Origin of the sequence: Paenibacillus sp. FSL K6-2441, assembly GCF_037964765.1 — a bacterium.
GTDB classification, from domain to species: Bacteria; Bacillota; Bacilli; order Paenibacillales; family Paenibacillaceae; genus Fontibacillus; species Fontibacillus phoenicis.
In genome coordinates this window covers 3,825,001-3,940,343 of record NZ_CP150174.1, presented here as the reverse complement: position 1 = coordinate 3,940,343, position 115,343 = coordinate 3,825,001, and the positions used below count along the sequence as shown (strand labels likewise).

100 protein-coding genes and 1 pseudogene (2 of these 101 only partly in view) are annotated in these 115,343 nt (G+C 53.3%); 81 read left to right on the top strand and 20 right to left on the bottom strand.

Going from position 1 to position 115,343, the window contains the following annotated elements:
* The 12 genes from NSQ80_RS18195 to NSQ80_RS18140 form a co-directional block, all read left to right on the top strand.
* A protein-coding gene (locus tag NSQ80_RS18195; protein ID WP_009226522.1) for a carbohydrate ABC transporter permease crosses the window boundary here: on the top strand, positions 1 to 98 show its final stretch. It extends 781 nt beyond the left edge of the window; only the last 98 of its 879 coding nucleotides appear in the window; its start codon lies off the left edge, out of view; it ends in the stop codon at positions 96 to 98.
* 33 nt (positions 99 to 131) lie between these two features.
* The gene (locus tag NSQ80_RS18190) at positions 132 to 1,226 is read left to right on the top strand and encodes a glycoside hydrolase family 130 protein (RefSeq protein ID WP_009226521.1); all 1,095 of its coding nucleotides are present in this window, start codon (positions 132 to 134) and stop codon (positions 1,224 to 1,226) included.
* Between the two features lie 17 nt (positions 1,227 to 1,243).
* Positions 1,244 to 2,194, top strand: coding sequence for a DUF1861 family protein (locus NSQ80_RS18185; RefSeq protein WP_009226520.1), 951 nt, complete (start codon positions 1,244 to 1,246; stop codon positions 2,192 to 2,194).
* Between the two features lie 185 nt (positions 2,195 to 2,379).
* Positions 2,380 to 3,474, top strand: coding sequence for a glycosyltransferase (locus tag NSQ80_RS18180; RefSeq protein WP_339300260.1), 1,095 nt, complete (start codon positions 2,380 to 2,382; stop codon positions 3,472 to 3,474).
* Positions 3,471 to 4,112: a glycerol-3-phosphate acyltransferase gene (locus NSQ80_RS18175; RefSeq protein ID WP_009226518.1), complete on the top strand. Its 642-nt coding sequence runs from the start codon at positions 3,471 to 3,473 to the stop codon at positions 4,110 to 4,112. Before NSQ80_RS18180 ends, NSQ80_RS18175 begins: the two co-directional genes overlap by 4 nt.
* A gap of 102 nt (positions 4,113 to 4,214) precedes the next feature.
* On the top strand, positions 4,215 to 4,388 hold the full coding sequence (locus NSQ80_RS18170) for a hypothetical protein (protein WP_009226517.1): 174 nt from the start codon (positions 4,215 to 4,217) through the stop codon (positions 4,386 to 4,388).
* Between the two features lie 150 nt (positions 4,389 to 4,538).
* Entirely contained in the window at positions 4,539 to 6,254 is a 1,716-nt protein-coding gene (locus NSQ80_RS18165; RefSeq protein WP_260071115.1) for a sensor histidine kinase, read from the top strand.
* A 138-nt stretch (positions 6,255 to 6,392) separates the two neighbouring features.
* Positions 6,393 to 7,967: a response regulator gene (locus NSQ80_RS18160; RefSeq protein WP_339300256.1), complete on the top strand. Its 1,575-nt coding sequence runs from the start codon at positions 6,393 to 6,395 to the stop codon at positions 7,965 to 7,967.
* A gap of 412 nt (positions 7,968 to 8,379) precedes the next feature.
* Entirely contained in the window at positions 8,380 to 9,300 is a 921-nt protein-coding gene (locus tag NSQ80_RS18155; protein WP_009226514.1) for an ABC transporter permease subunit, read from the top strand.
* Positions 9,301 to 9,395: 95 nt separating this feature from the next.
* Positions 9,396 to 10,298 (top strand): carbohydrate ABC transporter permease, encoded by a 903-nt coding sequence (locus tag NSQ80_RS18150; RefSeq protein WP_339302188.1) that lies wholly within the window; start codon positions 9,396 to 9,398, stop codon positions 10,296 to 10,298.
* A gap of 286 nt (positions 10,299 to 10,584) precedes the next feature.
* Entirely contained in the window at positions 10,585 to 12,189 is a 1,605-nt protein-coding gene (locus tag NSQ80_RS18145) for an ABC transporter substrate-binding protein (protein ID WP_339300255.1), read from the top strand.
* 337 nt (positions 12,190 to 12,526) lie between these two features.
* The gene (locus tag NSQ80_RS18140; RefSeq protein WP_009226511.1) at positions 12,527 to 14,623 is read left to right on the top strand and encodes a beta-galactosidase; all 2,097 of its coding nucleotides are present in this window, start codon (positions 12,527 to 12,529) and stop codon (positions 14,621 to 14,623) included.
* Positions 14,624 to 14,815: 192 nt separating this feature from the next.
* On the opposite strand, the gene NSQ80_RS18135 is transcribed toward NSQ80_RS18140, so the two are convergent.
* Positions 14,816 to 15,322 carry a hypothetical protein gene (locus tag NSQ80_RS18135; protein ID WP_339300253.1) on the bottom strand — a complete coding sequence of 169 codons (507 nt, stop codon included), beginning with the start codon at positions 15,320 to 15,322 and terminating at the stop codon, positions 14,816 to 14,818.
* 407 nt (positions 15,323 to 15,729) lie between these two features.
* On the opposite strand from NSQ80_RS18135, the gene NSQ80_RS18130 reads away from it, so the two are divergent.
* From NSQ80_RS18130 to NSQ80_RS18090, 9 genes are all read left to right on the top strand, one after another.
* Positions 15,730 to 16,695, top strand: a complete 966-nt coding sequence (locus tag NSQ80_RS18130) for a glycoside hydrolase family 43 protein (RefSeq protein WP_339300252.1) — start codon at positions 15,730 to 15,732, stop codon at positions 16,693 to 16,695.
* Positions 16,696 to 16,981: 286 nt separating this feature from the next.
* Complete coding sequence (locus tag NSQ80_RS18125; RefSeq protein WP_323077784.1) at positions 16,982 to 18,727, top strand: extracellular solute-binding protein; 1,746 nt, start codon at positions 16,982 to 16,984, stop codon at positions 18,725 to 18,727.
* 119 nt (positions 18,728 to 18,846) lie between these two features.
* Positions 18,847 to 19,818, top strand: coding sequence for an ABC transporter permease subunit (locus NSQ80_RS18120; protein WP_339300250.1), 972 nt, complete (start codon positions 18,847 to 18,849; stop codon positions 19,816 to 19,818).
* 14 nt (positions 19,819 to 19,832) lie between these two features.
* On the top strand, positions 19,833 to 20,765 hold the full coding sequence (locus tag NSQ80_RS18115) for a carbohydrate ABC transporter permease (protein WP_036646321.1): 933 nt from the start codon (positions 19,833 to 19,835) through the stop codon (positions 20,763 to 20,765).
* 2 nt (positions 20,766 to 20,767) lie between these two features.
* Positions 20,768 to 22,189 (top strand): family 43 glycosylhydrolase, encoded by a 1,422-nt coding sequence (locus NSQ80_RS18110; RefSeq protein WP_339300247.1) that lies wholly within the window; start codon positions 20,768 to 20,770, stop codon positions 22,187 to 22,189.
* Positions 22,190 to 22,280: 91 nt separating this feature from the next.
* Positions 22,281 to 23,219 carry an ArsR family transcriptional regulator gene (locus tag NSQ80_RS18105; RefSeq protein WP_009226504.1) on the top strand — a complete coding sequence of 313 codons (939 nt, stop codon included), beginning with the start codon at positions 22,281 to 22,283 and terminating at the stop codon, positions 23,217 to 23,219.
* A 230-nt stretch (positions 23,220 to 23,449) separates the two neighbouring features.
* Positions 23,450 to 25,204 (top strand): glycoside hydrolase family 2, encoded by a 1,755-nt coding sequence (locus tag NSQ80_RS18100; RefSeq protein ID WP_009226503.1) that lies wholly within the window; start codon positions 23,450 to 23,452, stop codon positions 25,202 to 25,204.
* Between the two features lie 24 nt (positions 25,205 to 25,228).
* Positions 25,229 to 26,089, top strand: a complete 861-nt coding sequence (locus tag NSQ80_RS18095) for an MBL fold metallo-hydrolase (RefSeq protein ID WP_009226502.1) — start codon at positions 25,229 to 25,231, stop codon at positions 26,087 to 26,089.
* A gap of 250 nt (positions 26,090 to 26,339) precedes the next feature.
* Positions 26,340 to 27,460, top strand: a protein-coding gene (locus tag NSQ80_RS18090; RefSeq protein ID WP_157274695.1) for an IS3 family transposase whose coding sequence is annotated in 2 segments (ribosomal slippage) — positions 26,340 to 26,589 and positions 26,589 to 27,460 — 1,122 coding nt in all. Because the reading frame shifts where the segments join, the coding sequence is not laid out codon by codon here.
* A 543-nt stretch (positions 27,461 to 28,003) separates the two neighbouring features.
* Here the strand turns inward: NSQ80_RS18090 and NSQ80_RS18085 are convergent.
* Complete coding sequence (locus NSQ80_RS18085; RefSeq protein ID WP_339300243.1) at positions 28,004 to 28,963, bottom strand: YafY family protein; 960 nt, start codon at positions 28,961 to 28,963, stop codon at positions 28,004 to 28,006.
* A 135-nt stretch (positions 28,964 to 29,098) separates the two neighbouring features.
* Between NSQ80_RS18085 and NSQ80_RS18080 the strand changes: the two genes are divergently transcribed.
* Positions 29,099 to 29,983 (top strand): SDR family oxidoreductase, encoded by an 885-nt coding sequence (locus NSQ80_RS18080; protein WP_260071615.1) that lies wholly within the window; start codon positions 29,099 to 29,101, stop codon positions 29,981 to 29,983.
* Between the two features lie 91 nt (positions 29,984 to 30,074).
* On the opposite strand, the gene NSQ80_RS18075 is transcribed toward NSQ80_RS18080, so the two are convergent.
* The gene (locus tag NSQ80_RS18075; RefSeq protein ID WP_339300241.1) at positions 30,075 to 32,423 is read right to left on the bottom strand and encodes a beta-galactosidase; all 2,349 of its coding nucleotides are present in this window, start codon (positions 32,421 to 32,423) and stop codon (positions 30,075 to 30,077) included.
* Positions 32,424 to 32,525: 102 nt separating this feature from the next.
* Between NSQ80_RS18075 and NSQ80_RS18070 the strand changes: the two genes are divergently transcribed.
* A complete protein-coding gene (locus NSQ80_RS18070; protein WP_339300239.1) occupies positions 32,526 to 32,963 on the top strand; it encodes an AraC family ligand binding domain-containing protein in 438 nt (145 codons plus the stop codon).
* Positions 32,964 to 33,043: 80 nt separating this feature from the next.
* On the opposite strand, the gene NSQ80_RS18065 is transcribed toward NSQ80_RS18070, so the two are convergent.
* On the bottom strand, positions 33,044 to 33,484 hold the full coding sequence (locus NSQ80_RS18065; RefSeq protein ID WP_036646319.1) for a DUF2500 domain-containing protein: 441 nt from the start codon (positions 33,482 to 33,484) through the stop codon (positions 33,044 to 33,046).
* A gap of 469 nt (positions 33,485 to 33,953) precedes the next feature.
* Here NSQ80_RS18065 and hflX point away from each other — a divergent pair, with 469 nt between their 5' ends.
* The 4 genes and pseudogenes from hflX (at position 33,954) to NSQ80_RS18045 (ending at position 38,157) form a co-directional block, all read left to right on the top strand.
* Positions 33,954 to 35,234 (top strand): GTPase HflX, encoded by a 1,281-nt coding sequence (gene hflX / locus NSQ80_RS18060; RefSeq protein ID WP_339302187.1) that lies wholly within the window; start codon positions 33,954 to 33,956, stop codon positions 35,232 to 35,234.
* 95 nt (positions 35,235 to 35,329) lie between these two features.
* Positions 35,330 to 35,800 (top strand): GNAT family N-acetyltransferase, encoded by a 471-nt coding sequence (locus NSQ80_RS18055; protein WP_009226496.1) that lies wholly within the window; start codon positions 35,330 to 35,332, stop codon positions 35,798 to 35,800.
* Positions 35,801 to 35,931: 131 nt separating this feature from the next.
* Positions 35,932 to 36,731, top strand: a pseudogene (locus tag NSQ80_RS18050) (IS1182 family transposase); the annotation flags it as partial.
* Positions 36,732 to 36,909: 178 nt separating this feature from the next.
* Positions 36,910 to 38,157: a transposase gene (locus NSQ80_RS18045; protein WP_198524797.1), complete on the top strand. Its 1,248-nt coding sequence runs from the start codon at positions 36,910 to 36,912 to the stop codon at positions 38,155 to 38,157.
* Positions 38,158 to 39,032: 875 nt separating this feature from the next.
* Here NSQ80_RS18045 and NSQ80_RS18040 read toward each other — a convergent pair.
* From NSQ80_RS18040 to NSQ80_RS18030, 3 genes are all read right to left on the bottom strand, one after another.
* Positions 39,033 to 40,151: an IS110 family transposase gene (locus NSQ80_RS18040; RefSeq protein WP_339300237.1), complete on the bottom strand. Its 1,119-nt coding sequence runs from the start codon at positions 40,149 to 40,151 to the stop codon at positions 39,033 to 39,035.
* Positions 40,152 to 40,573: 422 nt separating this feature from the next.
* The gene (locus NSQ80_RS18035; RefSeq protein ID WP_339300235.1) at positions 40,574 to 42,190 is read right to left on the bottom strand and encodes an ATP-binding protein; all 1,617 of its coding nucleotides are present in this window, start codon (positions 42,188 to 42,190) and stop codon (positions 40,574 to 40,576) included.
* Positions 42,187 to 42,873 carry a response regulator transcription factor gene (locus tag NSQ80_RS18030; protein WP_260071930.1) on the bottom strand — a complete coding sequence of 229 codons (687 nt, stop codon included), beginning with the start codon at positions 42,871 to 42,873 and terminating at the stop codon, positions 42,187 to 42,189. Before NSQ80_RS18030 ends, NSQ80_RS18035 begins: the two co-directional genes overlap by 4 nt.
* Positions 42,874 to 43,169: 296 nt before the next feature.
* Here NSQ80_RS18030 and NSQ80_RS18025 point away from each other — a divergent pair, with 296 nt between their 5' ends.
* The gene (locus NSQ80_RS18025) at positions 43,170 to 44,102 is read left to right on the top strand and encodes a manganese-dependent inorganic pyrophosphatase (protein WP_260071929.1); all 933 of its coding nucleotides are present in this window, start codon (positions 43,170 to 43,172) and stop codon (positions 44,100 to 44,102) included.
* A 98-nt stretch (positions 44,103 to 44,200) separates the two neighbouring features.
* On the opposite strand, the gene NSQ80_RS18020 is transcribed toward NSQ80_RS18025, so the two are convergent.
* Both NSQ80_RS18020 and NSQ80_RS18015 read right to left on the bottom strand, forming a co-directional pair.
* Positions 44,201 to 44,503, bottom strand: a complete 303-nt coding sequence (locus NSQ80_RS18020; RefSeq protein ID WP_339300233.1) for a hypothetical protein — start codon at positions 44,501 to 44,503, stop codon at positions 44,201 to 44,203.
* Between the two features lie 21 nt (positions 44,504 to 44,524).
* The gene (locus tag NSQ80_RS18015) at positions 44,525 to 45,142 is read right to left on the bottom strand and encodes a TetR/AcrR family transcriptional regulator (RefSeq protein ID WP_339300232.1); all 618 of its coding nucleotides are present in this window, start codon (positions 45,140 to 45,142) and stop codon (positions 44,525 to 44,527) included.
* Between the two features lie 390 nt (positions 45,143 to 45,532).
* On the opposite strand from NSQ80_RS18015, the gene NSQ80_RS18010 reads away from it, so the two are divergent.
* The gene (locus NSQ80_RS18010; RefSeq protein ID WP_339300230.1) at positions 45,533 to 46,927 is read left to right on the top strand and encodes an amino acid permease; all 1,395 of its coding nucleotides are present in this window, start codon (positions 45,533 to 45,535) and stop codon (positions 46,925 to 46,927) included.
* Positions 46,928 to 46,943: 16 nt separating this feature from the next.
* Here the strand turns inward: NSQ80_RS18010 and NSQ80_RS18005 are convergent, their stop codons facing one another.
* Positions 46,944 to 47,576 (bottom strand): LysE family transporter, encoded by a 633-nt coding sequence (locus NSQ80_RS18005; RefSeq protein WP_009226877.1) that lies wholly within the window; start codon positions 47,574 to 47,576, stop codon positions 46,944 to 46,946.
* A 170-nt stretch (positions 47,577 to 47,746) separates the two neighbouring features.
* Between NSQ80_RS18005 and NSQ80_RS18000 the strand changes: the two genes are divergently transcribed.
* The 11 genes from NSQ80_RS18000 to trxB all read left to right on the top strand — a co-directional run bounded on the left by NSQ80_RS18000 (position 47,747) and on the right by trxB (position 57,353).
* Positions 47,747 to 48,526 (top strand): MBL fold metallo-hydrolase, encoded by a 780-nt coding sequence (locus tag NSQ80_RS18000; RefSeq protein WP_009226876.1) that lies wholly within the window; start codon positions 47,747 to 47,749, stop codon positions 48,524 to 48,526.
* Positions 48,504 to 49,070 carry a TetR/AcrR family transcriptional regulator gene (locus NSQ80_RS17995; RefSeq protein ID WP_009226875.1) on the top strand — a complete coding sequence of 189 codons (567 nt, stop codon included), beginning with the start codon at positions 48,504 to 48,506 and terminating at the stop codon, positions 49,068 to 49,070. The genes NSQ80_RS18000 and NSQ80_RS17995 overlap by 23 nt, the downstream gene beginning before the upstream one ends.
* A gap of 143 nt (positions 49,071 to 49,213) precedes the next feature.
* Positions 49,214 to 49,480 (top strand): YqkE family protein, encoded by a 267-nt coding sequence (locus tag NSQ80_RS17990; RefSeq protein ID WP_009226874.1) that lies wholly within the window; start codon positions 49,214 to 49,216, stop codon positions 49,478 to 49,480.
* A 176-nt stretch (positions 49,481 to 49,656) separates the two neighbouring features.
* Complete coding sequence (locus NSQ80_RS17985; RefSeq protein ID WP_009226873.1) at positions 49,657 to 50,019, top strand: hypothetical protein; 363 nt, start codon at positions 49,657 to 49,659, stop codon at positions 50,017 to 50,019.
* A gap of 68 nt (positions 50,020 to 50,087) precedes the next feature.
* Complete coding sequence (locus tag NSQ80_RS17980; protein ID WP_036646556.1) at positions 50,088 to 50,279, top strand: helix-turn-helix transcriptional regulator; 192 nt, start codon at positions 50,088 to 50,090, stop codon at positions 50,277 to 50,279.
* Positions 50,272 to 50,853 (top strand): peptide deformylase, encoded by a 582-nt coding sequence (gene def, locus NSQ80_RS17975; RefSeq protein ID WP_009226871.1) that lies wholly within the window; start codon positions 50,272 to 50,274, stop codon positions 50,851 to 50,853. Before NSQ80_RS17980 ends, def begins: the two co-directional genes overlap by 8 nt.
* A gap of 283 nt (positions 50,854 to 51,136) precedes the next feature.
* Positions 51,137 to 51,787, top strand: a complete 651-nt coding sequence (deoC, locus tag NSQ80_RS17970) for a deoxyribose-phosphate aldolase (RefSeq protein ID WP_036646551.1) — start codon at positions 51,137 to 51,139, stop codon at positions 51,785 to 51,787.
* A gap of 166 nt (positions 51,788 to 51,953) precedes the next feature.
* Positions 51,954 to 52,169, top strand: coding sequence for an ATP-binding cassette domain-containing protein (locus tag NSQ80_RS17965; RefSeq protein ID WP_339300224.1), 216 nt, complete (start codon positions 51,954 to 51,956; stop codon positions 52,167 to 52,169).
* A 461-nt stretch (positions 52,170 to 52,630) separates the two neighbouring features.
* Positions 52,631 to 53,923 (top strand): homocysteine synthase, encoded by a 1,293-nt coding sequence (locus NSQ80_RS17960; RefSeq protein ID WP_339302186.1) that lies wholly within the window; start codon positions 52,631 to 52,633, stop codon positions 53,921 to 53,923.
* 327 nt (positions 53,924 to 54,250) lie between these two features.
* Positions 54,251 to 56,197 (top strand): heavy metal translocating P-type ATPase, encoded by a 1,947-nt coding sequence (locus NSQ80_RS17955; RefSeq protein WP_339300222.1) that lies wholly within the window; start codon positions 54,251 to 54,253, stop codon positions 56,195 to 56,197.
* A 205-nt stretch (positions 56,198 to 56,402) separates the two neighbouring features.
* Complete coding sequence (gene trxB / locus NSQ80_RS17950; RefSeq protein ID WP_009226865.1) at positions 56,403 to 57,353, top strand: thioredoxin-disulfide reductase; 951 nt, start codon at positions 56,403 to 56,405, stop codon at positions 57,351 to 57,353.
* An 81-nt stretch (positions 57,354 to 57,434) separates the two neighbouring features.
* Here the strand turns inward: trxB and NSQ80_RS17945 are convergent, their stop codons facing one another.
* On the bottom strand, positions 57,435 to 57,632 hold the full coding sequence (locus tag NSQ80_RS17945; RefSeq protein WP_009226864.1) for a hypothetical protein: 198 nt from the start codon (positions 57,630 to 57,632) through the stop codon (positions 57,435 to 57,437).
* Between the two features lie 300 nt (positions 57,633 to 57,932).
* On the opposite strand from NSQ80_RS17945, the gene NSQ80_RS17940 reads away from it, so the two are divergent.
* Positions 57,933 to 59,066 carry a transglutaminase domain-containing protein gene (locus NSQ80_RS17940; protein ID WP_339300219.1) on the top strand — a complete coding sequence of 378 codons (1,134 nt, stop codon included), beginning with the start codon at positions 57,933 to 57,935 and terminating at the stop codon, positions 59,064 to 59,066.
* Between the two features lie 67 nt (positions 59,067 to 59,133).
* Here NSQ80_RS17940 and NSQ80_RS17935 read toward each other — a convergent pair whose 3' ends face one another.
* On the bottom strand, positions 59,134 to 60,279 hold the full coding sequence (locus NSQ80_RS17935; RefSeq protein ID WP_260071435.1) for a virulence factor: 1,146 nt from the start codon (positions 60,277 to 60,279) through the stop codon (positions 59,134 to 59,136).
* Between the two features lie 285 nt (positions 60,280 to 60,564).
* Here NSQ80_RS17935 and NSQ80_RS17930 point away from each other — a divergent pair, with 285 nt between their 5' ends.
* The 3 genes from NSQ80_RS17930 (at position 60,565) to NSQ80_RS17920 (ending at position 64,063) form a co-directional block, all read left to right on the top strand.
* Positions 60,565 to 61,914: a cytochrome ubiquinol oxidase subunit I gene (locus NSQ80_RS17930; RefSeq protein WP_339300216.1), complete on the top strand. Its 1,350-nt coding sequence runs from the start codon at positions 60,565 to 60,567 to the stop codon at positions 61,912 to 61,914.
* Positions 61,911 to 62,942: a cytochrome d ubiquinol oxidase subunit II gene (locus tag NSQ80_RS17925; protein ID WP_260071437.1), complete on the top strand. Its 1,032-nt coding sequence runs from the start codon at positions 61,911 to 61,913 to the stop codon at positions 62,940 to 62,942. Before NSQ80_RS17930 ends, NSQ80_RS17925 begins: the two co-directional genes overlap by 4 nt.
* A 170-nt stretch (positions 62,943 to 63,112) precedes the next feature.
* The gene (locus tag NSQ80_RS17920) at positions 63,113 to 64,063 is read left to right on the top strand and encodes an MBL fold metallo-hydrolase (RefSeq protein WP_036646547.1); all 951 of its coding nucleotides are present in this window, start codon (positions 63,113 to 63,115) and stop codon (positions 64,061 to 64,063) included.
* A gap of 8 nt (positions 64,064 to 64,071) precedes the next feature.
* On the opposite strand, the gene pgmB is transcribed toward NSQ80_RS17920, so the two are convergent.
* Together pgmB and NSQ80_RS17910 are read right to left on the bottom strand one after the other, a co-directional pair.
* Positions 64,072 to 64,758 carry a beta-phosphoglucomutase gene (gene pgmB, locus NSQ80_RS17915; RefSeq protein WP_009226856.1) on the bottom strand — a complete coding sequence of 229 codons (687 nt, stop codon included), beginning with the start codon at positions 64,756 to 64,758 and terminating at the stop codon, positions 64,072 to 64,074.
* Positions 64,759 to 64,773: 15 nt separating this feature from the next.
* Positions 64,774 to 67,071 carry a glycosyl hydrolase family 65 protein gene (locus NSQ80_RS17910; protein ID WP_339300211.1) on the bottom strand — a complete coding sequence of 766 codons (2,298 nt, stop codon included), beginning with the start codon at positions 67,069 to 67,071 and terminating at the stop codon, positions 64,774 to 64,776.
* Between the two features lie 105 nt (positions 67,072 to 67,176).
* Here NSQ80_RS17910 and NSQ80_RS17905 point away from each other — a divergent pair, with 105 nt between their 5' ends.
* From NSQ80_RS17905 to NSQ80_RS17840, 14 genes are all read left to right on the top strand, one after another.
* Complete coding sequence (locus NSQ80_RS17905; RefSeq protein WP_232282373.1) at positions 67,177 to 67,926, top strand: AraC family transcriptional regulator; 750 nt, start codon at positions 67,177 to 67,179, stop codon at positions 67,924 to 67,926.
* Between the two features lie 2 nt (positions 67,927 to 67,928).
* A complete protein-coding gene (locus NSQ80_RS17900) occupies positions 67,929 to 69,770 on the top strand; it encodes a sensor histidine kinase (protein ID WP_232282372.1) in 1,842 nt (613 codons plus the stop codon).
* Positions 69,767 to 71,317: a response regulator gene (locus NSQ80_RS17895; RefSeq protein WP_339300208.1), complete on the top strand. Its 1,551-nt coding sequence runs from the start codon at positions 69,767 to 69,769 to the stop codon at positions 71,315 to 71,317. The genes NSQ80_RS17900 and NSQ80_RS17895 overlap by 4 nt, the downstream gene beginning before the upstream one ends.
* 189 nt (positions 71,318 to 71,506) lie before the next feature.
* Complete coding sequence (locus NSQ80_RS17890) at positions 71,507 to 72,754, top strand: sugar ABC transporter substrate-binding protein (RefSeq protein WP_339300206.1); 1,248 nt, start codon at positions 71,507 to 71,509, stop codon at positions 72,752 to 72,754.
* A gap of 110 nt (positions 72,755 to 72,864) precedes the next feature.
* Complete coding sequence (locus tag NSQ80_RS17885) at positions 72,865 to 73,779, top strand: sugar ABC transporter permease (protein WP_232282371.1); 915 nt, start codon at positions 72,865 to 72,867, stop codon at positions 73,777 to 73,779.
* A 4-nt stretch (positions 73,780 to 73,783) separates the two neighbouring features.
* Positions 73,784 to 74,608 (top strand): carbohydrate ABC transporter permease, encoded by an 825-nt coding sequence (locus tag NSQ80_RS17880; protein ID WP_009226849.1) that lies wholly within the window; start codon positions 73,784 to 73,786, stop codon positions 74,606 to 74,608.
* A 24-nt stretch (positions 74,609 to 74,632) separates the two neighbouring features.
* A complete protein-coding gene (locus NSQ80_RS17875; RefSeq protein ID WP_339300204.1) occupies positions 74,633 to 76,708 on the top strand; it encodes an amylo-alpha-1,6-glucosidase in 2,076 nt (691 codons plus the stop codon).
* A 152-nt stretch (positions 76,709 to 76,860) separates the two neighbouring features.
* Positions 76,861 to 78,489, top strand: coding sequence for an ATP-binding cassette domain-containing protein (locus NSQ80_RS17870; protein ID WP_323077763.1), 1,629 nt, complete (start codon positions 76,861 to 76,863; stop codon positions 78,487 to 78,489).
* A gap of 105 nt (positions 78,490 to 78,594) precedes the next feature.
* The gene (locus tag NSQ80_RS17865) at positions 78,595 to 79,605 is read left to right on the top strand and encodes a LacI family DNA-binding transcriptional regulator (protein ID WP_323077762.1); all 1,011 of its coding nucleotides are present in this window, start codon (positions 78,595 to 78,597) and stop codon (positions 79,603 to 79,605) included.
* A gap of 158 nt (positions 79,606 to 79,763) precedes the next feature.
* On the top strand, positions 79,764 to 82,103 hold the full coding sequence (locus NSQ80_RS17860) for a glycosyl hydrolase family 65 protein (protein ID WP_323077761.1): 2,340 nt from the start codon (positions 79,764 to 79,766) through the stop codon (positions 82,101 to 82,103).
* A gap of 23 nt (positions 82,104 to 82,126) precedes the next feature.
* On the top strand, positions 82,127 to 83,425 hold the full coding sequence (locus NSQ80_RS17855) for a sugar ABC transporter substrate-binding protein (RefSeq protein ID WP_323077760.1): 1,299 nt from the start codon (positions 82,127 to 82,129) through the stop codon (positions 83,423 to 83,425).
* 69 nt (positions 83,426 to 83,494) lie between these two features.
* A complete protein-coding gene (locus NSQ80_RS17850; RefSeq protein WP_339300201.1) occupies positions 83,495 to 84,391 on the top strand; it encodes a sugar ABC transporter permease in 897 nt (298 codons plus the stop codon).
* Positions 84,392 to 84,468: 77 nt separating this feature from the next.
* A complete protein-coding gene (locus NSQ80_RS17845) occupies positions 84,469 to 85,308 on the top strand; it encodes a carbohydrate ABC transporter permease (RefSeq protein ID WP_339300199.1) in 840 nt (279 codons plus the stop codon).
* Between the two features lie 30 nt (positions 85,309 to 85,338).
* Positions 85,339 to 87,549: a glycogen debranching protein gene (locus NSQ80_RS17840; protein WP_339300197.1), complete on the top strand. Its 2,211-nt coding sequence runs from the start codon at positions 85,339 to 85,341 to the stop codon at positions 87,547 to 87,549.
* A 77-nt stretch (positions 87,550 to 87,626) separates the two neighbouring features.
* Here the strand turns inward: NSQ80_RS17840 and NSQ80_RS17835 are convergent, their stop codons facing one another.
* Positions 87,627 to 87,815, bottom strand: a complete 189-nt coding sequence (locus tag NSQ80_RS17835; RefSeq protein WP_323077756.1) for a hypothetical protein — start codon at positions 87,813 to 87,815, stop codon at positions 87,627 to 87,629.
* 226 nt (positions 87,816 to 88,041) lie between these two features.
* On the opposite strand from NSQ80_RS17835, the gene NSQ80_RS17830 reads away from it, so the two are divergent.
* The 7 genes from NSQ80_RS17830 (at position 88,042) to NSQ80_RS17800 (ending at position 94,065) form a co-directional block, all read left to right on the top strand.
* A complete protein-coding gene (locus NSQ80_RS17830; protein ID WP_323077755.1) occupies positions 88,042 to 88,911 on the top strand; it encodes a cation diffusion facilitator family transporter in 870 nt (289 codons plus the stop codon).
* 471 nt (positions 88,912 to 89,382) lie between these two features.
* On the top strand, positions 89,383 to 90,408 hold the full coding sequence (locus NSQ80_RS17825) for an SH3 domain-containing C40 family peptidase (RefSeq protein WP_339300195.1): 1,026 nt from the start codon (positions 89,383 to 89,385) through the stop codon (positions 90,406 to 90,408).
* A 164-nt stretch (positions 90,409 to 90,572) separates the two neighbouring features.
* Entirely contained in the window at positions 90,573 to 91,076 is a 504-nt protein-coding gene (locus NSQ80_RS17820; RefSeq protein ID WP_260071443.1) for a DUF948 domain-containing protein, read from the top strand.
* 186 nt (positions 91,077 to 91,262) lie between these two features.
* On the top strand, positions 91,263 to 92,417 hold the full coding sequence (locus tag NSQ80_RS17815) for a fused response regulator/phosphatase (protein WP_260071444.1): 1,155 nt from the start codon (positions 91,263 to 91,265) through the stop codon (positions 92,415 to 92,417).
* Between the two features lie 71 nt (positions 92,418 to 92,488).
* Positions 92,489 to 92,827, top strand: coding sequence for an STAS domain-containing protein (locus NSQ80_RS17810; RefSeq protein WP_009226841.1), 339 nt, complete (start codon positions 92,489 to 92,491; stop codon positions 92,825 to 92,827).
* Between the two features lie 18 nt (positions 92,828 to 92,845).
* Positions 92,846 to 93,295: an anti-sigma B factor RsbW gene (gene rsbW, locus NSQ80_RS17805; RefSeq protein WP_339300192.1), complete on the top strand. Its 450-nt coding sequence runs from the start codon at positions 92,846 to 92,848 to the stop codon at positions 93,293 to 93,295.
* A complete protein-coding gene (locus NSQ80_RS17800; RefSeq protein ID WP_339300190.1) occupies positions 93,292 to 94,065 on the top strand; it encodes a sigma-70 family RNA polymerase sigma factor in 774 nt (257 codons plus the stop codon). Before rsbW ends, NSQ80_RS17800 begins: the two co-directional genes overlap by 4 nt.
* Positions 94,066 to 94,109: 44 nt before the next feature.
* Here NSQ80_RS17800 and NSQ80_RS17795 read toward each other — a convergent pair whose 3' ends face one another.
* Positions 94,110 to 94,328, bottom strand: coding sequence for a hypothetical protein (locus NSQ80_RS17795; protein ID WP_260071447.1), 219 nt, complete (start codon positions 94,326 to 94,328; stop codon positions 94,110 to 94,112).
* Between the two features lie 187 nt (positions 94,329 to 94,515).
* On the opposite strand from NSQ80_RS17795, the gene NSQ80_RS17790 reads away from it, so the two are divergent.
* Positions 94,516 to 95,526, top strand: coding sequence for an asparaginase (locus NSQ80_RS17790; RefSeq protein WP_009226837.1), 1,011 nt, complete (start codon positions 94,516 to 94,518; stop codon positions 95,524 to 95,526).
* 24 nt (positions 95,527 to 95,550) lie between these two features.
* Here the strand turns inward: NSQ80_RS17790 and NSQ80_RS17785 are convergent, their stop codons facing one another.
* Positions 95,551 to 95,778, bottom strand: coding sequence for a DUF1128 family protein (locus NSQ80_RS17785; protein WP_009226836.1), 228 nt, complete (start codon positions 95,776 to 95,778; stop codon positions 95,551 to 95,553).
* A 134-nt stretch (positions 95,779 to 95,912) separates the two neighbouring features.
* Between NSQ80_RS17785 and yyaC the strand changes: the two genes are divergently transcribed.
* The 4 genes from yyaC (at position 95,913) to NSQ80_RS17765 (ending at position 99,520) form a co-directional block, all read left to right on the top strand.
* The gene (gene yyaC, locus NSQ80_RS17780; protein ID WP_260071449.1) at positions 95,913 to 96,440 is read left to right on the top strand and encodes a spore protease YyaC; all 528 of its coding nucleotides are present in this window, start codon (positions 95,913 to 95,915) and stop codon (positions 96,438 to 96,440) included.
* A gap of 250 nt (positions 96,441 to 96,690) precedes the next feature.
* On the top strand, positions 96,691 to 97,497 hold the full coding sequence (locus tag NSQ80_RS17775) for an alpha/beta hydrolase (RefSeq protein WP_260071450.1): 807 nt from the start codon (positions 96,691 to 96,693) through the stop codon (positions 97,495 to 97,497).
* A 148-nt stretch (positions 97,498 to 97,645) separates the two neighbouring features.
* Entirely contained in the window at positions 97,646 to 98,293 is a 648-nt protein-coding gene (locus NSQ80_RS17770; RefSeq protein WP_339300186.1) for a DUF6483 family protein, read from the top strand.
* A gap of 45 nt (positions 98,294 to 98,338) precedes the next feature.
* The gene (locus NSQ80_RS17765; protein WP_260071452.1) at positions 98,339 to 99,520 is read left to right on the top strand and encodes an SAM-dependent methyltransferase; all 1,182 of its coding nucleotides are present in this window, start codon (positions 98,339 to 98,341) and stop codon (positions 99,518 to 99,520) included.
* Positions 99,521 to 99,706: 186 nt separating this feature from the next.
* Here the strand turns inward: NSQ80_RS17765 and NSQ80_RS17760 are convergent, their stop codons facing one another.
* Complete coding sequence (locus tag NSQ80_RS17760) at positions 99,707 to 101,152, bottom strand: transposase (RefSeq protein ID WP_339300184.1); 1,446 nt, start codon at positions 101,150 to 101,152, stop codon at positions 99,707 to 99,709.
* Between the two features lie 1,004 nt (positions 101,153 to 102,156).
* On the opposite strand from NSQ80_RS17760, the gene NSQ80_RS17755 reads away from it, so the two are divergent.
* On the top strand, positions 102,157 to 104,010 hold the full coding sequence (locus tag NSQ80_RS17755) for an O-antigen ligase family protein (protein ID WP_339300182.1): 1,854 nt from the start codon (positions 102,157 to 102,159) through the stop codon (positions 104,008 to 104,010).
* Here NSQ80_RS17755 and NSQ80_RS17750 read toward each other — a convergent pair.
* Entirely contained in the window at positions 103,931 to 104,242 is a 312-nt protein-coding gene (locus NSQ80_RS17750; protein ID WP_260071938.1) for a dehydrogenase, read from the bottom strand. The genes NSQ80_RS17755 and NSQ80_RS17750 overlap by 80 nt on opposite strands.
* 170 nt (positions 104,243 to 104,412) lie before the next feature.
* Between NSQ80_RS17750 and NSQ80_RS17745 the strand changes: the two genes are divergently transcribed.
* The 10 genes from NSQ80_RS17745 to NSQ80_RS17700 all read left to right on the top strand — a co-directional run bounded on the left by NSQ80_RS17745 (position 104,413) and on the right by NSQ80_RS17700 (position 114,910).
* Positions 104,413 to 105,024 (top strand): DedA family protein, encoded by a 612-nt coding sequence (locus tag NSQ80_RS17745; protein ID WP_260071937.1) that lies wholly within the window; start codon positions 104,413 to 104,415, stop codon positions 105,022 to 105,024.
* Positions 105,025 to 105,159: 135 nt separating this feature from the next.
* Positions 105,160 to 105,786 (top strand): MBL fold metallo-hydrolase, encoded by a 627-nt coding sequence (locus NSQ80_RS17740; RefSeq protein WP_339302185.1) that lies wholly within the window; start codon positions 105,160 to 105,162, stop codon positions 105,784 to 105,786.
* Between the two features lie 351 nt (positions 105,787 to 106,137).
* Entirely contained in the window at positions 106,138 to 106,521 is a 384-nt protein-coding gene (locus NSQ80_RS17735; RefSeq protein ID WP_009227101.1) for a hypothetical protein, read from the top strand.
* A gap of 187 nt (positions 106,522 to 106,708) precedes the next feature.
* Entirely contained in the window at positions 106,709 to 106,996 is a 288-nt protein-coding gene (gene gatC, locus NSQ80_RS17730; protein WP_009227102.1) for an Asp-tRNA(Asn)/Glu-tRNA(Gln) amidotransferase subunit GatC, read from the top strand.
* Positions 106,997 to 107,061: 65 nt separating this feature from the next.
* Entirely contained in the window at positions 107,062 to 108,516 is a 1,455-nt protein-coding gene (gene gatA, locus NSQ80_RS17725; RefSeq protein ID WP_009227103.1) for an Asp-tRNA(Asn)/Glu-tRNA(Gln) amidotransferase subunit GatA, read from the top strand.
* 33 nt (positions 108,517 to 108,549) lie between these two features.
* On the top strand, positions 108,550 to 109,989 hold the full coding sequence (gene gatB, locus NSQ80_RS17720; RefSeq protein ID WP_009227104.1) for an Asp-tRNA(Asn)/Glu-tRNA(Gln) amidotransferase subunit GatB: 1,440 nt from the start codon (positions 108,550 to 108,552) through the stop codon (positions 109,987 to 109,989).
* A 9-nt stretch (positions 109,990 to 109,998) separates the two neighbouring features.
* The gene (locus tag NSQ80_RS17715; protein WP_339300178.1) at positions 109,999 to 110,457 is read left to right on the top strand and encodes a GNAT family N-acetyltransferase; all 459 of its coding nucleotides are present in this window, start codon (positions 109,999 to 110,001) and stop codon (positions 110,455 to 110,457) included.
* Between the two features lie 196 nt (positions 110,458 to 110,653).
* Complete coding sequence (locus NSQ80_RS17710; RefSeq protein ID WP_339300176.1) at positions 110,654 to 112,471, top strand: DUF4097 family beta strand repeat-containing protein; 1,818 nt, start codon at positions 110,654 to 110,656, stop codon at positions 112,469 to 112,471.
* A gap of 133 nt (positions 112,472 to 112,604) precedes the next feature.
* On the top strand, positions 112,605 to 113,033 hold the full coding sequence (locus tag NSQ80_RS17705; RefSeq protein WP_009227107.1) for a Fur family transcriptional regulator: 429 nt from the start codon (positions 112,605 to 112,607) through the stop codon (positions 113,031 to 113,033).
* A 161-nt stretch (positions 113,034 to 113,194) separates the two neighbouring features.
* Positions 113,195 to 114,910, top strand: a complete 1,716-nt coding sequence (locus tag NSQ80_RS17700) for a glycosyl hydrolase family 18 protein (RefSeq protein ID WP_339300175.1) — start codon at positions 113,195 to 113,197, stop codon at positions 114,908 to 114,910.
* A gap of 192 nt (positions 114,911 to 115,102) precedes the next feature.
* Here the strand turns inward: NSQ80_RS17700 and NSQ80_RS17695 are convergent, their stop codons facing one another.
* Positions 115,103 to 115,343 carry the 3' portion of a DUF2614 family zinc ribbon-containing protein gene (locus tag NSQ80_RS17695; RefSeq protein ID WP_260071993.1) on the bottom strand. Its footprint extends 140 nt past the window's final position, so only the last 241 of its 381 coding nucleotides appear in the window; its start codon lies beyond the right edge, outside the window — the gene reads right to left on this strand; the stop codon is at positions 115,103 to 115,105.

Here is a 115,343-nt window from a genome sequence, read left to right as displayed (position 1 = left end):
CGATGTCCACGCTGGTGGCGCTCCCGGTCATTCTGTTGTTCTTTATGGCTCAGCGTTATTTTATCGAGGGCATTACGTTTACGGGCATGAAAGACTAATCAGTCTGAATTTCGGATAGGAGGAACTACTAGATGACGATGTTGCAAAAGATAGAGATCAATCGCTCCGTGAACAATCCGCTGATTACGCCGAAGGATGTCAAGCCCACCTTCCCGGATTGGGAGGTGCTCGGCGTATTTAACGCTGGCGTTGCTGAATATGAAGGAGAAGTAATCCTGCTGCTGCGGGTGGCGGAATGCCCTCGGCAGACCGACCCGCGCTATGTGCTTGTTCCGGTGCTTGACGTGAACGGCCAGACCTCGGGTTCGGAACCGGCGGTGGAAATTGTGAAAGTAGACCGGGAAGATCCGCGCTTCGACTTCTCCGATCCTCGGGTCATTCGCGACAAGCAGGGGGCCACGGTGTACTTGACGTCTATCTCCCATTTTCGCGTGGCACGTAGCCGGGACGGCCTGAACTTTACCATCGACGAGACGCCTAGTGTCTGGCCGGAGGACCCGCTGGAACGCTGGGGCATCGAAGATCCGCGGATTACCCGGTTGGAGGAGCGATATCATATCACCTACAGCGCAGTTTCTGAAAGAGGTGTAGCCGTCGGCCGGCTGACGACCAGCGACTTCGTTTCGTTCCGCCGGGAAGGATTAATCCTGGCCCCGACCAATAAAGATGTAACCTTGTTCCCCGCAGCGATCGACGGGAAATATTATATGCTTCACCGCCCGGTGCCGGAAGGAATCGGACAGCCCGAAATGTGGCTGGCCGAGTCGCCGGACCTGGAGCACTGGGGGAACCATCGCTTCTTGATGGGGTTGCGCGAAGGAAAATGGGACGGAGCGCGTATCGGCGCGGGATGCGTACCGATCCAAACCGAGGCAGGCTGGCTGATCCTGTATCATGGCGCGGACCAATCGCATCGCTACTGCATGGGCGCAGCCCTGCTGGACCTCAAGGACCCGGGCCGGGTGATCGCCCGCATGGAGGAGCCGCTGATGGTGCCGGAAGCGGAATATGAGACGAGCGGATTTTTCCATAGCGTTATTTTTGCTTGCGGAGCGATCGTTAAGGGAGAACAAGTGATCATGTATTATGGGGCATCGGACGATTCGATGGCCTGCGCGAGCTTCCGCCTCCCGCAGCTGCTGGAAGCTTTGAAACCACTAAGCTAACGGAAAGGAATCAGACGATGGCAAATTTTCAGAACAGCGGTGTTTTGTCGTGCGAGAAATTGGTTGAGGTCTACCGCCGTATGGCAAAAACGAACAAGCCCGGAGAAGCCGTCAAACTGAAGTTTGAAGGTGTGGGCGAACGGGATGTTTACAATATTTCGGCTCCCTTCGAGGACGAAGGGGATCTGGTCATTGCCGGACGCGTTGAGCGCCGGGACAGCGAGGAGTCGGAGATTTGGTTTTTTGTTCGCCATGATGAGCATTGGGTTCCCCGGGAGGGGGCGCCGGTGTTTGCGCTGCAGGATCCGTTCTTCACCCGCATCGGCGGGGAGCTGGTGTTCGGCGGGGTGCAGACGTTCCCTCATCCGGAGCTGGAAGGAGCACTCAGTTGGCGGACGGTATTTTACAAAGGACCTAGTCTCAATCGGTTAGAGCTGTTCTTCCAAGGCCCGGACCAAATGAAGGATTTACGCCTGGTGGAGCTGTCCGACGGAGCCATTGGCGTATTTACCCGTCCGCAGGGTGAGAAAGGCGGCAGGGGGAAAATCGGATTCGCGAAAGTGGACCGGCTTGAGGACCTCTCGCTTGAGGTGGTGCAGGAAGCGCCGCTGCTTGAGCAATTCCTTGATGAGGAATGGGGCGGCTGCAACGAAATCCACCTGCTGGCCAACGGCAAGCTGGGGGTGCTGGGCCATATCGCCCGCTTCGATGAGCAAGGCGACCGCCATTATTATCCGATGGCCTTCGGTTACGACCCGGCGACCGGCCAATATACCGATCTGGAGATCATCGCCGAGCGCTCCGATTTCCTGCCGGGTCCGTCGAAGCGGCCGGATCTGGCAGACGTCGTATTCAGCGGCGGACTCGTCCGTCAAGGCGGAGGCAAAGCCACGCTGTATGCGGGAATCAGCGATGCGGAAGCGCAGAGCCTGGTGATCGACGATCCGTTTGTCGAATTGGAACAATAAGATTTGATCTAAGCCTCTCTCGGCTGCCGAGAGGGGCTTTGTTTTTTTGTTGAAAAATTGGGAATTGTCGACTACACTAGCGGTAGTCTCTTCTACTTTTTTTGTACATCTACGCTATTACGGACATAGAATACTCATATACGTATTTCACTTTATTTCCGGCAAGCGAAAGAGGTGGGGCAGCGATGGGGATTTGGATCGTATTAGCCATCGGATGGATTGCGGGATGGATCCTGTTTCGGGCAGTTGTTGTTCCTGAACGGGAAGGATCTTATCGCGGGGGAGAGAAGGTGTCGGTCATCATTCCGGCGCGGAACGAAGCCGGGAATTTGCCGCATCTGCTGGGTTCGCTTAAGAAGCAAACCTATGCTCCCGATGAGATTATCGTAGTGGATGATTTTTCGGAGGATGGCACCTATGAGGTTGCCGCTAAATATGGAGTGAACGTGATTCGGAACGACGCATTGCCTCCCGGATGGACGGGGAAAACCTGGGCGGTCTGGAACGGCTACCGGCAATCCACCGGCGACGTGATTGTCTTTCTGGATGCGGACATTCGCTTGGCCCCCCGGGCGCTGGAGTCGCTGTTGCAGGCGCGGGCCGAAGCGGGCGGCGTGATTTCCGTGGTTCCATTTCATGTCACGGAGAAGTTTTATGAACGCCTGGCGCTCATTACGAACGTCTTGGGCGTATTTGCATTCACCTCGTCGTTTGAAATGCGCAGCCGGCACAAGGGGCTGTACGGCTCCTGCATCGTGACAACGCGCCGGGATTATGAGGCGATTCAAGGTCATGACAGCATCCGTTCGGAGCTGCTCGACGATTTGAACCTTGGCGCCAAGTTCCGTGAGGCAGGTATTCGCGTGACCAATTTTCTCGGCGGCGGCCTCGTCTCCTTCCGGATGTACCCGAACGGGATTCGCAGCGAGCTGGAGGGGTTCGGTAAAGGTGCGGTGCTGAGCACTGCCAAGCTACGGCCGGCCACGACGCTGCTGGTTGCGGTGTGGCTCCTGGGGCTTATCGCTTCCGAAGGCGCATTGTTCCTTTGGAACACGGCCTGGGCTTACCCGCTGCTGATCGGGTATGTACTGTATGCGGTGCAGCTCTATTTGTTGGTACGTTATGTTGGGAAGTTTGGCATATGGATGCCTCTGCTTCACGTGTTGTCTACCCTCTTTTTCCTCGTGATCCTGATCTATTCGGCCTATCAAGTGGTGTTTCGCGGATCGGTCACCTGGAAAGGTCGGGACGTGCAGGTAGGAAGCAGGGGAGACCGATGATTCTCTTACTGGCTGTGGCTGAGTTCCTGTGCGGGGCCTTGATGTTTTCCTATTGGCTGGGCAAGGCGGCCCGGAAAGATTTACGACAGGTCGGGGACGGCAATCCCGGAGCGTTTAACCTGTGGCAGTCTGCCGGTTACCGTTGGGGGTTGGCGGGCATTCTGCTCGATTTTTTGAAGGGATATATGCCGCTGGTCTTTCTGGTCGAATCGGGAATGCTGGGACGCGATTTCGGGATGACGCTGGTCGCGATCGCCCCGATCCTTGGGCATGCCTTTTCGCCATTCCTTAAATTTAAGGGAGGCAAGGCGATTGCCGTAACCTTCGGCGTGTGGAGCGCCTTAACCCGATTTGAGGCGGCTTTGGCCTATGCGGTGATTCTCGCCGTGCTGCTTGCGGTATTTTCCTGCTATAAGAAGGGAAAATATGCGTCTAGGGAAGCCGACGGCTTCCAAGTTGTCGTTGGCATGGCGATGCTGTCCATTTTTCTGCTGGTTTCCGGCTATTCACTGCCTTTCTGGGGCGTCTGGCTGGTGAATCTGATCGTGCTGACGTATGCCAATCGACAGGCGATTCGGAGCTTTCTGACCGGAAAGGGCGGCAAGCTGCCTCGTTCCGGGGATGGTGTCACACTGTAGCTGCATCGGGCCAGCGTGTTGCTTAAATCTAGCAGCCAAGGTATATTTTGCATGTGAAATAGAAATGCTATAAGCAACCTGAGATGGAAGGAGCAAAGCTGTATGGATGCCACTCTTGAAGCGGATGAAGTTGTCCGCCGAATCAAACGATTGCAGAGTGAAGGCGTTTCGCTGAGCAAGAAGCAAGTGAAGCAGAACGATCCAGAGTTGATGCGCAACGCTTTGTTTTATTTTCCTAGCTGGGAGCATGCGGTAAAGAACGCAGAAAACTTATAATAAACACCCTATCAAACCGATTCGGGTTGGCGAAGTGAAGCCATCGACCCGGGTCGTTTTTTTTGTTATTTATTTTCTGGACAAGGGCCGATATGATGAATATGAGGCTGAATGTAAGCGATTAAATCGATGAGAAAGCTTGGCGATCCCATGAAAAAATATATTCCCTTCACCTACAAAATGCTGATTCCCTACCTGCTGCTCGTGCTGTTAACGGACGTGATCATCGGCTACGTGTCGTACGCGATGCTGACCGAATCCCGGACGGAGATGGCCGAGACGAACATCCGCACCGGAATGGAGCAGGCCCGGAACAACATTCGCTATCAGATGGACGAGATCCAGCGGATGTCGGATACCTTGTTTGGCAATCTCGCCTTTCAACGGGCGCTGCAGACCAAAGGGGAGCCGTACGACATTTATCTGGTCATGCTGGATGAGATCGTTCCGCAAATTACGGCGCCGCTCAAGCTGTTTGGCAACCATATTCGGCTGATGCTGTATACGCTGAACAGCGATCTGTATATCGTCTCGGGCGATAACTTGGAGGAGCCGATTCACCGCAGTGACTATTACATCCTGCCGTTTGAGGACATTCAGGACAGTGCCTGGTATCAAGAGTTTAAAGATTCCGAACGGGACAATATCTGGCTGCAGATTGACACCGATCAGCGGCTGGGGAACATCTCCCATATCCGCCGCCTGGTGTCCTATAGCGGGAACATGACCGTGATCGGATACGTCCGCATCACCGCTTCCTTAGACGATTTGTTTGGCGACTTCTCCACATTCCCTGTCGAGCAGGGGATTACGGTACGCCTGATTGACGCAGCGTCGGATGGTGCCTTGCTCTACCAGCGGGGCAACGCGGAAATGGGGGCTCAGCCGAGTAAATATCTGAGCCTGCATGAATCGATCCCGGGCTCCGATTTTGTAATTGAGGCGCTGGTTCCGAAAGATTACTTAACCAAGGATGCGGGCAGGCTGCAGCGCGTGATTTTTACGGTGTGCGGCATCAGCTTTATCGGTATGGCCTTCATTGGGTATATCGTGGCCCGGCTGTCCGGACGGAAAATGAAACGAATCGTGTGGCTCGTCCGTTCCTTTCAGGAAGGGAACTTTCAGAAGCGGATTCGCTTCTCGGGCAACGATGAGTTTGTACATATCGCCGATGCGTTTAACGTTATGGCTGCCAATATTCAGGGGCTGATCAACAGCGTGTATGTGCAAGGCATCCAGAAGAAGCAAGCGGAGCTGGAGGCGCTGCAGGCGCAGATTAACCCGCATTTTCTGTACAATACCCTGTCGACGATCAGCAGTTTAGCCAATCTCGGCGAGACAGCCAAGGTCACCGAAATGGTTCAGGGCTTGTCGCGGTTTTACCGGTTGACGCTGAATCAAGGGAACGTATTTACGCCGCTGGAAAATGAATTGATGCAGGTGGAGACGTATCTGGATATTCAACGGGTTAAATACGCCGGGGCTTTCTCTGTCCACTTCGACGTGGATCCCGAACTGCTGCAGGTACAGGTGATGAAGCTGATCCTGCAGCCGTTTGTGGAGAATACGTTTAAGCATGCCTGGTTTGGCGAATCGATTGCGATCGTCATTAAAGGGAAGCGGCAGGGCGATAACTTGGAGCTGAAAGTGATCGATAACGGCATTGGGATGAGGCCGGAGACGGTGCAGCGCTTGCTGATCGGTCCAAGCCAATCCGGCGGTTACGGGGTGAAGAACGTCGACGAGCGGATCAAGCTCCGCTACGGAGACAAATACGGTATTCGTATCGCCAGCATCTACGGCGGCGGAACGACGGTTCAAATCGTGCTTCCGGTGAGCCCTGGGGAGCTTCCGGCTATGGAATAATTTTTGATGATTTATCAGAGGAAAGTCTGCAAAATCGGTGAATTTGTATAGGTTTTCATTGTAAACCGATATGTTCAGTGGAACGAGCGGTAAGTATGCTCGAAATAAGAAGCAAAACTACGAGAAGGAATGACGGCCATGGAGATTAACGTATTACTTGTCGACGACGAGGCGGTAGACCTCGAGTGGCTGCGCCGCAGAGTGCAGGGCAGCGGACTGAACCTGCAGGTGGCGGCAACAGCCAATAACGGCTTTAATGCGCTTAAGGCGATGGAGCAGGAGCGGATCGATCTGATTCTGTCCGATATCCGCATGCCCATCATGTCGGGCATTGAATTCGCCCGTAAGGCCAAGGCGATCCAGCCAAGTGTCAAAATCGTATTTATCAGCGGGCACGAAGACTTTGAGTACGCCAAGGAAGCGATCAAGATCAGCGCATCGGCTTACTTGCTGAAGCCCGTGGAAGATCAGGAGCTTTATAAAATGCTGGGTGAGCTGTGCGCGGCGATCGAGCGAGAACGGGATCAGGACCGCACGTTTACGGAGGCGCTGACGCTTGTCAACGAGGAGTTGCTGCTGCGTTGGCTGAACGAGATCTCCCCGGAGCAGGTGGAGGGGCATATTCGCGGATATTTGCACACCCTGTTTAAAACGGGAACGGCGGCAGCCCTCGTCGAAATCGACGACCTGGAATGGAAGACCGGCGATATGCCGGAGGAGGAGCGACGCAAGCAAATTCAGAAGGTGATGGCGTTTATCCGGCATTTTACCACGGAGATGAAGCTGGGAACGTTTATCGTCAGCCAACCGACACGGTTTCTATTGCTGGCGTCCGTACCTGAAACGACGTTCCTCGAGCTGCTGGAGGAGCTGATCCGGGCGGTCCGGGGGATTTCCCCGTTCTCCGTGACGGTTGGGGTTGGCAGCTTCGCGCGGGATGAAGAGGCGCTGCGGTCGTCCTATCGCCAAGCTCAGGCGGCGCTTAGCGCCAAGTGGCTGGTCGGCAAGGACCGGCTGATCCATGAAAGCCGGGTGTATCCAGGTGAAAGCCGGTTTGCCGGCGCTCGGACGGACGAGATCCTCCAGCGGATGTTGAAGGCTATTCTCAACTATGATCTCGTAACGATTGACGACTGCTTGCTGGAGCTGTTTTATCAAGGTTCCCCGCTGGCTCAGAAAAACGATGTGTACGATCTCATCATCCGCATCACCACCCAGCTGCATGCCGATCTGCGCGAAATTAACGAAAATCTGTATGAGCTGTTGAAGTGGGATACGCACCAGCCGGTGCTGCTGTTCCAGTTCGAAACGATCCACGATATCACGTCTTGGCTGCGAAAACGGTTCTTTGAGTTGTCCGAGCTGTTGTACGTCAAGAAGCAGAAGCAGAAACGCAAGCTGATTCAAGATATTATGGCATATGTCGAGAGCAATCTTGAGCAAAAAATGACGCTGAAAGACGTCGCCGCCCGCTTCGATTTTACGCCAAACTACCTCGGCTTTTTGTTTAAGGAAGAAACGGGCCGGCATTTCAGCGACTACCTGAACGAGCTTAAGACGAAGCGTATCTGCGAGCTGCTGACCGATCCCAAATTGAAGATTTATGAAATCGCCGAGCGGATGGGCTATAAAAATATCATTTATTTCAACCGGCAATTCAAACAGGCTACCGGGATGACGCCCGGGGAATATCGCAAAACTCATAAGATCTGAGCGTTGATGCTATTACATTCTCGGCGGCTAACGGACAGGAGGGGCGTTATGGACCTGAGTTTGGTCGTACTTCCTTTTTAACGGACAGAGGAGACCTTATTTCGGACTTTTTTGATTAAATTGATGCCTTAGAGGCCGCATAGAGGCGCTGGGGTCCGTTAGAATGGGAAATCGACGGGAAATGAGCAAATAAGGTCATTACGGTCCGTTACAGTTTGGGTAATACCGGTGAGCCTTCTCCCTTGTGCCCGACCTCGTCACTCCGTATTTACGGAAGGCGGGGTTCTTTTTTTCTGAATTTTTGGGTCATCGTGGAATTTGTATTAGTTTTTGTTGTTTCACTGAATCCCGCAAGCAGGCGCTCATCCCTATACTGAGAGATATAGAGACAACCAAGAGGGGAGTTCGAGACATGAAGCGAAGCGGATTCTGGAACGACGTGAAGAAGTATAAGGTTCTGCTGCTCATGCTGACGCCGGCCGTCCTGTTCTTCCTGCTGTTCGCCTACGTGCCGATGGCGGGGATCGTCCTGGCTTTCAAACAATACAACTACACAGGCGGGGTGTTCGGAAGCCCCTGGAACGGGCTGGACAACTTCCGGTTTTTCTTCGACTCCGGGGACGCCTGGCGGGTTACCCGCAATACGGCTTTGTATAACATCGCATTTATTGTGGTGAACAACGCGATCCAAATTTTTGCCGCGATCCTGCTGTTTGAGGTGGCCGGGAAATGGTTCCGCAAAATCACGCAAACGGTGATGTTCCTGCCGTATTTTATCTCCTGGGTCGTCGTTGGTGCAATTGCATATAACCTGTTCAATTACGATTATGGTACGATCAACGTGCTTCTGAATGCGATCGGGCTCGAACCGATTGATATTTACAACACGGCCGCCTATTGGCCGGTGATTCTCGTCGTCGTATCGGCGTGGAAGACGCTTGGTTACGGAACGATCATGTACCTGGCTGCGATCACGAGCATTGATACGGAGATGTATGAAGCCGCCGAGATCGATGGGGCGAACGTCTTTCAACGGATACGCAAAATCACGATTCCAAACCTCTATCCGACGCTCATCATTTTGGTGCTGCTGGCGATCGGGAATATTTTCCGCGGGGACTTCGGCATGTTCTATAACATGGTTGGCAACAACGGCTTACTGTTCTCTTCAACGGATGTCATCGACACCTTCGTGTTCCGGATGCTCACGACCTCGAACGAGATTGGGATGTCCGCCGCGGCGGGATTCTATCAATCGATTTTGGGCTTCGCGACGATTATGCTGGCGAACTATGCCGTGCGGAAATACGATAAGGACCGTGCTTTGTTCTAAACGGTGCGTAAAAAACAACCGCGATGGGGCAACACGAATGAAACGAGTGGAGGTTAACGCTGATGAGTACGATGGCACCCAATCTGCAGCCGGCCATGAAGCCGGCAGCTCCCAAACGCAAACCGATCGACCGTCTGCTGCTGCAGATGATCGGATATGTTGCTTTGACTTTGCTGGCGGTGTTTTGTCTTTTTCCTTTCATTTTGGTCCTATCTTCTTCGCTGACGGACGAGAGTAAGATCATCGAGGACGGGTTCCAGCTGATCCCGGCGTCCTTTTCGCTGGAAGCCTACGATATTCTGTTCAAGTATCCGCAGGAAATGCTGAAGGCGTACGGCGTGACGATTTCCGTCACTTTGCTGGGCACACTGTTTGGATTGTTTTTGACCTCGATGACGGCCTATGTGTTGGCACGCAAAGATTTTAAATGGCGCAGCCACTTCTCTTTCTTCTTCTTCTTTACGACGCTGTTCAGCGGCGGGCTTGTCCCGTGGTACTTGCTGATCGTGAACTACCTGGATCTGAAGGATACGCTGCTTGTGCTGATTCTGCCGATGCTGATGAACGTCTTCTACATCATCGTGATGAAATCGTTTATGAGCAGCATCCCGGAGGCGATTATCGAATCGGCAAAAATCGACGGGGCGGGCGATTTCCAAATTTATTTGCAATTTGTGATCCCGCTGTCGAAGCCGGCGCTGGCCACCATCGGGCTGTTTATCGCCTTGGGTTACTGGAATGACTGGTATAACGCGCTCTTGTTTATCTCCAATTCCGACCTGATGCCGCTGCAGTATTACTTGTACCGCTTGCTCGGCAACATGGACGGCATGCGCAAGGCGATGATGGCGGCAGGAGCCGTCGTCTCCTCGGACATCCCGACGGAGAGCTTAAAGATGGCGATGACCATCGTAGCCACCGGACCGATTATGATCGCCTATCCGTTCATCCAACGTTACTTCGTGCAAGGCTTAACGATTGGCGCTGTCAAAGGGTGACCTCGGGGCAACCCGGTTATCACATATAGGAGGCTCAAAAGTATCATCTTTTTATCACGAAGTAGGTCGTGAAGAGGAATCGGCATCGAATCTTGAATTCAGCCGGGCCTAAGCAGATGCTTCCGAAGCATGTTTCCTGCGGAAAGATTTTAGCTGCTCACGTAGCCTCCAGCTACGCTGCGCTGCTCAGTCCCTAGCTTCATCCAACCTTCTCGGTGCTAAAAACCTGATCCTTTTGACCTTTCATTTCACTATTTCTATCAAAATTGTAGGGGGAATAAACGTCATGAAACTGAAGAAGAAAACAACGTTTCTTGTGGCTATGGTGCTGGCGTTAATGACTTTGCTATCCGCTTGCGGCGGCGGGAACAATAACGCAGGCAGCGCCAACACCCCGGACGACGCAGCTTCAAATAACGCAGCAACTTCGAACAATGCGTCGGCCAATACGGCAACCCCTGGGGCAGTGGATACGTCTCAAGAAGTTACGCTGAAGCTGTTGATGATCGGCAGCAAACCGGCGGATTATGACGAGGTATACGGCGAGCTGAACAAGCTGCTGAAAGAGAAAATTAACGCAACCGTTGAGACCGATTTTTTGGATTGGGCCGACTGGACCCAGAAATACCCATTGAAATTTGCAGCTAACGAGGATTTTGACATCGCTTACACCGCGAACTGGGCTTTCTACAATGACCAGGTGTTAAAGGGTGGATTCCTTGAGCTGACCGAGGAAATGCTCCGGACTTACGCACCGAAGACCTGGGAAGCGATGCCGCAAGCCTCCTGGGATCAAGCAAAAGTGAACGGCAAGCTGTACATGGTGCCAAACAACAACCAGGAAGTGACCGACAAGGTTGTCCTGATTCGCGAAGACCTGCGCAAGAAGTACAATCTCGAACCGGTGAACAGCCCGGAAACCTATGCCGCTTATTTGAAAACGATTGGGGCGGGCGAGAAAGGCATCAGCCCGTTTGGTGCGAAACCGGCAGACGGCTGGAAATGGCATGAGCTGGATCAAATTTTGCTGGAGCAACAAAATGAATGGAACCTGGTGGATTACAACTTCCCGCTGGCTTACAAATTGGACGATGCGACGGGGAAAGTGTTCAACGTGTACGATACGCCGGAGTTTACCGAACTGATCAAATATTATAAGGACTTGGCTGATAACAACGGCTGGTCGAAGAACATCGTGAGCAACAAAAACGACGTGTTCCAGGACATCAAAGCGGGCAAAACGTCCTCGTATGCACAAAACCTGGGGACGATCTCCAGCAACGTTGGCGAAATCCGCCGCGACAAGCCGGAGATGGAAGTCACCGTTGCCGATTTGACGCCGGATAAGAAAAAAATCGGCGCGATTTCCACGCAAAACGGATTGGCGATTCATGCCACGTCTAAAAACGTCGAACGTTCGCTGATGCTGATTGACCTGCTGCAGAACGATAAGGAAATCCATGATCTGACGATGTACGGCATCGCCGGCAAGCACTACGAGCCGGTTGGCGATGACAAATACAATCCGGGACCAAGCTTCAACAACTATAACCTGTCGGGCTACTCCGTATGGGGCTGGAACTCACTGCTGAACCGCACCGACGCTTCCTATCCGGAAGAAGGCAATCAAATGTTGGCGGATTGGCAGTCTAAAGTTTATCACTTCCCGCTGGAAACCTTCGTCTTTGACGACACCAAGGTGAAGAACGAAGTAGCGAACGTAGGTAACGTCATGCTGCGTTATGCAATCCCGCTGGAATACGGCCTGATCAAGGACTTGGAGAAAGGCCAAGCCGACCTGAACAAACAGTTGAAGGCGGCCGGTCTGGATAAGATTCAACAAGAGCTGCAGAGCCAAATCGACGCATTCCTTGCCGCCCAAGGCCAATAAGCAGGCGGGGGTGAAAGGAGGGGACGCCCGTCCCCTCTTTTTCATTCATCGTGACGTTTGAAGGGGCAGGAGAGCGTTTGAGAGTGTGTCGAACTGTAAAAGTACATTTGATTTTGCGAAAAACCCTCTTCATTCGGCGTGTGAAATGCAAAAGTACATTTGATTGGAGACGATGGAGGCTAAAATGGGCGGTTTGCCCTGAAATCAACTGCACTTTTGCAGTTGAAAGGCTTCGAAAAGGGCGATTTGGCGAAAATGGACTGCACTTTTACATTTCGTAGCACGTGAGAAACCAATCTACTTCATTACAGATCAGAAACGGAGAGGAGTTATTCCTATGAGTAGAAGCTCAAAACCGATGAAGTTTCCGCCAATCAGCGACAAACTGCCGGTCTTTATGCACGGTGCCGACTATAACCCTGACCAATGGCTCCATGATCCGCAGGTGCTGGCGGAGGATATCCGGCTGATGAAGCTGGCCCATTGCAATGTGATGTCGGTGGGGATCTTTTCCTGGGCTTCGCTAGAGCCGGAGGAAGGCGTCTACCGGTTTGAATGGCTGGACCGCGTGCTGGACACGTTTGCTGAGAACGGTATCTACGCCTGGTTGGCGACGCCAAGCGGCGCTCGGCCGGCCTGGATGTCAGAGAAGTACCCGGAAGTGCTGCGCGTTGAGAAGAACCGGGTGCGCAACCTCCACGGCATGCGTCATAACCACTGTTTTACGTCCCCAGTCTATCGGGAAAAAGTGACGCAGATGAACACCCGGCTGGCGGAGCGCTATTCCAGTCATCCGGCCGTGGTGGGGTGGCACGTATCCAACGAATACGGCGGGGAATGCCACTGCGACTACTGCCAAGACGCTTTCCGCGACTGGTTGAAACGGAAGTATGGCACGCTCGAAGCGCTCAACCACGCTTGGTGGACGAGCTTCTGGAGCCATACGTACACCTCCTGGTCGCAGGTGGAATCCCCGGCACCTCACGGCGAAATGATGGTGCATGGACAGAACCTTGACTGGCGCCGGTTCGTATCCGACCAGACGATCGACTTCTACAAGCATGAGATCAAGCCGCTCAAACAAATCAATCCGGATTTGCCCTGCACAGTAAATATGATGGACCTGTTCTACGGGTTGGATTATCGCGAGTTTGCGAAAGCTGTGGACGTCATTTCCTGGGACGCTTATCCGATGTGGCATGAGGCCGAATCCGATGCGGGGGTTGCTTCCTGGTTTGCATTTAACCACGACTTGTTCCGCTCCTTGAAGCAGAAGCCGTTTATGCTGATGGAGAGCACGCCGTCACTGACGAACTGGCAGCCGGTCAGCAAGCTGAAGCGGCCGGGTATGCACAAGCTGTCCTCGCTGCAAGCAGTGGCCCACGGGTCCGACACAGTCCAATATTTCCAGTGGCGAAAAAGCCGCGGCTCCAGCGAGAAATTCCACGGCGCGGTCATCGACCACGTCGGCCATGAGCACACGCGCGTGTTCGCCGATGTTGCTGCGCTTGGTAAAACACTGTCCGAGTTAACGGAGATCCTCGGTACCACCGTTCCAGCGGAAGCAGCCATCCTGTTTGATTGGGATAACCGCTGGGCGATCAACGACGCCCAAGGGCCACGCAATAAAGGCATCCATTATGAAGAGACCGTCATGCAGCAGTATCGCGCCTTGTGGGAGCTGGGCGTGCCAACGGACATCATCGGCTCGTTTGACGACTTCAGCGGTTACAAACTGCTGGTCGTACCGATGGCATACTTAATCCGGGAAGAAACCGGAGCCAAGCTGGAGCAGTTCGTCAAGGACGGCGGTACCTTGTTCGTCACATATTGGTCAGGCATCGTCGACGAGAACGACCTGTGCCATCTGACCGGCTTCCCGGGACCGCTGCGCAAGGCGGTTGGAGTATGGGCAGAGGAAATCGACGGCCTGCATGACCATGACCGTAACGCGTTGATTCTGGAAGACGGGAATCCGCTAGGCTTCAGCGGGACCTATGAGATTCATGAGCTGTGCGAGCATATCCATGCGGAAGGCTCCAAGGTCCTTGGCGTCTACCGCGACGATTTTTACGCAGGGAAGCCGGCCTTAACGCTAAACGAGCTGGGCCAAGGCAAAGCTTACTATTTGGCCGCCCGCGTCAGCGATCCCGCCTTCTACGAGGCGTTTTACGGCAAGCTCGTTCAAGATGCCGGCGTGCGCCGGGCGCTGGATACCGACCTGCCGGCGGGAGTGACTGCCCAGCTGCGCACGGACGGTCAGCACGATTACGTCTTCGTGCAAAATTTCTCCGGCCGCGCCGTTCGCGTCGAGCTCGACCGCAGGAGCTATACAGACGCCGAAACCGGCTTGACCGTAAGCGGCACAATCGAGCTGCCGGTCAACGGAATCGCGATATTGAAGCGGGAGGCCGCTCTCAGCGCAGGTTTCTAATATTACGGTCGCTGGCCAGGCTGCACGCTCAATCAACGGTACAAAAAATAAACCCTATTTTCCGTATACGCGGAAAGTAGGGTTTTAATTATGGCTCATGCACAAGGGCGGCCGGCGATGACCCGCTCTGCCTGATCTTGCTGAAGGACATGCAAATCCAGCATGCACCATAACGTTTGTCGATCGGAAAGCCTATTTTTCGGAAATCAATTTCATGAAGGCTTGGATATCAAAGTTGTCGTATTGCACCAGCCATCGTTCGTTAACGGAAGTCATCATCAACTCGCCTTCTAACGGAACACGGGTGCTTTCGCGACCTTCCGAGTTTGTCAGTAGAAGATTTACAGTGTATTCGATGGTGACATTGTTCTCGTCTTGCACTTTAAGACGGGTATGCAAATTATCAGGTTTGATGGAAAGCTGCGTGTCAGCAGCAACTCTTAAAGGTAAAATGGTGATTCGATTGTTAACCTGTTTTTCGTAAAACGATTCCGTTAGAAAAGGTTTGATCGCTTTGTTTCGCTTTTGAATGGATTCGGCAGACAACAGATCCTCAGTAAAGTCAACTTTGTATTCGGCCATGATATAGGCCTCGGCTGTTTTCATCGCATCTTCGGTTTTGGGCTGGGCTCCATTACAACCAGTGATGAGCAATAGGAAGCATGCCACTATACTTAATAACCACGGGAGTTTTTGCATCGAATTCTCTCCCCTTTTTTGCTTTTATTAAATAAAATTTCCATATTTTATAATAAACATTGTGCTCGGTGTTGTTAAATTAGGTTCGAAAATATTAATTTCATAATCATTCGCTATTATTCTATTTAATCTCTGTTGAATAATATTTAAGTAGAAAAACGTTTAATCCGGATTAGCGTTTTTTAACTTAACTGGTTTAGGAGTGATTTCGTATGGCTGAGAATCCATGGTTTTTATGTCACCCAAGGATGCGCGGACATAAGCTTTTTTGTGCTGCTCCCCAAAATGTAAACGTTGACATTCGCCGAATAACCGATTATTGTGATGAAAACGAAGTAAAATGTTTGTAATAAAACAATACTTTACTATCACTTTAGGACGATATCTCGTACTTAGGAGGGAGAACGATGGAGAATCAAACGTTTGTTAATCCGATCCTGTCAAATGGTGCGGATCCTTGGGTCATTCGGCATCCCGATGGAAGCTATTACATGATGGTGACCTTGGGCGACCGCATCGCTCTTTGGCACAGTCCAACCTTGAGCGGACTTGGGAATGTTCAACCGAAGACCGTGTGGACGCCTGAGCCAATCGGCCCCTATTCCTTCAATCTGTGGGCGCCGGAACTGCATCTCATCGATGGACGCTGGTATATCTACTATACAGCTAATGACGGCGGCGGGGACGCAACGCGACGCATCTGCGTGCTTGAACTTGCGGGCGATGATCCGATGAACGATGAGTGGCAGTTTAAAAGCGTGGTGAACACGGAGTTCCCAGGGTTAGACGGAACTGTCATCCAACATCAAGGGGAGTTGTATTTCTTTTATTCCGGTTATGGCCATTTTCCGGATTACGGCTCAGCGATTTACGCTGCTCGAATGACCAATCCTTGGACGTTAACCGGTCCAAATGTGCTGATTACAGCCCCAACGAAGCCGTGGGAGAAGCAAGGCGGGATGGCAATTAACGAAGGCCCTGTCTTGTTGCGGCGCAACGGTTGGATCTTCCTTGTCTTCTCGGCGAGCGCAACGTGGTCGGATGATTACTGTTTAGGCATAACGCGAATCCCGGAGACCGCAGATCTGCTTGATGCGAACTCCTGGATCAAGGAAGACGGCCCGGTCTTTGCAAAAAATCCTTCCGCCGGGGTCTATGCCCCGGGGCATAACAGCTTTACCGTATCTCCCGACGGCTCCGAGGATTGGATCGTTTACCATGCGTACGATTACTCGGAAGCCGAGCAACCCCGCTCCGCTGGTTCTCCCCGCAGCACAAGACTCCAAAAATTTGGTTGGAAAGCAAACGGAATGCCGGATTTCGGGGTTCCTGTCGGCACGGGGGTGCCGATCCCGCGGCCTGCCGGAGAATAAAGGGTGCGAAATTAATTACAGTTTTTTTGAAACTAATAGTTTGATTTGAAACAACAAGTTATTTTATTAAAAAAATCGTTATCTTCGTAAATGAAAGCGTTGACATCACGTCGAACGGGGATTATAATCAACGCAAAGATACAAAATTATTGTAATAAAACAATAATATAATTTCGCGGTGAGTCATTTGATGACAGAGGGGGTTGAACCGATCCGAAAAGGGCGATGAGTGCAAGCGGAAATATCGGGGGTTGTTGCGTTTGAAATCAATAATCGGGAGGTTCATATGAATAACAAGTCAAAACGTATCTTAAGTTTTCTGTTTGTTTTTATTCTTGCGGTCTCCATGATTACGGCTTGCAGCGGGGGCGGTTCGAAAAAGGCTGACGTAGGCAATAACACCAGCGAGAATGCTACCGAGGAGCCACAGAAGAAGGAAACCACGTTTGCCGACATCAGTCAGGATATTCGCGGGAATACATCTCCGACTCCAGAGCAAATCAACGAAGTGAATACGACGCTCAACGATACGTATCTGGGTGATATTTTTGATGAGAAAATTCCAAACGACTACTCTGCTTACCCTTTCAAAGAAGAAGTGACGCTGGATGTCTGGATGCCTGCGAATCGCAACATCCCGGATATGAACAACCACGCGATCCAGAAGCAAGTGGAGAAGCTGACGGGGATTAAAGTCAACTTCATCACTCCGCCGGTAGGGCAGGAAGCGGATGCCTTTACCTTGATGATGTCCTCCGGAGATTTGCCGGATATCATCATTGAGCCTGGCCGGTACCCTGGAGGCTTTGAGGCGGGCGTTAACGATGGAGCGTATTTGGATCTGACCGATTTGATGGAGAAGTATGCTCCGAACTATACGGCTTGGCGCAATTCTGACGAGACGAGAAGAAAAACGACGGTCACCGACAGCGGCAAACTGCTTGGTTTCTACGGCATTGCTCCTTATTCGGAATGGATGTGGTTCGGGATGCTGATCAAGCAGGAAGCGCTGGATAAGACAGGGCTTCCGGTGCCTGAAACGATTGATGAATGGCACACCTTCCTGACCAAAGCGAAGGAAGTGGGGTACAGCGAGCCGCTGAACTACGGATCAAACTATGGTCAGATCTTTACCGGGATTTTAAACGGCGCTTATGGTGTGTGGGATTGGACCTTCGTGGACAGCAATGGCAAAGTAGCCTGGGGTCCAGCACAACCGAAGGCCAAGGAATACCTGGCCATGATGCAGCAATGGAACAAAGAAGGGCTGCTCAACAAAGACTGGGCAACGGCTGACTTCAACCAAAGAATGGCCAGCGCCATTTCCGACAAGACCGCGGTTATGATGGATTCGCCGGACACGATGTGGAGCTATTGGAAGGAACAAAATGATATCGATTTTGTTGGCGCGCTGAACCCTGTGCTGAACAAGGGGGATCAATCCGCAACAACGTACAAGAACTTTAAGCGAACAGGTACAGAGGCTGCCATCACCACCCAATGTGATAACGTCGAAGCGGCCATGGCCTGGTTGGATTTCGCCTACACCAAGAAGGGCTGGGAAATCTATAACTACGGAGAATACGGCACGGTTCACCTCATTGATGAGAACGGCAAGCCTTATTATCCAGAGAACAGCTACATGTACAATGATCCGGATGGCCAGCCGGTAGCAGTGGCACTCGATAAATATCGCAGACATATTTGGCCGGACATTCGCGACGAGCATAACTCCAACCCGCTGATCGTAGCGAAAGGCAGCTACTCCGGCGAAATTCGGAAATATTGGACCGAGAACATGGATACGAGCGCGGCTATGCCTCCGATTTCGTTTACGAAAGAGGAAGCTTCACGGGAGGCGGAACTGGGGAACCAGTTGTCTACGCTCCGGGGTGAATATTTTGCCAAGATCATCAAAGGCGAGTTGCCGGTGGACGCGTACGACAAGTTCTTAGAAGAAGCTAAGAAGATGGGGTTGGACGAATTCCTGAGCATTCATCAGGCAGCATTGGATCGTTACAACAGCAGATAATCGCCGTTTGGCCTAAAGATCGAGCAAGAAATATAACGAGGGTGACCGGGGCTGGTTAAGCTTGGGCCCCTCGTTATTGTTTCAGAGAATTCGGAATAAGAAGAGTAGGTGATACGTTCATGGAGATCGTCCGTAAATCAAGAAAAATCGCTCCTTCCTCAGAGGCTCCGAAGCCAAACAGCACGCGAACCAGGATCAAAAAAGATCTGAGAAAAAACTGGTTTGTTTATTTGCTGGCCCTTCCGGTTGTCGCTTGGTTCCTGGTTTTTTGTTACGGTCCGATGTGGGGAGTGCTTATCGCGTTTAAGGATTATAAGCCGTTGCTTGGGTTTGCTCAAAGCGAATGGGTTGGTTTGAAGCATTTCATAGATTTCTTTCAGGGGCCGTACTTCTGGAGGGTGACCAAGAATACGCTTCTCCTTAATGTGTGGGGGATCGTGTTTGGATTTACGGCACCGATCATTTTGGCGTTGCTGCTGAATGAAATTCGCGACGGGAAGTTCAAAAAAACCGTACAAACGATCACCTATATGCCCCATTTTATCTCTTTGGTGGTCGTGTGCGGGATCATTCATATCTTCACGGCGGATGAAGGCATTGTTACGCAAGTGTTGCAATGGATCACGGGCAAGGACTACACCTCGCTGCTCGGATACTCCGGCTTTTTTAGGCCGATCTATACGTTTTCCGGGATTTGGCAGAACATCGGCTGGGACAGCATCATTTATCTGGCCGCGATGAGTTCGATCGATCCTGCTTTGTATGAGGCAGCCGAGATTGACGGAATCGGTCGAGTCAAAAAGATGTGGTACATTACGCTCCCGCAAATTACGCCGATTATCGTGATCCTGTTTATTTTTGCGATTGGCGGATTGATGGCATCCGGATACGAGAAGATTATTTTGCTTTACAACCCTCTCATTTACGATACGGCAGACGTCATCGCTTCTTATGTCTATCGAAGGGGCTTACGGGAAGCCAGCCTCAGCTTCTCCACCGCGGTTGGCTTGTTTAGCGCCGTGATCAACTTTGCGCTGCTGTGGGCGACGAACCGAATCGCCCGGCGTACTTCGGAAGTGAGCTTATGGTAGAAAGGGGGATGACCATGTCCAGTCGCAAAAAGCTGAAACGACGACACTGGAAGCCTATGACGACCGGGGATCGCGTGTTTGACGTCATGAACTACATGATGCTCACCGCGATTACGCTAATTTGCTTCTATCCCTTGCTGCATATTTTGCTGGCCTCGGTCAGCAACCCGACGGCGCTGATGGCACACAGCGGACTTTTGTTGAAGCCGCTTGGATTTACGCTGGACGGATATAAGCTGGTCTTTAAGGACAACAGCCTGCTGGTTGGTTATAAAAATACGATCATCTACGTAGGGTTAGGCACGTTGGTGAATATGGTCATGACGATCATGGGCGCTTTTGTCCTGTCGAGAAAAGATCTCTATTTCAAAAATTTCATCATGATTCTGATTACGATCACGATGTTCTTTGGCGGCGGGTTGATTCCCTGGTTTCTATTAATGAAAGATATCCATTTATATAACAACCTGTGGGCGATGATCTTGCCGACCGCGCTGAACACGTGGAATATCATTATCTTAAGAACCAGCTTCCAGTCGCTGCCGGCAGAGCTGGAAGAGGCGGCAACGATCGATGGGGCAAGCCAGGCTGCCATCTTGATCCGGGTGATTCTGCCGCTGTCCAAGGCGACGTTGGCCGTTATTTTTCTGTACTATCTGGTGGGGAACTGGAACTCCTGGTTTAACGCGATGGTCTTGCTGAAGGATCGGGAGCTGTTCCCGCTGCAGCTATTAATGAAGGAAATTTTGGTCGCCAACGACTCCACGGCAACCACGATCGGCAGTGCAGGAGGCGTCGTCATCGACAGTGCTCAGAGCTCGACCGCATTCCGGGAACTGGTGAAATATTGCGCGATCGTTGTATCCACGGTTCCGATTTTGTGCGTGTATCCGTTCTTGCAGAAGTATTTTGTTAAAGGTGTCTACGTCGGGTCAATTAAAGGGTGAAAATGAAGATGGAAACGGGAAAATTCGGGAAAGCGCTGTTGCCTGCCATTTGTCTGTTTCTATTGGCGCAGGTAGGTTGTTCTGGCTCCGGTAGGGCGGGTGAAGAACGGGATGATTTCTATAATGTGCTGATGCAGGACGGGGCAGATCCATGGATGTATAAACATACCGACGGGTATTATTACTTCACGAAAACCACCGGCGGTGACGTGACGGTTTGGAAATCCACCAGTATGACGGGGGTGGATGCCGCTCCCCGGAGGGTGATTCCGACAGGCGGCCACGGCATTTGGGCTCCCGAGCTTCATTATATTCATGGAGCCTGGTATATTTATTACGCCATGGATGACGGGGACAACGTGAACCATCGCATGTACGTGATGGAGAATACCTCGACCGATCCATTACAAGGTGTATGGAAGCAAAAAGGGCAAATCACCGACGCCGCCAATCGTTGGGCCATTGATGGGACCGTTCTGCAGGTGAACGGCGAGTTGTATTTTATTTGGTCCGGTTGGGAAGGGGACGAGAATGTTCGTCAAAATCTATACATCGCCCATATGAGTAACCCCTGGACGATTGATTCGGAGCGTGTGGAGATCGCCCGGCCGACCTATGCCTGGGAAACGAACCATTCGCCGCATGTCAATGAAGGTCCGCAGGTGGCGGTTCGAAACGGAACCATTAATCTGGTCTACTCGGCGAGCGGAAGCTGGACGAACGATTATTGTCTGGGCTTGATCACGGCAGATGTGACCAGCGATTTGCTCGATCCGGCTTCATGGCATAAGAGGGAGGAACCAATTTTTGTGTCCGGCAACGGGCTGTACGGCCCGGGACACCATTCCTTCACCACGTCACCTGACGGTACAGAGGATTGGATTGTATATCACGTGGCGAAATACAAGGATGCCGGCTGGAACCGGGAAGTGCGGATGCAGCCCTTTACCTGGAATGCGGATAACACCCCGAATCTAGGGGTTCCAGTAGACCCGAACCTCCCGCTATCCTTGCCGTCCGGAGAGGCGAGCCGCATCCGCTATGAAGCGGAGAAGGGGCAGCTTGGAGACGGTGTGACTGTGCTGGAGAATCCTGCGGGTTCCGGTGGAAAGAGCGTAGGACGGTTTGAGCAGGAAGACAGCTACGCGGAGTATTCCGTCCAAGCTGCGGCGGGAGAGTATCTCTTGCTGGCGAGAACCGCAAACGGGAGCGCTGCCGGAGAAATGGCCTATTTTGATTTAAGCGTTGATATGGGATCTTCCGTTACCGTGGCGGTTCACCCGAAGGGATGGAACAACTGGGGATTGTCTACCGCCAAAATTCAGCTGAAGGATGGGACAAACAAGCTGCGATTCACCAAGAATCGCGGGGAGTTTGAACTGGACTGCTTTGACCTGATGCCGTTGAAGATCCCGGAATCGTGATAACCTTTATGAATCTTGATTTATTACAGCTTATTGTAGTAAAGTCAAGAAAGTAAGATCATTTTTTGGGAATACGGATACGGAGGTTCCTATGCTGGAAGTCGGGATACACGAACCGGATAAGCTGGTTCAAGTGGCGCACGCGCTCTCTACACGGTCTCGCGTAGACATTCTTCGCCTGCTCAACACGCGGAGCATGAATATCATTGAGCTTGCCGAGACGCTGGAGCTGCCAGTGTCTACGGTGGCGAACAACGTCAAGATATTGGAAGCAGCCAAGCTGATTAATACGGAATTGCTTCCGGCCGTCCGCGGTGCGATGAAGGTGTGCAGCCGCAATTACGACGATATTCTCATCTCGTTGAACTCGAGCATCCGGACGTCCAAGGACGGGATGAAGTTTTACGAGGTTGAAATGCCGATCGGGCATTACAGCGATTGTGAGGTTCATCCGACGTGCGGCATGGCATCCAGCGAAGGGATGCTGGTTCGGGAGGATGAGCCGGCCAGCTTCTACCACCCTAAGCATGTGGGGGCGCAGATTCTGTGGTTTCGTAAAGGGTATGTGGAGTACCAGTTCCCGCTGGAAGTTCCGCAGAATGCGCGCATTCAATCGCTGGAGTTGTCAATGGAAATGTGCTCGGAAGCACCAAACTATGACAATGACTGGCCTTCAGATATTTCCGTATGGATTAATGGCGTTGAGATCGGCATGTGGACGAGTCCCGGGGATTTTGGGGATCGGCGCGGCGCATTAAATCCGTCCTGGTGGGAAGATTGGATGACGCAATACGGCTTGTTGAAAACATGGCGAGTTGACCGCGAACGCACGACGCTCGATATGCAGAAAGTCTCCGACGTCACGATCAACGATCTGAACCTCGATCAACGGCCGAGTCTGCGTGTGCGGATCGGCGTCAAGCCGGATGCGATCCATAAGGGCGGCGTTAATCTATTCGGCAAGCAGTTTGGCGATTACGACCAGGACCTGGTTCTGCAGGTCGCCTACACTTTGGATGAAGACGCTTGATTATATTCAATGAAGCTTTAATCTAACCATCGGCTCTGGGAGTTGGTGGTTTTTTTGTATTGCAGATACTTAATTACAAAAAGTTCGTAAAATAAAAATGCCTAATATAATTAGAAAAATCAGCTGAAAGCGTTGACAAAATATGAGTTCGGGGATATATTTAGCTTAAAAGATACAAAAATTATGTATTAAAACAAAAACAATAAATTGAGACCCGAAGGAGCGGAAAAATGACAAGTCAACCTTTACGTAACGAGTACCCTCGTCCCCAATTTGTCCGCGACGCTTGGATGAGTTTAAACGGAGAATGGGAGTTTGAATTTGACGACCAAGGGATTGGTGAAAGGGAAAGATGGTACGAGAAACATGATTTTGGCCGGAAAATCAACGTGCCGTTCTGCTACCAGAGCAAGCTGAGCGGCATCGGCGATCCAACCGTACACGATCAGGTCTGGTACCGGAGAACCTTTACCGTACCGGAAGACTATAAGGCTGGCCGGCTGCTGCTGCATTTTGGCGCCGTGGATTACGAGGCCAAAGTATGGGTGAACGGGCATCTGGTGGCGATGCATGAAGGCGGACATACGCCGTTTAAGGCGGATATTACGGATGTGCTTGATGAAGGCGAGAATATCGTTGTCGTGAAGGCGACGGACTACAGCCGCGACGTCTCCCTGCCGCGGGGCAAGCAGTATTGGAAGGATCAGTCGGAGAGCATCTTTTACACCCGCACGACCGGGATTTGGCAGAGCGTCTGGCTTGAGCCGGTACCAACGACACGAATTGATCGCATTCGGTTGATCCCGGACATCGACAAGAATGATATTGGTCTTGAGGTGTTTTTGGCAGGGCACAGCGCCTCCGTTAAAGCCAGCATGAAAGCCGTCATCACGTTTAACGGCGAATTTGTCGCCGAGGATTGCTTCTCCTTAAGTCATGAGTCGGGTCGCCGGGTGATTCACCTGGATGACTTTAACGATCATGGTCTGGGACGCTGGTGGACACCGGAGCGCCCCAATTTGTACGATCTGGAACTAACGCTGCTGATCGATGGTATGCCCGTGGACACGGTCTATAGCTATTTCGGGATGCGCAAAATTTCAGTGGAGTCCGGCAAACTGCACTTAAATAATCGTTCCTATTATATGAAGCTGGTGCTGGATCAAGGTTACTTCCCGGATGGCTTGCTGACCGCGCCAAGCGACGAGGACTTGCGCCGGGACGTGGAGCTGGTGAAGGCCATGGGGCTGAACGGGGTGCGGAAGCATCAGAAAATCGAAGATCCCCGCTACTTGTATTGGGCCGACAAGCTGGGTCTGCTGGTGTGGGGGGAGATGGCGAACGCCTACCAGTTCACTGAGCAGTATGTCAGCCGGATGACGCGGGAATGGATGCAGGCGGTGGAGCGGGATTTTAACCATCCTTGCATCGTGGCATGGGTTCCGCTGAACGAAAGTTGGGGCGTGACCAACATTATGATTGACAAGCAGCAGCAGCACCACGCGGTATCGCTGTACCACCTGACCAAATCGCTGGACCCCACGCGCCCGGTCATTTCCAATGACGGATGGGAACTGGTTACCACCGACCTTGTGACGATTCACGACTACGAGTGGCGTAGGGAAAAGCTGGAGGAACGGTATGCAACGGTCGAATCGGCTTTGACTGCTGCTCCCGGTAATCGGGTGATTCTGGTGCCCGGATTCCCTTACGAGGGGCAGCCGATTCTGGTCACAGAGTTTGGCGGGATATCCTTTAAGGTGAACGAATGGGAAGGCTGGGGGTACTCGGGTGCGGAGAATGAGGAGGATTTTGCGTTGCGGCTAAAGAATGTTATCGTACCGATGCTGCAATCTCCGGTGGTTCAAGGCTTCTGCTATACCCAGTTTACGGACGTGGAGCAGGAAATTAATGGCCTGTTGACCTATGATCGTAAGCCGAAGCTGCCTCTGGAAACCATTCGTTCGATTGTAGCGGGAACCTAAAAAATCAAGGAGTGCCCCTATCTAATGACTCAAAATCAGCGAACAGGCGCCGCATTGATCCGCGAGATCGCCCGGACGAAAGCCCCCTACGGAACCTTGGCGATTTGGTATCTTGGCCAGGAAAGCGTCATCGTTAAAGGGGATGGGATCACGATTTACGTAGATCCCTATCTCTCGGGCGATCTGGACGACGGCGATTGGCGGCGCACATTTCCTGCGCCCATTGCACCGGAAGAGATTGAAGGCGTTCAGCTATGCCTGATTACGCATGAACACGATGACCATATGGATGCGCGGACGCTGCCGTGGCTGCATCGCAGCAGTCCGGAGGCGCCGATCCTCGCACCGGCGTGCTGCAAGCCGGCATTGCAGGAGATGGGCCTACCGGACTCCCTGCTCATCACCGCAGACGACCGTAAGCCGATGGAATTCTTCTCCAAGCTGCGAGTAACGCCAATTGCGGCGGCCCATGAGCAGTTGGAACGGGATGCGGACGGCTGCCCCCGGTACGTCGGGTACGTTTTGGAGCTTAACGGCGTGACGCTTTATCATGCCGGGGATACGTTGGTTTTTCCGGAATTGATCAAGCGAGTTGGTGAGCTGAAACCGGACATCGCCCTGCTGCCGATCAACGGGCGGGATTACTTCCGCCAGCGGCGCGGAATCGTTGGGAACATGGATTACCGGGAAGCGGCACACTTCGCCCAGGAAATCGGCGTGGATACAGTGATCCCGCTGCATTATGACCTGTTCGCGGTAAATGCAGAGAAGCCGGGGCACTTCGTGGATTATGTGTATGAACATTTTCCCGAGCAGAAAGTCCACGTGATGGCCAGAGCCGAGCGCTTCCTCTACGTATCGCCGCGCGCATTCCTGCTGGACTAACCGTGAAAAAATAGCCGGCCAGAAGTTGATTGTTCTGGCCGGCTATTTTTTATAAGCAGGTGGTTGAGGGAGGGGAGTCTTTCTGGGGGGGACTTTCACACATTATCCCTTTCGTTCAGGGTGCCTCTGTGAGGCGCTTTTGCATCATTATCCCTTTCGTTCAGAAGGTATGGATCGGCTACACTTAGTTGGACAATAAAAATAAGGGCTTGTAGAATAGACCTATCATGTTAAGGAGCGGATCTCAACAATGCCTAAACAACCACGACGCACGTTTACAACCGAGTTCAAAAAGCAAATGGTGCAGCTCTATGAAAACGGGAAATCCCGCGCAGCGATTGTGGAGGAATATGACCTCACTGCGTCTGCTTTAGACCGCTGGATCAAGCAAGCCCAGACCACAGGCTCCTTCAAGGAGAAGGACAATCGCTCTTTCGAAGAAAATGAACTCATCACTTTACGTAAAGAGATTCAACGACTTAAGATGGAGAACGATATTTTAAAGCAAGCCGCGCTGATCATGGGACGAAAGTAGCTATCATCCAGAACAACCGTGATAAATACTCGGTATCAGCAATGTGCGACGTCCTACAAATTGCAAAGAGTACGTTCTACTATGAAGCAAAGGAACGAGCGAAGGAAGATGAACTAACAGAAACGATTGTGGAGATCTTCCACAAGAACCGCAAAGCCTACGGCACGCGCAAGATTAAAGCCAAGCTAAAGGAACAAGGAATAGTTGTATCTAGACGTCGCATTGGCCGCATTATGAAGGAGCAGGGGTTGGTCTCCACCTACACGATCGCTCAGTATAAGCCCCACAAAGCGGCCTCCAATGAAGCAAAGACGGCAAATGTGCTGGCTCGTGAGTTTGAGCAGACAGAAGCAAAGCGCTTCGTCGTTAGCGATCTAACGTATGTAAAGGTTCAAAACAAGTGGCATTACATTTGTGTGCTGATCGACTTGTTCAATCGAGAAATCATCGGGCATAGTGCGGGCCCAAACAAGGATGCGGCTCTGATTTCCCGTGCCTTCTCTACCGTACAAGGTGATCTGCGTCAAATCCAGTGGTTTCATACGGACCGCGGTAGTGAGTTTAAAAACGAAAAGATGGACGAGCTATTGGAGACCTTTAAAATCGGTCGATCTCTCAGCATGAAAGGCTGTCCCTATGACAATGCCGTGGCTGAAGCTACCTATAAAATTATGAAAACGGAGTTCATTAACCAGATGAGCTTCCACAGCCTTCTTCATCTAGAGGTGGAACTGTACGATTACATCAACTGGTTCAACAAGCATCGGATTCACGGAACACTGGGATACCTGACACCTGTTCAGTATCGTCAAGAAGCCCTTAATAAAGTTGTCTGATTTACTGTTGACAATCCAGTAAGCAGGTGGCGTGGGGCGGAAGGCGTGTCCGAATAAGGGAACGGGAAATCAGGGACAAGTCCGAGACTGGATCCCGAACTATTCCCGAACCATCCAAAAAGCAATTTGAACCAACCCCGAGTCAATCCCGAATCACCTTTAATCATTCCCAAATCAATCCTGAATTTGCTCTGATTCAATCTCAATCGTTCCCAACCATTCTCGGATCAATTCCCAGCATTTCCGAATCAATTCGCATCAATTCTGCACGAATTCCGAATCCACCACGAACCACTCTCAACCCATCCTGAACTACACGAAAATCCGGCCCTCCCCCTGCTTTTCGTTCTCTTGAGTGGATCTGTTTCCATGCGCTCTGATCAAAGGGGATAATCCTGCAAAGCGTCCGGGCAGAGAGAGGGGAGCTAGTCGAACATCTGTCCCTTCCCCACCCTTTCCTTCCCGAGAGGATCTGTTTCCCCGCGACCTGATCAAAGGGGATAATCCTGCAAAAGCGTCCGGACAAAGAGGGGGTCACCTAGCCTAGTGTTCATACAACGTGAGTATCGCCTGAGCTTCGGATTTCACTCGTTCTCGCAGCTCTTGCGGCTCCAGCACTTCTACATCCCGGCCGTTCCTTAGGATCACGCCGCATGCCCAGTCCAGTGTCTGGAGGTCGATCTCCGCCAGAATCTGGCCCTGGTTGTCCGGTCCTTCCGTATGAAGCACTTTGATGAATCGCTCCCTGCGGAGTTGGCTCAGCCCGGTTTCGTTCGTCCGTATCCGCGCGAGATAGCGGGGCAGTTCCGATTTGAAGCGAGCGGTCGATTGCTCCCAATACGCCGCCAGGTCAAACCCATCTGGCCGTACGAATGTCTCCTCTAACAGGGAGGCTTCCTCCAGCCGGGAAATGCGGAACGTGCGAAGCTCCCTGTCCGGCTCCTGCTCGGCCGCTACGTACCATACGTTGCGTTTGGCGATGAGCCCCAGGGGATGGATGATCCGCTCGGTGACATCGTCTTCCTTGCGGTAGCGGATGCGCAGCTTCCGCTGGGTCCATACCGCCTGCTGCACGGCGGCCAGCCAAGGGAAAGCCTCCTCCGAGGCGTGCCATCCGGCCCCGTCGATATGGAGGCGCTCGCGGATCATCTCGGCGTCCTGCCGAATTGGGGCGGGGGCAGCGGCTAGTAGCTTCTGATAAGCAGCCTGAAAATCCCCCTGTATCCCCAGATCCTTCAAAAGCTCGTTATGGTTCGTCAGCAGCAGCGAGACGATTTCCTCCGGCCGCATGCCGGTCAGGTTCGTCCGATAGCTGTCCGCCAGCACCCAACCGCCGCGGGAGCCGCGCTCCGCGTACACGGGGATGCCCGCCGCGCTCAACGCCTCGATGTCCCGGACGATCGTCCGCTCCGACACCTCCAGCAGCTCTGCCAGCTGGCGCGAGCTCATTTTTCCCCGGTTCTGCAGCAAGAGCAGCAGATTTAGCAAACGATCCGCACGCACAATAACTCCCCCTCCCGCCTCTTTAGATTCGTGGAATGATTATACCATGGATATAAGACAATAGATGTCATATATACTTTGATATTCTACAAAGGTACGTGCGAAGTTCAATCTGGAAAGGAAGCGAATGAAACCATGGATAAGAAACCTTTAGCGGGAAAAGTGGCCGTCGTTGCCGGAGCAACACGTGGAGCAGGCCGGGGAATCGCTGTTATGTTGGGGGCTGCTGGGGCGACAGTGTATTGCACCGGACGGAGCGTCCGGGGAGAAGCATCGGACATCGGCCGAACGGAGACGATTGACGAGACGGCCGAAATGGTAACCGCTCGCGGCGGAATCGGGATCGCCGTCCGCACGGATCATACGGTGCCGGAGCAGGTCAAGGCTTTGTTTGAACGTGTGGACAAGGAACAGAACGGACGCCTGGACATTTTGGTGAATGACATTTGGGGCGGCGAGAACCTCACCCATTGGAACAGTCCGTTCTGGGAGCAGCCGTTGGCCGATGGGTTACTGATGCAGGAGCGGGCCGTTCGTACCCATCTCATTACGAGCTATTACGGGGTACCGATGATGATCAAACGGAAGGAAGGCCTGGTCATCGAAATTACCGACGGATCGACCTATAACTATCGAGGGAACCTGTACTACAGTCTGGCCAAAATCTCACCGATCCACCTGGCCGCAGCCATGGCCGAGGAACTGAAGGCGCACAATGTGACGGCATTGGCGGTGACTCCTGGATTTTTGCGTTCCGAGCAGATGCTGGACTATTTTGGCGTTCAGGAAGCGAATTGGCGAGATGCCATCAAGAAGGAACCGTTATACGCGGAATCCGAAACGCCGTATTTTGTGGGGCAAGCAGTGGCGGCTCTGGCCGCAGACCCGAACGTCCACGCCAAAACCGGCCGAGCGCTGACCAGCTGGGACCTGTCCGACGAATACGGGTTCATCGACATCGACGGACGTAAGCCGCATTGGGGCAATTTTGCACGCGAGCGGGGATTACCGGTGAACTGAGCATAGGAACGACGTGTCCGGATTCCCTATCGCCTATCTAAAAAAGCGCGAGGGCATGAGAAACTCCTCCTGCACCCGCGCTTTTTGACTTTTACTTGCCTTGCGGCCATAAACGTGCGGAATAATGGGGGATGACCTGAATGTCGTGGATTTTGGCGATCTCCACCCCTTCAAATCGCTCCACGTAGGCCTGGTTCACGAAGCTATGCACCGTGCCTCGGCGAAGCGGTGTAATCGAGAGGTGCAGCGGATGGTTCTCCAGCTCGTGCCGCACTTGTTTTAACCCGATTTCCCAATGCTGTCCGTAATGGATATGATCCGTCAACATCCGGTCACCGAGGTAAGCGGCGGCCACATCGCCGTCGTACTCGATACGCAGCCAGACGTCCGATACGGATTCCGGCCAGTCAGCAGGGACATCCACCAGTACAGAGCGATCCGATGGAGAGTTGAGAGTCAGCTCGGGCGAATAAGCGGCAAAATCAAGGGTATACGTTTGGAACACACTTCCGTCAGGTTCTGCCGCAGTTTGCAGCACCCCCGCACTGCTCCGCAATTCAGCCGATGGGACAGGTGCTGGATAGAGGGATAAGGTCACTTGGTTTTGTCCCGGCGAAGTGCAGATAAGCTGCCCGTCCTTTATCGCCAAATGGCTCGTGCTGATGACCAGCCTATCGTGGCCCCACAGCCCGTCGAAACGATAAGTTAGTAACGCCTCATCTCGGGTTAAGGTGACGAGACGAACGACCCTGCCTTCGGCTGTCTTCACTCGGATCTGATGTTGGCGGCCGGTCGCTGGGCGAACGATCCAGTTCGCCTCGTCTTCTTTAACGGCACCATGGCTCCCATCCCCTCCTACTTCAGATACCGAGGATTTGCGGATCACGATCTCGGGTTCCATTCCGTCATGGGCAAAAAACACCAGCAACGTTTCGTCCTCTGCTTCCAGCCGGGTTAATAGCTGCACGGTGGCGCTCACAATAAACAATCCGTCCAGCTCTAAGTTGAACGGCAGGATCGCGGCAAGCCTGCTCTGAAGCGTGAACTCGCCAGTTTGAGGGAAGAACGCCTTCCCCTGTGGCGTATCCAGCTCGATTCGTAGCCGGCGATCCGGCAGGTCGACATGATCCTGGAAATTGTTCAGGAACACAAATCCGGAGCCGTCTTTTTGCCGGACGCACCAACGTACGCTGTGGGTATCTTCAGGTGCGATATGCTCCTGACCTGCGGGCAGCACGGTCCCCATCGGAGCCAGAAGGTGACCAAAAGCTTGCAGAAACAACGAGATCGTACGGATGCGGTCATACGAATCACCAACCCGTCCAAACTCGCCTAGGGGCGATTGGTAATCGTAAGTGATCTTCGGCAAACCGGATTCGTTTAAGAACGTCTTGCGGCCGACGGGATTGGAACCGCCGTGGTACATGTAATAACCCAGGAGATTGCTGCCGCTGCCCATTTTCACTAACGTCATCGCTTCGATGCTCTCCGCCGGCACGTAGGGCCGGGCCTTGTAGCTGACCTGCATGCCGCCGGCCATTTCGCAATAAGCTACCGGATACTCCAGGCTGTCGTAATTCACCGGCTCGGCGGGCATAACGTGCAGATCCTGGAACAGGAACTCGCGGCTTGGCGGTTGGTTTGGGATCCACGGCGTATAAGCGTATCCAGCCAGCATGGGTAACGTGCCCTCCTCAGGTACTGCGGCTCCCCCCCAAGCAGTAGCGGTAAAAAACAGCGGACGAATGCCAACCTCCTCGGCAATCCGGTGCAATTCGTCCAAATGCGCGGAGCCGTCAGTACCGGCGGTTACGTATTGACCGGAGCTGTATCCCCAGGCGTCCAGCGGTGCGCCAGCGTGCATATACTCGTTCTCCAGTTGCACGGCGATCACCGGGCCGCCTTCCTGATAATAGGTACCTTGAATTTGCCGGGCGATCTCCCGGTACAAACGTCGGGCCAGCGACAAATAACGATCATCATTGGAGCGCACCTCCAGCGGATAACGGAACACCCAATCGGGGATGCCGCCGTTGCGGACCTCACCGTGGCAAAACGGGCCGATCCGTAAAATCAGCGGCAGCTCATGCTTGGCGCAGAGATCAATGAAATGCCGCAGATTGCGGTTGCCGCTCCAATCGAAGACGCCCTCCTCCTCTTCGTGGAAATTCCAAAACACGTAGGTCGCAACAAGATGAACGCCGCCGGCTTTCATTTTCAGCAGCTCTTCCTCCCAATGCAAATAAGAGAAGCGGGAAAAATGAAACTCGCCAACGACCGGAATCACAGGTTCGCCGTTGCGGGTCATATAGAAGTTGGTAAATCCAAACGATTCTCCTTTCGGATTGCTTCCTGCGTGCAGGGCTAGTTTGCCGGGACGGATCGTTTTGTTGGCTTGGCCGATTTCAAGTCTTAGGACTGCAGCTGTGTTATTGGTCATAGAGAGAACAGCCTCCTAAAGGATTTAAAATCCGATGGATCGTGTTGGATCTGGATGTTGATGTATACATCGGTTATATTCATTTTAGATGTTTATTGCTGGTTGAAGGAAGAGAGGATATGGCTAAAAACGACGGATTATGCTATCAACGAGGAGCGTCCCTACGGCATTCTAATTGCGGGGCATTATACGGAAACCGCGGGGTATTCCATTCACCGGCCGCCCGATCCTGTAGGTTGGCTGTTGATGTATACGCTGACCGGCGAAGGACAAGTTCAAGTTGCCGGTGAAGCGATGCCTTGCCGGCCTGGGGACGTTGTGATCCTGCTGCCCGGTTTGCCTCACCAGTATGGTACGGCGGGAGCTGGGTGGGAGTTTATTGGGGTTCATTTTATCCCGGATCCTTTTTTTCGGCCGTGGTTGAACCTTCCGCAGCAATCCCAAGGGTTCGTTCGTTTACATGTGGATGGCCGCCCTGGATCCCAGAATCGACGATGTCGTCGGGTATTTGCGGGAGTCGTACCGCGAGCGGGCCTTTAAACCGAAAAAAGTGTCCAGCAATCAAAGAAGGTGTCCCAAGATCATCCTTGGAACACCTTGTTTTTTTGGCCTGGAGGCCATTAATATGTACCACCGTTTGGACGCTGCGACACATCGCGCTCAAACGCCACAATCCAATCACCCTGGACAGCGGCATATCCGACATCGCCCTCGGCGACAAGGCCGTACAGATTTTTGACATCCAAATATTCCTGACGGCTGCCGTTATCAAACTCCAACGTAATGTAATAGTACGTCCGAGAAGACGAGCTGTGCATCGTGTTATTTTCGCCTATGTGACTGGAGCTGTGCTGCACGTCCATCCGTTTCGAGATGATTCGCGCATATCTCGTTTCCCGCGGGGAGCGGGCGTTCTTGGCGTAACGGACCCCACTGGATATCATCAACACGATGAAAATAACAAAAAAGATGACCATAAATACGGGGATGATGGTAAACATGATATCGCCGCCTCCCCCAAAGCCGCCTCCGCCAAACGGAGAGGGATCGAATCCTCCCATGGGTTCCGCCTCCTTTGTTCTGACTTACAACGCAAGTTTGACTGGTTGCTGTCTATGTTCTTCCTTTATATACGTGAAAATGCAAATATTGTTTCGTCCTCCTAAAAAATCTGGCTGCTCGATAACGCGTGGATTGTGAACGCATACGAATTGTGATAAACTGGAATCACTATAAAAAGAACGGAGGGTTCCCCGTGTTGTACATTAAATTCCGTTTCACCACTTTGTGCGTATAATTGAATACTGCCAAAGGCTCTGCACCTGTGCAGAGCGAACGGGATAGGTGTACTATGATAAAGGGGACCAATTGGAACTTTAGAATAGAATATGCCTGATTTGGCCGGGAACGCGAACGGGGACGGTGATCTTCTGTTCGTGGATTTCGGGCTGTTTGAGGGACCGTTTGCGTAAACACAGGTGTAGTGCCTGTGTTTATTTTTTCCTATAAAGGAGGAACTCGGTTATGACCATGACGGAACAACAACAGTTAGAGCAAAAAGCCATCTTGGTTGGCGTGAATTTAAATCATCAGTCGGATTTCGACTATTCGATGGAAGAACTAGCGAATTTGGCGGAGGCCTGCGACATTGAAGTCGTGGGCGTGCTTACGCAAAACCTGCCTAAGGTCACTCCGTCGCACTATATCGGTACAGGCAAAATTGCCGAGGTGCGGGCGCTCTTGGAGGCGCACGACGGCAATCTCGTGATTTTTAATGATGAGTTATCCCCGTCGCAGCTGCGAAATCTGGAGTCCGATCTGGAGTGTAAAGTGATTGACCGGACGCTGCTGATTCTGGATATTTTTGCGGAACGGGCGAAAACCCGCGAGGCCCAGCTCCAAGTTGAGGTGGCCCGGCTGAAGTATATGCTGCCGCGGCTCATCGGGCTGCGGGAATCGCTGGGGCGCCAAAGCGGCGGGGTCGGCACGAAGAACCGCGGTGCGGGGGAGACGAGACTGGAGCTTGATCGCCGGCGGATTGAGGAGAAGATCACCGCGCTCAGCCGTGAACTGGAGACGCTGGTGGCCCATCGCCAAACCCAACGCAAACAGCGCAAGAAGAACGATGTGCCTGTCGTATCGCTCGTTGGCTATACCAATGCCGGGAAGTCGACGATCATGAACGCGCTGCTCGAAACATATACCCCCGGAATGGAGAAGCAGGTGCTGGAGAAGGATATGCTGTTCGCCACGCTGGAGACGTCCGTTCGCAATATCCCGCTGGAGGATAACAAGTCGTTTTTGCTGACGGATACGGTGGGCTTCGTGAGCCGGCTGCCGCATCACCTGGTCAAGGCGTTTCGATCCACATTGGAGGAGGTTGCTGAGGCGGATCTTTTGATCCATGTCGTTGATTATTCCAACCCGGAATTCGCGCGGATGATCGAGATCACGCACCAAACGTTGAAGGAAATTGGCATCACCGACATCCCGATGATCTATGCCTACAACAAGTCCGATCGGACGGATCAAGCATTCCCAAGTGTGCAGGGAGATATCATTTACTTGGCCGCTAAGCCGCGCATCGGTATTGCCGAGCTGGTGAATGAAATCCGCCGGCGGATTTTCAAGGACTACGTGAAGTGCACGATGTTGATTCCGTACGATAAAGGGTCCCTCGTTTCTTACTTGAATGAGCAGGCCAACGTGCTCGAGACGAGTTATGAGGAAGAGGGAACAAAGCTCGTTCTGGAGTGTAAGCAAAGCGATTACGGAAGATATAAGGAGTATGTGCTCGAAGGTGCGGAGTGACAGGAAAATATTTTCGCTTATCGGTTGTCGGATGGGAAGGGAAGACGTATAATAGCCCTCAAAACACGTCTTTCTAACAAAGGAGAGCGATAAGCATGTCCGATATGTTAGTGAAATTATACGATCTTCCCCCCTTCGAATCGGCCCAGCAGTACGAAGCCCGGACCGGGATCACCATTCGCCGTGCCATCGGCCCGGAGAAGCATGTTGTCGCGAAATGGGTAGGCGAGCATTTCAATGAGCACTGGGTAAGCGAATGTGAAGTAGCTCTTGCCCGTTCGCCAGTTTCCTGTATTATCGCCATTGAAAACGGAAAGCTGCTAGGATTCGCCTGCTATGATGCCACGATGAAAGGGTTCTTCGGACCCACCGGCGTTGATGAGAAGGAGCGGGGCCGGGGGATCGGCAAACAGCTGCTGCTGCATACGCTCGACCTGATGCGGATGGACGGTTACGGATATGCGGTAATCGGCGGCGCGGGCCCGAAAGATTTCTACGCCAAGGCGACCGGCGCGATCGTGATTGAGGGCTCGGAGCCCGGAATATACAAAGGGATGCTGCGATAGGGCAGCATCCCTCAGCCTGTTGAAAAACCTTCAACAGGCTGTTTTTCTATGCATATTCTTCACAAAATTACCGCGTTAATGTGGTATAATATAGCTGTACTATAAATAAACGGTAAATAGGCGGTGTTCATATGCTTCGTTCCAATCCCAACGTTCAAAATCAATATGAATTTGTTTGTATAGAGGATCTTGTCCTCCCTAATCACCCACTTCGGAAAATCCAAAAGCACATCGACTTCTCTTTTATTCTCGAACTGGTCCGCCCATATTACTGTGAAGACAACGGTAGACCTTCTGCTGATCCAATCATGCTCTTCAAAATGCTCTTAATCGGCTACCTGTTTGGTATTCGTTCGGAGCGCCAACTAGAGATTGAAGTTCACTCCAACGTTGCTTACCGTTGGTTTCTGGGTCTCGGGCTTACTGACCGCGTTCCAGATCACAGCACACTCAGCTATTTCCGTGAGCGTCTTCGCCAAGGAGATGTGCTACAGAAAATCTTTGACGAAGTGGTCATGCTAGCCATCAAGCATCGCCTTGTAGCTGGACGCGTACTCGTTACAGACTCCACTCATCTCAAAGCCAATGCCAATAAGCGAAAGTTTATCAAGGAACAAGTAACGCAAAGCACGAAAGCCTATGTAAATGAGCTGGACGAAGCGATCCAGGCAGATCGCGAGGCCAACGGAAAAAAGCTCTAAAGCTACGGAAGGAGGTGAACGAGCAAAAAGAGATTAAAGTGAGCACGACAGATCCGGAAAGTGGTTATATGGTTCGAGATGGCAAACCGGAAGGTTTCTTCTACCTGGATCATCGAACGGTAGATCATAAGTACAACATCATTACCGACGTGCATATCACGCCTGGCAACGTCCATGACTCTGTCCCCTATATCGATCGACTGGAGCATATCGTTAAAAAGTTTGGATTCGAAAAAACACTTAAAAATAAAAGCCCCAAAAAAACGGGGCTTAATCAACATTCTGAGGGATGCTGCGATAGGGCAGCATCCCTTTTTGAACATTATAGAATTTATAAATTTTGGGGTGGAAGCAGGTCTTCCGCCTTATTTCTGTTTTTGGTAAGGTTAGGATATGGAGACGAACATTTTGAAACGAATCTTCTTTGATGAGCGAGGGCACTGGGATCGGTTTGTGGCAAAACATGGTGGCAAGCTGCGTGCCAATGTGCGGAAAGAAGTAGAGAAGTTCCGTCGATGCGGGGATCCCAGAAACGGTTTTAAGCTGATGGTATGTGAAGGATGTCATGACCTACGGCTCGTTCCGTATCGTTGTAAAGGAAGATTCTGTACGACCTGTTCATGCGGAGAAACAGAGGAATGGGCACGTCTCCTGGAACAAGATGTATTCCAAGTCAACCACCGCCATGTCGTCTTCACGATCGACGAAGGATTACGGGAAATCTTTCTGCTCCATCGGGCAAAATTACTCAAAGAATTTATGGATGAAGCGGTACGCTTAGTCAAAGAACATTTTGAGAAGAAACATAAGGTAACTCCCGGAATCGTAGCCGGGTTGCATACGTTTGGGGCACGGCTTAACTTCAATCCTCATGTACATATGCTTGTAACGATGGGAGGAATGAAGAAGACCGGCGAGTGGAAAACATACGATTTTATTCCGTTCGAGATGCTGCGTAAGCAATGGCAGACGGTTGTTTTGAAGCTGATTCGTCGAAAGTTAAGTGAACAAGAGAAAAAGCAAGTGCAGTCCCGTTTGCAAAAAGCTTACTGCGAGAACGGAGAAGGCTTTTATGTGCATGCTCCGAAACAGAAAGGGAACGTCAAGCAGCAACTCGGGTATATCGGGCGATACATGAGAAGACCAGCGATAGCGGTTAGCCGGATCGAAGCGTATGACGGAGAAAAGGTGACATTTCGTTACCGGGATAAGAATGACGGGGAAGAGAAGACCGAGACGATTTCGGTAGAAGAATTTATGGGTAGACTTGTGCGGCATATTCCGGATGAAAACTTCAAAACGATCCGTTACTACGGGGTTTATTCGCGGCGGATCAAGAGCCTGTGCAAGAAGTTAGTCAGTGAGTGGCAAAAAGCCGCGAGAAGATGGATTGTCAAGGCAAAGCGGATATTAAAACGCAGAACGTGGAGTGAACGGATCAAGGAGCAGACGGGGAAGCCGCCATGTTGCCCAAAATGCGAAAGTTATTACGAATACAAGGGAGAAGCCTGCCTTGAGGATGGGAAGTTGAAGGTGAAGTACGCGGTGTGCTCCACCTCAAAGGCATGTCTGGAGAGGATGATTCGGGATGTCGCCGGTGTCAAAGAAACGAAAGGTAGCGAAGAAAAAGAAAAAGCCGCAAAGCGGGCTGCATAGCAAAGCGAAAGTAACCTACATCTGTCTTCAATGTCATACAACAGAAGAGATTCCGCTGAATGTCGTTCGGAATTTCGATGCGATGGATGATGGAGATCCAACCGTACCTCCGCAATTCAGCTGCGAAGAATGTGGAGGAGGCATGTACCCGGAATATTACGAGGGAATTCATGGTTACGAGTACAGGATTAGCGATGTAAGAAAATAGCCGGGTATAAGTTTTTCTCCCACACCCGGCCATTTTACACGTATGAACTCAGTTGAACGAACTTAAAAGGACGCCGCCAGGCGTTTTTCTTATAATGTAACGGACTCCAATGACGTTATTGGTGTCAACAACACGTTTACTCTAGGCTAACGGACACAGATGACGTTATTTTGCTCTTTTTCGCTGTCATTCCCATATTGGGAGCTTAATAACGGCTATTGAGTCCGTTACAAAGGGAAATATCCGGGAAATAAGCAAATAACGTCATTACGGTCCGTTGCTATGAACGTTTTTGTCAAGCCCTCGGTTTTAACTCTGCCTGAGCACGTGGCGCGAGAGCAAAAATGCGAGCGACGGTCGGCACGCTGCTATCCGTGGGTTGGTTACCACATGTTATGCCTTCGTCAGGGAGAGCCCTTGCAAGCTAGAAACGCACGTTCAGTTTCTTTCAAAACTTAGTGCAAACGGACAACGCAAATTCTCTCCCGAACCTTCGTTTGCTCCCGGGCCTCGTGCTCCGGCGTGAGCTTGTCAAGCGTCTTCTTTGACAAGCGGTTTGGTTCAAATCAACACTTTTCCGAGTCCTCATCGGAGATGAGGAACGCCTCACGGCGAGTGTGGGGGTGCAGGGGGCAACGTCCCCTGCGTCCTTCATCGTCCAAAGGCGTTAGGAGGCTGCTGGCTGCTCCACGGTTCGAGCAACCGCCCATATGAACCCAATCAGTTCCCGGGCCACCGCACCGACGGCCACATTCTTGTGTTTGTTCTTTCCAAACACAAGATGACGGTATTTGTAATGCAATCTTTCTTGCGCCTTCCAGGACAACAGTTGTACGTCGGCGGGCATGCCATCTAATCGCTTGGCGAGATCCCCTTTTACGGCAGGACGGTGACGGTAACTCCAAGCGGACTCCACCAAAGTCCGTCGCAAGCGGCCATTTCCGGCTTTGGTCATGCTGCCGCGTCGAGTACTTAGGCCCGTGGAATACTCACGAGGGACCAGTCCCAAGTACGCCATCAGTTGGGCCGGGGAGCGAAAACGCGCAAAGGTTCCAATTTCAGCCGCAAGGGTGATGGCTGTGAGCAATCCAATCCCTCGTAAGGACTGAAGAACTTGGATCAGAGAAGCCTTGGAACCGGTCGCAGCTTGCTCAACGAGTGCTTTTTCTAGGCGTCCCATGCGCTGCTCGATCTCATCCAAAGCATGAAGCATTTCGCTGAATGCCACGTGCATGGACTCATACGGGAACGTAAGCTGCCCTAACCAGACGCGGTACTTCTTGGTCCAGCGACGTTTGATTGTGGCTGGCCGTTCAATCTGGTGACGAAGCAGGAACTTCAAGATCCGCTGACGAGCCCGGTGGGCATCTTCCTTGGCAGCTTCCCGGGCGCGAACCAATTCCCGCAGCGCCTCATCTTCCCGTTCCGGTACATAAACGGGAGTGAGCTCACCTGCACGATACAAACGCGCGAGTTGCTCCGCATCCCGTCGATCTGTTTTTACGTGGTCGCCGGAGCGTTTGGGAATCAGCGATGGAGCAATAACGGCACAGTGGGCCCCCATGGAGGTGATCCAGCGATAGGTTTCGTAACCCGTGGGTCCTGCCTCGTAGCAAAACGATAGCGTTTCGGCCGGTCCCAGCTCTTTGATAAGCTTGCGTAACGCTGCCGGTGTGTGGGGAATGCTCCCGTAATAGCGTGGAGCTTCCCCGCTCACATCTGCAATTGCAACCGAAATTTTTTCTTTGGATACATCTAAACCGACGAATTTTGTGGTAGACTGCATAGTATCAGCTCTCCTTTGCTATGTAGCTCTGAAATGGTTTGGTTTATACTACACTATCCATTTTAACCTACGAGATGTAGCAATTTGGAGGGCTGTCTTTTGTTTACGTTCATCTTAGCTAGCCGCAGGCTGGCGGGCGAATGTGTGGCCGACTGATGTATGGCTAGCGGGCGAATGCTTGGCCGACCGTTGGGTGGCCGGTTAGCGAATGTGCGGCCGGTATATGAGTGCCATCGTATGCTTAGCCGGGCATATGCTTCGTCGGTGCATGCTTAGCGTGCGTTGCCCGGTTGCTCTCTATGCCTGGCTGGCGCACGCCTTGGCCGGTCTATACTTGGCTCAGCGTATGCTCAGCCGACGTATGCTCAGCCAGCGTATGCTCAGCCAGCGTATGCTCAGCCAGCATATGCACCGCTGGCCCTTTATATCGCCGGCAGCGTCACCCTGAAGGTTGCGCCTTGGCCTGGCTCACTGTGAACCTCGATCGTGCCGCCATGCGCTTCAACGATCGCTTGCGAGATGGACAGGCCCAGCCCGGCTCCGCCTTGTTTGCGCGTGCGGGAGGCGTCGATGCGGTAAAACCGCTCGAACACATGCGGCAAATGCTCGGGGGCAATGCCGGGCCCGTTATCCCGCACATCCAGTTCAGCCTGACGGGGGTGAGCCGACAAGCGCACCGCGATGGTCCCTTGCTGCGGGTCGGTATGCTGAACGGCGTTGTGGAACAGGTTCAACACCACTTGCTTGATTTTGTCCCGGTCGCACATCGCGGTTAGCCCTGGCTGCAGGTCGAACAGGACCTCGCGCTCCCCGGCCAGCATCCGCAGATGCGGCTCCATCTCCGCGATCACTTTATCCAAGCGTACCTGGGTGCGCTGGACGACTGGCGTGCGGTCGAGCTTGGCGAGCGTCAGCAAATCCTCGACCAGCTTCTTCATCCGCTGCGCTTCGCCCAGCATGCTGTTCAGCGCGGTATGCAGCTGCTCCGGCCGGTTGGCGGCTCCCCGCAGCAGCACCTCCAGGAAGCCGTGGATCGAGGTCAGCGGTGTCCGCAGCTCGTGGGAAGCGTCCGCGACGAACCGGCGCATCTGCTCCTTCGCTTCACGCTCGGCCTCAAACGATTCCTCGAGCCGCTCCAGCATTCCATTAAAGGAAGCGCCCAGCCGATCAATTTCCGATTGTCCGGATGCCGCCGTGAACCGGTTGCTGAGATTCCCGGCATTGGTATCCTCTACGATGCGCACCATTTGATTAAGCGGCGTTAACGCCTGGCGCAAAATCGGCAGATACAGCGCCAGTCCGCCGGCCAATGCCAGAAGTGAGAGGCCGACAAACGTCAGCAGCTGACGCATCACGACTTCGCGTAACGGTGCGGTATAAGTGCCCATTTGGACGAGCCAGGCACGTTCGCCTTGTTCTCCGGGCAACCCAACCAAACGAAAGACCACCAGCTGTTCCTTCCCGTCCTGATCCTCGATGACGCGGTAGCCTTCCGATCCCGGCTGACTCTCTTCGAACAATGCGGCGTATTCCGCATCGGACAGCTGAGGGGCAGGGGCGCCGGATTCAGCGTTCAGATCGATAAAATCATGATCGCTGTTGATGATGGCGAGCGAGGCGCCGGGGATAAACAACTGCGGAGGACGACCATCAGTTCCTTCTCCGCCGATGCCCCCGCCGCCAGACGCGCTCCCGTTCATCCCGGCCTCAGCCCCGACTCCAGCGCCATCCCCCCCCGGCTTCGGGGGTCCCCAGTGTTCGATCGGCTGGCCTGCCTTCATAAAGACATCCCGAAGCGGGCCGCGCATTTGGGATACCATGGTTTCGGCTTGGTTTTTGTATAGGAAGTCTTTCATGATGACGTACTGAAATACGCCAATCAGAATTAATAGAGCGGCTAACAGAAAAAGGGATCTAGAGAGCAGCTGAAAGCGCAGTGAGCTTGGGGAGATCAGGCTGCGAAGTCCGCGGATCCATCGCTTCCCGGCGGCGGTAATCCCGCCAGTCCGTGCCCGGCTTCTGCCGGCAAGGCGCTTCATGGCAGATCTACGCGGTAGCCCGCACCGCGCAGCGTTCGGATTAACCGGTGCTCCCGGTCATTTAATTTTTCGCGCAGGGACCGGATATAGACCTCCACGATATTTTCCTCGCCCCCAAAGTCATAACCCCACACTTTATCCAAAATCGTCGTTTTGCTTAAGACGATGCCATGGTTCAGGATCAAATATTTCAGCAGCTCATATTCGGTGGGGGATAATTCCAACACCTGATCCAAATAGGCAATTTCCTTGCGGCGATCGTCCAGTCGGAAGGGGCCAATCACCACTTCACCAAACAGGGCCGGAAACTGATTGCGCAGGCGCGCACCGATCCGAGCGAGCAACTCCTCGAAGCTGAACGGCTTCACGACGTAATCGTCGGCGCCAATCGTCAGCCCCTTCACTCGATCTTCGACTTCGTCCTTGGCCGTCAGCATGATGATGGCTACGTTCTCGCCGTTCTTTCGCAGCAACCGGCACACTTCAAAGCCGTCCGTTCCCGGCATCATCACATCCAGCACGATCACATGCGGCTGAAATTCGGCGGCGATGGCGACAGCGGTCATACCGTCTCCGGCGGTGCGCACCTCAAATCCTTCATTTTGCAGACCCAGCTCAAGAAACTGCACGATATGCGGTTCATCATCCACCAGCAAGATTTTTGCCCCTTTAACTTGTTTCATTGAAAAATATCCCCCTTGCACCTATCCATGCGTGTCCATTCTGATGATTCTATTATGCGCGATGATGCTGAACATTTGCTGAATGCCGACTGAAGGCGGACTGAAGGCCCAACTGAGCGCCATTCCAAGCAAGAATAAGCTGAAGCATTAAACTTGATCGTACCCGGTTTGATAGGAGAAGTAAACTCACTGGATCACGTCCGGATAACGGACCAGGCTTGGACGAGAGTCTTGCTTGCCGCTCCGCTAATAAGCTATACTTTTGACATGAAGTCATGCTAAAGGGGAGTAATGAGATGGAAAAAGTATTGATTTTCGGTCATAAAAATCCCGACACGGACACGATTTGTTCGGCAATCGCTTACGCCGACCTGAAGTCCAAGCTGGGCTGGAACGTTGAGCCTGTACGCCTGGGCGATGTCAACGGGGAGACGGCGTTCGCATTGGAACGCTTTGGCTTCGAAGCGCCGCGTTTGGTTGAGACCGTGGCGAACGAAGCGAAAGAAGTCATTCTGGTCGACCATAACGAACGTCAACAAAGCGCTTCCGATATTGAGCAAGTGCGTGTTGTGGAAGTGATCGACCATCACCGGATCGCCAACTTCGAGACAAGCGGACCGCTGTACTACCGGGCTGAACCGGTTGGCTGCACCGCAACGATCCTGAATAAAATGTATAAAGAAAACGGCATCGCCGTCCCAGCCAACATCGCCGGCTTGATGCTGTCCGCAATCATTTCCGACTCGCTGCTCTTCAAATCGCCAACCTGCACTGAGCAAGACGTAGCTGCGGCACGGGAGCTGGCTGAAATCGCCGGCGTCAACGCGGAAGAGTACGGATTGGACATGCTGAAAGCAGGGGCCGACCTCAGCGATAAGACGATTGAGCAGTTGATTTCCCTGGACGCCAAAGAATTCGACATGGGCGGAGCTAAAGTTGAAATCGCCCAAGTGAACGCGGTGGACGTCAACGACGTCTTGTCCCGTCAAAGTGAAATTGAGGCAGCCCTGAACGGGATCATCGCCAACAAAGGACTGGACCTGTTCCTGTTTGTCGTGACCGACATCCTGAACAACGACTCCGTGGGCTTGGCGCTGGGTAAAGCAGCCGATGCCGTCGAGCAAGCCTACAACGTGAAGCTCGTTGACAACAAAGCCGTACTGAAAGGCGTTGTATCCCGCAAATCGCAAATCGTGCCGGTATTGACGGAAATCTTCAATAAACGTTAATTCTCCGGCATTTCGAGAGCCTTGCCTGTCCTGATATCTTAAAAAAGGCTGCTTGCCGGGGTGCAGTTCAAAATCCTGGCTAGCAGCCTTGATATCGTTTATAGGAGGTGAAACCGCTCCAATTGATCCCAGAGCCCTTCTTCCTGCAACACTTCCCGCTGCTTCGGCCCGATCAGGTCGAAATGAGGGAACGGAGAGCGTTGATGAATGTAACGGGCGGGAAGGCCATGGGCCTCGCACCAAGCTCGGAGTCGCTCCAAGTCGGAGCAACCCACTTTGGTGACGGTCTTGGCATCCGGAAACCGCGGGTCCAGCCAATAGTGGGTCAGAAAACCAATTTCTCCGCTAGCCACCTTTCGCTTCCATGCCTCCAATTCCTCTCGCGACACGCCAAAAGCCACAGCTTCCCACCTCCTTCAAATTTAGTTATGAATCCCTCTCCACAAAAAGCTAACGATCGCTTCGGCCGCCTGCTCCGCTGACGGAAGCAGCTTATTTTTGTCGGCGTATTGACGTTCTCCCACCCGCAGCATCGAAACGTACAGATGGGCGGCCAGGTTTGGGTCGCTGCAGACGATCTCTCCTTGCTTGGCAGCTTGGGCGAACCCTTCGCGAAGCGTTTCGTACAGATCGTTTTCGTGGCGGATCAAAGCTTCCTGCTGCTCACCGGACAAATGATGCTGGATGCTGCGGAACATCTCGTCCATGTGAACCTGGGGAATCCTTAAATAGTTAATGGTAATTTTCAGCAATCTTTCCCGAAATGTCCCGGGCTCCTCCAATAGCTGCCGGATGCGTCCATTCACCCGGGCGAGCGTCGTCGCGACAGAGGCCACGAACAAATCCTGTTTGGTTGGATAATAGTAATAAACGGTAGCTTTGGTGATCCCGCAATGCTCGGCAACCTGATTCATGGATACGGACTTATAGCCCTTTTCCATAAATAGAAGCGACGCAGAACGCAGGATCTGCTCGGACGTCGCCAGGGCGTCGGGCTGCTGGACGGGCCGTCCCAAGGCTTTTTTATGTGGCAGGGTCAACCGTGATCACCTCGAGCAACTTGTACTGAGCCCATATTATATCATATTTTCCGTTTGATAATTAACCTTCCGGTATATATAATTAATGATCAGAGTGATGTTTATCACCTCATGTTAGCAAACAAGAAAAGGGAGATGGAGACTTCAATGGACATGCTGCTTGGCAAAGCGGCCTTCTGGCCGTCCAAGAAGGGGCAGCTTGAACCAGAGCCGGTGAAAGGCGCAGGCCAATAATCGAAATATCTCTAATTAAAGCACTTGGAGTTCCGCCGGGGCAAGCGGGGCTTCGGGTGCTATTTTTTTGCAAGAAACAGATTACATATTTCCCGCTTGCCGGCCGCAGAATACTTGGATGCAGAACTGTTGAAATAAAACGAGGGAGACAAGAACATGGCCAAGGCGCAAAACGGAGAGGGGAGAAAAGGCGATCTACGCTGGTGGCAGCTCTCCTTGCTGGGGGTGGCATCAACCATCGGCACCGGGTATTTCCTTGGATCGGGGATCGGGATCCGCATGGCGGGGCCATCCATTCTGATCGCGTTCCTGCTGGCTGCGGCCGGGACTTATACGGTATTTGAGGTCTTAGCCCGCATGACCGCGGACCAGCCGGAGCAGGGCTCCTTCCGTTCCTATGCGAAGCGGGCCTTTGGGCGCTGGGCGGGCTTCGGCAGTGGCTGGGTGTATTGGAGCTCGGAGCTGCTGATCATGGGCAGCCAACTGACGGCATTATCGCTATTCTCGCGTTTTTGGTTCCCCGGCGTGCCGATGTGGATGTTTGCGATTGGATATGCCGTATTAGGGCTGGGCGTGATTTTGCTTGGCAATAAGGTGTTTGATTCGATGGAAAATGTGCTGTCGGTGATCAAAATCGCTGTCATCCTTATGTTCCTGGGGGTGGCCGCTGCCGCGCTGATGGGCTGGATTCAGGGAGGCGGCGGGAGAGCGCCGGAATTTCCGCAAACGGTCAAGTCCTTCTTTCCAACGGGAGGGATGGGCTTGTGGTCGGGATTTATTTTTGCGTTTTACGCCTTTGGCGGGATCGAGGTAATGGGCATAATGGCGATTCGGCTGCGTGATCCGAAGGAAGCTCCGAAATCCGGTACGATCATGCTGCTGTTGCTCTCGGTGGTGTACTTGCTGTCGATTGGGCTTGCCGTCACTTTGGTGGCCTGGAACACCTTCGACCCGAAACGCAGTCCATTCGTAACGGCCCTCGCCCAATATCCGCTGCCGTTTATCTCCCATGTGTTTAACGGCGTGCTGATCGTAGCCGGCTTCTCTACGATGGTCGCTTCCTTGTATGCGGTGACGACGATGCTGGTTACGCTCGCGAAGGACAAGGATGCGCCGCCGTTATTCGCACGGAAAGGCTGGCGGGAGCGGCCGTTGTTTGCCATTGGCCTCACTACCGCCGGACTTGCAGCTTCCGTGGTGATGTCCTTTGTCATGCCGGGGCGCATATACGAGTACATTACGACATCGGCCGGATTGCTGCTGCTTTATAACTGGTTTTTTATTCTGGTGACATCGGGTAAGCTGCTCAAGCTTAGCGGGTTTGGGCAAGTCAAACGGTGGGGCGGCATGGTGCTAATCGCGATCGCGGTGTCGGGGACTTTGTTCCATGACACGAGCCGGCCGGGATTCTGGGGAAGCCTGGCGTTTGTTGGCGTCATCGGGATCGTGACCTTCATTATGCAGCTGGTCGTCTGGAAGCCGAAGAAACAGGCCAAGCGGCGGGGCCGCCCAGCCAAATCGATGGTACTGCGTCCAAAACGGACGACGTGATCGAAGGGAGCTTGACTTACCATCGTTGCGCGAGCAGTAAAAAGGCTTGATATCCAAAATAAAGCCCAAACCCAATGAGGGACAGGCCGGACAATATCGATATCAGCATCAGGACCCGGTTCGTTAGCAGCTTGCGGAACACGCTGGCAAATCCGGCCATCGTGAAATCCCATACCAACAGTCCGACAATAATAGCGCTGCTGTTGATGATCAAGTCATGAGTCCGCATATGAGCTGCGGCTTGAGCTAATACCGAACCGTATATCCCCAGCCAGAATAAGATGGACAGCGGGTTGCTGACGGACATGAGAAATCCGGACAGGAGCGACTTCCGAAGCGGCTCGCTGCCTCTCATCCCCCCGTCGGGGATTTTGCCGGCTTGCTTCAGACTGTCGATGCCGATATAGGTGAGTACGAAGAACCCAAATAACCAGAGGAAGCTTTTCATAAACGGAGTGTTCAAGAAGTGCACCACCCCAAAATAAACGAGCAGCATGTACAGCAGGTCGGCGGATAGGGCGCCAAGGCCAACAAACCAGGCGTGCAGGAAGCCGCCGCGGATGCCTTTATCCAATTGGGCGGCGTTCACCGGGCCGATGGGGGCGGATAAAGATAAGCCAAGTAGCACATAGCTAAAAAAGCTGTTCATTGCTTAAACCTCCAAAAGTCAGAAATGATAACTTTGCTTGTACAGCATATTCAGGGAGGCACGCTTGTACGACTTCAAAAAATAGGAAGAAACCTCTTGCAAAACTAAAGGGTTTAGCTTAAATTAAAACTAAAGGTTTTAGTTTTTTGGGAGAGAGAGGCGATTTAGCGATGAGAATTACGGAATACGGGAAGTTAATCCAACTGTCTTTTTTACCCCGGTTTTTTCCGGTCAATTGTTATCTGGTCGAGGAAGAGGATGGCGTCACATTAATCGATGCAGCTTTGCCGTATAGCGCCAAAGGAATCTTGAAAGCTGTGGAAGAGATCGGTAAGCCGCTGACGCGGATCGTGCTGACTCATGTCCATGACGACCACGTTGGCGCGCTGGATGCCTTAAAAGCGCAGCTTCCTGAAGTTCCGGTCTACGTATCCGCCCGCGATGCGCGCTTGATGGAGGGCGACGTGTCGCTTGACCCGGGGGAGCCGACTTCGCCCATCCGCGGCGGGGTGCCGAAGAAGCTGGTGACCCGCGCCGACGTTACGTTTACCGATGGGGAGCGCATCGGTTCGCTGCTGGCCGTGGCGGCGCCGGGCCATACGCCGGGTTCCTTTGCGCTGCTTGATACGCGCAGCGGCGCACTGATCGCCGGCGATGCCTTCCAAACCCGTGCAGGCATTGCCGTGAGCGGCACCGTGCGCCCGCTGTTTCCGTTCCCGGCCCTTGCCACCTGGCATAAGGAAACCGCGCTCGCCAGCGCACGCAAGCTGGCCGGCCTGAACCCTTCGCTGCTGGCGGTAGGGCACGGGCCGGTGCTGAAGCAGCCGGCGGCAGCCATCGCCAAAGCGATTGCGGCGGCCGAGCGGGCATTAGGCAAGGCACCGGCTGCAAACGCGGCGGCCGTGACTCACCGGAAGGAGGATTCCCATGTCGCCGAGAATGGGAATTGACAGCACAGCGGTGCTGATGGCCGCTGTGGACGTTGCTAATGCGGAGGGGCTGGAGGCGGTGACGATTACTTCCATTGCCAAGAAGCTGGGCATCCGGCCGCCTTCCCTCTATAACCATGTCAGCGGTCTGGAGCAAATTCGGGTGGAATTGGCCAAATACGCGCTGGACCAGTTATATGAGCATATTTCCGCCGCTGTCGGTGATCGGGCAGGAGAGGCTGCGATCCGCGAGTTCGCTAACGCTTATCTCGAATTTGCTCATGCCTATCCCGGATTGTACGATGCGGCGCAAGCGGCGCCGGGGCCTGAACATCCTGCGCTGCAGGAAGCCGGCGGGCGCTTGGTGGATTTGATCCTGCGATACCTCGGCAGTTACCCGCTCACGGAGGAGCAAGCTTTGCATGCGGTTCGCGGGTTGCGGAGTTTGATTCACGGCTTTGCCTCGCTGGAATTGCGTGGAGCATTTGGTCTTCCGCTGGAGCTAAAGGACAGCCTGGCGTTTAATCTCGGCTTGTTCCTTCGCGGATTGGAGCAGGTTACGTAGTCACCTGGCGGTGAGATGGTTCTTCTGCCCAGCGTAAGAGGCGCTGTGAAGCGGGGCCGGCGATTCCGATTGACAATGATTTTTCGACTATGATACTTTAGGCTTGAACGAAGAGGAACGCAGGAAACCGAGGTGAAGCATCCGTGGGGAAGAAGAAAGGACGTTCCGTACCAAGCGCGCCAGCTAATGCGGCGGCAGACAAACCGGCCACGCTGAAGGATCTTCTTGGCCAGGATACGCTGGCGAAGCTGAAGGCGCAAGCTGAAGAACTGAAGAAGGAAGAGGAACGCCGCCAGGAGGAGGCCCGCATCCGCAAGGAGGAAGCGCGCCGGGCGGAGCAGAAACGGCTCGACAACGATTTCGAGCATCTGCTGAATACAAGTAATCTGGATTGGCACAAGTTTAAATAAAGCGTCACGGATGAAGTGGCGATGGATAGACGATAATGAACGGCCAGATGACAGCCATATGCCAGCAAAGAGATAGCCATAAGTTCGGCATAAGATTGGCCATAAGACAGCAACGGCAATGCGGCTCCTGAAAGCGGGAGCTTTTATTTTTGTGCATAGAGTTAAGGAGGTGACGGATGATGGAGAGTATCGGGGCGTGGGTCGTCTTTTTCTTGGTGATCGTGGCGCTGGGGTTGTTTAACCGGAGGTTCAAATATTCGGCCAAGGTTCGGGAATCCTATGAAGAGCTGACCTCGCTGGCGGAGCGGACCCGCAAAGGACGGACGACCAAGGCGGATCTGGCGCGGTGGGATGCCGCTTTGGCGAGGCTGGAGAAGTACCCAAGCGAATACAATAAGCTCGATCAGGAGATTGGCTTGCGCAAGGCGTATGTCCACTATTTGGAGCAGCATTATCCGGAAGACGAGCGGCTTCCGGAACTGCGTGAAGCGGCTGGGTTCCAGAAGAATTCCGTCTGGGGGATTAAAATCAAATCTTGATTTTGACAGGTCCATCGGGGCGTGATACCATGGGGGAGTCCAAAACTTTTGACATTTTGGTGGTGCCGATGAACAATAAGATCAAGCAATTCCGGAAGCGGCTGGGCTTAACCCAGAATGAGCTGGCCGCGGAATGCGGCGTCACGCGCCAAACGATCAATTGCGTGGAGAACAACCGGTACGACCCGACGCTGGAGCTGGCTTTCAAGCTTGCGAAAATTTTGCAGACGAAGGTGGATGAACTGTTTATTTATGAGTAAATTCAACCGCAATTACATCATTACGATGGATGATATTGTAAGAGAAGGGGATCCTATTCTCAGAGTGGTGACGGAGCCGGTCAGCATCCCCCCAACCGAGGAAGACCGCGAGGAAATGGCGGCGATGCTGCAATTTCTGAAGAACAGCCAGGATCCCGAGATGTCGAAGAAATACAAGCTGCGGGCGGGCGTGGGGTTGTCGGCGAATCAGATCGGACTGAACAAGCGGATGTTCGCAGCTCTGCTGATGGACGAGAACGGCAAGGATCGGCCGCTCGCTTTGTACAATCCGAAGATCATCAGCCATTCTCAGGCGATGACGTATTTGCCGGAGAGCGAGGGCTGCCTGTCGGTCGACCGGACGGTGCAGGGCTTCGTTCCACGCTACGAGAAGGTCCAAGTGAAGGCATACGATGATGAGGGCAACGAGATCAAGCTTCGGTTCAAAGGCTTTGACGCAATCGTGATGCAACATGAGATCGATCATCTAAACGGTATCATGTTTTATGATCATATCAATCCGGAGCATCCGTTTAAGCTGCCGAGCGGTGTGCCGATTTCCAGTTTATATTAATGCCTCATCCCAGCTTGAAGAAAGCCTGCAAAAGTGCAGGAATTATCACCGGATTCCCGCATTTCGCCGAAAAAAGATGCAAAAATACAGGTATTTTTCTGCGATATCTGGAAATCGAGCAGTTTCTCAAATTAAACCTGTATTTTTGCAGGCTTTCCCTGATTAAGCCAAGTTTTTAGAAAAAATACCTGCACTTTTGCAGGCATTCACGCATGCAGTTCATTATCTTAAAATCACGAACGGAGGAATTCCTTTGTCAACTCAATCCCAATCCATTACTGCTATGATCGATCATACGCTGCTCAAGGCGGACGCCGGACGCGCCGCCATTATTAAATTAGCGGAGGAAGCCAAGCAATACGGCTTCGCTTCCGTATGCGTTAACCCGACCTGGGTCAAGACCGCAGCGGAGGTTCTGAAAGACTCCCCGGTAAAGGTGTGCACCGTCATCGGCTTCCCGCTGGGCGCCTCGGCGCCGGAAGTGAAGGCGTTTGAAGCGTCTCATGCGATTGCCGAAGGCGCGGGCGAAGTCGATATGGTCATCAACATCGGCGCGCTCAAGGACGGCGACGACGGGCTGGTTCTCCGCGATATCGCCGGGGTTGTTCAGGCCGCGGCAGGCAAAGCGCTGGTGAAGGTCATTATCGAGACCTGCCTGCTCACCGACGAGGAAATCGTGCGGGCCTGCAAGCTGTCCGTGGAAGCCGGAGCGGATTTCGTCAAAACGTCGACCGGGTTCTCCACCGGCGGGGCTACCGTCGAAGCGGTGGAGCTGATGCGCAAAACGGTAGGTCCAAACGTTGGCGTGAAGGCGTCCGGCGGCGTGCGCACGCTGGCTGATGCCGAAGCGATGATCAAGGCGGGGGCAACGCGCCTTGGCACCAGTGCCGGCGTGGCCATCGCCCAAGGTCAAAGCGGCCAAAACGACTACTAAAATCAAGTGACATGAGGGAGAAACAGGGTGCTATTCCAGAGCGGTTGTGGAAATAGTACCCTTTTTTTCATTTCATCCAGACTTTTTATGTCCCCTTTCCGTTACAGCTACAGATGTCTCCCGCGGAAGGCATAACTTGATAAAATGTTCGGAAAAGAGGAACCGTATGATACCAATTGATCATTTATCCCCAAAATACACGCGCGGCGGCTTCGCGCTGCACGATGTCACCTTAACGCTAAACGAAGGGATGGTGGGCCTCCTGGGTCCCAACGGCGCAGGGAAATCTTCGCTGATGCGCATTTTGGCCACGCTGATGCCGCCCACTTCGGGCGATCGACCAATTGCGGTTGAAGCCGGGGATCACTTTGCGCTTATTTGAACCGGTATGCCGAAGGGCGAACGGTCATCACGGCGGTCCATGAGCTGAGCGAATGGGAGGAAGCGGCCGATCATGTGCTGTGGCTGGATCGGGGGAAGGTTCGCTTTTACGGAGGGAAAACATCCTGGATGGCAGACCCCTACCGGGTGTGGCAGGGGACGCTGACGCGCGAGCAATTTGATCAGTGTCCGGAGGCCGGGTTGATCGAGTTTCGGGAAACGCCGGAAGGAATCTATGCCAAGCTGGTTGGCGAAGCCCCCCTCTTTCCGGGGCTCCGCGAAGGTGAGCCAACGTTCGAGGATGCTTATTTTATCCGGAAATATCAACGGGTTTATCTCAATCTAAATAATTCATATAAAAATTATTGGATTTCCTATTTTCAAATCACACGAGATGTGAGAGAATATGAAAAAACATTCTTGGTTTATCATTATTTCGATGATTTGAAGGAGGAATTATCCATGTCTGAAGAGCGTCAATATGCCCCAGAAACGCTGGCGATTCACGCCGGCCAGGAGATCGATCCCACTACATACTCCCGGGCGGTCCCGCTGTACCAAACGACGTCGTATGGTTTTCGCGACACCGAGCATGCGGCGAATCTGTTTGGCTTGAAGGAATTCGGCAATATTTATTCCCGGATCATGAACCCAACCAATGACGTGTTCGAGAAGCGTGTAGCTGCGTTGGAAGGCGGCGTCGGGGCATTGGCGACGGCATCGGGTCAGGCGGCGGTCACTTTCTCCATCTTAAATATTGCCGGGGCGGGTGACGAAATCGTCTCCTCCACCTCGTTGTACGGCGGTACCTATAATCTGTTTTCCACAACGTTGCCTAAGCTTGGTGTGCACGTGAAGTTCGTGGATTCCTCGAATCCGGAAAACTTCCGCGCAGCGATCACGGACAAGACGAGGGCGCTTTACGCTGAGACGATCGGCAACCCGAAGGGTGACGTGCTGGACATCGAAGCGGTCGCGGCGATTGCCCATGAGCATGGGATTCCGTTGATCGTCGACAATACGTTCCCAAGCCCGTATTTGCTGCGTCCGATCGATTTTGGCGCGGACATCGTCGTGCATTCGGCAACGAAGTTTATCGGCGGGCACGGTACCTCGATCGGCGGTATCATCGTTGACAGCGGTAAATTCGACTGGGCTGCCAGCGGGAAATTCCCGGGCCTGACCGAGCCGGATCCAAGCTACCACGGCGTTGTATATACGCAAGCAGTCGGTCCGCTCGCTTACATCATCAAGGCCCGCGTTCAGCTGCAGCGCGATCTTGGCGCTTCGTTGTCGCCGTTTAACGCGTGGCTGCTGCTGCAAGGGCTGGAGACGTTGCATCTGCGCGTGGAACGCCACAGCCAGAACGCCCTGAAAGTGGCGCAATATCTGGAAGCGCATGAGCTGGTAGAATGGGTCAGCTACGCGGGATTGCCAAGCCACCCATCCTATGAACTGGCGCAAAAATACTTGCCAAAAGGCCAAGGCGCCATCCTCACGTTTGAAATTCGCGGCGGCGTGGAAGCCGGTCGCAAGCTAATCAATAGCGTGAAGCTGTTCTCGCATTTGGCCAATGTCGGCGATTCCAAGTCGTTGATCATTCATCCGGCCAGCACCACGCACCAACAGTTAACGGAAGCGGAACAATTGGCCGCCGGCGTCACGCCGGGGTTAATCCGCTTGTCCGTAGGGACGGAGTCGATCGACGACATCCTGTATGATTTGGAGCAGGCGATCGCTGCCAGCCAGGCCTAATAGCATTTATACCGAATTTATACTGAAGCCGCTGAATCGGAGGACCATGTTTGTCCGTCCGGTCAGCGGTTTTTTTCGTGTACGGACAGGGGCTGATGCCGATGTGGGTCTGAAGCTACGGTCAGCAGGTATTTACAAAATGGAAAAATAAGCATACAATAAAGCCAAAAGTTTCACTAAAACAAAATTATTGTCCTAATTCAACAATGATTATCGTTCTCATTTGTGAGCTGCTCCGGGAAGATCCCGGGGCAGCTTGCGCCATTTTTAGGGGGTTAACAATAATATTCATTCTCAGCTTACCCCCCTTACAAGGAGGAGCTTATTATGGAAGTCGTCCATAGAAGAACATTGCCAGAAGTGAATCAAGCAGCCCATCAACCTAACCCGGGCGGGAAGCGGCGGTTGGATTGGAAGCGGCTCTTCAGCCACCGGGAGTTGCTGCTCGCTTTGGTCAGCGGCGGGTTAATGCTTACCGCATGGGCCTGGGGGATGCAAGGGCCGATGCCTTGGATCTCAATGGTGCTGTATATTGCGGCCTATACGGTCGGGGGATATGTGAAAGCCCGGGAAGGCTTGATCACTTTAATCAAAGAGCGGGATTTGGATGTTAATTTGCTGATGATCGCGGCGGCGCTTGGGGCAGCCTCCATCGGCTATTGGAACGAAGGGGCGATGCTGATCTTTATCTTTGCATTAAGTGGCGCCTTGGAATCGTTCGCCAGCGAACGGAGCCGGAAGGACATCTCGGCGCTGATCGCGATGAAGCCGGAAACCGCGCTTCGCGTTGGCGAAGATGGGATGGAGCTGGTGCCGGTGGAGGCGCTGGCCGTGGGCGACCTGCTGCTGGTGAAGCCAGGGGAGGTGATCCCGGCCGACGGGATCATCCGCACCGGAAGCTCTGCGGTAAATCAATCGGCAATCACCGGAGAATCGATCCCGGTGGATAAACAGCCGGGGGATGGGGTGTATGCCGGAACGATCAATGGAGAAGGGGCGATTTATGTGGAGGTGTCCAGCCCGGCGGAAGGCACCTTGTTCGCCAAGATCATCACCCTTGTGGAGCAGGCTCAGCAGGAGGTGCCGGGGACGCAGCGGTTTATTAAGCGGCTTGAAGGCATTTACGCCAAGACAATTGTAGCCGCAACGCTAGCCCTCATCCTGCTCACGCCGTGGCTGCTTGGCTGGAGCTGGTCGTTCGCCTTTTACAAGGCGATGGTGTTTCTTGTAGTAGCTTCACCGTGCGCGATTGTATCGTCGGTGATGCCGGCCATGCTCTCGGCGATGTCGAAGAGCGCCCGCAAAGGCGTGCTGTTCAAGGGCGGAGCCCATATGGACCATCTGGGCAGCATTCGGGTCGTCGCGTTTGATAAAACCGGGACGCTGACGGAAGGCTCGCCGGTGGTGACCGGGCTGTACACCATCGAAGGCGTTGACCCGCGGGAGATGCTGGCTGCCTGCGCTGCGGCGGAGAGCCTGTCGGAGCATCCGCTGGCTCAAGCGATCGTACGCAAGGCGCAAGCCGAAGGGCTGCCGATCGACGGGGCCGAGGAGCTGCGGGCGCTACCGGGCTGGGGCATCGAAGCGAAGGTCAGCGGCGCGGCGTGGCGCATCGGCAAGGCGGACGATGGCGACTCGATGCTACCGGGGCCGCTGGCTGAGCAGCTTCGCCGATGGATCGCCGAGGGGCACACCGTCTCCGTCGTTCAGCGGGACGATGCCAACGTCGGCCTCATCGCGCTCCGCGACGAGGTTCGCCCGCAGGCCAAGGCAGCCATCGCCCGGCTGCACGAGCTGGGTGTCGCCGTCGCGATGTTGACCGGCGACCGCAGCGTGACCGCACACGCGCTGGCCAAGGAGATCGGCGTCGACCTCGTGTACGCCGATCTGCTCCCGCAAGAGAAGGTCGCGCATGTCAAGGCGCTGCGGGAGCGCTATGGCAGCGTCGCGATGGTCGGCGACGGCGTCAACGACGCGCCGGCGCTCGCAGCCGCAAGCGTGGGCATCGCCATGGGCGGCGGCGGCAGCGGGGCCGCGCTGGAAGTGGCCGATGTCGTGCTGATGAACGACAGCATCGAGCGGATTGCGGAGACGATCTCGCTCGCCCGGCGGGCTCGGCGGATCGTGAAGCAGAACCTGGTTTTTGCCGGTGCCGTTATTCTGATGCTGATCGTAAGCAATTTTGCGGCGGGTATTCCGCTGCCGTTTGGTGTCGTGGGTCATGAGGGCAGCACGCTATTGGTGATTCTGAACGGGCTGCGGCTGCTTCGGTAGTGGTTTCGATAGTGGTTTCGGTAGCGTCGCGCGTAGTGGCTCGCGCTGTGGTCCTGACATAGCGGTCTTCACCATTCCTTCATTTAACCTTCACCAAACCTATCCATTACAAAGATTGACAGATTCCTGCAACGTTCACATAATTAGAATCAAGCCATCTTATATCTATAATTTGTGATGAATCCATTTGAAAGGATTTGAGGATATGTACAAATCAATTATTATCGGAACCGGCCCGGCAGGGTTAACCGCTGCAATATATCTGGCCCGCGCGAACATGAATCCGCTGGTGATCGAAGGTCCGCAGCCAGGCGGCCAATTAACAACAACCACGGAAGTAGAAAATTTCCCGGGGTTCCCGGAAGGGATCATGGGCCCGGAATTGATGGATAACATGCGCAAGCAAGCCGAACGTTTCGGAGCTGAATTCCGCACGGGCTGGGTGAACAGCGTGGATCTGAGCCAACGTCCGTTTAAACTTCAGGTAGAAGGAATTGGTGAGCTCGTGACTGAGACATTGATCTTGTCGACAGGTGCTACGGCTAAATACCTGGGCATCCCGGGCGAAGAGGTGAACGTTGGACGCGGCGTAAGCACTTGCGCGACCTGCGACGGCTTCTTCTTCCGCAACAAAGAGATTATTGTGGTCGGCGGCGGCGATTCCGCAATGGAGGAAGCCGGATTCTTAACCCGCTTTGCTTCGAAAGTCACCGTGGTGCATCGCCGCGAAGAGCTGCGCGCCTCGAAGATCATGCAGGATCGCGTGCGCAGCAACGAGAAAATCGAGCTGGCCCTCAACCGCACGCCGCTTGAAGTCATCGCCGGAGAGCATGGGGTTACCGGCCTGAAAGTGCGCAACAACGCGACGGGCGAGGAAGAAATCATTCCGGCCAGCGGCGTATTCGTGGCGATTGGCCATCAACCGAACACCTCGTTCCTGGGCGGCCAAATCGATCTGGATGCCAACGGGTATATCGTGGTGAAGCCAGGCACTTCCGAGACCAACGTTCCGGGCGTCTTCGCTTGCGGCGACGTACAGGACACCCGCTACCGCCAAGCGATTACGGCGGCAGGAAGCGGCTGCATGGCTGCGATCGATTGCGAGAAATTCATCGAAAGCATGGAGCATGAGCAAGCTGCAGCAGCTGTAAAATAAGGAACAGCAAAACGGCGATACAGGAAGGACCTGTATCGCCGTTTTCTTTTGCATGGAGCTATCAATTTATCGTTATGCTTCCTAGATAAACAGTCCGGCAATCAGTTGGAACACGAAATATCCCAACACTCCGCCGCCGATTAAGGCAAAGCCCGCCCGCTTGCGGCCCTGGAACAATCGCAGTACACCGAGGCTCACCATGGGAGCCACAATCAGCAGAAAAAACATGACGGCTAAAAATAATTCCACCGAAATATCCGAAATATTTACGATAGTCATCCAATCGATTCTCCATTCCTATGGAAGTCTGAAAATTCACGCAATGACATTTATCACATTTTTTATATTTTTTATTATACATAAGCCCTGCTTTCATTTGTAGAAGCTGATTGTGAATTTTAGGAAACAGATTTTCGTGAGATCTCGAAGGAACCGCCTTACGGGGGCTGTCCAAATCCTGTTTTGCGTTCGACAAAACTAGTAAGCTTTTGCAGGAGAGGCTGTGTTACAATGGGCTTGATCGAAAGATTGGCAGAAGAAATCGTTTATGCAGCTTGACCGGAAGGTGAGGGAAGCCAGATGGGAAAGAAAATCGGGAGACTTTCAACAGGTTGGCTCATAACCGGGGTGATCGGCGGTTTACTGCTGAGTACCGAACCACTTGGAGGGATTGCCGTCCCGGTTCAAGCGGCGGCGGAGCCAGCGACGGTCACGACCGCCAAGCAACTGCAGGCTAAGCTGGCGCAAGGGATGGAGGCGCGGAACACGACGATTACCTTGAAATATAAGGGGTCGACCAAAAATTTGGAGAATCAGCTGAAGCAAGCGGTGAACGATGCGCTGGAAGCCGATCCGTATACGAAATATATCGTGGATCGTTACGTTTACTCCTGGCGAGGCACAACGGGATCGGCCAAGATCACGCTGCAGGTTCATTACCGCGAAACGGCTGAGCAGACCGCTTACGTCCGCCAAAGCGTGAAGAACATCCTCAAGCAGCTGATCCAACCGGGCATGAACAACCATCAGAAAATCAAAGCGATTCACGATTATGTCGTGTTGAACCTGAAGTACGATACCGATCTGCAAAAATATACCGCTTATGAAGGGCTCAAAACCGGTGAAGCGGTATGTCAAGGCTACGCCTTGCTGACTTACGAGTTGCTGAAGGAAGCTGGGATTGAGAACCGTTTAGTGGAAGGGACGGCGGGAGGCCAGCTGCATGCGTGGAACCTCGTGCGTCTCGACAACCGCTGGTACCATCTGGACACGACCTGGGACGACCCGGTCCCTGATGTGCCCAAGCGGGTCAATTATACGTATTACTTGCGAACCGATGAGCAGATGAGGCAGGATCATATCTGGAAAGCGGCCGATTATCCTCGGGCGTCCGTACCTTATATCAAAACTCTGCAGGCGCTAATTGAGGCAGGCGGGGAGAAGAAGCAAACCTATCTTGCGCTGAAGACTGCGCTGGGGTACGACTTATACGACGCCGACGCGGCAGTGTCCACCGCCAAAGGGCTGGCAGAACGGGTCAAGTTCGGCATGAAGGCCGGAAAAGCCACGGTGACCGTGCGTTACGCCGGTTCGGATGAGCAGTTGCTGGAGGACTTGACCGGGCTGTACGACCTGGGCATCCGAAATATCCGTTACCTGATGCAGCCTTTGGAGGGAACGGATGATTTGCGGGTTGAGATTCATTGGGAATAAGGATGAAAAAAATAAACGAGCAAGGATCACCGACACCTCATGTCAGGTGACCCTTGCTCGTTTTTGTTTACTTGTTGCCCCCACGCTCGCGGCCGGCCATTTGCTGCCAGACCGTTCCGGCGGCTTGCTCGCCGGACTCGATCCGCTCGACGGCCATGCGCGCTTGCAGACCCACCTCAAACTCAGGGTCGTCTACCGCTGCGCGCAGCGCCTCTAAGGCATCATCCGTGCCGACCTCGTAGAGGAAGCGGGCCGCGCGCCAACGGACCAGCTTGCTGCTGTCCGATAGCGCCGCGATCATCGGCCCCGTGGCCGCCGGATCGCCGATGTCGGACAGCGTATCGCCGGCGGTGCGCCGCACGGCGGCGGAAGCATCGCGCAGCGCCTCGTACAGCAGCTCCATCGCCTCCGGCGTCCGCAGGTCGCCGAGGTAAACGACGGCGAGCCGGCGGAGCTGCATTTGCGGGTCGCGCAGCGCCTCCGCCAGCAGCGGCAGCGCCTCTGCGCTTGGCTGCTGCAGTGACTCCAGCGCGGCGTAGCGCACGCGCCAATCCGGGTCCTTCATCCGCTCGCGGATTTCGTCCAGGCTAAGCGCGCGCCGCTGCTCGACGAACTCCGTCTCGCTGCGGCCGTGGGCGATCGCTTGCTCGACGATGCCTTTCAGCCGCTCCGGCGGATACGCCGCCTCCAGCTCCTGCTCGATCTCGCGGGCGATGTCAGGCAGCTCGCCGTAGCGCACGCCGTAATCGACGAGCTTGCGCTCCTTGATCAGCGTGGCGCTGGCCACCTCGGTGACGGCGTTCACGAATCGCTCGGACAACGAAATCCGTTCCTCTTGGTTCCCCGCCTTCACCCGAATTTGCATCGGGATGCCGCGGAAGAACTGCACAAAGACCTGCGCCTCCCCGTATCCTGAGGCTTCCCCGCTCTCCGGGGTCCAGGCCGATTCCACGCCTTCCTGTCCAAACTGCTTCTGCACTTCGGACAAAATTGCCGCCCAATCAGCGTTCCCTTTCCGATCCAAGGCAACAAAATCAGCGGTGTGGAACACGCTTTTGACCCCGGGGATCTGCAGCAATCCGCGAATCCAAGCGGGGGCAGAGCGTTCGTTGTTCAGCGTATATGTTTTCCGAATCCCCGGCTCCAAGCTTTCATCCAAATGCAGCTTCATCGTATTTGGGCTGGGGGTCGGTTCGATAAAGACGATCTTCATTGATCATCACGGCTCCTTTCTATAGATGAGGCCTTCAATCCCAGATTGGTTTAATTTTAAACTTTTCTTGTCTATTGTACCTCAATGCGGCCTATTGCCCAACCCTCATAGGAATAAAAAGGAACATCCGCGACACACTAAATGGGCAAGGAGGCGAAGGCATGTTCCGAAAACAAGAGCGAACCCTGGCGATCGTATGTCTCATCGTAGCCGTGATCATGCTGTATGCCTTCATCAAAAGCTTGATTCGTTTCCTCCATTACTTCTCCTGAAGGAGCTTGAGTTATGGCAAATCTTGACTCGGTCACTTTAAGCCGGATGCTTACCGGGCTGACCTTGTTCGTACATATCATCTTTGCGTCGATTGGCGTTGGCGTGCCGCTGATGATCGCGCTGGCGGAGTGGCGGGGCATTCGCGCGAACGATCCGCATTATACGATGCTGGCTCGCCGCTGGGCTCGCGGCTTCGTCATTTCCGTGGCAATTGGGGTCGTGACCGGGACGTCCATCGGCTTGCAGCTCAGCCTGCTCTGGCCCACCTTTATGCGCGTCGCCGGACAGGCGATTGCGTTGCCGCTGTTTATGGAGACCTTCGCCTTTTTTGTGGAGGCGATTTTTCTGGGGATTTACCTTTATACGTGGGATCGATTCAAAAATAAGGGGCTGCACCTGCTCCTGCTGATTCCGGTCGCCATCGGCTCTTCCGCTTCCGCCTTCTTCATTACCACGCTGAACGCCTTCATGAACACACCGCAGGGATTCACGCTCAAAAACGGGGTGATCGCAGACTTCCGTCCGCTGGTGGCGATGTTTAATCCGGCAACGCCAACCAAGGTGTCCCATGTCCTGGCTTCCTCGTATACGGCCAGTGCGGGAATTCTGGCGGGCATCGCGGCTTTCAGCCTGCTGCGCGGCCGGGATCACGTCTATTTCAAAAAGGCGCTGAAACTGACGGTCGTCTCCTCCTTCGTGTTTGCCCTGGCGACGGCGGTGATTGGGGATTTCTCCGGCAAGTTTCTGGCCAAGTATCAACCGGAGAAGCTGGCGGCGGCGGAATGGCATTTTGAAACGATGGAACGGGCACCGTTGATATACGGCGGCGTACTGGATGAGGCCGGGAACGTCAAATACGCGCTGAAAATCCCGTATGCGCTTAGCATCCTTGCCGGTAACTCGCCCAATACCCGGGTCATCGGGTTAGAGGAGTTCCCTGTAGATGAGCGTCCGCCGTTGCTGATTCATTATATGTTTGATCTCAAGGTGACGATCGGGGCGCTGCTCGTCCTGATTCCGTTCCTGTATTTGCTGCGGCGCTACTTGCCCGGCGGCAAGACGAAGGTTCCGGTCTGGCTGCTGATCGGCATTTTGGCGCTGGGGCCACTGGCGATGGTCGCCATCGAGCTGGGCTGGATGTTCGCTGAGTTTGGCCGTCAACCGTGGATCATCCGGGGCTATATGAAGGTGGGGGAAGCCGCTACCACCTCGGAAAGCGTTGGCCCGATGCTGCTGATGTTCGCCGTGCTGTATCTGGTCCTGTGCCTTTCCTGCGTTTACGTATTATCCCGGATGTTCCGCAACAAGGATGTGCTCACCGAGCTGCGGCAAGCCGGGCTTGAGGGAGGAGACGCACAATGAGCTATGAGCTGGTCGGCATTACGGTGTTGTGGACGTTCCTGTTTGGCTATTTAATCGTCGCTTCCGTTGACTTTGGTGCCGGATTTTTCAGCTATTACAGCGTGATAACCGGCCATGAAAACAAAGTCCACGACATTATTCAGCGGTACTTATCCCCGGTGTGGGAAGTGACCAACGTGTTTTTAATCTTTTTCGTCGTTGGTTTGGTCGGGTTCTTCCCGGATTCCGCTTATTATTACGGCACGGCGCTGCTGATTCCCGGCAGTCTGGTTACCGTGCTGCTCGCCTTGCGGGGCGCTTATTACGCTTACAATACCTATGGCGCAAGTAAAGCGAACAATAAAACGTATATGGCGGTCTACGGGGCAACGGGTCTGCTGATTCCGGCGGCCCTTTCGACGATCTTAGCTATTTCGGAGGGCGGTATCATTGGCGAGCGCGACGGGAAGGTTGTCTTGGATTGGGCAGCCTTCTTTGGCAATCCGTATACCTGGTCGGTGATCCTGCTGGCACTGGTGTCTGTGCTGTACATTTCGGCGATGTTTCTGGCGTTTTACGCGGATAAAGCGGGGGATCAGCGGGCTTTCGGAGTCCTGCGCGGGTATGCGCTGCTGTGGAGCGGGCCGACGATTCTCGCCTGTGTGTTCGCCTTTTTTCAGATCCATCGGCAAAATCCGGAGCATTTCGCACATATGTTGGAGGTAGCGTGGATGTTTATCGCCTCTTTGATTTGTTACCTGGGGGCCGTCATCTTGATGTGGAAAAAGCGGCGGCTAGGCTGGTCGTTCTTGCTGGTCATGCTGCAGTTCGCGTTTGCTTGGTACGGATATGGCCGCAGCCACCTTCCCTATATTCTCTATAAGCAGGTGAGTATCTACGAGAGCTTCACCAACGAGACGATGGCCGTCGCCTTAATCACCGCTTTCGTTGCAGGATTGTGTATTCTCATTCCTTCCTTGTTCTTGCTGATGCGGTTGTTTTTGTTTGACGCCAAATATGTAAGAGGCAATTCGCCGGGGAAAGGGTGAAGGGGATGGAGTGGTTTATGATGATGGTAGCTCCGGAGTTGGTGGTAGCCGGGGCGGTCCTGTTCTTATTTCTCTATGCCTGGAAGTATAAGGATCGGGCCGATTGACCCGGGAAATTTGGGTTTATACCAGAGAGAGCGAAAGAAATGCGGAGAGGAGTCACTGGAGCGATGCCAAGAAGAATGCGCTACAATAACCTCGATAACGTGAGCACCGACAAAACGTTAAAGCAATTTAAGCAGCTGCGGGAAGAACGGCGCAGCAAAAAGAAGGATTATTCCTTCGTGATTCCCAATAAGCCGCCGGAACTCGATTATTTGCAGGCGAACCGTGAAGAGAGCACGATTACGTGGATCGGCCATTCTACGTTCCTGATCCAATATCAAGGTCTTAATATCGTTACCGATCCCGTCTGGGCCATGCGGATGGGATTTCAACGTCGGCTTACCGAGCCGGGGATCCCCATTCATCAACTGCCGCCCATCGACGTGATCCTGATCTCTCATTCCCATTATGATCATATGCATTTTGCTTCGATCCGCCGGATTTATAGCAAGGACACCACGATCATTGTCCCTGTCGGCCTTGGGCGGAAGATGTGGCGGAAAGGGTTCTATAACGTCCATGAGATGAGCTGGTGGGAGCGCGTACGCATTGGGGAGGTCGACATCTCCTTTGTCCCCACCCAGCACTGGACGCGCCGCACGCCATTTGATACGAATACGTCGCATTGGGGCGGCTACGTCCTGGAGCCGGTGCCAAGCAAGGTGGAGAAGAAACCGCCGGTCATCTATTTTGCCGGAGACAGCGGATATTTCCGCGGGTTTGCCGAAATCGGCAGGCGCTTTCAGATCGATGTGGCGCTCCTGCCGATCGGCGCTTATGAGCCGGAATGGTTCATGACGAGCCAGCATACCACGCCGGAGGAGGCGCTGCAAGCGTTCGTTGATGTCAAGGCGAAGCTCATGATTCCGATGCATTACGGCACCTTCCGGCTGGCCGATGATACCGCGCGGGAGGCGCTTGACCGTCTGGAGAAGGAACGGATCCGCCTTGGCTTCTCTGAGGATACGATCCGGCTGCTGCATCACGGGGAAACCTTGCGATGGCCGGGGGAGTAGAAGCAGCTCTACGCTTTTACCGCAAAATGCTCCATCAGATCCCGCAAACTGAGCTTGGCGGTGCTGGGCAGCACGATGTCGGCTTTCGGGAACTGCTCCGCTGCGCCGATGGCGACGGCGAACATGCCCGCGGCTTTGATCGCGTCGACTCCGGAAACGGCGTCTTCCACGCCGATGCAGGCCGCCGGCTCCACTCCGAGTTGGGCCGCCGCGGTCAGGAAAATCTCCGGATCCGGCTTATTGTTCTTTAAGCGGGTCACGTCCACAATCACATCAAACCAGCTTGTCACGCCCAGACCGTCAAGGACGGTTTGGGCGTTTTTGCTGGCGGAAGCGATCCCGGTCTTGATCCCGGCTTCCCGCAGCTCCGTTAGAAACCCGGAGATTCCCGGCAACAGGTCGGCTGGCGTAATTTTCTCGATCAACTTGACGTAAAGGTTGTTCTTGCGCGCTGCCAGCTCATTCATCTCCGCTTCGCTGTAATGAACGGGGGTGGTCGTTTGGCTGAGCAGCAGCTTTAAAGAATCGAGGCGGGATACGCCCTTCAGATTTTCATTAAACTCGCGTGTAAAGGGAATGTTCAATTCTTCGGCAATGGCTTTCCACGCTTGGTAATGATATTCGGCGGTGTCCGTAATGACCCCGTCCAAATCAAAGATCACTGCTTGTAAAGATTTCGTTTGGTTGTTATCCATCCTAACCGCTCCTTCTCAATGTAGTTCAAGGTTTGCCAGAGGACGCGAAACAGCGCGATCCGGCTGCAATGTCACGGTTTCTCCGTACAATTGAATGTCGATGGCGTCGCCTTCGGTCAGCTCCAGGGTGACGTCTCCTTTCTCGATACGCACGGAAATCAGACGGCCGCGGAACGTCAGGCGGAAGGCGTATTGCTCCCAATCCCGCGGGATCGCTGGGGCAAGAGACAGGCCGCTTTCTTTCAGCCGCATGCCGGCGAAGCCGTACACGATCGACATCCAAGTGCCGCCCATGTTTGCCAAATGCAGACCATCTTTCGTATTGCCATGCGTGTTGTCCAGATCCAGCCGCGCCGTTTCGATGAAATACTCGTACGCTTTGTCCAGATTGCCGATCTTGGCCGCCATAATGCTGAAGATACAAGAGGACAAGGAGGAGTCATGGGTCGTGATCCGTTCGTAATAATCGTAGGAACGGCGGATCGTCTCCAGGGACTGCTCGTCCTCCAGCAGGAAATGGGCCAGCACGGTGTCCGCCTGTTTGCACACCTGGTACCGGTAAAGGGTCAGCGGATGGTAGTGCAGCAACAGCGGATAGTTTTCTTTTGGCGTATTGGCAAAATCCCAAACGGCCTTGCGCAGGAACGTATCATCCTGCGGGTTGATGCCCAGAGCTTCATCATATGGCAGGAACATCGCTGCAGCTGCCGCTTCCCAAGCGGCGATTTCGTCGTCCGTAACGCCAAGCTTCGCGCATAGCGCCTGGTAGCCTGCGGCATCGTAGTCTTTCAGGATCGCGCAGCTTTTGGCCGCCCATTTCAAATTATGCTTGGCCATAGCGTTGGTATAGTAGTTGTTGTTCACGCAGCAGGTATATTCGTCCGGCCCGGTGACTTCATCAATGTGGAATGCACCGTTGTAATAATGCCCGATTTCAGCCCATAACCGCGCCGTTTCGATCAGCACTTCCGCGCCGTAGTTCAGCAGGAAATCCCGATCCTGCGCAGCAAGGTAGTATTGGACATAGCTGTAGGCGATGTCCGCGCTGATATGATATTGCGCTGTGCCTGACGGGAAGAACGAGGAGCATTCGGTCCCTGAAATGGTGCGCCAAGGGAACAACGCGCCTTTGTGGTGCCCCATCTCCCGCGCTCTCGCTCTGGCATCGTCCAGAATGGAGTAACGGTACAAGAGCAGCTGGCGGGCCAGCTCCGGCTGGGTCATCAAAAAGACCGGGAACATATAAATTTCCGTATCCCAGAAGTAATGGCCTTCGTACCCTTCGCCGCTTAAGCCTTTGGCGGCGATGTTGCTGTACTTGTCCCGGCCGGCGGATTGCAGCAGCTGGAACAGGTTGAAGCGGATGCCTTCCTGCAGCTTCTCATCGTTCTGAATGATGACGTCGGCCGATTTCCAATAATCGTTCAGATACCCCGTCTGCTCTGCGAGCAAATCGCCAAAGGACAAGCCGGACAAGCGCTCGTGCAGATCAAACGCCCGCTCCTGGAATCCTTCGCCATGGCGGAGAGTGTCCGTATATACGTTGAATTTTGTAAATTCAACAGGGCCGTTCAGAGCGAAGGTTGCCGTATAAACTATTTCTCCGTCCTTTGTATCCAGCGCGATCTCTGCATCGGCAGTTAACTGATGGCGGGTGACGCAAGCGGCTTTCATTTTGGAAACCATCGTTTCGTCCACGACGTAGCCGTATTCGCCTCGCGTTCCAGTTTCCACCACGGTCATCCGTTCCGCATGGCCCGCTCCAACCCGCGGATCATTGGGATTGGTGTAGTTTTTGACATTACCGTTTAGCGTAGAGACGATTTTGACCGGGCCGCTAAAGTTGATCGGCTCCAGCTTGATATGAATGGCAAACAATTCACGGTGCGTAAAGGAGACGAGACGGCGGAAGGTCAGACGCACTTCTTTGCCGGTTGGAGACGTCCAATGCACTCTTCGCTCCGAAAATCCCTGATCCATATGCAAAGTCCGCTGAAATTCCGTAATCTTGCCTTGATCCAGACGGAAAGGCTCGTCCTCCTCGCCGAAATAGATCAGCACCGTTTGAGCATCGATGTTGTTCACCAGCTTCTGTTGCGTTTCGGGAAAAGCAAACAGCTTCTCGCCATAAGGAATTTCGATCACATCGTGAAATGCGTTCAAGTAAGTGCCGCGGATGCTGGTCATTTGCTTACCGTAGCCTTCTTCAAAGTTGCCCCGCACGCCCAAATACCCGTTGCCGAGCGCAAAGATACTTTCCATATTCAACAGCTCTGGCTGTGAAACGTCCGAATTCGTTAATTTCCAAGTCATGGTTGTTAGATCCCTCCTGGTCGTTATGATTGAATTTTAGAACCTAAAGCGGTAATGTAATACTAAATTCTTTAGATAATTGTCTAAATTTTTAGGTGGGATATGATGAATCTTCAACAGGGTCATACGTATTATCGGTCATCGAAAATGCAGGCACTCCAGGATCGTTTTGTCCATCCTCCGGTAGACTACGAACAGGAGCTGCTGGAAGCGGTCCGGATGGGGGACGAAGCAACAGCACTTCAGGTGATGCGAAAAATCAACGAGCTTGAAGCTGCGGTGTTGGCAACCTATCCGCTGCGCTCCAAAAAAAACGCCCTCATCGCCTCCTGCACTTTGTTTACAAGGGCGATTATCCAGGGCGGGGTCGATCCGGAGATTGCTTTTCACTTAAGTGATACTCTAATATTGGAGATCGAAAGGCTTAACGATCTCGAAGCGCTGGCCCAATTCGAATACGAGATGCTGGTGCAGTTCGTGATGACGATTCAGCGGGAAAGGGAGGAGCTGCCGTACTCCCATCTGGTGAAGCTGGCCATCCATTATATCCGGCAGCATATTTTTGACGATTTGACCTTGCCGCTCATTGCGGGTCACCTTGGCGTTCATCCGAGTTATTTGTCCGATCGTTTTCGCCGGGAAACCGGATTGCCGCTGATGAAATACATTAACAGCCGCAAGATTGAAGAGTCGAAACACATGCTTATCTATACGAACCGTTCCATTTCCGAAATCGCATTTCATTTTAAATTTTGCAGTCAGAGTTACTACACCCGGTTGTTTAAGGAATTTGTCGGCATGACGCCAAAGCAATTTCGGACAAGCGGAGCGGGGCGATCTATTCTGGAGAGGTAATGATGATGATATTCACCCGGCAGAAACTGTCACAACTGAGCTTGGAGAAGAAGCTGATCGCTGCCTTTTCCGTCTTTATTCTCATTCCGCTTATCTTGATCGGCGGGATCGTGTCATGGATTTATGTCGACAAGAACCGAAACGTGATGCTGGATGCGGCGGTGGAGAACAACAAGCAAATCGTGACCAATATTGATACGTCCCTGCAACCGTTACAAAGGTTGTCCATGTTTCCCATCCAGGAGCAAAGCGTGTACCAAATCATGAAGAAGGACTATACCCAGGTCCCTTATCCGCTGCTGGAACGCGGTCGGGACTTCGATAAGGTTAACGGATTGATTCAAAGCGGGATCATGCTATATTCTGATTTGGTGGATTCGGTCGTTATTTTTCATGAGCATGATCAGTCGATTATCGGCCGCAGCAACCGCGAGTATATCAACTATCAATATTTCAAAACAACTTATTTACAGGAGGCGTTTATCCGCAAAATACGAGAAGGGAACGGGCAGTTTGTCACGACGGGTATTCATTACGACGAGCTGTTATCGCCGCACCGCCTTCCGGTCGTATCCGCGGGCCGGGCCATTATGGATCCGTATACCAAGGAACGGCTCGGATTTATTGTCTTCAACATCTCGGCGGACAAGCTGAAGACGTTGTGGAGTAATACAGCGTTCGCGGAAAAATCCAACTTCTATTTGCTGGATGAAGATCGGATGATTATTCAAAGCTCAAACAGCGGAGAGATCGGCAAGGCGGCCTCCGCCGTGTTTGGGAGCGGCTTTCAGGAGGAGCCGTCCGGCCGGACCGGTACGACCCGAATGTGGATCAACCAAAAGCTGTATATGATCTCTTCTCCGTCTCAGGTGGCCGAGTGGCATGCGGTGACCCTGATTGCGAAGGACGACCTGTACTCCATTGTGTACCAGTTGGTGGCCATCATGGCCGGTACGCTCCTCCTGCTGCTGGTCTTGTCGATCCTGATCTCCCTGCGCATTGCCACGCGAATTATGAAGCCTTTGGCCGTATTGAACCGCAAAATGAAGCTGGTCGCCCAGGGCCAGCTCGATGTCAGGTTCGATACGCGGCAAAGCGATGAGGTTGGGGTGATCAGCAGTACGATCGATCAGATGCTGCAGGAAATTCGCAGTCTGATTGCGCGGATTTACGAGAAAGAGGAAGAGAAGCGCAAGCTGGAGATGGACGCGCTGCAATCGCAAATCCGCCCGCATTTTATATACAATACCTTAAATGTGATCAAGTGGATGGCCAAAGTGCAAGGCGCTTCTGGAATTGAAGAGGCGCTGCAAGCTTTCGCTTCTGTAATGAAGTTCAGCATGAAGACGGATGAGAACTTTGTTCCCATCGCTGAGGAAGTCGTATTTGTCCAGAGCTATGCCAAAATTCTGGATTTCCGGTACTTCAACAAGTTTGAGGTGACGTATTCGATTGACCCGGGCGTCACCGAATACAAAACGTTGAAATTCCTGATCCAGCCGCTGGTGGAAAATGCGATTTTCCATGGCTTTGAGGGAATTGATTATAAAGGGAAGCTGGACATTTCCATTTATGAACGGCAAGGCGACCTGTACGTGGAAGTGGCGGACAACGGCCGCGGGTTCCCGGAAGATGGCGGGTTACATGCCAAGCCAGGGTATAAGGAAATCTCCAGAGATGGATTCAACTCGATTGGCATTCAGAATATTCGAAGCCGGATACGTCTGCATTTTGGACCGGGATACGGCTTATGGCTTGCCCCCGGAAGGCAGGGGGGAACTGTGGCGCTGATTCGGGTTCCAGTCATTTCGAATGAAACGGCAGGGGGAGGGGACAGCAAATGAAAATATTGATTGTAGACGACGAGCCGCTGGTGCGAATCGGCATTAAATCGGCGATCGATTGGCAAGCCGAAGGCGTGGAGATCATCGGCGAGGCTGGAGACGGAGCTGAGGCGTTGCGGTTGATCGCCAGCGAGCAGCCGGATGTCGTGCTGCTGGACATCAAAATGCCGAAAATGGACGGGCTTGAAGTGCTGCGCCGGATCAAAGAGCAGGAGCTGCCCGTCAAGGTGGTGGTCCTGAGCAGCTTTGACGACTTCGGGTTTGTGAAGGAGGCGATGAAGCTGGGGGCGCTCGATTATTTTCATAAGCCGGACATCAATGACCGGGAGCTGATTGGCATGCTGCAGAACATCCGCAAGCAACTCGGGACCGCCCCTATTCCTTCACAACCCCCAAGGGCGACAAATCACAAGGAGCAGCTGCTCAGCGGCCTGCTGTACGGCACCGGTATCCAGCATGAGCTCTCGGAAACACGGTTAAAAGAAGGCAACATCTACGTTGTGTTGTTCAAAATCAAAAACTATGACAAGGTGCTGCAAAGATACAGCGAATCGTCGAAGTCCGTACTCGGGAATACCGTGCAAAATATGGTGAACGAAATGGTTTCGGCGGAGCGGGAGATCGAGTTCGTGCCATTAAACGAGCGGCTGTCCGCCCTCCTGATCAGCAATAGCGAACTGAAGAGTCTGCTCGCTTCGCTGACGCGCGTCAACGACATCGTGCAACGGATCAGTTCCACGCTCAAGCGTTTCGTGAATATTGATATTGTGCTGGGCATCAGCGATTGGGTGGACCGATTCGAGCAAGTGCCCACGGCGTACAAACAAGCGCTGCAGGCGTTGTCGCACCATTTTTACCATCCGGAATCCTCGATTTTCTATTACAGCCACCAGAAGGAGCGAAGCGAGGTGGCCTTGGAGCAAGCGGAGGTTTATGTGAAGCAAATGAAGTCAGCCTTGGCCGAGCATGCGCACGAGAAGTTCATGGATGGGCTGTCACGCTGGGAGAATCTGATCCGGACGGAGGAGTGTCTGGACGAGGCAGAGGTGCAAAAAGTGTACGAAGGCTTGTTATTTATGATGGACCGAAACGGGAGCAAGGTCAAAACAGAGGCGGAGGAAGAACTCACCGCCCGCGGGGCTTTTGAAGATTTCGAGCAAATGTCCAGCGCATACCGGACTGTTTTTGAACAGCGGCTTGGCGGAGGGGCCAACGCTTTCAAAGGGTACAGCCAGTTGATCCGCAATATTTTGGAGTACATCGAGCATCATTATCAAGACAGCCTCTCCCTGAAGCTGTTTGCCGACCTGTTCCAAGTCAGCCCGAATTATGTCAGCCGCCTGTTTAAAGAGGAAGTAGGGCAAGGCTTGTTTGATTATATTAATGAGCTGCGCATCAATAAAGCCAAAGAGCTGTTAAAAGATTACCGCTATAAAATTTACGAGGTCGCCGAGAAAGTCGGGTTTAGCAATCAGGCGCATTTTGCAATCGTATTCAACAAGTATACGGGAGTCTCTCCGAAGCAATATCGCAATGAAGAAGGATAAAAAAGAAGCATAAATCAGATAAAAAAGTGTGATTATATTAAAAACTTATACCGCCGCCTGCAACGATCAACTAATAATCGAGGCGAAAATCTAAAATTAATCAATATTTGATTAATTTTTTTTGTGTTTAGGGGTGTTTATGCTTAAGGAGCAAGAAAGTCAGAAGTGATCAAAAGGGAGGCAACAACAATGAAAGCCAGAAAAAGAACACTTTCAGCTCTGCTGATTTTGTGCCTTGCCGCTGTCGTAGGCTTGACCGCTTGCGGAAGCAGCAAAACCGCTGACAATACAGGGGGAAGCGAGACGAAACCGGGACAAAAAGTCACCGTCAACTTCGGGTTCTGGGGAACCGCCCAAGACTTGGCGATCTATCAAGCCGCAGCTGATAAGATCAACACGGTTTACCCGGATATTGAGTTGAAGATCAAGCAGTACCCAAGCAGTGAGCAGTTTTGGAATACGTTGCCGGGGGAAATCGCCGCGGGCGTCGCACCGGACTTTATCAAGATGTCCAACGAAGGCGCGTATGAATACATCAATAAAAATCTGTTTACGCCCATCGATGATCTGATCCAAAGTACGGGCATCGATATGAGCCGCTTCCCGGAATCTTCGAAGAACATCTGGAAGGTTGACGGCAAAATGTACGGCATCCCGAATACGGACATGCCTGCGATGTTCCTGATCAATGAGAAGATGTGGAAAGACGCCGGGCTTGGGGACTATCCTACGACCTGGGATGAAGTGATTCAAGCAGCCAAAGTGCTGAATAAAGGCGACGTGAAAGGCATCATTGTGAACCTGGACGCCTTCCATATCACCAACTATGTGAAAAGCTTCGGCGGCGGCTGGGACTACGGCAAAACGATCAATTCTCCAGAGAACGTCAAAGCGCTGGAACTGATCGTCGATATGTACAAAGAAGGCATTGCGGTAACACCGAAATCGTTAGGCTTTGGTTGGGACGGCGAAGTATTCAGCAACGAGAAAGGTGCGATGAGTACTGGCGGTTACTGGTACAAAGGTTACCTGAAGGACGCAAATCCGGATCTGAAATATGTGGCTTTGCCGATTCCTAAAGGGACGACCAACGGCAGCACGATGAGCTCCGACGCTTATATTGTGCTGAAGGACGCCAAAAACAAAGAAGCAGCGTTGAAAGCGGCTTACTACATGACGAACGACGAAACGCAAAAGGCCTTTATGGATCTGGGCTTTAACCCGGCATTAACTTCGCTGTCCGGCCAATACTTCGAGAAAAATCCGGAGTTCAGCGCATTGAAGCCAGCGCTGGAATACAGCACGGACTTCGAATATCCAACGGATACGAAACGCTTTACCGATGCGCTTGTGCAAGAGCTGGAAGGCCTGATTCTCGGCGGATCCGGCAAGACGGCGCAGCAAATTCTTGACGATATCCAAAGTCAGTTTAACTAAGTTCCATTTGCTCCTTGATAAGCAGCCGCTCTCTCCTGATCAGGCAAGTTTCAGAGAGAGCGGTACCTTTTTTACTTTATCCGCAAGAAAGCAGAAACGAGGTGTTACCCGTGAAAAACAATAAAAATCGGCAATCCGTGTTTCGTTCCATCGCCGATTCGGATCTGACATTAGGCTGGTTGTTTACCCTGCCTTTTTTGCTTTTATGGGCCTGGTGGTTTTTATATCCTTTCATTCAGTCTTTTGTCAGAAGCTTTCAGGATGCCAACTTTGCCTCGCTGGATCAAGCCAAGTTTATCGGGTTAAGCAATTATATTGAAATTCTTCATGACCGGGAGTTCTTCCGTGCCCTGCTCCATTCCCTGGAGATCGTGGTGGTTTCGATCCCGTTGCAAACGATACTGGGCTTGTTTCTCGCATTGCTCGTTAACCAGAAGCTCAAGGGCAAGGGCATCTTCCGGACGGTCTTTTTCTTACCCTACATCACTTCGCAAATTGCGATTACCACCGTCTTTATGATGCTGTTTAAGCAAGGGACGTTCCTGACGAATTTCTTCGGCACGCTGGGATTCGGCAATGTTACCTGGTACGCCGATACGAAGTACGCGCTGCTGTTTGTATGCATTCTGTTTATCTTCCAGCAAGCCGGGTTTACGATGATCGTCTATTTGTCCGGCCTGCAGGAAATTCCCAAAGACTTGTACGAAGCAAGCGAGATCGACGGCGCCTCGAAGTGGAATAAATTCCGCTATATTACGGTGCCTTCGTTGAAGGCGGTCACGTTCTTTATCGTCTCCGTGTCTACGATCGCCGGATTTCAAATCTATGACCAAATCGCCGCCATTTCTAGGTACGGGGCGCTGGGAACTCCGGCTGGAGCAACTAGTACGGTCGTCACCTACTTCTACCAACACGGGATCCGTTACATGAACATCGGGTACGGAAGTGCGGCCGTTGTCCTGTTCTTTATCATCATTATGCTGATTACGTACCTGCAAAAAAAATTCCTGGACGTGAAGGAGTGAGAACATGAAAAGCCGTACGCGCATAGGTCGGCCGTTCCTTTACCTCGGCATGATCGTTCTGGGGCTTCTGTTTGCCATCCCTTTTATTTATACGTTGTATTCCTCCGTATTGCCGATGCGTTTCGTGAATACACTCACTTCGCCGGCAAACTGGACGCTGGATAACTTCAAACTGTTTTTTACGAATGAAGCTTACAATGTACCGCGCTGGTTTCTGAACACGATCATCATGACCGGTGTGGTGGTGCTTGGGAACATGGTCATTAACCCGATGGCAGGCTTTGCACTGGCCAAGCTGAATTTCCGGGGGAAATCGGTTATTTATTGGATCGTGGTCGCGACGATGATGGTGCCTTACCATATGATCTTGATCCCGGTCTATGTCAACATGGCTCAGTTGGGCTGGCTCAACACGTTTTGGGCTTTGACCATCCCGTTCCTGTATCAGGGACTGTATATTTTTATGCTCCGTCAGTTCTTTATTTCGGTGCCGAACGAATTTTTGGAGGCGGCCCGGATTGACGGTCTGACGAAGATGGGCGCCTTCTGGAAGATTGTTTATCCGCTTGCCCGTTCGTCGCTGATTACGATGGCGATTTTGGCATTTGCCGGAACCTGGAACAGTTATCTGATTCCGAGTACTTTGACGAATAAGCCGGATATGTACGTGCTTGTCGTAGGTCTGAACAGTGTGAAGGACCAATTCTTCGAAAATACGTCGCTGATTATGGCCGGCGTCGTATTGTCGACGCTGCCGATTATCCTCTTCTTCTTCCTGTTCCAGCGGCAGTACATCGAGGGCATCTCAAACGCCGGCATTAAAGGTTGATATCAGAACTTAAGGAGGCTAACGATGGATTACCGCGTAATCAAAGAAGGGGAGCTGTTTATGCTCTCTGGGCTGAACGGCGACATTGGCCGGCACAATGATCAGGGATTTGGATTATACGCGCAGGATACCCGCTTCTTAAGCCGCTTTGAGCTGGAGGTGGACGGCGGGAAGCCCGTGCTTCTGTCTTCTGCAGGCGACAAAAGTTATGTAGCCAGCTTCCGGCTTATCAAGGAAGCCAAGGATGACGGAGCGATTGAAGTTACACGCGACCGCTTCATCTATAATGGCAGACTTTATGAACGCATTGCCTTGACGAATTATTTTCCACGGGAGATCGCCTTTGATGTATCCGTTTCGTTCGATGCGGACTTTCAGGACATGTTCCTGGTTCGCAAATACCGCACGGGGGAAGTTGGCAAGGTGGAAGGAGTTGTCGTCGGGGATCAGAATATGACGTTCCGGTATCTTGGAGCAGATCAGGAAACAAGACAAACGAGGATCGCCTGGGACGCTAAAGGCGGACGGGCGGATGACGGCGGGACGGTTACGTTCCCATTGTCCTTGAAGATCCAAGAGACATGGCAAGTTACGTTTCAAGTTGTCCCGATGGCGGACAAGCTGCTTCCAGCGGACACGCCGCTTAGTTTTGATGAAGGGCTGCAGCGGCTGGAGCAGTCGTACGAAGCTTGGTATGCGGACAACACCCGTATCGCTTCCGACTCCCCGGTATTTAACGAATTGTACCGGCGCGGGGTACAGGACTTGCGTATGTTGACGACGGATATCGGCTACGGTGAGACGACGGTTGCGGGACTGCCTTGGTTTGCTGTTCCGTTTGGCCGGGACAGCTTGATCACCTCGCTCTTCATGCTCCCGATTAACCCTCGGCACGCCGTGGGAACGTTAAGAACGTTAGCGGCTTATCAGGGGGAGCAGGTCGACCCGTGGCGAGACGAACAGCCGGGCAAAATCATGCACGAGATCCGCTTCGGCGAGCTGGTGACCACGAAACAATCGCCGTTCTCCCCGTACTACGGCACGATCGATTCAACACCGTTGTTCCTTGTTTTGATCGGCGAATACTACCGTTGGACCGGCGACCTCGCTTTGGTGGAGGAGTTGCGGCCGAACATAATGCGCGCATTGGCTTATATCGATGCGTCCATGCAGTCGGGCTCAGGGTTTATGGCTTATAAGCAGGAAGCGGACAAAGGCTTCCCGAACCAGGGCTGGAAGGATTCCGCCAATTCGATTATGCATGAACACGGAGCTTACGCGGATTCGCCAATTGCGCTGGCTGAGGTGCAAGGGTACGTCTACCAGGCGAAGCATTCGCTGGCGCCGCTGTTCGAGCTGATGGGTGAGCCGGAGACGGCCCGCCGGCTGGAGGCGGAAGCGGAAGAACTGAAAGCGCGGTTCGAGTCGGCTTTCTGGATGGAGGACGAGCAATGCTACGCGATCGCCTTGGACAAAGATTTGCGCCAAGTCCGCAGCGTCAGTTCGAATCCGGGGCATCTGCTGATGAGCGGAATGCCCGAGGCTTCTCGCGCCAAGGCGCAGGCCGGGCGGATGATGAAGCCGGATATGTTTAACGGGTACGGCATTCGGACGATGAGTACGGAATCTACGGGCTATTACCCGATGAGTTATCATAACGGCAGCGTATGGCCGCATGACAACGCCATGATCTTGCTTGGCCTTGGCAAGCTCGGCTTCAAGCAGGAGGCGGAGCAAGTTATCTCGGGATTGCTGAACGCTTCGGTGCATTTCGAGTACCAGCGCTTGCCGGAGCTGTTCTGCGGTCATGACGCGGGTCTGGGCCATCCGGTTCCGTATCCGACGACCTGCTCGCCGCAAGCTTGGGCGGCCGGCACATCGATCGTCTTCCTGCAGGCGATGCTGGGGCTGTACCCCGATGCGCTCCGCCGGGAAATCGCATTGTCGCCGTTCCTTGTGCAAGGCATGAACCAGCTGGAGGCAACGCATATCGCGATCGGCGGCGGGCACTTGTCGGTTCGCGTTACGCGGAACGCGGACGGCAGCACCTTCTCCGTCGAGATTCTGGAGAACACCACAGGTTATACCGTGGTTGAATAAGCTCTCCTACCTCTGACCTTCCTTTGGGAAGGTTGGAGGTATTTTTTTGCCCAAAGCCTGCAATATCCTGACAATGCTCAACTTAAGGGCTAATGTATGCTATAATATTGAGCCAGTAGTTCGATAATGAAAAAAGGATGGTAATGCCTAACATGATCAGTACTAACGGTGTGACGCTCCGGTATGGAAAACGGACACTTTTCGAAGATGTAAATATAAAATTCACCCCCGGCAACTGCTACGGTTTGATCGGGGCCAACGGGGCGGGCAAGTCGACGTTCCTGAAAATTCTCTCCGGCGAGATCGAGCCCAACCAAGGCGAAGTGTTTATGACGCCGGGCGAACGTTTAGCGGTCCTCAAGCAGAACCACTATGAATACGACGAGTACCCCGTGCTGGAAACGGTGATCATGGGTCACGGCCGGTTGTATTCGATTATGAAAGAGAAGGATGCGCTGTACGCCAAACCCGATTTCTCCGAAGAGGACGGCCTGCGTGCAGGCGAACTGGAGGGCGAATTCGCTGAGTTGAACGGCTGGGAAGCCGAGTCGGATGCAGCGGCGCTGCTGATTGGCCTTGGCATTCCACGCGAGCTGCACGATAAGAAGATGGCCGAGCTGAGCGGCAACGAGAAGGTGCGCGTGCTGTTGGCGCAAGCGTTGTTTGGTCGCCCGAATAACCTGCTCCTGGACGAACCAACGAACCACTTGGACCTCGAATCGATCCAGTGGCTGGAGAACTTCCTGATGGACTACGAAGGCACCGTTATCGTCGTATCCCATGACCGTCACTTCCTGAATAAGGTATGTACGCATATCGCGGATATCGACTTCGGTAAAATCCAGTTGTACGTCGGCAACTACGACTTCTGGTACGAATCCAGCCAGTTGGCGCTGCAAATGCAGCGGGACGCCAACAAGAAGAAGGAAGAGAAGATCAAGGAGCTGCAAGCCTTTATTCAACGTTTCTCGGCGAACGCTTCGAAATCGAAGCAAGCGACCTCGCGGAAGAAGCAGCTCGAGAAAATTACGCTGGAGGACATCCGTCCGTCCAACCGGAAATATCCGTTCCTGCACTTCAAGGCAGAGCGTGAAGCGGGCAAGCAGCTGCTGACCGTGGACGGGCTGACCAAAACGATCGAAGGCGAAAAGGTCTTGGATAACGTCAGCTTCGTCGTAAACAAAGGCGACAAAATCGCCTTCGTCGGACCCAACAGCGTGCCGAAAACAACGTTGTTCCAAATCGTCATGGGCGAGTTGGAAGCCGACAGCGGGGAATACAGCTGGGGGATTACAACTTCGCAGGCGTATTTTCCGAAGGACAACTCCCGTTATTTCGATGGGGTGGACCTGAATCTGGTGGAATGGCTGCGCCAATATTCGCCGAAGGATCAGGACGAAACGTTCCTGCGCGGCTTCCTTGGACGGATGCTATTCTCCGGCGAAGAAGCGCTGAAGAAAGCGAGCGTATTGTCCGGGGGCGAGAAGGTTCGCTGCATGCTGGCCAAAATGATGCTGAACGGCGCAAACGTGCTGTTGTTTGACGAGCCGACCAACCACCTCGATCTTGAATCGATTACGGCGCTCAACAACGGGTTGATCGACTTTGATGGCACGATCCTCTTCACGTCGCATGACCATCAGTTCATCCAAACGATCGCCAACCGCATCATTGAAATTACGCCAAACGGCATCATTGATCGCGTCATGACATACGACGAATATCTGGAGAGCGAAGAGATTCAAAATCTGCGGAAATCGATGTATCCGGAAGAAGGATAAGTTGGATTTGCTGGACGCTTCAAATAGGTAGATCATGAAGCCGCACGAGGATCTTTGCAGGTCTTTCGTGCGGCTGAAATAATACATGAAGTCGTGGTGAGTCAGATGGTATCGATAAAAGATGTAGCCAAGCTGGCCAACGTATCTATTGCCGCTGTGTCGAAGACGTTAAACGGTTATCCCGACGTCAGCGAGACGACGCGACAAAAGGTGATGCAGGCCGCGCAGGAATTAAACTATTTTCCCAATCGGTTGGCGAAAAACCTAAAGCATAAGGTGACGAAGACAATCGCGCTAATCATTTCCAACTTCGAGCAGGCCAACGGTAAAGACGGTGTGCTGTTTCAGATCATGAGCGGGGTGTACGCTGCCGCCCAGCACTATCGCTATGAAGTGGTCATCTATACGCGCAGTCTGTCCGAGCAGCAGGACAAGTCCTACTGGCAATTTTGTCAGGAAAATAAAATCGCCGGGGTTGTCATTGCAGGCCTTCGTACAACAGATCCCTATTTCGACGAGTTGGTGAACAGCGAACTGCCCTGCATGGTGGTTGATGCGGATATCGTTGGGCCGAAGACGGGCTCCGTTTCCACGGACAACGTCAATGCCGCCAAGCAAGCGGTGGAATTTTTGATCAGCAAGGGTCATCGGCATATCGGGATGGTTAACGGGCACAGCTTTGCCGCGGTTAGTATACAGCGGCTGCAAGGATATCGCGAAGCCTTGGAGGCGGCTGGTTTGCCATATGATCCTGACCGAGTGATCGACGCCGATTTTAAGGAGGAAGAAGCCTATCACGCTGCTGAATCGTATCTGCAGAACCATCCTCAGGTGACGGCTGTGTTTGCTGCCAGCGATCTGATGGCGATCGGCTTTATGACCCGTTGCCGGGAATTGGGCGTTTCGATTCCAGAGCGACTATCGATTATGGGGTTTGACGACATCGTGCTGTCCAGCTATACGACCCCTAAATTGTCGACAGTCCGCCAGGATTTTGAGAAGATCGGATATTCGGCTTTTGAAGAAGTTGTGAAAATGCTCGAAAATCGAACCGAAGGATTTCATAAAATTCTTTCGTTCGAGATTATTGACAGAGAGTCCGTGAAGGTGCAATAATGGGTTCGAAAACGTTTTCGGTTAGCAATTGCTTTTTTATTTTATCCGGTTCGAAATCGTTTTCGAATTTTTTGTCCTTTGTTCGAAAACGTTTTCGATCGCGCTTTCAAATGGCGCGAGGGAAAGACAAATTCTGATTGCTGGAGAGGAATTGACTTATGTTAAGCTACAATCCCAAAACGACGGAGGAGCTGGAAAATTGGGTGTTCTCCGAGGTTCGCTTTGATCCGTTGGCCCTTGGAAAATGCGAAGCCATCATGTCGCTTGGCAACGGTTATATGGGGCTTCGCTCGGCGACGGAAGAGCCTTATATCGGAGAGAAAAGAAATTTGTTTGTGAACGGTACGTTTAATAAATTCGACGAGTTCGAGGTCAGTGAATTGCCCAATGCAGCCGATCTGACCAAGCTGGACATCCGGATTGATGGCAGGCGGTTGTCCCTTGAGGTTGGCACCGTGACCGTATACGAGCGGAGACTTAATCTTCGCGATGCCGAGCTGGTTCGCTGTTTTGTGTGGGAACACTCCGGCAAGAAAATCGGCTTTGTGTTCCGGCGATTCGTCTCGCTCGATCATCTGCATCAAATCGGATTCCGAGTTGAGATCCGCTTGCTGGCGGGAGGCGCAAATCTTTCCATCAGTTCGGGAATTGACGGGCAGGTGACAAACAGCGGCAGCCAACATTTCCATGAAGGCGAGAAGCGTATTTATGACAAAACGTATCTTGAACTGATTCAGACGACGACAGAGTCGAAGATTGATTTTGTGCTCGGGGCAGTTCATGAGTTAAAGGTGAACGGTCACAAAGCCGAAATCGCGCCGAAAATGGACATTGACCGCCGCCGGGTGGGCGTCACTTATACGCTCGACCTCGCGGAGGGGGATACGCTTGTTTTTGAGAAGCTGGCCACTGTATATACGAGCCGTGACAAGGAGTTTCCAGAAGGAACCACGCTGGAAACGATCCGGCAGACGGCCCTGAAGACGTTGAAGGAGATGCGCCTTGCCGGTTACGACGAGCTGTTCCGCCGGCATCGGGCTGCTTGGAGCGCGGTATGGGAACGCTACAATTTTTCGATTAAATCGGCGAGCAGCTTCGATCTGCTGGCTCTGCGCTTTGCCATCTATCATCTGGTCGCCATGACACCGGCGCATGATCATCGGATGGGCATCGGAGCCAAAGGCTTAAGCGGAGAAGGATATAAAGGCCATTCCTTCTGGGATACCGAGATTTTTATCCTGCCGTTCTATATTTATTCCAACCCGGCGATCGCCCGCTCCCTGCTGGAGTACCGCTATTTGGGGCTTGAAGGGGCAAGAGCAAAAGCGCGTGACAACGGATACGCCGGAGCGATGTACCCGTGGGAGGCGGCCTGGCCAAGCGACGGCGAAGTGACCCCCGTATGGGGTGCAGTAGATGTTGTTACCGGCGAGCAGACGAAGATCTGGTCCGGTTTTATCGAACAGCATATTACTTCCGACATCGCTTACGCGGTATGGCATTATTACCAGGCTACCGGTGACCGTGATTTTATGAACCGGTGCGGGTTTGAGATGATTTTTGATACCGCAACGTTCTGGGCGAGCCGATTGGAGTGGGATGAGGCTGAACAACGCTATGAGATCAACGATGTTGTTGGCCCGGACGAATACAAGGAGCATATCGACAACAACGCATTTACCAATTATATGGCTCATTTCAACATCGAATTGGCGAAGCAGTATTATTACGCGTTGCAGGAAGAGGACATGGAACTCTTCCAGCGCTTGAACGCGAAGCTGAACCTAGAGCAGGCCATTTCCGAGTGGGAGACCAAAGGCGGACTTATTTACTTGCCTCAGCCGAACCGCGAAGGGATCATCCCGCAGGACGACACCTATTTGCTCAAGAAGCAGATAGATCTTACCCCGTATAAACGTCAGGCCCGAGTGGGCAGTATTTTCGACGATTACAATCTCGATCAAGTAGGGGAAATGCAGATATCGAAGCAGGCGGATGTTTTGATGTTGTTTTTCCTGCTCGAAGACCGTTTTCGGCCGGATGTGAAAAAAGCCAATTACGACTATTACGAAGAAAAAACGCTGCATGATTCCTCGTTGTCGATGTCAACGCACTGCATTCTGGCCAACGATCTCGGCGACCGCACGCTGGCGTATGAGCTGTTCCGACGCGCCGCCGAAATTGATCTCGGCCCTTATATGCATTCCTCCGATGCCGGCATTCATTCCGCTTCGCTTGGGGGCGTTTGGGAATGCGTGGTGATGGGATTCGCCGGCGTACGCATGCTGGGCGGTGAGCTTCATTTGAATCCCCGCCTGCCGCAGCAATGGGAGGAGTTGTCCTTCCCGCTCTATTGGCAGGGGCGGCGCCTCGAAATTGTCCTTGACCACAGCAATTTGCATATCCGGACAGAGGAGCCGGGTGAGATGGAGTTGCTCGTGCATGGACAACGGATTCGGTTCAACCAAGAATTACAATATAGATATCAAACCTATTAAACCTATTAAGGGAGGTCTAAACGATGAGAAAGAAAGGGTATACGACACTGGTTTTAGTCATGATCGCCGCGCTGGTGCTGTCGGCTTGCGGAGGCAGGAAGGACAATGCCGCAGGCGGGGATGCAGGCGCATCCGGGGGGAAAGTCAATCTGACCTTCACCGTCTGGGGGGATGTCAACTCAGGTGCTAACGAGCAGCAATTGGCAGATGAATTTAACGCAACTCATTCGGATATTCAAGTGAAGTTCGAACCGATTCCCAGCGACGGCTACGGGACGAAGCTGACCACTTCCCTGGCCGCCGGTCAGGCTCCTGATGTGTTCCTGATTGGCGAAGGCGACTACTTCAAATACGTGGATAAAGGGGTCGTTGAACCACTCGACGAGTATTTGAAGAACGACAGCTCTTTTTCATTGGATATTTTCCAGAAGGACTTAATCGAAAATATGAATATCAACGGCAAGCAGTATTATTTGCCGAAGGACTTCAATCCGCTGGCCCTATGGTACAACAAGCGGATGTTCGACGAAGCGCAAATTCCGTATCCTACGGACGATTGGACTTGGGACGATCTGATCGCTACCGCCCAGAAGCTGACGAAGAAAGAAGGCGGCAAATATACGCAGTTCGGCTTTAACGCCGGGAAATGGGAATATCCGATCTATACCTACCTTTGGGATCACGGAACGGATATTGCTAATGAAGACGGAACGAAAGCCGAAGGCTTCATGAACAACGAGAAAACTGTGGCCGCGCTGGAGAAATACGTGGCCTTGTCCAAAGGGGAGAACCGCGTGTCGCCAACGCCGCAGGATACGGAAACGATGGGCGGAGATGCCTCCATGTTCATGACCGACAAGCTGGCAATGATGGTCACTGGGCGTTGGATTAAATCGGATTTGGATAAATCGGACGTTCAGTACGGTTCGGCCCTGATTCCAAAAGGGGCAGACGGAACGAGAACCAGCATTATCGCCAGCGCCGGCTGGGCGATCAACGCGGCCAGCAAGCATAAGCAAGAAGCTTATGAGTTGGTGAAGTGGCTGTCGGGAACGAACGCTCAAAAGCTCCGCGCCGAGAACAGCAAAGTGCTTCCTGCAACCGTGGCGGAATTGGAGCAGGTAAAAGCGACGGAGGTTGCTGACAAACCGGTGATTGAAATGATGAATTACGCGAAGAAGCCGGTGACGATGCGTTCGGCGAACGGCCCTATCTTTGTTGAGGAATTTTCGAAGGCGATGGAGAAAATGCTGCTGGATAAACAGGACGTGAAAGGCGCGCTGGATGAGGCCGCCAAAAACGTAGACAGCAAAATCAAATAAGAAATAAGCACCCGGCGGGTGGAGCGTAAGCAGGACAAACGCTTCACCCGCCTCATCAAGGAGGTCGCCATGCGAAAATCAAATTCTGAATGGTCCGGGTATTTGTTTATTCTTCCCTGGCTGCTTGGACTTGTGCTGTTTACCGTTGGCCCTATGCTGTTCTCCTTGCTGCTGGCTTTCAGCAAATGGGACATCATCACCGGGGTCAAATCGATTGAATGGGTGGGTCTCGATAATTTTAAGGCGATCTTTCAGGACGAATTGTTCTACCAGTCTTTGAAAGTCACTTTTATTTTTGCGTTGATTTCTGTTCCGCTGTATCAAATCTTCTCGCTGTTTGCCGCTATGCTGCTCAACATGCGCACCCGGGGCATGAAGCTGTTCCGGCTCATCTATTTTATGCCCTCGGTGATCCCGGCGGTGGCGGTTTCGATGATGTGGGTGATGATTTTTAATCCGGAATACGGCGTTTTGAATCGGGCGCTCGCTTTGGTAGGGATCCAGGGGCCCGCTTGGCTTCAGGATCCTTCCTACGCGCTGGGAGCGCTGATCGTCATGGGCATCTGGGGCATCGGCAACATCATCATTATTTATTTGTCCGGACTGCAGGGAGTTCCGGAAGAGCTGTATGAAGCGGCCGAGTTGGACGGAGCGGGCCGTTTTCGTCGTTTCTTTAGCATTACGCTGCCTATGATTTCTCCGACGATCTTTTTCAATTTGATTATGGGGATTATCGGCGGATTTCAATATTTTACCCAAGCTTTTGTGATGACCAACGGCGGGCCGCTTAACTCGACCTTGTTCTACAACCTGTATTTGTATAACAAAGCATTTCAGGATTACGAAATGGGATACGCTTCGGCTCTGTCCTGGATTCTGTTTGTCATCATCCTCGTCTTTACGCTCCTCGTGATCCGCAGCTCTTCTATGTGGGTCTACTACCAAGGCGACGACGACAAGGATTAATAAAGACCATTCAAAAAAGTCAATGAAGCTGACTATTGAACCGATCTTGATGTAGAACTTATAAGGAGGCGTCAACGATGAACCTTGCGACCAAGAGATTCAGCCCGGCCCAGATCCTGAGCCTGCTGATCCTTATAGCCGGAGCTGCGGTCGTACTCGTGCCGCTGTTGTGGACTTTTTTTACATCCCTAAAGACGCCGGCGGAAGTGTTTAAAGATAACTTCTTCCCGGAGAAGTGGCTGTGGAGCAACTACTCCGATGCCGTTCAGGCGATCCCGTTCTTCACTTTTTTGCGAAATACGCTGACGATTCTGGTGCCGGTTCTGATCGGAACTGTTTTTTCCTCCGCGCTGTGCGCCTATGGCTTTGCCAGATTCCGCTTTAAGGGAAAAAAGACGCTGTTCCTGGTGCTGCTCGCGACGATGATGCTGCCTTCCCAGGTCACGATGATTCCGATGTTCATCATGTTTAAGGAAGCGGGCTGGGTGGATACGTTTCTGCCCTTGATTGTGCCAGCCTTTTTCGGCGGGGGCGCATTTAACATCTTCCTGATTCGTCAGTTTATTCGGGGCATCCCGCGCGATCTGGACGAGTCGGCGTTTGTGGACGGAGCGAACCGGCTGCAGATCTTTGTTCGAATCATTCTTCCATTATCGATGCCTCCGTTGATTGCGGTGTCCATTTTTACCTTTATGGGGGTTTGGAACGATTTCCAAGGTCCGCTGATTTATTTGAATTCCAATGAGAAGTACACCCTGGCGCTGGGGCTTTCCATGTTCAAAGGCTTGTACAACGTGGAATGGAATATGCTGATGGCGGCCACGATTCTTGTGATGCTGCCGGCTCTGGTCGTGTTCTTTGCCGTCCAGAAGTATTTCATCGAGGGGATATCCATCTCTTCGGGTGTTAAGGGCTAAGCGAATCTACTAACAATGAGGAGAATGTTCATGACCGGACTAAGCAGCAAACATCCGTTTAACTTATATTACAATGCCGGGGAATATATCAAAATTTGCGGGGCGCAGGACGGAACCTTTCCAGACTTCGGGCATCATGTCGCCAATGAAATGGGAGGCGTGTGGCTGCATCCGATCAAGCTGCTCGACGGCTTCTGGCTGAAGGTGACCGATTTGGACCGGGGCATTTCCGTTTGGACTCGGGCGGATACGTTTACGAACGAGCCTTGGGGCAGCCGATTTGAGTATGACCATGGACTCAGCCATATTCCGGTGTCGATCGAGCGGATTCAACTTGCGCCGGAGCGGGAAAAAGGCTTTATCGCCAAGTATCGGGTGCAAGCCTATGCCGGGGAAACGGTGCGGCTTGGTATAGAACTGCTCGCCCGTACGGACCTTCGCCCCGTTTGGTTCTCGGAACATATTGGGATCGTCGATGGCGAACGGGACGAGCCGCTGGAAGTGTTGGACCGCAAGGTGCTGGTGAAGGATTCGGCGCATCCGTGGTTCGTACAGGTCGGTACGGACCTGCCGGAGCCCCGCGTGGAAACGGACGCGTTGTTATATGGGCCTGAGTTCACTGCCGGGGCTGGCTGCGGCGTCGCGTTTCGGACGCAGATCGAGCTGGCTGGTCAGGAGTCGTTTGAATTTCGGCTGTTTGCTGCTGGATCGTCTGTCTCTAAGGAGGAATGCCTCCAAACTTATGAGCGGTTGACCTTGCAGCATGAAGCACTGCTGGCGGAAAAGCAGGCCGCTTATCGAGAGATCGAGGCGCGGGCGCGCTTGGAAATTGCCGGAGAGACGCTGCTGAACGAAGCGTTTGCTTGGGCCAAATGGAATAACCAATGGCTGGTGCAGACCGTCGATGGACTAGGCCGTGGTCTGACGGCCGGGGGGCCAACTTACCCGTGGTGGTTCGGCTGCGACAGCACGTATGCGCTGCAAGGCGTGCTTGCGATCGGCGATACCCAGCTGGCGATTGACACGCTGGAGCTACTGCGGAGCAAATCGGAAGAAACAAACGGCAACGGCAGAATCGTACACGAGATCACGACGATGGGGGCGGTCGCGAATCCGGGAAACACCCAGGAGACGGCGCATTACATCGTTTTTGTATGGGATTTGTTTGAATGGACCGGCGATGAAGAACTGTTGCGTCGCCATTACGAATACTGTGTGAAAGGCATCGATTGGCTGCTGGAAGAAATGGACGGCGACGGAGACTTGTTCCCTTCCGGTTACGGCATCATTGAGATCGCCGGGCTCAACATGGAACTGATCGACAGCGCTGTCTATACGGCGAAAGCACTACAGGCCATGACCGCGATGAGCGAGCAGCTTGGCGAAGCTGCGAACGCCGCCAAATACGGGGAGTTGGCAAAACGGGCGGCTGCGGCCGTCAATCAGGCGTTCTGGTGCGAAGAAGAAGGGCTGTACGGGGATGCGATCGCCCCCCGTGAAGCGGTTGAGGCCAAGGCAGACGTGATGATCTCCCTCGCCCGCAAGCAGGGGATCGCCGGGTATGAGGAATATATCGGACGTTTGCTGCAGCGGACGGCCGGGCGCGAAGGTGACCAGGCATGGCTGCTAAACAAGAACTGGGTCATCGTCACCCCCATGGAGGCGGGAATCGCCGATCCGGACAAGGCGGCCAGAGCGCTTGCGACGATGCGGTCGGAGGAGTTTGTCGGTCCGTACGGAACGTATCTATCAGGGATTTACAAGCAAGGGACGATGACGATTTCAACCGGTGTCCATGCTGTGGCTGAAGCAGCAAACGGCCATCCGGACGAAGCGTTGGAGCTGCTGCGCCGTCTGCTGCGTACCTTCTCCGTGGCTTTGCCCGGCTCTTTCTCGGAAATGTCCCCAGACTACGGCTGTGTTGTGCAGGCCTGGACACTTTACGCGCTGGCGGTTCCGCTGATCCGCCACTTCTTTGGCGTCCGTCCGCAGGCGCACCGGCGCTTGCTGCAATTAAAACCGCAGCTTCCTGGCGCATGGCGTGATAAGGAATGCAAACTGGACGGCCTGCGCATTGCGGACGCAAGCTTTGATGTGTGCATCAGCCCAGCGAATGGCGGTGAGGGCTGTCTCGTTACTGTGCGGAACGAACAAAGATGGACCGTAGCGTTGGAGCTAAACGGTGAGCGCAGGGAAAGCGACGAGGCTTGGATTCAATGGGAAGTCGGACGGAGGAACTAACTTTATCGGACTCAATCGGAAATTAGAAGAGGCCCATGCGATTGCTGCATGGGCCTCTTGCTGAACCGTTTGGGTCTCTACGAACCGCCCGTCCGGCGACGTTGATTGTTTGGCTTTTTATTATTTTGGCTCTTGAGTGCTTTGGTTTGCAGATTGTCCTTTAACCCCGGCTTGTTTGCGGCGTGCTGCTGTTGTTTTTTTTGCTGCAGCTTCTGGCGGATCGCTTCGGCTAAATCGATTTTGCGCGGTTCATTCGCTTCCGACACCATTATCATCTCCTCATCAGTGAAAAGGCTGTCCTTATTTTATACGTTTTTAAAAGCGGGGACAACGGGAATAATGATGAAGGCTGCTTTTCCCGGGGGCAACACTGTTTCTCTAGACTTACACGGGGTTGATTTGCTACGATGATTAAACGCTTCTGATGTTTTAGAAATGAGAGTTTGAAGAAGTAGGTTATTGGCTTCGGGGAGAAGTCTGGAGGTGCGGGGCTTGGATATTTACGACGATATACGCAAAGGGGAACGCGGGGCTTGGGTAAGCATTGCCGCTTATTTACTGCTGTCCGCTTTTAAATTGATCAGCGGGTTTGTGTTTGATTCAAGCGCGCTGCTTGCCGACGGGTTTAACAACCTTACGGATATCGTGGCCTCGGTGGCGGTGCTGATTGGACTTAAAATCTCACAGAAGCCGCCGGACTCCGACCATGCTTACGGCCATTTCCGTGCGGAAACGATTGCTGCATTAGTAGCTTCATTTATTATGGCGATGGTCGGTATTCAAGTCATCTTTGGCGCGGTTTGGTCGTTGATTGAAGGTGTGCATAACGAGCCTGACATCCTGTCGGCTGCGGTTGCTATCGTTTGTGCTCTGGCGATGGGCGGGGTTTATGTCTATAATCGGAGACTGGCCAAACAAATTAACAATCAGGCGCTTATGGCGGCGGCCAAGGATAATTTGTCGGATGCGCTGGTGAGTGCGGGCGCAGCGGTTGGGATTATCGGGGCTCAATTCGGGCTGCCGTGGCTGGACGTGGTTGCCGCGATTGCGGTAGGCTTGCTTATTTGCAAAACCGCCTGGGATATTTTCCGCCAGTCGACGCATAATCTGACCGATGGATTTGATGAAAGGGAGCTGGGCGACCTGCGCAGCACCATTGCCCGGACCCAAGGCGTGGAAGGGATCAAGGACTTAAAGGCCCGGGTTCACGGCAACCATGTGCTGGTCGATGTCGTGATTGAAGTGGATCCGCAGTTGACGGTTATCGAAAGCCATGAGATCAGCGACCGGGTTGAGGAACGGATGAGAAGGAAGCAAAACGTCATGCATGTTCACGTCCATGTTGAACCTAAAGAAAGATAGGACTCGATTTGGACGGGAAGTCATAAGGATGATCGAAGAATCAGGATCAAGGCAAATCATGCCCGAATGGACAGGCTTAAGGCAACATTTACCAAGCCTGCTGTTCGGGTTTTTTTGGCTAAAAAATAGGCGATTGTCCCTAAAAAACAGGTAAATTGGATAAATTAGAATTTTTATGAAATCGATGCGGTTGCATGCGAAATCGGGTACTTTTGTTGCAGAAATCCAGTGCTATTGCCCGGGAGGTGTTTACATAGGTTACATTCGACCGGATTTTATAGGTCGCGTGTCTCTAATTTCAACATGTAAAAACTAGGGCCATTGTCTTTGAATGCGCTTTCCTATAAAGTGATCTTCGACCGATTTAGACTAATTTCGACAATCGCTATAATGGGTGCAAGACCAAAGAAAGGAGGATTGGAACGCAGGCTAACAACTAGATTTATTACATTAGGAGGCAGGATAACACCCATGAAACGAAGCGTAGCGATCACATTATTGAGTGCCATTCTTCTCTCTACTTATACAGCTGTTCCTCATCAGGCATCAGCCGCAACCATAACCGCAACCTCACAATCGATCACCAAAGGCCATATTGTCGGCGGAGTCAATTTCCGTGACCAACCTTCCCTTTCGGGTAAAGTGATTGGTTTTCTCAAAAAGGGCTCCGAAGTCACCGTATTGGATCAAAGCAATAAATATTTCTATCTAGTGAAAACCGAAGATGGGAGCATCGGTTACGTCAGTTCGAACGAAAAGTACATTCAACTGGAAGCCGTGAACACCGCTCCTTCCCAACCTTCGCTTAATTTGCCGGCAACGGTGACGTACGGCGTCAACCTGCGCGATCAACCGTCCACCTCGGGCAACGTCATCACGATGCTTCGCAAAGGTACCACATTAACGATTCTCGAGCAAAGCAATGAGCATTTCTATAAAGTACAGACGAACGACGGGACGATTGGTTACGTTAGTACGATAGATAAATATTTGGAAATTGGCGGACAATCCAGCACGCCGCAGCCAACACCAACTCCCGCTCCTTCCAGTGGGATTAGCCAGCAAATCGAGCAGGTGATTCAGGCCGGTATGAAATACCTCGGCACTCCGTACGAGTACGGCTCCAGCCGCAGCAATACGAATACGTTTGATTGCTCTGATTTCGTAAGACAAGCCTATAAGGATGCCTTGGGCATTACGCTTCCTGCGGATTCCCGCAAGCAAGGGGATTACATAAAGAGCAATGGAACGGCCGTATATCGCATCGATCAATTGAAGCGCGGTGATCTGGTCTTCTTCATGAGCTATAAAGGCTCTTCGGCCAAGTCCTACCAGGGAATCGACAAGCAAAGCCAGCGGATTACCCACGTCGCGATCTATCTTGGCAACGGCCAGCTCCTGCACACGTATTCCAATGAATCCGGCGGGGTTATCGTCGACAAGCTCGACGGCTCCTGGGTTTACCGCTTTATGTTTGGCGGCAGCGTCCTGAAATAAATCTAATCATGCCGTTTGGCCCCGTTCTTGGGATGGAGGAGGCCAAGCGGCTTTTTCGATTTAAGGTCGATAGAATTACGGTTCTTCGCACACTTCCGCCCATTTTCGTGTATAGTTAAGGAAAGACGGGTGAACGCCCAAGGACGGAAAGCGAGGAACAAGGTATGATTTGGGAGATCAGCGTGGCGGTGGCTGCGGCGGCTTTTGTGGTGCTTGTCGTTTATTTGGTCAAAACGCTGAAAGCGGCGGAACATTCGCTGAAGACAACCACCGAAACATTGAAGGACGTACAAAAAACGATCGATGAGTTGGGCAGCGACGTCCGGCAGGTCGTCCGGCAAGCGAATGAACTGACCAGCGACATCCAGCACAAAATGAAGCAGATCGACCCGCTGATGGAATCGGTTAAACATGCGGGTGAAGTGTTAAGTGAAGTTACGCTGGCGACAAAGCAGGTTTCGGCAGCCCTTGCCAGCCGTATCGCCAGCCGTCCTCTGTCGGTCAAGCGAAAGGCTCCGGCATCTCCGGCTCCGGCAACCTCTGTACCTTCGGCCCAGCCGCTGCAAGCTGAAGGGGAGCAGCCGGTGCAGGAAGCGAACCGCAAACCGGCGAACTGGGTCAAATGGGTGGATGTCGCCGCCGATGTCTGGCAGAAATATCGGAGTTAAGCGGACGTTAACGGCATTTCAATCTGCCGTTTCAACCTGAGTTAGACTGGGTAATGTACTATGTTACTCAAGCCTTGCCCGCATTGTGAGTCGAGAAGGAACGGGAAAGCGCCCCGTTCCTTTTTTTATCACCGTGATCTGTATATCACTTCTATGCTTACTCAAGCTCATTTTAAGGAGATTATCATGCGAATCTTGATCGTTGACGACAATCCGACAAATACCATGATCATTCGTGAGATTTTAAAGAAGGAAAACTACCGCAACACAGTCACCGTAACTTCGGCCCGGGACATGTTCGAGCGGCTCGGCGTCAAAAATTTGGATGCGGTTGAAGAAAGCGGGCCATCCGATGTGGATTTGATCCTGCTGGATATGATGATGCCGGAGATGGACGGGATTCAGGCTTGTCGGATTTTGCAGCGCTCCGAGCATCTGAAGGAGATTCCCATTATCGTAGTCACGGCCGTTGGGGATTCCCACAAGCTGGCGGAAGCGTTGGATGCCGGAGCTGTGGATTATGTGACGAAACCGATCAACAAGGTGGAGCTGATGGCGCGAATTCGCCTGGCTCTGCGGCTGAAGCTGGAGAAGGACTGGCACCGTAACCGGGATCAGCGCATCCAGGAGGAATTGAAGCTGGCGTCGCTTGTTCAAAACGCTGTCCTTAGCCCCCCGATCCATGATTCGGAGGTCGAAATCGATGCCCTATACAAGCCTTCCTATGAATTGGCAGGAGATTTGTACTCCTGGTACTCGCTTGGTGAGGGGAAGTATGCGGTGATCCTGCTGGATATGATGGGTCACGGCATTTCTTCTTCCCTCTTCTGTATGTTCATCTCCTCTGTTCTCAAAGATACCGTGTTTACCTATGTGGAACCGAAGCTGGTTATTGAAGAGTTAAACCGTCGCTTTATCCAGCTGCATATCGAAAGCAAATTGATTCAATATTATTTCACCGCCATCTATCTTGTGGTGGATACCCGGCGCAAAGTGATCGAATACGTGAATGCCGGACATCCGCCTGCCCTCCTGTACACGAACAATAAGCAACCCGTTCGTTTGGATCAAGTGGGGCCGCCCGTAGGCTTGTTTGATGGAATCGAAACGCATCCGCAGATTCTACATTACGAAGGACCAGGCCATCTCGTCCTCTACACCGACGGGTTGATGGATGGACAGGAGGATTCCTTAGAGGCACGTCAGGCGTGGCTGGAGGAGCAGTTAAATACCTGCAGCCATCACTTCGACCGTGAGATGATGAGCCGATTGTTCTTCGAAGATGCCGTCCCGCTGAACAGAGAAGACGATAAATGTCTGGTATGGATCTCGTTCAAATGATCCCCTTGATTCAGCAGTGGACAAGCTGGGTTATGTTGTATTAAGAAAACCTATTCCAGGGAGAGTATTTCATGAATACAAGAAAAAGTTTGAAATTTTCCACCACAACACAACGGGAAAACGGAGTTTGTACCGTATCGCTGCGCGGTGAGTTGGACTTGTCTGCAGCGCCAGACTTCCGTAAGGTGATGGACCCGCTGGTTGGCATCGATGACGCGGATTTAGTCCTGAATCTGAAGGAATTGAAATACATCGACAGCACCGGAATCGGAATTTTTCTGTCCATCTTAAAGGCTAGGCAAGGGATGAACTCGAGTTTTTACGTGCAGGAAGTACCGGACCATATCCGGAAGCTGTTTGAAATGACTGGGATCGCTAAGTTTTTCGCGGAGCAGAAGAACTCCCAATAAGGAAAGGATCGAGTCTTAATGGTAGAGGAAACAGAGAGAATTGTCATCAGCCTTCCGGCGACAGCCGAATATGTGGATATTGTAAGGCTGAATCTTTACGGTATCGCATCGAAAATGGGATTTTCGTATGAGGAAATCGAAGACATGAAGGTGGCGGTATCCGAAGCATGCAACAATACCGTGTTGTATGCGTACAAGCAGGATGCCGGCAAAATGGAGATCACGTTTGAGATCTTAACCGATGCTTTGTCGATTACGGTCAAAGATGAAGGGGAGAGCTTTAAACCGTGGCGACAGGCTGGAGGCGTGACTCTGCACGAAAAAGAGTTGGGTGAGGCCCCGATTGGCGGATTAGGCTTCTATCTGATGCAGGCGCTCATGGACGACGTCCGCGTGGAAACGCAATCCGGAAAAGGAACGAGGGTGACGATGGTCCGCCGACTCCAGAGGAGTGAGGAGAAGGTATGACTGATCGTGCGGCTCCCCAAGCGTTATTTCAGGAATCTACCCGCCTCATTCAGCAGTACCAGCAAACCAGGGACAATGAGATCGCCACGCAGTTAATCCAGAAATACGATTCGATGGTCAAAATGGCCGCCGGCAAAATCGCCCGAAATCGGCCGGACTTGTACGAAGACCTGTACCAGGTGGGCGAAATGGCATTGGTTCGTTTGCTGCAGCAGTATGACAGCGAGCTGGGTATTCCGTTTGAACCGTATGCGATGAAGAGTATGATCGGGCATATGAAAAATTATTTGCGTGACAAGTCTTGGTATATTCAAGTGCCGCGGCGAATTAAGGAAAAGGGAGCGCTGGTTCAGCAGGCGATCGATGAGCTGACGCTGAAGCTGGAGCGATCTCCCAATGTGCAGGAGATCGCGGAGTATCTGGAGCTCTCGGTTGAAGAAACGGTTGAGGTGCTGGCCGGCCGGGATTGTTATCATTACGTGTCCCTGGATTCGCCCTTATCACCGGATGAAAGCGCCGTAACGCTGGGCGAAGTGATCAGCGCGGATGCAGATGATTACGATGCGCTTGAGAACCGGATGGATTTGCAACAAGCGCTGGGACAATTGAAGGCGCAAGAGCAGCAGGTTTTGCTGATGGCCTATCAGGAGGGGCAATCCCAAAGGGCCATTGCCCGGAAGCTGGGCATCTCTCAGATGAGTGTATCCCGCATTCAGAAGCGAGCGACCGAACGGCTGAAGCAAATCATGAATCATATGAACACCACTTAAATGCGTTGCCTGGGGATTGGGGGCAGCGCTTTTTTTGGTTATGTCTATTGCCCGGGATCGGGCAGCAAGCCGTCCTTCTTGTCTTCCCGGTTCGGTTGCATCGCCTCCATGTCTTCTCCCAACTGAATCAAATCCTCCATGTCATTCACCATGGATCCGTTCTCCGCTTCTTCGATATCTTTATGCTCGGGATATGCGCCGGCTTGGGCAGCACGGATTTGCCCCGCGACATACTGCTCCTGCAGGTCCTCGGGTTGGGTCATGGACGATTCCTCCTTTGTTCTCGTATGAAACCGTAAATAGTTTGCACAAACGGCCATATATCATATACCTGGCGCTCTCTCGATTCTTGCAGGACGTTCTATAGCCAGCGGGCTTCCAAAGTACTATACTGTGTAGGAATGGAGCAAAATGAGCAGGGAATGGATCAGGTTAAGGAGAGAACATGAGATGAACTATAACGAAGCTTTGCTGGTTAATGAATATCGCGGGGGGCTGCTGGAATGCGCCCACTATGGTCATATTTGCGTCGTTGATGAACAAGGGAACATTGTGGGGCAGGCAGGGAATCCCCGAGCCACCGTATTTACCCGCTCTGCGGCCAAGCCGATTCAGGCGATTCCGGGGATTCGCGCCGGGATGAAGGAGGCTTATGGTCTAACGGACGAGGAGATTGCCATCATGGCCGCTTCGCATCGGGCCGAGGAGATCCACGTCGAGACGCTCAATCGACTGCTGGAGAAGACGGGGCTTACGGAAGAACGGCTCGTATGCGCCCCCAGCCTGCCACTGGATCGGGTCGCCAAGGAACAGCTGCTTCGACAAGGCGGAACGTACCGTCGAATCTACCATAATTGCTCGGGCAAACATTTAGGCGTTCTCGCCTATTGCAAAATGAAAGGATACCCGCTGGAAAGCTATAATCATCCGGAGCATCCGGTTCAGAAGGAAATCTTGGTGACGCTGGCCGGCTTGGCGGGGATTCCGGAAGCGCAGATTTCGCTGGGGACGGATGGCTGCGGTTTTCCTGTTTTCGCCCTCCCGTTATCCGCTTTGGCTTCCGCCTATTTGAAGCTGGCATGTCCGGATTTGATCGAGGATTCGGCTACCGCTGAGGCGGTCAGAGTCATTACCGGCGCTATGAACCGCCAACCCTTGCTGGTTGCCGGCACCGGGCGGATCGATTCGATCCTGCTGGGCGATCCGAATATCGTGGCCAAAGGCGGTTTTAAAGGGGTTTATGCGTTTGCTCTGCGCCGCGAGCGCCTAGGGATCACGTTTAAAATTCAGGACGGCTCCGAGGAGGAGTGGGGAATGATCGCTTTATCCGTGCTGGAGCAGCTCGGATACGAAAACGAGGGAACGCTGCAGAAGCTCCGCGAAGCATTCCCGTCTTCGATCAAGAACGATGAGGGCTGGGAAGTAGGGCAAGCCGAAATCGCGTTTCAGCTGGAACGCTAACTCTGACTTAGAGCGGCTTGCCGGTTAGGCTTTATTCCGCAGTCTCCCCAGCTCTTGGGCGAGCGCTTCAACTTCGGAGATGCTAAGCCGCTCTTTGCTCATGACGATGTCATAAACATCGCGGATATCATCATATTGGTTAACGTGGAATGCGGACGCCGACATCGCCGCTGCGGAGGCCATTTTCAACTTGCTTTTGATCGCTTCGATCATGAACTCGATATTTTCCTTGCTCTTGATGGATAGATCCATAAGTTTTCATCCTTCCGATTTATGGGTTATTAGCTATTGTACCACGAGGGAAGCGGTTCATGAAATTTTGCGGTCCGGCGTCCGAATGCGTTACAATCAGGTTACGAAATACCGGGAGGGAGCGTGTCTAGGTCATGCAGGAACAGAAGGAATGGCCGGCGGCGGGAGTAAACCGGAGGAAGCTGAGCGGCGGGGAGCTGGCGGCTTTTTTTGCAGACATTCGTGCCCGGCATCTTCGTGAGGACGTTACCTTTCTATGCATCGGTACGGATCGGTCGACGGGAGACGCGCTGGGGCCGTTGGTGGGAACGAAGCTGACAGAGTTGGGATTTGAGCACGTCATTGGAACGCTCCGCGAGCCGTGTGACGCAACCAATCTGGAGAGGCGCATGGCCGAAATCCCCGAAGGGCGCGTGATCATCGCCATCGATGCCTGCCTGGGGATGGCCGATTCGGTGGGGACGTACCTCGTGTCCAGCCAGCCGTTGCAACCGGCCCAATCCGTCGGGGCCAGCTTGCCGGAGGTCGGGCATTACAGCATTGCCGCAGTCGTTAACGTCAACGGCCCCAAGCCCTATTGGACGCTGCAGATGACCTCGCTATACAAGGTCATGCAAATGGCCGATGAAATCGCGGGCGCTGCGGCATCGGCATTTCGGTGAAGGGTTGGATCCGAAGATGACTTTTTGAACAACCAGTTCAAATAAGAGTTCAAAAAGTTAGGTTTGGAGTACCGAGAAGGTTGGATGAAGCTAGGGAGTGAGTAGCGGAGCGTAGATAGGATCTAAGTGAGCAACGGAGCGACCGGCTGAATTCAAGATTCGATGTCGAATGCGTTTCATGGTTTACATCGTGATCCAAAGATAACTTTTTGAACAACCTCTAAAAATTGAGATGAAAGTGGGTAGCGTAATGGACAAAGTAACAGTTAACGGAACAACGATCGCCTATGAACAACAAGGACAGGGCGAAACAGTAGTTTTGCTGCACGGTTTTTGCGGCAGCTCCGCTTACTGGGAGAAGGTTCAGCCGCTGCTTGCCGAACAATATCAGGTCATCGCCCCCGATCTTCGGGGCCACGGGGCCACAACTGCGCCAGTCGGCGCGTATACGATCGATCAAATGGCGGACGATGTCGCAGGTCTGATGGAGGCATTGGGCATCACCAAGTACACGCTGCTTGGTCATTCGATGGGAGGCTACACTGCCCTATCGTTGGCTCAGCGGTATGCAGATCGGTTAAATGCCTTTGGTCTGATCCATTCAACCGGCTATCCGGACAGTGAGGAAGCCAAGGAGAAACGGCTTCAGGCGGTTTCCCGCATTCGGTCCGAAGGCATCACCCACTTTGTGGACGGACTCGTGCCGGGGTTATTTGCACCGGACAATGTCAGCAAACTTGGAGCCGAAGTGGATCGCGTAAAGGAGATTGGCTACAAGACGCCGCCTCAAGGGGCGACGGGAGCCGCGCTGGCTATGCGTGAGCGGCCCGACCGCCGTGACGTGATGGAGGCGACATCGCTTCCGTTGCTGCTGGTCGCAGGTGAAAGCGATACCGTCGTACCGATGGCGCGGCTGTTTACGACCGAAGGACCCAACGTCACAAAGGCGGTCATCAAAGGCGCGGGTCACATGAGCATGTATGAAGCGCCGGAGCAGCTGACAGCGGTCATCGCCGATTTTATGCGCAGCGTAACGGAAAAGACTGTGGAAGTGTAAAACCTAGCACTTTTGAACAATGTTTCGCAATGATCAGCTAGTCGAACCGAGGCCTAGGAACCGGAGATTTCATGGGGAACTCCGGTTTCCGGCTTTTTTTGAATTGGCGGGAAGCCAGCTTGAATCAGGGACGAGAGGGGGAGGAACCGTGCTGCGAAGAGATTACCTTATGAAGATGATCGAGGAAATGACCGAGGTACTGGGAAAAGTGTTTATGCTCAAACAGCAGAAAAAGAAGATCGAAGCGTTATGGACGCTCGACGAGCTGTTTAAAGGGCAGTTTCGCTTGAGCTCCCAGCTGCTGGAGAACTTGCCCGCTAAAGACATCGTACGCCTGTTTCAAAGCGGCGGAGAAATCGAGGCGGACAAGCTCCAAAGTCTGTCCCGTCTGCTCAAAGAAGAGGGCGACGTGTACGAGAGCTCTGGAGAGCCGGACGAAGCGGCAAAGCGTTGGATCAAGTCGCTTCATCTTTACTTGACCGCTGCGCTGCATGGTGCGGACCGCTCCCTTTGGGATCTGCCCGCGGCTCTTGCTGAGCTGCAATCGCTGTTAAAGCCCTACCGTCTTCCGCCGGACACCGAATGGCTGGTGTTGCAATGGGAAGAAGGTGAAGGCCGCTACGACCAGGCGGAAAATGCACTCTACCGCTTGCTGGAGGAAGGCCATGCCACCAAAGAAGACGCGGTGGAGTTTTACCAGCGATTGCTCGCGCTTCCGCGGGATACGCTTGCAGCTGGGGGCTTGCCGGCTGAGGAAGTTGAGGAGGGGCTTGCCGACGTGGAGGCCCGGTTTTGAACAAACGGAATGACTAATATGCAGAAAGGCAGCTGTTAATCAAACATGGAATCACTGCGCAAACTCGCAAACGAACTGGCGGAGAAGGGCAGTCTGATCACGGCAACGATCAGCGGCCGCCGCAGACCGGGGGAGACGGAATACACCAAAGTCCAAATCAAGCCGGTCGAAATCAAAAAGAGCTTACACTATCAATTTGCCTACCACTACCCAAACAAGGTGTTGCATCAAAATATCCCGGCCGCGGCATTTGCGGACGAGCTGACAAAGCTGTTTGAGGAGACGTTCCGGCAAGGATTGCTATGCACGGCGGAGGCCGATTATCAGGTCTTGATCAGCAAGAAGTTCAAGGTCACGATTCTGAAAAAAGCACCGTCACGCAAACCGCTGGGGACGCTGACCCATAATCGGAAGAAGCAATATGTGCTGGAGGAAGGAACGCCGGTTCCGTTTTTGGTGGAGCTGGGGATCATGAACGGGGAAGGCAAGGTGCTTGCCAAAAAGTACGATAAGTTCAAGCAAATCAACCGTTTCCTCGAAATGGTTGAGGACGTCCTTCCTCATTTGCCGACGGGCCGGCCGCTGACGATCGTCGATTTCGGTTGCGGCAAATCCTATTTGACGTTTGCGCTGTATCACTATTTGGCCGTACAGCAGCAAAGAAAGCTGAACGTGATCGGGCTGGATCTCAAAGCCGACGTCATCGAGCACTGCAGCGGGTTAGCGCGCAAACTGCAGTATGACGACCTGCGGTTTCTTGTTGGCGACATCGCCGACTATGACGAGCTGAGCGCGGTGGATATGGTTGTAACGCTCCACGCCTGCGACACGGCGACGGATGCGGCGCTAGAGAAAGCGGTGCGCTGGGGTGCGTCGGTCATCCTGTCCGTGCCTTGCTGTCAGCATGAGCTGTTTAACCAGGTGCAAAGCGAGGTGCTGCAGCCGCTGCTGGGACATGGCATCCTGAAGGAGCGCTTCTCCGCATTGGCGACCGATGCGATTCGGGCCAAGCTGCTGGACGTGATGGGCTACAAAACGCAGCTGCTGGAGTTCATCGATATGGAGCATACGCCGAAAAACATTTTGATCCGCGCCGTGAAATCGGGCGGAGGGAACGTTTCGCAGCTCTGGCGGGAGTATACGGCGTTCCGCGATTTCTTAAGCGCCGATCCGTACCTGGAGCGCGCTTGCCGCGATTTGCTGCCGGAGGCGGCAAAGAGCAACTGAAATTGAACCGGTTGGGAGGTGTCCCGACCGGTTTTTTTGTGGTTTAAGCTGGGGTTGCGGAGCGCCGCTGGTATGCTCGGGGGAGGGGAGTGAGATGCCCGATAACTGCAAAAAAAGTCAATTTCATAATTCAATTTATTAGCTACTGCAGGTAACCAATTTCGAGGTGTACATTTTCAAAAAAAGTTACGCGGCTTGTTTGGTCAAACGGATGTTCATGTTCAAATAATCCAGCGCATATTTAGACACATTGTACGCTAGGTAACTTAGTTCGAGATCGACGAACGCACGTTTTTTGAGCCTTCGTGTAGTGCCCATGCCAAAGTATAACTTCAGATATGCAAAGACGCGTTCAATAGCGGTCCGCTGCTTAAACAATTCGGCAAACTTCTCGCTTCCCCGGCCAGGTGCTGTGTATTTGCGGACGTCGGTTTCTATCCGGATTTTATACACCTTCTGGCAGCCTTTAGCTTGCAGCGGACATTCCTTGCATTCTTTCGGACGGGTAAATTTCACGTTGCCCCCCTTCGGGTCGTAGCTGTCATAACGGTACGGATGGCCTTGTTCACACAGCGGACGATAATATTTGTCTTCCTTCAAAGGCAGCTTGGTGCGGTGAATTAACGGGATAATCGGAAAAGCACCTAACTTGCGGATTTGTCGGTATACCGCTTCGCCGTCATAGCCCTTATCAGCCAAAACGTGCTTAACCTGCAGATCCGGAAATCGCTCCTGAAGTCGCTTCAGCAGCATAATGGCCGGTCTCTGGTCACTGACATGAGCGGAGCAGGTCTCGCCGGCAACAATATATTGGCTTGCCGTGTCGACGAGCAGATTCGCCTTGTACCCGTACCAGAATTTCACGCGGTGGGTGCCTCGCGGATCGCCTTTTGCGCCAGTGCTTGGGTATTGCGGCATATCGCGGGCGAGTTCTTCGTAACTGGCTGGCAACATGTCGGCTACTCCCCGTTCGAAGAAACCAAGCGACGCTTCGTAAGCATCCATTTGCTTCCGCCACTCGTCCCATTCCGCTTTCGGGATTCTCCCGCGTTTGGAACGTTTGGGCTTCTCCGGCTTGGCTTCCTGGGACGGCGTGCATGTGTCCGCGGAGAACAAGGCAGGGTCTTCGTCAACGAGAGGGCTGGAAGAAGTCGTCGTCTTCCCTTCATCCAGCTTCGGATTTCGGTCGAAGCCCTCAATGTGGGACGAATCTATTGCCAGAACCTCACCCGAAAGAAACCCTGCGGCAATTGCCTGGTCTACCACTGTATCCAGAACGTGTCTCAGTACGCCGCTTTGAGCCAGCCTGGCTACAAGGCGGGAATAGGCGGCTTCACTCGGTACCCGGTCCGAATCGGTAAAGCGGCATAACCTTCTGAATTCGGAACTGGTTCGCAGACGCTTGATCAGATCTTTCGTATAGCGGATATGTTCCAGTTTTCCAATAATGAGGGAATACATCATCGCTCTGGTATTTAAACTTTCGGAGCGGCCGCGGGTACTTTTTTTGCTAACGGCATGCAGGATGATCCCCATGGGGACGTGTTCCAGAATGGCACTGTATTTTGCCTCATCCGCCATTCCCATTAATTCCTCGAAGGAAAATAGCTCTGCTTGTTGAATACCATACATGGGAGTACTCCTTTCTCGTGGTTGGTGTGGTAACCTTTACTTCGAGATTTTGGGGAGGTACTCCTTTTTTACATGCTGAAAAACCTTATCCCACAAGGGGTTACAAATTATGAAATTGACTTCTTTTACATTTATTTATACAGGCGACTCCGCCCCCAGGAGAATACCCTGCAATGAACTTGCCAATGAATGGAGTAAAGCGAATTGGTCGAAAGTTCGAGGTCGACTTAGCAGGGCTGAAATGGCAACGGATGAGGTAAAGGGACGGCAGAAGGGGGAGAGGCGGGAGAGGTTGGGAGATTGGAGAGGTAGAAGAAGTAGAGAAAGTTAGAAATTGAGAAAGTTAGAAATTGAGAGAGTTAGATATTGAGGAAATGAGAAATTGAGTAATTGGGAAGTGGAGAAGTGAAGAAATAAAGAAGCGAAGAGGCGAAGAAGTAGAAGATTACTTAAAAAGAGGTAGAACGTGGAGAATGCAACGAGAGGTAGAAGTTAGGCTGAACGAACAAGGATAAGGATGAGGAGGTGGAGGGTGTGCGGCATTGGCATGTTTGGGGAGTTACTGCGGCGGTTTGGCTGAGCGGCGTATGGGTTTGTTTGAATCAAGGTCTGTATTGGACGGGGCGGCCGGGTGCGCTGCTGCTGGTGTCCGTCTGGCTCATTGCTGGTGCGGTGGCTGCAGGAGGATGGGCCATCTTGTCTGGTTTCGGGCGGAGCGTGAAGACAGGTTTTGGGTCACATGAGCTTGGACCGTATGAGCTTGGAGGCGCTGCGCCTCGGGCGGGGTTATGGGCAGAGCCAAGCGTTCGGTGTGCCTTGCTGCTGGCCGCAGGTCCCTTTGTCATAGCAGCGGGATACGGTTGGCGGCTGGCCGCGGGGCCGTTGTCGGTTCAATCGACGGTGGAGGCCCTGCGGCTGTGGGCGTTCTTGGGCGTATTTGCTGCGGCGCTGGCAGTGTTAGCCACGGCTAAGCCCCTGAGCGCCCGCCGCTCGCTGGAGGCCGGATGGATGCTGCTCGGCGGGCTACTTGCCGTGACGGCGCTGGCCGTGGTATACGGCCTGCTGCCGCTGCCAGGCGCGATCCTGCGCACCGCGGATCCGGCCGTTTCGGCGACCGGTGCCCGGCTGGGCGGGCTGCTCCAGTACCCCAACGCCTTCGGTGCGGTGATGGCGGCGTTCCTCCTGGAGCGGCTGATGCGGCTCGCGAGGATGGAGCGGGCCGCTTTCACGCGCGCAAGCAGCTGGCGCGGGCAGCGGGCGGGGGCACTCGCCCTGCTGTTTGCCCTCGGCCTGCTGCTGAGCGAGTCGCGCGGCGCGCTTGCCGCCGCGCTGGCCGGCTGGGCCGCGGGCCTCGCGCTGCTGCGCGGGACCCGGCGCCGGCGCTACGCCTGGCACAGCGCCGTCTTCGCGGGCGCGGCCGCCGTGCTGGCGCGCGGGCTCGCGTCCGCGCAGCTTGCGCCGGCGCGGGGGCCCGGCGCGCTCGCGCTCGCCGCGGGGTTGGCCGCGGCGCTGCTCGCGTCCGGGCGCGTCGCCGGCGCATTGCCGCGCCTGGGCGCTGCCGGCGCCCCGCGCCCCCGCGCCGCGCTGCGCCCCCGCGCCGCGCCTGCGCCTGCGGCGCAGCGGCGTTGGCGCTGCTGCTCGCGGCGCCGCTGGCCGCGCTGCCGGCGTCCGCCGGCTTCCTCGGACGGGGACTCCGTCCGGAAACGGCGTCCGCCCGCGCGGCGATGTACGCCGACGCCGCCGAGCTGCTTCGGCGGTCGCCATGGCTCGGCCAAGGCGGAGATGTCTGGCGCCATGCGTTCCGCCGTGTGCAGAACCTGCCGTACGTCGGCAGCGAGGTGCACAGCGGCTACCTGGACCTGGCGCTGGACCTGGGCTTGCTTGGCCTCGCCTGCGCTTTGCTGTGGCTTGGGGTGATGGCCATCCCCCTGCTGCGGGCGCGCAGCGCGCTGTTGCCGCCTTACCTGGCGCTGCTGCTGCATAGCGCCATCGACTTTGACTTCAGCTACGGTCTCGTCTGGATGTTGCTGCTGTGGGCGGCGGCCATTGGAATCGCTGAAGCGGGCCCAGCCCGCCGCCTTCGTCTCCCAGCGTTGCTCCACCCCGGGCTTGTCCGCGGCGCGTACCGCCGCGCCCGCCGCTTGCTCTCGCCACGCCCGCTGCGCATGGTGTGCAGCGGCCTCATCGCCGCTGCACTGCTCTTGCTTAGCGTGTCCGGGCTCCGCGAAGCGGAGAGCCAGCGGCTGCACCGCCAAGCCCTAGCCCGGCCGCCTGAGGCGAACCGGGAGGCGGCGGAGCTGCTTCGGCGCTCGCTGGCCCTTGCCCCGTACCGCACGGCGGTACGGTTAGCGCTCGCGGAACGCTCCGCGCCGCAGGAGGCCGCCTCGCTCCTGCGGGCGGGCCTCCGTTACGAGCCGGAGCGCGCCGAGCTATGGCTGGCATTGGGTCGGGCGCTGGCCCAAGCCGAACATCCCGCCGCTGCCCAGGCGCTGCGGCAGGGCATCGAGCTGAACCGGTACGACCGGGTTAAGCAGACGGCGGCGCTGCGCGAGCTATGGGAGCTGGCGCAGCGCTTGCGGGCGAGCGGCCAACTGCAACAGGCCGAAGCGGTGGCGTCGGCCGGGGCCGACTTATACGCGCGCTTCCTGCGTTTGGCAGGGAGCGTCGCCGCCAACCCGGCGTTGCGTAACGACCGGGACTTTCGGTTGACGGAAGAAGCCATAACGCTGGGGCGGGAGCTGCAGCAGCAGGCTCACCTTTATACAGGCGATGCCACCTCTATCCCCCAAACGCCGCGCGAAAAGCAGAGGACAACGCTTCGCGATCAACCTCCCACAGCTCAGCCAGCTCGGCGCTGACGGCTTCATCCCACCAATCCGCCAGCAGCTTGCGGTTGTTGATGTTTTCGCCGATCCACAGCAGATTGCCAATCACCTTTTTGTAATATAATGCTTCGCCTTCCTTGACTCGGTCCTCCGGAATATAAACGCCAAGCCGCTTAATCGTCCGGTACAGTTCTTTGCTGCAGCTGCGGCGGATTTTGCGGGGATTCGGGAGGGAAGTTTGATGTTTCGCCGGGAAGTTTGCCATGGCTGAAGTCGCCTCCTTTTGCTCCAGCATATGCGGGCGGATTTCCCGAAGTCACCGGTGCTGCTAACTGAAGTAGAACGCATGTCCATGGCTATGATAGAATAGACTGAGATTAGAGGCAGATTTTTGCTGTCTTCAGGACAGAAGCTAACGGGAAAGAGGACGAAGCTGTGGATTGGATATCGAATTTAGTGGGCGTATTATTGGATTGGGTGCAACAATTGGGGTATATGGGGATTATGCTGGGACTCATGATCGAGATTATCCCCAGCGAAATCGTGCTGGCCTACGGCGGTTATCTCGTGTATCTCGGACATATTAATTTCATCGGTGCCGTCTTCTTTGGTACAGTAGGCGGTGTCATTGCCCAGTTGTTTATTTACTGGATTGGGCGATACGGCGGCAGGCCGATTTTGGAGAAGTATGGGAAGTATATTCTGATTCAGAAGAAGCATATCGACGCCTCCGAAGCCTGGTTTCAGAAATACGGTCCCGGGGTCATCTTTACGGCGCGGTTTATCCCGGTGGCCCGGCATGCCATTTCCGTTCCTGCAGGGATCGCGAAAATGCCGGTGGGCAAGTTCCTGCTGCTGACGACGTTGGCGGTAATACCGTGGTCGGTGCTGTTCGTTTATTTGGGTATGCTGCTGGGTGAACAGTGGCAGCATGTAGACGAGAAAGCGGGTCCATACGTCATGCCGATTTTGCTGGCTGCTTTGGCGCTGTTAATCGTGTACTTGGTTGTCAAATCGTTCAGCAACCGGAGAAAAGGCGGTGCCTAAGCCGATAGGAGCTGTAAGTAGCCATTAAACCAAACGGACGGGCTTAGTGACCTGGCGATGAACATAAAGAGAGGAGGCGGAGTAAGCGAAGCGGCCCGCGAGCTTGGCGGCAACGCTTATTCCGAGAGATACACCATGCTGAAAATCGAAAGTTTTACTTTAGGCCCCCTGCAAACGAACGCGTATTTGTTACGGGGAGAAGACGAGAACCGGGCGATCATTATCGATCCTGGCTCGAACCCGGGGCCGCTGTTGCGCAGAATCGAAGGGTTGGAGATTGAGGCGATTTTGCTCACTCATGCTCATTTTGACCATATCGGCGGTTTGGACCAGATTCGGAAGGCTAAGAATTGTCCGGTCTATGTGCACCCGCTGGAAAGCGATTGGCTGACGACGCCAAAGCTGAACGGTTCCCTGATGTGGCCGGAGGCCGGACCGCCCATCTCCACAGATCCGGCGGAATTCGATCTGGCTGAAGGGCAGAAGCTTCACCTGATCGGGCATGAGTTCACCGTATTTCATACGCCGGGGCATTCCCCAGGCAGCGTGAGCTTCCTGTGCGGGGATGATCTTTTTTCAGGGGATGTGCTGTTCCGTCTTGGCGTAGGGCGCACGGATTTACCGGGAGGCCGTGAAGCGGACCTGTTTAACTCGATTCGCGGGAAGCTGTTCCAGCTGAAGGATGAGGTTAGAGTTTATCCCGGGCATGGTCCCCAAACGACCATCGGCTACGAACGGCAGAACAATCCGTACGTCTCTTAGAGAGTCGATGAAACCCTAATCATGGCGTTTGTGCAAAAAAAATCGACGAAATAGTACAAAAATAGTGGACAAAAGTGCAACCCTTTGATAGGATATACTTATTAAAACATTGTAACTTTTGCGAAGCACGCAAGCTGCGGAAATGATCCCGGTTTGCGTTCTTTTTTATGCTTTTTTGGGCTTGAACCAATGTCGGCGGGAACGAGATGTACTTCATGAAGCGAATCTGCATAAGCTATTCATATCCGGGATTCCGGGGTAGAACTTGACCAATCTCCGTCTCTTTTAGTAGGATTATATAAAGCAATACAAGTTGATGATTAGCATCCAAATAAATCAGGGAGGTAGACGATGCTTCATTTGGGAGAGAAAATTGTTATCGTCGGTGATGCTTTTGAGCAGAATCTTCCTGTTGGGGAATATGGCTACGTTATTGCTTACGACCGCAATCCGGACAATGCTTTTGACTACGTCATCCGGTCTCCGAAGACGGGGCGGAATTATTTCGTTCCTAAGAGCGATATAGAATCCGAAAGTCGGCTGATCGAGCAAGCAGCGGAACGCGCGACACAGGAAGCTTTGATCGATTACGCGCTGGCTACGCATAATGAGAAGCTGTTTCGGCAAATCATGAACGGCGAAGACAGCGATGCAGACGGGCAGCAGGAACCAACAAAGGAAGTAATGTCCCAAGCAGAGTTCATTAAACAAGTGAACCTGCGGGCATGGATATAAGAAGGGAGTCGGCTACAGGCCGGCTCTTTTTCTTTTTGCCGGGGAGGGATCCGCCTCCTTATAGCTCCTTTCCGCTTTAACGGATTGAATTGAACCGGAATCTACAATATAATTTTATTCAATTGTACAAGCATGGTAGAATGTACGAATAGTGCGGGAACGCATGACTAAAGGGAGGCATCTAAGCATGAGTATCCAGACGAAGGACGTTGAACACGTGGCGAGACTGGCCCGTTTGCACTTGACCGACGAAGAGCGGGACATGTTTACGGAACAATTAAATGCGATTTTACAATACGCGGAGAAGTTAAACGAACTGAATACAGACGATATCGCGCCGACCACGCATGTGCTGCATCTCAGCAACGTCATGCGGGAGGACGAAGTGAAGGAAAGCCTGCCGCCGGAGAAGGTATTCCGCAACGCACCGGAGGAGGAAGACGGTCAGTTTAAGGTTCCGGCCGTACTGGAATAGGTTATCCGCCTAAATGAACCAATCGACTAGAACGAACTTGAGTAAATAAAAGGAGGAAGCTTAGATTGGCGCTTTTTGATTTGCGTTTACAGGAGATACATAATCGGCTTCACAACAAGGAGTTGTCTGTTGCCGAATTGGTTAGCGAAGCCTTCGCCAGAATCCGCGAATACGACGGGAAGATCGGCGCCTACTTGACGTTGAACGAGGAGGGAGCCCGTGCGGAGGCAGCCCGTCTGGATGCCAAGTTGGCACAGGGGGAAGCCTGCGGTTTGCTGTTTGGACTCCCTGTGGGCATCAAGGATAACATGGTGACCGAGGGGTTGCTGACGACGTGCGGCAGCCAATTTTTGAAAAATTACGATCCGATTTACGACGCTACCGTGGTCACGAAGCTGAAGGAAGCGGAAGCGGTCACGATCGGCAAGCTGAATATGGACGAGTTCGCGATGGGCGGCTCCAACGAGAATTCCAGCTTCCATCCCGTGCGCAACCCGTGGGATTTAAGCCGTGTACCGGGCGGTTCCAGTGGGGGTTCGGCTGCAGCGGTCGCTGCAGGTGAGGCTTTCTTTACGCTGGGTTCCGATACCGGCGGTTCCATTCGCCAACCCGCATCGTATTGCGGTGTCGTTGGACTGAAGCCGACCTACGGCCGGGTATCGCGCTACGGCCTCGTGGCGTTTGCCTCTTCGCTCGACCAGATCGGGCCGATTACCAAAAACGTCGAAGACGCCGCCTACGTTCTGCAGGCGATCGCCGGTCACGATCCGAAGGATTCCACCTCGGCGGATGTGGAGGTACCGGATTATTTGAGCGCCCTCACCGGTGACATTACCGGGCTGCGCATCGCCGTGCCAAAGGAATATTTGGATGGCGTTGACCCGCAGGTTAAGACTGCGATTATGGATGCGTTGCGCGTGCTTGAAGGCCTTGGCGCTGTATGGGAAGAAGTATCGCTGCCGCATACGGAATACGCGGTGGCCGCTTACTATTTGCTGGCGTCCTCGGAGGCCTCGTCTAACCTGTCGCGTTTCGACGGCGTTCGTTACGGCGTCCGTGCCGACAATGCCGGCAACCTGCTGGACTTGTACTACGATTCGCGCAGCCAAGGCTTCGGACCGGAAGTGAAGCGCCGGATTATGCTGGGGACTTATGCGCTGAGCTCGGGGTATTATGACGCCTACTATTTGAAGGCTCAAAAGGTCAGAACGCTGATCAAACAAGATTTCGATCAGACCTTTGACAAATATGACGTGATCCTTGGACCAACGGCTCCAACGACCGCGTTCCCGCTGGGCTCGCAGGTTGACGATCCGCTCACGATGTATTTAAACGATATTTTGACGATTCCGGTGAGCTTGGCCGGGGTTCCAGCGATCAGCGTGCCGTGCGGATTTGCCGAAGGCCTGCCGGTTGGGCTGCAAATCATCGGCAAGCCGTTTGACGAAAGCACGGTATTGCGCGTGGCTCACGCCTTTGAAGCGAATACGGATCATCACCAACAACGTCCCGCCTTGTAGGTTCCATAACAAAGTTTTGCAGGAGGATAGGCCATGTCAACATCCAAATATGAAACGGTGATTGGGTTGGAGGTGCACGTGGAGCTGCATACGAAATCGAAAATTTTCTGCGGCTGCTCCACGGAGTTCGGCGCCCCGCCTAATACGCATACCTGCCCGGTGTGCCTGGGGCATCCCGGCGTATTGCCGGTGCTGAACCGCCAGGCCGTCGACTACGCGATGAAAGCCGCGATGGCGCTGAATTGCGAAATCGGCGATGTCTGCAAGTTTGACCGGAAAAACTATTTCTACCCTGATTCGCCTAAAGCGTATCAGATTTCCCAATACGATCAACCAATTGGCAAGAACGGATACATCGATATCGAAGTGGACGGGAAGACGAAACGGATTGGCATTACCCGTCTGCATCTGGAGGAGGACGCCGGCAAGCTGACGCACGTGGACGGCGGGTACGCTTCGCTGGTGGACTTCAACCGCGTGGGCACGCCGCTCGTGGAAATCGTGTCCGAGCCGGACATTTCCTCGCCGGAGGAAGCGCGGGCGTATCTGGAGAAGCTGCGGGCGATCATGCTGTACTGCGAGGTTTCCGACGTGAAAATGGAGGAAGGCTCGATGCGCTGCGACGCCAACATCAGCTTGCGGCCGTGGGGTCAGAAGGAGTTTGGCACACGCGCCGAGCTCAAGAACATGAACTCGTTCCGCGGCGTGGTTCGCGGTTTGGAGTATGAACAGCTTCGCCAGGCTGAGATTCTGGACGAAGGCGGAGAGGTTGTGCAGGAGACACGCCGCTGGGACGAGGCCCAAGGCAAAACGTTCTCGATGCGCGGCAAGGAAGAAGCCCACGACTATCGCTATTTCCCGGATCCTGACCTGGTTACTCTTCACATTGATCAGGAGTGGAAGGACCGGATCCGCGCGTCGATTCCGGAATTGCCGGATGCCCGGAAGGCTCGTTACACTTCGGAATACGGCTTGCCGGAGTACGATGCCGGCGTCATTACGTCCTCCAAAGCGCTGGCCGACTTATTCGAAAGCAGCCTTGAGTATACGAAGGACGCCAAAGCGGTGTCGAACTGGATCATGGGCGATCTGCTCGGCTACCTGAACAGCAACTCGCTGGAATTGTCCGACGTGAAGCTGACCGGACAAGGTCTCGGCGAGATGATCGGCCTGCTGGAGAAAGGCACCATCAGCTCCAAGATCGCCAAAACGGTATTTAAGGAAATGCTGCAAAGCGGCAAGCTACCTCAGCAGATCGTTGAGGAGCAAGGGCTTGTGCAAATCAGCGACGAAGGAGCGATCATGGCGATCGTTCAAGAGGTCGTTGCGAACAACCCGGCCTCCGTGGAGGACTACAAAGCAGGCAAGGAGAAGGCCATTGGCTTCCTTGTCGGCCAAGTCATGAAGCAAAGTAAAGGGAAAGCAAACCCGGGGCTGGTCAACAAGCTTCTGGTGGAAGTACTGAAGGGCTAGGGGCAGCTGGTGATCAAGCGACTCACGCTAAGTGACACCGATATTGTGGAACAGCTCTGGATCTTGCAGCATTCGGCTTACCGGCTGGAGGCTCAGGCTATTGGTCTGACGGAGATGCCGCCGCTGCCGGATACGTTTGACTCCATCCGCACGAGCAGGGATGTGTTTATCGGTGAGCTGTCGGAGGACGGGGAGCTGCTAGGGGCAATCGCGGTCCGCGATGAAATGCCCGGAAGTATGGAGATCACCCGATTGATGGTTCACCCAAACCATTTGCGTCAAGGAATTGGAGCCAAGCTGTTGCAGTATGTCCTGACCAACCATCTGGACAAGCAGGAGTTTACCGTAACGGCCAGTCCGCAGAACGCCCCTGCCGTTGCGCTGTACCGCAAGTTTGGCTTTCGTCCGGTGCGGTCCGTCCAATCTGCATCTGGCGTAGAATTGATGATATACCGACTGAATCAGTAAAGAGATTCAAGCACGCTTTCAAACCGGATGGCTAAGGTTTGAGGGCGTGCTTTTTGATTAATCAAGCACGGATACCGCAGGTTATGGAGGGACCAGTTCCTTCCACGTTACAGAATAAGTTCGTATCGGTTATGATTAAGGAAAAGAGAGATTCGCGTTGGATGAAGCCCAACAGAGATAGAAAGAGGTGGGGGAAATGACGCCGGATATGCTGCCGATCGGACAGCCGCCGATGCAAGGGCGCTCGAAAGGATACCAACCCCGGCGACGCAAGCGCAAGCTGATTGCCGGTCTGCTGTCCGCCCTGTTTCCAGGGTTGGGGCATTTGTATTTGCGCAGTTATTTACGCGGCCTTTGCTTCATGTATTTTGTCTTGATCGATGCTTCGGCATTGATTTATTTCTCTTCTGTCCGCATGGCGATTAATGTGCCGCTGCTCATATGGCTTGGCTTGTTAATTCCCGCGGCTTATTTCTTTAGCATTTATGATGTCCTTCAATCCACGGATGCCCACAATGCCCGTCTGAAAAAAGAACTCGAAACGAGCCAACCCCCTTTCGCGGATACCCCGTCCGGCCGAAGCTTCAAGCAGGGCCTCGGAGCGGGAGTGCTGCTGATCGGGGGCGGCGCCGTTTTGATTGTGCTTCAGCTGAAGCCGTATTGGCTTCAGCTGCTGGTGCAATACGCCGGAGCTTATCTGGTCTCTGCGGCGCTGGCGATGGCTGCGTTGCTGCTGATCCTGCGCGAATCGAAACGTCTCTTCCTGCGCTCGGGACGTTTTACTACAGCTGTGGTTCTGCTGACGACAGCGGGATTTTTGCTGCATGATGCGATGAAGGATGGGGACGCGTTGCGGCTGTTGATCCGATGGTGGCCGTTGGTGTTCGTTTTGTGGGGAATCGAGCATATTATAATATTGGTCTGGAAACGAATGAGAGCCATGCAAGCCAGATTCCGGCCGCGTGTCGACGTGAAGGGGTTGCTCCTGTCCATGTTTATGGCCTTCTCGGTGTTCGCGATAACACAGCAGGACCAATACCTGCATTTATGGAACCGGGTCAGTCTGGATTTGACGGCCGCGGGGACAGAGTATAGCGCACAGGAAGGCTACCGCGTGGAGAAACCCCAATTGGATCTCCCCATCGACCTGGATACCGAACGGATCGTTTTTGATGGAATGAATGGGGATATCGAGGTGCGTAAGGCGGAGATCGACCATATTATTGTCCGCTATACGGTTTGGATCGATCAACTGGAGAATGAACCAGCCCGTAGAATTGCGGCAGTCACGTCCATCGAGGCCGATATAGGGAAGACACTGAATTTATCCGTTAAGGATAAGGCATACGGGGAGACTGGCCGCCGTCACCCGAAGGTGAACGTGACCCTGATTGTCCCGCAAAACCGGTTTTTAGATTTGGACATTTCCACCTCGAACGGGAAAATCACATTAACCGGTGTTCAGGCTATGAAGCAGGTGAAGCTGCAAACGGGGAATGGGAACTTACGGTTATGGGATGTGATAGGAGATGTTTCGGCCAAAACGTTAAACGGGGACGTCGAGCTGTATCGGATCTTTGGCGATGCCCAGATTGATACGCAAGGCGGGAATATCAAAGGCCGGGGGATTACGGGCAAGGCTTCCTTGTCCACTCTGGTAGGCGATATTACGTTAACCGAGGCACAGGATGGAATTCAAGTGCATACGAAGAACGGCAATATCCGGGTAGACGGCGTTCCGCTAGACCTGAAGGCCGAATCGCTTAACGGCAAAATCGAGATTACCTCCCGGCTGGTTGGCGGCGATTGGGACGTATACAGCGCGGTTGGCGAGCTGCGGGTCGAGCTTCCGGAGGAAGGGAACTACGAGCTTACGGGTTCGAGCGGATACGGAGATATTTTTACCGAGCTGCCCTTTGTGGTGGATCACAAGGAAATTCATGGTACGCTTGGAACCGGCGAGTTCAAGCTCAAGATCGATGGCAACAGTGATCTATATGTGAATAAAAGCTGAATCCCAGCGATACGCCCAGTTGCAGGCGTTGATCCTGCGTTGACAAAAGTTTTGACCTAACCGTACAATAATCTTACGGGCTTTTTTGCATAATGAACTATAAGGAATGAGCATTTAGAAGGCGGTGGACGAGATGACAACGCGCGTACAGCATGCCCTGGACCAACTGAAGAACAATGGAGTCCGCATTACGCCGCAGCGTCACGCCATACTTACGTATCTGATGGAATCGATGAGCCATCCGACCGCAGACGAGATTTACCGGTCCTTGGAGCCCCGCTTCCCGAACATGAGCGTAGCTACGGTATACAATAATCTGAAAATGTTGATTGAAGCCGGCATGGTCCGGGAGTTAACATATGGGGACAATTCGAGCCGTTTTGATGCGGACGTGTCCAATCATTATCATGTGATATGCGAGAAATGCGGAAAAATTGAGGATTTCATGTACCCCACTTTGGAAGAAGTCGAGCGCCAAGCGGAAGAAGCCACCGGTTTTGAGATTCACGGCCATCGGCTGGAACTGCATGGGGTATGTAAGGAGTGCCGTATGAAGCACTAAGGCAGTATTATCCTGTGAGAAGTAGATCAAACGTGTGGAATACCTTCGCGGATTCTTCACGTTTTTGTTTTTTTAGGTAACTTTCGGCGCACCTCATAAGTTTATTATTTAATAGGCGGAGATATCGATACGGAGGGTTTTCATTGAAGAGCAGAAGAGACATGGTTCAAAGGAAAAAGCGCGGCAGGAGAAGAACCAAATGGTTTTTCGGCCTGATTCTTATTATAGCAGGACTTTATTGGGCTCAATCGGAATGGCTGCCAAACCGCGAGCACGTTGATCCCGAATGGCTCGGCCGGGTGGATAAGCCTATTTTTGCAGATGGGCAATTGCTAAATGGCACCGGGATCGGATCGGGGGATAGCTTGAAGCTCCCGCTTCCGGTGATCCAACAGATCATCGACCCGACGATTCGGTATGAGGAAGACACCAAGTCGGTGATCTTAACGACGCCGCAGAAATTGGTTTTGCTCAAGGCCGACGAGAAGATCGCCAAAATCAATAATAAGCCGACGGAGCTGCGATTTGCCCCTGAGGAGAAAGACGGCGTTCTCTATCTCCCGGCACATCTGCTCCAGGAATTGTACGGAGCTGAGGTGCAGGAAGATACGGACTCCGGCGCTGTGCTGCTGTATCGGGCGGGAGAGAAGATTCTGCCGGCTGCGGTAGACTCCGGTTCCAGTAAAAAGGACAGCACCGTTCCCCTGCGAACGGGCCCTAGCATTCATCAGCCGATTCTGGCCGATATGCCGGAGGAGACTGCGCTGCGGATCCTGGAGACTCCCGATGATCAATGGTATTATGTACAGCTTAATAACGGGTATACCGGCTATGTTCAGAAAAAGGACGTGGTGCTAGGTGAGGAACGTTCCATCCCTGAACTCAAGTTGGAGTTATCCGCCGCCAAGCAGAAATGGCAGTCCAAAACGGTGAATATGACCTGGGAGGCAGTATACCAGGTGGCGCCAAAGCCTTCATCCATCGGCAAGCTGCCGGGTGTTAACGTTGTAAGCCCCACCTGGTTTTCCCTGGTGGACGGGAAAGGCAACGTGCAGAGCAAAGCGGACAGTGCCTATGTCAAATGGGCTCATGGTCAGGGAATGCAGGTTTGGGGCTTGTTCAACAACAGCTTTGATCCGGATTTAACCTCCAAGGCGTTGTCCAGCTTCGAGAACCGGCTGACGACCATCCTGCAAATGCTTCATTACGCGAAGTTGTACGATTTAGACGGCATTAACATCGATTACGAAAATGTCTACACCAAAGACGAGGAGAATCTCACCCAATTCATGCGCGAGCTGCGCCCATTGGCCGAGGAGCAGGGCTTGATCGTTTCGATCGACGTGACCCCCAAATCAAACAGTGAGATGTGGTCGGCCTTTTTGGATCGCCGGGCCTTGGCCCAAGCGGTCGATTACCTCGTATTGATGGCTTACGATGAGCATTGGGCGGCCAGTCCGGTGGCCGGTTCCGTCGCCTCATTGCCTTGGGTACGCTCGTCGGTGACGCGGATTTTGGAAGAGGATGATGTGCCGCCGAGTAAGCTGATCTTGGGTATCCCGTTGTATACCCGGGTGTGGACGGAGACGGTGAAGGACGGCAAAACGGAGATCAAGTCCAAAGCAATTGGAATGGACAAGGCTCAGCAAATCATCGCCGAGAAGAAATTAAAGCCGCGCTTCTCTGAAGAAACGGAACAGAATTACGTGGAATATAAAGACAAAGAAGGATTGCAACGCATTTGGCTGGAGGACGCGGAATCGTTAAAGCGCCGTGTGGAAGTGGCCAAATCGATGAAACTGGCCGGCATCGCCACCTGGACGCGTGCATTTGCTTCCGATGAAGCCTGGGAGACCCTTCGGGAAATTGAAAAATAGGCTACAAAAACCAAGCGGACCGCTGCTTTATATGCAGCGGTCCGCTTGGTTTCATTTTAAGATATCAGAAAGTATAAACTTCGGGGCATTGGCATCCTGATATCGCAAGAAAAACTTCCGCTAAACGCGGTCTGTCTACTTTGAATGTACGTCGATAGACGTTTTTCTTATCCGAGGAGGACAGAATGACAATTAACTTGAGGTTGAAGCGCCGGTTGATTGCTGTTGCTCCAATTCCTCGGCCGTGATTGTCGCCTGCGACGGGTCGAGAGTGAGGATGGTTTTGCAGAACATGCAGCGATCCGTTTTGCCCAGCATTTTAGTCAGCTTGTGGCATTCCGGGCATTCCAGCTGCACCGCAGATGTGGACAACATGCCCGCCCAAAAATAGATGGCCAAGCTCGCGAGCATTGAGATCAAGCCGATGGCTAGT

Bases quoted from the DNA above. Each gene is read 5' to 3' on its own strand.
- pgmB (WP_009226856.1), bottom strand. From the start codon at position 64,758: ATGGATAACAACCAAACGAAATCTTTACAAGCAGTGATCTTTGATTTG.
- NSQ80_RS17955 (WP_339300222.1), top strand. From the start codon at position 54,251: ATGGAAGTCGTCCATAGAAGAACATTGCCAGAAGTGAATCAAGCAGCC.
- NSQ80_RS17755 (WP_339300182.1), top strand. From the start codon at position 102,157: ATGGATGCTGCTCGGCGGGCTACTTGCCGTGACGGCGCTGGCCGTGGT.
- NSQ80_RS17800 (WP_339300190.1), top strand. From the start codon at position 93,292: ATGACTGATCGTGCGGCTCCCCAAGCGTTATTTCAGGAATCTACCCGC.
- NSQ80_RS17945 (WP_009226864.1), bottom strand. From the start codon at position 57,632: ATGACTATCGTAAATATTTCGGATATTTCGGTGGAATTATTTTTAGCC.
- NSQ80_RS18010 (WP_339300230.1), top strand. From the start codon at position 45,533: ATGGCCAAGGCGCAAAACGGAGAGGGGAGAAAAGGCGATCTACGCTGG.
- NSQ80_RS17775 (WP_260071450.1), top strand. From the start codon at position 96,691: ATGGACAAAGTAACAGTTAACGGAACAACGATCGCCTATGAACAACAA.
- NSQ80_RS18180 (WP_339300260.1), top strand. From the start codon at position 2,380: ATGGGGATTTGGATCGTATTAGCCATCGGATGGATTGCGGGATGGATC.
- NSQ80_RS18000 (WP_009226876.1), top strand. From the start codon at position 47,747: ATGAGAATTACGGAATACGGGAAGTTAATCCAACTGTCTTTTTTACCC.
- NSQ80_RS18130 (WP_339300252.1), top strand. From the start codon at position 15,730: ATGGAGAATCAAACGTTTGTTAATCCGATCCTGTCAAATGGTGCGGAT.
- NSQ80_RS18065 (WP_036646319.1), bottom strand. From the start codon at position 33,484: ATGGGAGGATTCGATCCCTCTCCGTTTGGCGGAGGCGGCTTTGGGGGA.
- NSQ80_RS17785 (WP_009226836.1), bottom strand. From the start codon at position 95,778: ATGGATCTATCCATCAAGAGCAAGGAAAATATCGAGTTCATGATCGAA.
- NSQ80_RS17980 (WP_036646556.1), top strand. From the start codon at position 50,088: ATGAACAATAAGATCAAGCAATTCCGGAAGCGGCTGGGCTTAACCCAG.
- NSQ80_RS18155 (WP_009226514.1), top strand. From the start codon at position 8,380: ATGAAGCGAAGCGGATTCTGGAACGACGTGAAGAAGTATAAGGTTCTG.
- NSQ80_RS17765 (WP_260071452.1), top strand. From the start codon at position 98,339: ATGGAATCACTGCGCAAACTCGCAAACGAACTGGCGGAGAAGGGCAGT.
- deoC (WP_036646551.1), top strand. From the start codon at position 51,137: ATGATCGATCATACGCTGCTCAAGGCGGACGCCGGACGCGCCGCCATT.
- gatC (WP_009227102.1), top strand. From the start codon at position 106,709: ATGAGTATCCAGACGAAGGACGTTGAACACGTGGCGAGACTGGCCCGT.
- NSQ80_RS17820 (WP_260071443.1), top strand. From the start codon at position 90,573: ATGATTTGGGAGATCAGCGTGGCGGTGGCTGCGGCGGCTTTTGTGGTG.
- NSQ80_RS17940 (WP_339300219.1), top strand. From the start codon at position 57,933: ATGGGAAAGAAAATCGGGAGACTTTCAACAGGTTGGCTCATAACCGGG.
- NSQ80_RS18025 (WP_260071929.1), top strand. From the start codon at position 43,170: ATGGAAAAAGTATTGATTTTCGGTCATAAAAATCCCGACACGGACACG.
- NSQ80_RS17995 (WP_009226875.1), top strand. From the start codon at position 48,504: ATGTCGCCGAGAATGGGAATTGACAGCACAGCGGTGCTGATGGCCGCT.
- NSQ80_RS17740 (WP_339302185.1), top strand. From the start codon at position 105,160: ATGCTGAAAATCGAAAGTTTTACTTTAGGCCCCCTGCAAACGAACGCG.
- NSQ80_RS17705 (WP_009227107.1), top strand. From the start codon at position 112,605: ATGACAACGCGCGTACAGCATGCCCTGGACCAACTGAAGAACAATGGA.
- NSQ80_RS18150 (WP_339302188.1), top strand. From the start codon at position 9,396: ATGAAGCCGGCAGCTCCCAAACGCAAACCGATCGACCGTCTGCTGCTG.
- trxB (WP_009226865.1), top strand. From the start codon at position 56,403: ATGTACAAATCAATTATTATCGGAACCGGCCCGGCAGGGTTAACCGCT.
- NSQ80_RS18135 (WP_339300253.1), bottom strand. From the start codon at position 15,322: ATGCAAAAACTCCCGTGGTTATTAAGTATAGTGGCATGCTTCCTATTG.
- yyaC (WP_260071449.1), top strand. From the start codon at position 95,913: ATGCAGGAACAGAAGGAATGGCCGGCGGCGGGAGTAAACCGGAGGAAG.
- NSQ80_RS17895 (WP_339300208.1), top strand. From the start codon at position 69,767: ATGAAAATATTGATTGTAGACGACGAGCCGCTGGTGCGAATCGGCATT.
- NSQ80_RS18120 (WP_339300250.1), top strand. From the start codon at position 18,847: ATGGAGATCGTCCGTAAATCAAGAAAAATCGCTCCTTCCTCAGAGGCT.
- NSQ80_RS17750 (WP_260071938.1), bottom strand. From the start codon at position 104,242: ATGGCAAACTTCCCGGCGAAACATCAAACTTCCCTCCCGAATCCCCGC.
- NSQ80_RS17880 (WP_009226849.1), top strand. From the start codon at position 73,784: ATGAAAAGCCGTACGCGCATAGGTCGGCCGTTCCTTTACCTCGGCATG.
- NSQ80_RS17840 (WP_339300197.1), top strand. From the start codon at position 85,339: ATGACCGGACTAAGCAGCAAACATCCGTTTAACTTATATTACAATGCC.
- NSQ80_RS17825 (WP_339300195.1), top strand. From the start codon at position 89,383: ATGAAACGAAGCGTAGCGATCACATTATTGAGTGCCATTCTTCTCTCT.
- NSQ80_RS18115 (WP_036646321.1), top strand. From the start codon at position 19,833: ATGTCCAGTCGCAAAAAGCTGAAACGACGACACTGGAAGCCTATGACG.
- NSQ80_RS18040 (WP_339300237.1), bottom strand. From the start codon at position 40,151: ATGCAGTCTACCACAAAATTCGTCGGTTTAGATGTATCCAAAGAAAAA.
- NSQ80_RS18190 (WP_009226521.1), top strand. From the start codon at position 132: ATGACGATGTTGCAAAAGATAGAGATCAATCGCTCCGTGAACAATCCG.
- NSQ80_RS17815 (WP_260071444.1), top strand. From the start codon at position 91,263: ATGCGAATCTTGATCGTTGACGACAATCCGACAAATACCATGATCATT.
- rsbW (WP_339300192.1), top strand. From the start codon at position 92,846: ATGGTAGAGGAAACAGAGAGAATTGTCATCAGCCTTCCGGCGACAGCC.
- NSQ80_RS17985 (WP_009226873.1), top strand. From the start codon at position 49,657: ATGATGGAGAGTATCGGGGCGTGGGTCGTCTTTTTCTTGGTGATCGTG.
- NSQ80_RS17935 (WP_260071435.1), bottom strand. From the start codon at position 60,279: ATGAAGATCGTCTTTATCGAACCGACCCCCAGCCCAAATACGATGAAG.
- NSQ80_RS17735 (WP_009227101.1), top strand. From the start codon at position 106,138: ATGCTTCATTTGGGAGAGAAAATTGTTATCGTCGGTGATGCTTTTGAG.
- NSQ80_RS17810 (WP_009226841.1), top strand. From the start codon at position 92,489: ATGAATACAAGAAAAAGTTTGAAATTTTCCACCACAACACAACGGGAA.
- NSQ80_RS18105 (WP_009226504.1), top strand. From the start codon at position 22,281: ATGCTGGAAGTCGGGATACACGAACCGGATAAGCTGGTTCAAGTGGCG.
- NSQ80_RS17930 (WP_339300216.1), top strand. From the start codon at position 60,565: ATGGCAAATCTTGACTCGGTCACTTTAAGCCGGATGCTTACCGGGCTG.
- NSQ80_RS18145 (WP_339300255.1), top strand. From the start codon at position 10,585: ATGAAACTGAAGAAGAAAACAACGTTTCTTGTGGCTATGGTGCTGGCG.
- NSQ80_RS18110 (WP_339300247.1), top strand. From the start codon at position 20,768: ATGAAGATGGAAACGGGAAAATTCGGGAAAGCGCTGTTGCCTGCCATT.
- NSQ80_RS17905 (WP_232282373.1), top strand. From the start codon at position 67,177: ATGAATCTTCAACAGGGTCATACGTATTATCGGTCATCGAAAATGCAG.
- NSQ80_RS18030 (WP_260071930.1), bottom strand. From the start codon at position 42,873: ATGAAACAAGTTAAAGGGGCAAAAATCTTGCTGGTGGATGATGAACCG.
- NSQ80_RS17870 (WP_323077763.1), top strand. From the start codon at position 76,861: ATGATCAGTACTAACGGTGTGACGCTCCGGTATGGAAAACGGACACTT.
- NSQ80_RS17890 (WP_339300206.1), top strand. From the start codon at position 71,507: ATGAAAGCCAGAAAAAGAACACTTTCAGCTCTGCTGATTTTGTGCCTT.
- NSQ80_RS18075 (WP_339300241.1), bottom strand. From the start codon at position 32,423: ATGACCAATAACACAGCTGCAGTCCTAAGACTTGAAATCGGCCAAGCC.
- NSQ80_RS18055 (WP_009226496.1), top strand. From the start codon at position 35,330: ATGTCCGATATGTTAGTGAAATTATACGATCTTCCCCCCTTCGAATCG.
- NSQ80_RS17845 (WP_339300199.1), top strand. From the start codon at position 84,469: ATGAACCTTGCGACCAAGAGATTCAGCCCGGCCCAGATCCTGAGCCTG.
- NSQ80_RS18175 (WP_009226518.1), top strand. From the start codon at position 3,471: ATGATTCTCTTACTGGCTGTGGCTGAGTTCCTGTGCGGGGCCTTGATG.
- NSQ80_RS18170 (WP_009226517.1), top strand. From the start codon at position 4,215: ATGGATGCCACTCTTGAAGCGGATGAAGTTGTCCGCCGAATCAAACGA.
- NSQ80_RS18100 (WP_009226503.1), top strand. From the start codon at position 23,450: ATGACAAGTCAACCTTTACGTAACGAGTACCCTCGTCCCCAATTTGTC.
- hflX (WP_339302187.1), top strand. From the start codon at position 33,954: ATGACGGAACAACAACAGTTAGAGCAAAAAGCCATCTTGGTTGGCGTG.
- NSQ80_RS17900 (WP_232282372.1), top strand. From the start codon at position 67,929: ATGATGATATTCACCCGGCAGAAACTGTCACAACTGAGCTTGGAGAAG.
- NSQ80_RS17710 (WP_339300176.1), top strand. From the start codon at position 110,654: ATGACGCCGGATATGCTGCCGATCGGACAGCCGCCGATGCAAGGGCGC.
- NSQ80_RS17790 (WP_009226837.1), top strand. From the start codon at position 94,516: ATGAACTATAACGAAGCTTTGCTGGTTAATGAATATCGCGGGGGGCTG.
- NSQ80_RS18165 (WP_260071115.1), top strand. From the start codon at position 4,539: ATGAAAAAATATATTCCCTTCACCTACAAAATGCTGATTCCCTACCTG.
- NSQ80_RS17855 (WP_323077760.1), top strand. From the start codon at position 82,127: ATGAGAAAGAAAGGGTATACGACACTGGTTTTAGTCATGATCGCCGCG.
- NSQ80_RS18140 (WP_009226511.1), top strand. From the start codon at position 12,527: ATGAGTAGAAGCTCAAAACCGATGAAGTTTCCGCCAATCAGCGACAAA.
- NSQ80_RS18125 (WP_323077784.1), top strand. From the start codon at position 16,982: ATGAATAACAAGTCAAAACGTATCTTAAGTTTTCTGTTTGTTTTTATT.
- NSQ80_RS17760 (WP_339300184.1), bottom strand. From the start codon at position 101,152: ATGTATGGTATTCAACAAGCAGAGCTATTTTCCTTCGAGGAATTAATG.
- NSQ80_RS17920 (WP_036646547.1), top strand. From the start codon at position 63,113: ATGCCAAGAAGAATGCGCTACAATAACCTCGATAACGTGAGCACCGAC.
- def (WP_009226871.1), top strand. From the start codon at position 50,272: ATGAGTAAATTCAACCGCAATTACATCATTACGATGGATGATATTGTA.
- NSQ80_RS17860 (WP_323077761.1), top strand. From the start codon at position 79,764: ATGTTAAGCTACAATCCCAAAACGACGGAGGAGCTGGAAAATTGGGTG.
- NSQ80_RS17960 (WP_339302186.1), top strand. From the start codon at position 52,631: ATGTCTGAAGAGCGTCAATATGCCCCAGAAACGCTGGCGATTCACGCC.
- NSQ80_RS18185 (WP_009226520.1), top strand. From the start codon at position 1,244: ATGGCAAATTTTCAGAACAGCGGTGTTTTGTCGTGCGAGAAATTGGTT.
- NSQ80_RS17965 (WP_339300224.1), top strand. From the start codon at position 51,954: ATGATACCAATTGATCATTTATCCCCAAAATACACGCGCGGCGGCTTC.
- NSQ80_RS18005 (WP_009226877.1), bottom strand. From the start codon at position 47,576: ATGAACAGCTTTTTTAGCTATGTGCTACTTGGCTTATCTTTATCCGCC.
- NSQ80_RS18160 (WP_339300256.1), top strand. From the start codon at position 6,393: ATGGAGATTAACGTATTACTTGTCGACGACGAGGCGGTAGACCTCGAG.
- NSQ80_RS17875 (WP_339300204.1), top strand. From the start codon at position 74,633: ATGGATTACCGCGTAATCAAAGAAGGGGAGCTGTTTATGCTCTCTGGG.
- NSQ80_RS17925 (WP_260071437.1), top strand. From the start codon at position 61,911: ATGAGCTATGAGCTGGTCGGCATTACGGTGTTGTGGACGTTCCTGTTT.
- NSQ80_RS18080 (WP_260071615.1), top strand. From the start codon at position 29,099: ATGGATAAGAAACCTTTAGCGGGAAAAGTGGCCGTCGTTGCCGGAGCA.
- NSQ80_RS17910 (WP_339300211.1), bottom strand. From the start codon at position 67,071: ATGACTTGGAAATTAACGAATTCGGACGTTTCACAGCCAGAGCTGTTG.
- NSQ80_RS17850 (WP_339300201.1), top strand. From the start codon at position 83,495: ATGCGAAAATCAAATTCTGAATGGTCCGGGTATTTGTTTATTCTTCCC.
- NSQ80_RS17865 (WP_323077762.1), top strand. From the start codon at position 78,595: ATGGTATCGATAAAAGATGTAGCCAAGCTGGCCAACGTATCTATTGCC.
- gatB (WP_009227104.1), top strand. From the start codon at position 108,550: ATGTCAACATCCAAATATGAAACGGTGATTGGGTTGGAGGTGCACGTG.
- NSQ80_RS17700 (WP_339300175.1), top strand. From the start codon at position 113,195: ATGGTTCAAAGGAAAAAGCGCGGCAGGAGAAGAACCAAATGGTTTTTC.
- NSQ80_RS18095 (WP_009226502.1), top strand. From the start codon at position 25,229: ATGACTCAAAATCAGCGAACAGGCGCCGCATTGATCCGCGAGATCGCC.
- NSQ80_RS17795 (WP_260071447.1), bottom strand. From the start codon at position 94,328: ATGACCCAACCCGAGGACCTGCAGGAGCAGTATGTCGCGGGGCAAATC.
- NSQ80_RS18035 (WP_339300235.1), bottom strand. From the start codon at position 42,190: ATGAAGCGCCTTGCCGGCAGAAGCCGGGCACGGACTGGCGGGATTACC.